Genomic DNA, 115343 nt, shown 5'->3' on the forward strand with positions numbered 1-115343 from the left:
GGATATGACCTGACGCGGCTGTTCGTGGGCTCGGAAGGAACGCTGGGGATCATCACCGAAGTAACGCTGCGTCTCTACGGAATTCCGGAAACCATCTCGGCCGCACTCTGCTCTTTCGAGAGCGTCGAACAAGCGGTGGCAGCTGCCATTCAGGTCGTGCAGCTTGGCATCCCGGTCGCCCGCATGGAGCTTATGGACCGTGGCCTGATAAAGGCCGTCAACGCCTATTCCGGGCTGCACCTGAAGATCGAGGATACGTTGGCTTTCGAGTTTCATGGCTCACCCGCCGGCGTTCAGGAGCAGGTCGACATGGTATTCGCCATCGTGGAGGAACATGGCGGCAAGGATTTCGAGTGGGCCAATGCGCCTGAGGAGCGCAACCGTCTCTGGAAAGCGAGGCATAATGCGTTTTATGCCGTCGTATCGCAGAGGCCAAACGCCAAAGGCTGGTCATCGGATGTCTGTGTTCCGGTCTCGCAGCTCAGCAACTGCATATTGAAGACCCGCGAACTTCTAAAGGATTGCAGCGTACCGGCGGCTATCCTCGGCCATGTCGGCGACGGCAATTATCATGTCGTCTTCGCGGTCGATCCCGGCAATGCGGAAGAGCTGGGCGAAGTGGCGGCGATCAACAAGAAGATGGTGCGATATGCGCTGTCTGTCGGCGGCACCTCGACCGGCGAACATGGCGTCGGCACCGGGAAGATCGCTTATCTGCGCGAGGAACATGGCGAGGCGGTCGATCTGATGGCGCTCATCAAACATGCGGTCGATCCTGCCGGCATCATGAACCCCGGGAAAATCCTGCCGAACTAGAATTGCCACTTTGCAGTCGATGATCGTGAGGCCATGCGATGAATTCCTTCAAAACTCACAGTTCCCACTGGGGGGCATTCTCTGGACGGCTTGCAAATGGGCGACTGGAGATCGAGCCCCATCCCGGTGACCCGCATCCATCACCGCTGCTGGGCAATCTTCCGGCGATTGCCGACAGCCCCGTTCGCATCAGACGGCCTGCCGTTCGGCGGGGCTGGCTCGAACGCGAGACCGGCCACGCGCAGCGACGCGGCGCTGACGACTATGTCGAAGTCAGCTGGGCCGAAGCGACGAAGCTGGTCGCGGATGAGCTGAGACGGGTCTATGACCGTCATGGTCCGGGCGCGGTATTCGGCGGCTCCTATGGCTGGTCGAGCGCCGGCCGGTTTCATCATGCGCAAAGCCAGATTCACCGCTTTTTGAATGTCCTTGGCGGATATGTCCGGTCCGTCAACACCTATAGTTCCGGCGCAGCCATGGTCATAATTCCCCATGTGCTTGGACCGTATGACAGCTTCGACCGCAAAAGCGTGACCTGGGATGCGATCGAACGCAGCAGCGAGCTGGTGCTTGCCTTCGGTGGGATGGCGATCAAGAATGCCGATGTCCACGGCGGAGGGATCAGCACGCACACCGTTCGGCAGAAACTGGCCGGCGCGAGCGCTCGCGGTGCGCATTTCACATTCGTCAGCCCCCTGGCGGACGATTTTCCCGCTAATGCGGGTGCCGAGTGGCTTCCTATTATTCCCGGTACGGACGTGGCAATGATGCTCGGGCTTGCGCACGTCCTCGTGACCGAAGGACTGCACGACCGGACGTTTCTGGAGCGTTATACGGTTGGATATGACCGGTTCGAAAACTATCTTCTTGGCAGTGAGGACGGCCAGCACAAAAGCCCCGAATGGGCGGCCGCGATCTGCAACATCGCCCCGGAGACGATCCGCAAGCTGGCGCGCAGGATGGCCGGTTCGAGAACCCTGATCACGGTCAGCCACTCGCTTCAGCGGGCCGATTATGGCGAACAGCCGGTGTGGATAGGCATTGTCCTTGCCGCCATGCTCGGCCAGATCGGATTGGACGGCGGCGGATTTTCCTATTCCCTCGGCGCGTTGGGCAATATCGGCAAGAACCTGCTCGCCGTTCCCTTGCCAACGCTGCAGCAATTCAAAAACCCCGTGCCGGACTATATTCCCTGTGCACGCATCGCCGATATGCTGCTCAATCCCGGTGCCGAGTTCCACTACAACGGGCACGCGCTTCGTTATCCCGATATCCGGCTTGTCTATTGGGCGGGCGGCAATCCATTTCACCATCATCAGGATATCAACCGGCTGCGGGCCGCTTTCAGGCGTCCCGAAACGATCATTGTCCACGAATCTGCCTGGACCTCCACCGCGCGACATGCCGATATCGTGCTGCCCGCCACGACCACGCTTGAGCGTGACGACATCGGCGCTGCCGATCGCGATCCCCTGATGATCGCCATGAAGCGGCTGATCGACCCCGTCGGCGAGGCACGCGACGATTATGAGATATTCGCCGGGATTGCGCGGGAACTTGGCAGGTTCGATGCCTTTACCGAAAACCGCAGCAGCGGAGAATGGCTCGCCTTCCTGTACGAGACGACCCGTCAGGCGCTTGCGGCGGGCGGCCACGACGCACCGGACTTTGAGACCTTCTGGAAGCGGGGAGAACTGCTCCTTCCAGTCAAGCCAGACGACGGTGGCCCGGCGCGCGCTTTCCTTCAGGACCCCGGAACGAAGCCGCTGGCGACGCCGTCAGGAAAGATCGAAATCTTTTCAGAGACTGTCGAGAGCTTCGAATATGATGACTGCAAAGGTCATCCGCGCTGGTATCCGCCAAGAATGGAGACGCCCGATGATGCCCGCCTCCATCCCCTGCATCTCGTCTGCAATCAGCCGTATCAACGTCTGCACAGCCAGCTGGACTATGGAGATTTCAGCCGTTCGACCAAGATCAGGGATCGGGAACCTGTCCGCATCCATCCGACCGACGCTTCGGCCCGTGAAATATCTGACGGCGACGTCGTCAGGCTTTTTAATGCGCGCGGCAGCTGTCTCGCTGGCGCCGTCATCAGTGAAGACGTCATGCCGGGCGTGATGCAGCTTGCCACCGGCGCATGGTTCGAGCCACAGGATGCCACGGTGGACAATTCCATCTGCATCCATGGCAATCCCAATATCCTGACCCGCGACATCGGCACTTCGAAACTGTCGCAGGGTTCGACCGGCCAGATCGCCAAGGTGGAGATTGAGCTTTTCACCGGCGACTTGCCGCCCGTCAGGGTTTTAGAAGCCATGACATTTACGCCGCGTGACAAAGCGTCTTCGTCGCCAGGCCATCATCGATCACCGGAGCAAGACGGCAATTCAAGGGCGTCTGAAACGCCAATCCAAACAGTCGGCAAAATGGCGATAAAATAATTCACTAAATCGATAGAAAAAGAATAACCAGTCTTTCTCCCTCACGCCCGGCTGCTAGTTTATGGGCAAGATAAACACGCAACGAGGGACCGCGTCATGACTGGAATATGTAGAAGCGGGCGCGCTCCTCAGCCAAGCGAACTCCCACGAGCCGCTCGCTAACCCTCGCGACGCCCAACCCGACTGCCCAATGAATTCAAGCATTCTCCCGCTCGGCTGAAAGGCCGACGCGGCAACGGTTTGACATGCCTGCTGCCAATGATGGCGGCCGCATGTGCGTCCGCAGGAGATGCCGAAATTGCAACGAAAAAACTTTGAATTTTTCAGGATCATATCATGACAAGACGTTCTTTCTCATTCTCCCTGTCGCGTCGCCGGCTGCTTTTCACGGCCTCTCTGGCAGTCTCCGCCTCGCTGTTTTTATCGACAGCGGCACCTCTGAGCGCAGTGGCGGCGGATACGCCGCACGATGGCGGTGACATCACCTTTCTGATCGATTCACTGGGCGACACCTGGATCCCAAACAACAGCGCCATCTCCAGTTTCCAGGGCCACATCTGGGGGCATGTGACGGATAAGCTGCTTTACGTCGATGCGGAAGGCAAGGTCAGCCCATGGATCGCCGAACGCTGGGAGCAGAACGACACCGCAACGGAATTCACCCTTCACTTAAAGAGCGGCGTGACTTTCTCGGATGGCGAACCGCTTGATGCGAAAGCCGTCGTCGCCAATCTCGACATCTGGTATGCCGGCCGCAAGAGCGAGGGGATCAACCCGATCGGCCTCTTCCCGAAGACCTACGATCACGCCGAGGCGGTCGATGCCACGACGGTCAAGGTATTCTTCAAGAAGCCCACGCTCGGTTTCATTCCAACCCTTGGCTATCACGGCTCCATCCTGATCTCTCCCAAGAGCATCGCCCAGCCTGCCGGCCAGCAGGCCGACCTCAGCAAGACCGCCGGCAGCGGACCTTACGTGGTGGAGTCGTGGAAAGAGGGCGATCATGTCACTCTGGTCAAGCGCAAGGACTACAATTGGGGTCCGGCCGCAGTCGGCCATACCGGACCCGCCTATCTCGATACCATCACCTACAAGCTGGTTTCGGAACCATCCCTCCGCGTCGCTTCCGTTCAGTCCGGTCAGGCGGACGTCGCCTACAATGCCTCGCCCCAGGAGCTGAAATCGCTCAAGGAGGAGGGCTTCACCGTCGCGACCCCGCGTTACCTCGGCTTCGTCAACGGCTGGGCAGTCAACACCAAGCTTCAACCCTATGATGACGTGAAGGTGCGCCAGGCTCTCCAGGCAGGCATCAACCGTCAGGAAATCATCGACACCGTCTATACGCAGGACTGGAAGCTTGCGACGTCGTTCATCCAGAGCAACGTGCCCGGCGCTACGGATCACAGCGATCTCCTCGCCTATAATCCGGACAAGTCGGAGAAGCTTCTGGACGAAGCCGGATGGGTCAAGGGCGCGGATGGCGTTCGGGTGAAAGACGGCAAGCCGCTTGAATTGACGATCCATTCCAATCCTTATCTGGCAACTTCGAAATCCGTCGATGAACTGATTGCCCAGCAGCTCGGCCGGCTCGGATGGAAGGTCAACATCAGGGCTTATGATGTCGTGACCTACGGCGAGAAGGTCAAATTCGGCGGCGCCGCAGTTCCCGCATATGAAGTCACACGCAGCTTCATCGACGCCGGCACGGTCGCCAGCATCCTGACCAACGCCAACAATGGCGAGAACTGGTTTGCGCTCGATGAGCGCGATGCGACGCTCAACGATCTTCGCGACAAAATCGCCGGCGCAGGTTCCGTCGAAGACAGAAAGCCGCTTCTGGACAGCCTGCAGAAATATCTGCTGGAACAGGGCTACTTCATACCGCGCACGCAGATCGTTCAGCGCATTTACGTGCAGTCGCCGAAGCTGAAGGGCGAAGTCTACAATGGTGTCGCCTACGCCAGCTATTACACAGCGTTCATTGCCGAATGAGGCCAGCACCCACCGAGTAACGTCAAGGAGGTGACGGCATGAGCAATGCCTACCTAACCTACGCCGCAAAGCGGCTCGGCCAGGCGATCGTCGTCATCCTTCTGGCTTATGTCTTCACCTTCGTGGTCGTCAGCGTTTTGCCTGGCGACCCGATCACCAGCGTTCTGCGCAACCCGCAGAACGGTTTCACCGAGCAGGAGATCGCCGAGATCATTGCTGCACAGGGGCTGGACAGGCCGATCGTCGTGCAGCTCTGGCACTCCCTGTCGGCATTCCTGACGGGCGACCTCGGCATTTCCATGCGCTCCAACCGACCGGTCTCGACGCTCATCGCCGAGGTGCTGCCATCGACGCTGGTCTTGGCCACCGCCGGACTGACGGTCGCCTTGATCCTCGCCTTTGCCGTTGCCTATGGCACACAGGTCGTGCCGAAACGATATGGGCAGGGGCTGCTGCGGGCCTTCCCCTCGCTGTTCCTGTCGACACCCAATTTCGTCATCGGCCTGTTTCTGATCCATCTCTTCGGTTTTCAGCTCAGGCTGTTCCGGGTCATCGAACCCGACAGCTTCTGGGCGACACTGTTTGCGGCGATCACCATCGGCATACCGTTTTCCGCACAGATCGCGGAAGTCCTGATCGCCAATCTCGATCATGAAGCGGAGCAGGATTACGCGGCGGTTGCCCGCAGCCGCGGTATCGGGCCGAGAAGGCTTTTCACGACACATCTGCTCAAGCCCGCTTCGTTGCCGGTGGTGACCGTTATCGCCCTGACAGTGGGCGAACTTCTGGGCAACTCGCTGATCACGGAAACCGTGTTCGGCCGCACCGGCATCGGCAGTCTCGTACAGCGCTCCGTCAGCACGCAGGACCTGCCCGTCCTGCAGGCCATCGTCTCGCTGGGAGCCGTGGTGTTCGTCGTCGTCAACCTTATCGCCGATCTTCTCTATCCGCTGCTCGATCCGCGGGTGAAAATTATCGTCGGCCGAAAACGTCGTCTGGCAACCGTCGACGATACGCCGCTTGGCCTTGAAACGGGGGCCAAACCATGAGCCTTATCTCCAGCCCGGTCTCCGGCAGCAATCCGTTCGAGAAGCTGAAAGCTCTCAACATCACCGCAACCGTCGCCCTTTCCCTCCTCGTCATCGCCATCGTCGTCGCCTGGTCGATTGCGCCGCAACTGTTCACCAGCCAGAGCCCAATCAACGGCGTTCCGGCGGACAAGCTTCTTGCGCCAAGTTTTGCGCACTGGTTCGGCACCGATCATCTGGGGCGCGATCTCTATACACGGGTCGTTTATGGCACGGCTTCATCCGTATCGAGCGCCCTGGTCGCTGTCGTCATCGGCGTCTTCATCGGCGGGTTGATCGGTTTGCTCGCCGGATTTTTCGGCGGCTGGGTGGATATCGTCTTTGCGCGTTTTGTCGACGTGCTGCTGTCCATCCCGAAGTTCCTGCTCGCGGTCATCATCGTCACGGCCATCGGCTTCGAAACGATCAATGCGGCGATTGCGACAGGCATATCGGCCATCGCCTTCTTCGCCCGCGTGGCTCGCTCCGAGGTCATCAAGACCCGTCAGGCGACCTTCGTGGAGGCGTCCTTTCTGCTGGGGGGCTCGCGCCGCTACATCGTTTTGAGACACGTCCTTCCAAACGCATCCCGCTCGATGCTGCCGCTGGCCGTGCTGCAATTCGGCGAGTCCATTCTGGTGATCGCCAGCCTCGCCTTCCTCGGCTACGGCGACCCTCCGCCGTCTTCCGACTGGGGCCTGCTGATTTCAATCGGCAAGGACTACCTCAAATGGCCTTGGCTCGTTTATGCGCCCGCGTTCGTTACGATCGTGACCGTCCTCTCTGTCAACAGGATCAGCCGATGGCTTCGCAAATCGCACTGAAAACAGCGCCAATCCTTCCCGAGTTCGTGGCAGCGTCTCCACAACACGCGACGCCCCTCCTTGCGGTCGAAAATCTCGCCGTTTCCTATGGGCGGCAGGAGGTCGTCCATAATATCGGTTTCGAAATCGGGCGCGGCGAAAGCCTTGCCCTCATCGGGGAATCCGGTTCTGGAAAGTCGACAATCGCGAAAGCCGTGCTGCGGCTTCTTCCCAACGGTGCGAACGCCACGGGTCAGGTCGTTTTCGACAGGCAGAACATTCTGGCACTGCCGGAACGGCGTTTCAGGCTGTTTCGCGGCCGTGAAATCGGTTTCGTGCCGCAGGATCCAGGCAACTCTCTCAATCCCGTGAGAACAATCGGCTCGCAGGCGCTGGAGGCCGCAGCGCTGACGGAAGAGGTCAACCCTTCGATCCGCAAGACACTTATTCTCGAAACATTCGCCAAGGTGGGTCTCGACAATCCGCAACGGGTCTACGATTCCTATCCACATCAACTGTCCGGCGGGATGTTGCAGCGCGTGCTGATCGCGCTCGCAATATTGCCGCGCCCTGCACTGCTGGTGGCGGACGAGCCGACTTCGGCACTCGACGTAACGATCCAGAAGCGTATCCTCGATCTCCTCTCCCGCCTGCGGGATGAGCTGAATATCAGCCTGCTTCTCATTACCCACGACCTCGCAATAGCGGCGGAGAGGGCAGACAATCTCGTCGTGCTGAAGAACGGCGTCGTGCAGGAAGCAGGCAGGACGTCGGCCGTTTTTTCCTCCCCCTCCTCACCCTATGCCAAAAAGCTCCATGGCGACGTGCCCGCGCTCAACCCGGAGCGTTATGCCAAATTTCGCGATCCGGGGTTCAGCCTTCTCGAGAGCGACAAATCGCCAAAGATCGCCGTCAGCGGCGTCACCAAGCGTTTCACGGTCGATGGCAAAACCCTGACGGCGGTGGACGATATTTCGTTTACGGTTCCGGCGGGCACAACCCATGCCCTCGTCGGCGAATCCGGCTCCGGCAAGACCACGACGATCCGCCTGCTGCTGGGGCTCGAAGAGCCGGAAAGCGGCACGATCACGGTTGCCGACGAGACCGTCACGAGTAAAAGCCGGGCTTCGCTCCGGTCCGTCTGGCGGCATCTTCAACTCGTTTACCAGAACCCGTTTACGTCGCTCGACCCGACATGGAAGGTGGGGCAGCTTGTGCGTGAACCACTCGACCGATTCGAGATCGGGACGCCGAAAGAGCGATCCGAGCGGGTACGGGAAGCGCTCGCGAATGTCGGCCTGAGCGAGCACCTCCTGGAGCGCAAACCGTCGGCCCTCTCCGGCGGGCAGCGTCAGCGTGTGGCAATCGCCCGTGCGCTGGTCCTCAAACCGGATGTGATCGTGCTGGACGAACCCACATCCGCTCTCGATGTTAGCGTGCAGGCGGATATCGTCGAGGTTCTGCTGTCGCTGCAGGCGAAGCTCGGCCTGACCTATGTTTTCGTTTCGCATGACCTCGCCCTGGTCCGGCAACTTGCGCACAGCGTTTCGGTGATGCAGCGGGGACGCATCGTCGAGCATGGAGCCGTCACCGAGATTTTCGGCAATCCGAGACACGAATATACCGCGTCCCTGCTGAACTCCATCCCGTCGGGCATTGCCGGAACAGTTCGCATTCCCGCGGTTCGGCACGCTCTGCGCAAGGAGCAACTCGCATGAATATTGCAGCAGCTTCCCGCGACCTTCCCGGGTTGTTTCGACCGAAACAGCGGCTTGGCTTCAATACGCGGGTGTCGTTCAACGACGATGACGGTCCGGCACAGGGGCTGCGGCAGGGCATAGAATTGTTCAGGCAGGCGGAAAGGCTGGGTTATCAGTCAGGCTGGGCCTATCAGCGTCACTTCGACCATTATCTTTCTTCCCCGTTACCTTTCTTTGCGGCAGTCGGTCAGCATACGCAGCACATCACACTTGGCTCCGCCGTCATCCCGATGCGTTATCAGGACCCGATCCTTTTGGCCGAAGCAGCGGGAACGACCGATCTTTTGATCGACGGACGGCTCGAACTTGCCATTTCGACCGGAGCCAACGGCGCCTTCGACGCCGTCTTCGGAACAGTCGATGCCGATGCGCGAACGGAGGCAAAACGGCGCCAGTCGCGTTTCCTGGCCGCCATTGCCGGCGATGTTCTGCACATCGTTACGGAGCGGGACACGGGCGCGCCTGCGGGAGCCGAGTTGCGGGTAACGCCACATAGCCCCACCCTGCGCAGCCGTATCCGCCAAGGCTCCGCCAGCCTCGATTCAGCGATACAGGCCGCCGAACTCGGGATCGGCCTGATTTCAGGAACCGTCCTTCACGATCAGGCCGAAGGCGAGACTTTCGGTCAATATCAGGCGCGGATCATCGACGCCTATCGCACCCACTGGCTGCGCATCTGGAAAACGACGCCGCCGCCGGTCGCCGTTGCAGCTTCCGTTCTGGTCGGCACCACCCCGGAGCTGCAAGAGAAATACGCGGCCTACGATCTTGAGCGCCGCACGGCGGGAATTGCCGCCTCACGCCCAAAGGGTGCGCTGGCTCCTGCCGGCCAGCCGGTTGGCGCGCTGATTTCTCCGGTCTTTCAAGGCACACCGGATGCTGTCATCGAGGCGGTGTTGAGCGACCCGGGACTGGCAGCCGCAGATGAACTCGTCCTGTTTCTGCCTCCCGGTTTCGGACTGGCCGAAAACATAAGATTGCTCACCGATCTTGCGACGACGGTTGCTCCCTCTCTGGGGTGGAAACCCGCTTCCGATCACCAAGGGCCGGAGCAGGCGTCAATCCAGGGTTCTAGACCGCCAGCATAGCTAGGCAATATTTTCTACATTTTCCATAGAAATAGAAAGATCTGTCTTCCTCATATGCCATGCCGGCTTTAGCTTTTACCCGACACCCAGAAACACCAAGGAGCTCCCATGGCTGCGGAATTCATCAGCGTCAGCTTTCCCAACGCGTCCAATGATCTGAACCCCATCCCGGATGCTCCGGTCGATCCGCTCTTCCTGGAACGTTATGCGCGTGCGCTGGACGATTACGGGTTCAACTACACGCTCATCCCCTATTCCTCTTCCTCATTCGATCCCTTCACACTGGGCGCGACGGTGCTTGCGCATACGAAGAACATCAAGATCATCGTCGCGCTCCGTCCCAACACCGTTTATCCGACGGTTGCGGCCAAATCCCTCGCCACGCTCGACCAGCTGAGCGGCGGTCGCGTCGTCGTCCACTTCATCGCGGGCGGCAGCGACGAGGAACAGGCGCGTGAGGGAGATTTCCTCAACAAGGAAGAGCGTTACGAACGCCAGGAAGAATATATCCGCATTCTCCGCCTTGCCTGGAGTTCGACCGAACCCTTCGATTTCGACGGCAAATATTACCAGTTCAAGCAGTTTCGCAGCGCCGTGCGCCCCACCAACGGCCTGATTCCGATTTCGCTCGGCGGCTCGTCGGATGCCGCCTATCGTATCGGCGGCTCGCTGTGCGACATTTTCGGCCTCTGGGGCGAACCGCTGGCTGAAACCAAGCAGCAGATCGACCGCATCTATGCCGAGGCCGCAAAGGCCGGCCGGACCGATTGCCCGCGCATCTGGGTTACCTTCCGGCCAATCGTGGCTGAAACGGATGAGCTGGCCTGGGAAAAGGCGCACAGGGTTCTCGACCGTCTGAACGAGAACCGCCAGAAGGGTCTTTCTCGCGCGCCGGTCAACGCAACACCACCCGCCAATATCGGCTCCCAGCGCCTGCTCGACATCGCCAAACGTGGCGATGTCCATGACCGCGCACTGTGGTATCCGACGGTCACCGCGACCAATGCAAGCGGCGCAACAACCGCCCTGGTCGGATCGCCGCGCACCATCGCCGACTCCATTCTCGACTATATCGATCTCGGCGCCGATCTGATTTCGATCCGTGGATATGACAATTATAACGATGCCGTCGACTACGGGCGATACATCCTGCCCCTCGTCCGCGAGGGTATTCGCGAACGCGAAGAGGCAAAGAAGAAGGCAGCCGCCTGATCACGGCGGTCCGGCCACGCCGTTGGACCCATCCACCTCTTCTTCCAGGACAGGGATCATTCACGCCCGCAACGGATGATCCCGCCCGCCGACCTTCAGAAAGCCGTTACCGCATGTCCTACGATCCCACCGCACTTGACGCCGCCGTGCGCGCCGTTTCCGAAGCCGCACCGGATGCGGATCAGACCGGTCAGTTTCCCTGGACCGGTATTCGCGCCGTTCATCAGGCTGGACTTCTCGAGAGCACCGTGGCCACGCGTTACGGCGGCCCGGGAGGAACCTTGAGCACCGCGGCCCATATTCTGGCGGCGCTGGGACGCGGCGATCCCTCTGTGGCGCTCATCAGCGCGATGACGATCTTCACTCATCTGGGACAGGCGGCAAAGGACCATTGGCCCGACGGGCTTTATAGGGACCTTCTTTCCAGGGCCAAACACCAGCCACTGCTGCTGAACGCCGCCCGTGTGGAGCCCGAGCTCGGCTCGCCGGCCCGTGGCGGATTGCCGGCCACGCGTGCGCACCGGACGGCGAATGGCTGGTCGATCACGGGCCGCAAGCGCTTCGTGACGGGCGCACACGGCCTCACGCACTTCCTCGTCTGGGCGCACACCGACGAGGCTCAGGCTCGCGTCGGCACCTTCGTCGTGCCCAATGGCCTGCCCGGCATCAAGATCATAGAGAACTGGAAGAGCCTCGGAATGCGGGCGACCGGTTCGCACGATGTCGAATATACCGAGGTTGAAATCCCGGCAGAAAATGTACTTGAGCTCGTTGATCCCTCCGTTGCCCAGCAGGATAATCGCGGCCACGCGGCGATGACGCTTGCGCTGACCGCAATCTATCTGGGGGCGGCTGAGGCCGCTCAGGAAGCGTTCATTCGCTTCGCGCATGAACGCGTGCCCGCCAATCTGGGCCATGCCATTGCGCGGACAGAACGTTTTGTCACGCTTTCGGGCGAGATCGACCTTTTGGTCTCCGGCGCCCGGCAGATCATCTTTGGCGCGCTCGCAAACCATATCGGCGATGCGGAACACCTGATAAGGGCCCGGCTTCTCGCCGGCCGGCAAATCCGCGAAGCCGTCCAGATAGCCGTTCGCGGCATCGGCAATCCCGGCCTCAACGCCGATCTCGGCCTCGAGCGGCATTTCCGCGATATCCAGTCGGTTCTCGTCCATGCCCCCCAGGAGGACACCTCGGTCGCCATTCTCGGACGCGCCGCCTTTGACCGCTGGAAAACGAGCGGGAATGACCGGTCGGCATCCAACCTGTCGATCCTGAAGACGGCTTGAAACGCGGTGACAAACCGCCTTTCCTTCGGATCACGACGTCCAGCATATCGTTGCTTTTAGCCTCCATTGCGAATGGCGGGTTGAGATGCCGTCCGGCAAAGGGTATCAGGTGCCACTCCCAGGCGGAGCTTCCGCAAGCAACAAGGCGCATCCTGACATGATCCCGGACTTCCTCGTCACCCATTCCGGTGGCTTCCATGCCGACGAACTGCTGTCGAGCGTCGTGCTGACCCGGCTTTTCCCGCAGGCACGCCTGATCCGCAGCAGGGCGCCCGAATGGATCGCACCCGGCGCAGACCGCATCGTCTATGACGTCGGCGGTGTTTATGACGCGGCGAAGGGCGCCTTTGATCACCACCAGCGCGGTGCACCGTTGCGGGAGGACGGTCAGCCCTATAGTTCGTTCGGACTGATCTGGAAGCATTTCGGCCGCGATTATCTTGCCGCCTTCGGCGTTCCTGAAGACCATATCGAAACCGTTCACGCCTCTTTCGATGCCAGCTTCGTGCTGCCGGTCGATCTGGTCGACAATGGCGCGCTCAGCCCCTCCACCGCGGGGGCACTCGCCGGGCTGACCCTGCCAGTCCTGCTGGAAACTCTGAAACCTGTTTTCGACGAGACAGATCCCGAAGCGGACAATCGCAGTTTCCACGCGGCGCTGGCCATCGCCCGCAGCTTCGTGGAGGCAAAGATTGCCAACAGCGCCGCGAAATTGCGAGCTGAAGCGCTCGTGAGCCAGGCTATCGTGGATGCCGGCGAGGGACATATTCTGGAACTGCCGATGGGAATGCCGTTTCGGCCCGCCATCAAGAAGGCGGGCGCCGACCATCTGCTCTTCGTCGTTCATCCACGCAACAACGACTGGTGCCTGACCGGCATCCGCCGCGCGGATGAAGGCTTTGAGCTGCGGGCGGATCTGCCGGCGGCCTGGGCCGGCCTGACGGACAAAGATCTAGAAGCGGTTTGCGGCGTCGAAGGCGCGAGCTTCTGCCACAACGGCCGATTTGTCGCGGCGGCCAGAACCCGCGAGGCGGCACTCGCCATGGCGGAGCTGGCGGTAAAAGAGGCGACCGCAGCCAAATAGTGACATGGTAGCCGACCATGCAACCACGCATTTGGGCCGGCAGCGGGAAGCGAAATTAAGCCCCGATGCGGGTTTTGATCTCGCCCATACCCAGTTCTCGGTACGTCTGAGGAAATTCGCCGGCGCGCGCCCTTGAGCGTCAGGCCACCGTGGTTATCCTGCCCGAATTATGGCGGTCACACACGTATTGAGGAGTACGCGGCCGCTTTCGGGGAGGATATCATGAAGTTTCTGTTGGCCGTTTCGCGCGCCATCGATGCCGCCAATGCAGCCATTGGCAAAGGCATTTCCTGGCTGCTTCTCGCGGCTATTTTCATCAGCGCCATCAATGCCGTCATGCGCAAGGCGTTTTCGATGAGTTCCAACGCCTGGCTTGAATCGCAGTGGTATTTGTTTTCCGCCGTGTTTCTGATCGCCGCCGCCTACACGCTTCTTAACAACGAGCACGTGAAGGTCGATCTGGTCTACGGAAATCTTCCGCGCAAGGGGCAGCTGTGGGTCGACATACTCGGGACCATCTTCTTTCTCATGCCCTTCTGCCTCATCACGGTCTATCTCTCATGGCCGGTGTTTCTGCAGAAACTTGCTTCCGGTGAGGTTTCAAACAACACGGGCGGCCTCATTCAATGGCCCGTCTGGGCGCTGATACCGATTGGCTTCAGCCTCCTCGCCATTCAGGGCGTTTCGGAACTCATCAAGCGTGTCGCGATCCTGCGCGGCGATATCCCCGATCCCGTTGCAGAGGCTGACGCCGCGGCGGCAATGCTCTGATCGAAGGAAAAACAATAATGGCATTCATTGCGGAAAATCTCGCGCCGATCATGTTTGCGGCGCTCATCATCGTGCTGTTGCTCGGCTATCCCGTGGCCTTCGCGCTAGCCTTTGTCGGCTTCTTCTTCGGCTTCATCGGGATAGAACTCGGCCTGCTGCCGGCGACGCTGTTCCAGGCCATTCCCGATCGCATATTCGGCCAGATGTCGAACGAAACGCTGCTGGCTATACCGTTCTTCACCTTCATGGGGCTCATTCTTGAAAAGAGCGGCATGGCGGAGGATTTGCTGGACACGATCGGCCAGCTGTTTGGACCGGTCCGCGGCGGCATTGCGTTTGCCGTGATCTTCGTCGGGGCAATTCTGGCCGCAACCACCGGCGTCGTCGCCGCCTCGGTTATCTCGATGGGCCTCATCTCGCTTCCCATCATGTTGCGCTATGGTTATGACCGCAAGGTCGCCGCCGGCACGATCGCGGCTTCCGGCACGCTGGCGCAGATCATCCCGCCCAGCCTCGTGTTGATCGTGCTGGCCGACCAGCTCGGCCGTTCGGTGGGCGACATGTACAAGGGCGCGCTCGTTCCGGGCCTCATGCTCGTGGCGGCCTATACGCTTTATATCATCGTGACCTCGATCATCAGCCCCACGAAAGTCCCCGCCCTGCCGCTGGAGGCGCGGACCCTGCGCGGCACCAAGCTGCTGCTCAAGGTCATCACCTCGCTGGTGCCGCCGCTCGTCTTGATATTCCTCGTGCTCGGCACGATCTTCCTCGGGATCGCCACCCCCACGGAAGGCGGCGCCATGGGTGCTGTCGGCGCGCTCGCCCTTGCGCTTGCCAATCGCAAGCTCAATTTCGGCCTGATCCAGCAATCGCTGCACGCCACGGCAAAGCTGTCGTCCTTCGTGCTGCTCATCCTGCTCGGCGCGCGCGTCTTTTCCCTGACCTTCTATGGCGTGAACGGCCACGTCTGGGTCGAGCATCTGATGACATCGATCCCGGGCGGCGAGATCGGCTTCCTGATCGTCGCCAACCTGCTGGTCTTTTTCCTAGCCTTCTTCCTCGATTATTTCGAGCTGGCCTTCATCATCATCCCGCTGCTGGCGCCGGTCGCCGATGCGCTTGGCATCGACCTGATCTGGTTTGGCGTGATGCTGGCGGTCAACATGCAGACGTCGTTCATGCATCCGCCCTTCGGTTTTTCGCTGTTCTTCCTGCGATCCGTCGCACCGACGCGTGCCTACAAGGATCGGATCACGGGACAGACGATCCAGCCGGTCACCTCGTCACAGATCTATCTGGGCGCCATTCCCTATCTGTTCATCCAGCTGACCATGGTCATCATCATCATCGCCTTCCCCGGCATCGTGATGCACTACAAGTCAGGCGCCAAGCAGGTCGACCCTTCCGCCGTCCATATCAATGTACCGATGCCCAGCATCGGCACGGACGCCGATCCCTTCGCCAATCCTTTCTCGGCACCCGGCAACAGCGCACCCAGCTTCGGAAAGCCGGCCACCCCATGACAATCGGCCGGGCGCAAAAGCGCCCGCCGCAACAAAAATCGCTGACGTTCAATAGGAGGAGGTAATCTATGAAGGTCAACCCAGGTCGCAGACAACTCTTGTCGGGCGGCGTACTTGCAGGGGCGGCTGCGGCTGCTTCGGCACTTGCGACACCCGCCATAGCCCAGTCTTTGCCAACCGTTCGCTGGCGTCTCACGTCCGGCTTCCCCAACAATCTGGACACGATCTATGGCGGCGCCGTCGTCATGGCCAATGCATTGAAGGCGATTACAGGCGGCAAGTTCGAAATCCAGGTCTTCCAGGCCGGGGAAATCGTTCCCGGCGCCCAGGCCATCGACGCCGTAAAAGCCAATACCGTCGAGATTTCCCATACCTGCGGCTATTATTTCACCGGGAAAGATCCGACATTCGCCATCGGTTCGACCATCCCCTTCGGCCTGAACGCCCGCCAGCAGAACGCATGGCTCTACCATGGCGGCGGCAACGAGGCTTACAACGAATTCCTTTCCGACTACGGCGTCATCGGCATTCCCGGTGGAGCGACGGGCGCCCAGATGGGCGGCTGGTATCGCAAGGAGATCAAGAGCATCGAGGATATCAAGGGCCTCAAGATGCGTATTGCCGGTGTCGCGGGACAGGTGCTCGCCAAGCTTGGCGCGGTGCCGCAGCAGCTTCCGGGCGGCGACATCTATCCGGCGCTGGAGCGAGGCACCATCGATGCCGCGGAATGGGTCGGTCCCTATGACGACGAAAAGCTCGGCTTCTACCAGATCGCGCCTTATTATTATTATCCCGCGTTCTGGGAAGGTGGGCTGACGATCCACTTCTTCGTCAATAAGGACCAATACGCAGCATTGCCTGATGAATATAAGGCAGCGCTCGACACCGCCTGCAAGGCCGCCAACATCAACATGCAGGCGCTGTACGACGTCAAGAACAAGGATGCAATCCGCTCGCTGGTTTCCAAGGGCACGCAGCTTCGCCCGCTGCCCCGCGATGTGCTCGACGCCGCCTACAAGGCGACCTTCGAGCTTTATGACGAGTACACGCAAAAGCATCCCGCATGGGCCAAGATCTATCCGGGCTGGAAGAAGTTCCGCGACGAGAGCTTTGAATGGTTCCGCGTTGCCGAATATACCTATGACAGCTACGGCTATGCCATGCAGACGGCCGGCAAATAAGCCGACATAGACTTTACCGAGGCCCCTGGATGGCGACATTCCGGGGCCTCGGGCCTTTGGCGGCTATTCTTTGATAAGCCCGTTATCGATCGCATAGCGGATGAGACCGGCAGTCGTCGCTATATCCAGTTTCCTCTTGATATTCTTGCGATGGGTTTCCATCGTGCGCTCGGCGATGTCGAGCGCCAGGGCAGCGTCGCGATTGCTCTTTCCGCGCGCGATCAGCAGCAGAACTTCCTGCTCGCGTGTCGTCAGCGCCTTCAGCCTGCCGGAAGACCCTTCCATCAGCACATCGCGAACGCCAGAGGAAAAATAGGTGCCGCCGGCAGCCACGGTTTCGATTGCGGCGACTATTTCTTCGGTCGCCACGTCCTTCAGAATGTAACCGGCCGCACCATACATGACCGATGTCGATATATATTCCCGGCTGTCATGCATCGACAGCATCAGCACCCGGGCGGAAAGCTGCTTTTCCTTGAACAGCTCCAGGGCATCGATGCCATTGATCTGGGGCATGTTGATATCCATCAGCACCACATCGGGCCGCGTGGCGACAGCCGCGTCGATACCGGCCATGGCGGACACCGCGGTTCCGACGACTGCGAGATGCTCATAAGTCTCGAGAACGGCCCTCAACCCATCCAGAACCAGAGGATGGTTGTCTATCAACAACACACGGATCGGATAAACGGTCACTCGGCGGCCTCCTGTAAGCCGCTATTGCGATCCTTCATGGCGGTGATGGGCAGCACCGCCCGCAGAACGGTTCCCCTGGTGGAGCTTTCGACATCCAGCCGGCCTCCGAAATGCGTCATGCGTTCCTGCATGTTTCTCAAACCGAGCCCCTTGCTTGCCGGCATCCCGTTTTCTGTCCGAACGGCCGGAAATCCACGGCCATTGTCGCTGACATCCATCTGGACCCGTTCATCGCGGCTGGAAAACCGGATGGCGACCTGCGTCGCGCCGGCATGGCGCTCGATATTGGTCAGCGCCTCCTGTGCGACACGGTAAAGCGCAACCCGCGCCTCCGGAACAAGCATATGCTTGAAGGCCACGGATTCAAGCGTCGCCGCAATTCCCGTGCGTTCGGAAAAACTCGAGATCAGGGATTCCAGAGCCGCCGTCAGCCCCAGATCGTCGAGGACACGCGGGCGAAGATCGTGCGAGATGCGGCGGACTTCCTTGATCGCTTCGTTCAGCGCAATGGCGCCTTTGCCGATTGCCTCGACAGCGCCGACATTCTCCGGTGTGACCTTGCGCCGCGCGAGATCGATCGCAAAACGCACGCCGACGAGATTTTGGGAAATGCCGTCATGCAGCTCCCGGGCAATGCGCAGACGCTCCTCCTCCTGCGTATCGATGATCCTTTGCATCAATTCCTTGAGCCGGCCATCCGCCAGCCGCTGCTGGCGCAGATTGAGCAACATGCAGGTGGCAAACACCAGCAATACGGCGGGAACCGCAAACAGGGCGACGATCAGGAAGTTCCAGGTGATCGAATGCCGCAACTCCTCCTTCGCCGCCGCCGTCGTCGCAAAAACGTCGTCGAGGTAAACGCCGGTACCGATCATCCAGCGCCATTTGTCGAGGCCGGCCGCAAAGGAAAGCTTGTCGGCCATTTTTTTGGTGGAAGGCTTTTCCCACTTGTACTGGACCAGTCCTCCCCCCTTTTTCGCCTCGACGATCAGATCGTAGATCACCCGGTTGCCATCGGGATCGTGGAGATCAAGCCAGTTGTTCCCCGGACGGAAATTCTGTCGCGGATGGACCACGTTCAGCCCGTCATAGTCGTAGACGAAGAAATAGCCGTCAGTGCCGTAGTCGAGACCAGTCAGGATGCGCTTGACCTCTTGCTTCGCGGCCTCGTCATCAGGCCCTGCCCTGTCATAGACCGAGCGGATCGCCGAGAGGGCAAGATTGGTGAGGTTAAGGAGTTCAGCCTCCTTTGCAGCGAGCATGTTGCGTTCGAACGCATCGATGCTCGTGCGCGCCAGCGTCATAGACTGCCACGTAATCAGCGCTGTGATGACGATAATCGCAAGAACGAGAGGCCCGATGGCCAATGCGAGAATCTGGCTCCTGAGTTTCATGCGCCCCCCAACACATTCATCTTGCACACTTCACTTCACAACACTTAATGCCGCAAATCGGCGACGTTGGAAAGCGAGCCGCGCGACGCGACCATAAGTGACCTATCCAGGTTTGTAACCTGAGGGCAGCTTTCAAACATTTCTGTGGCGCGTGGGGTAAGCGGCGTTCCCGTTTTCGTCAGGCCTGATCCAATGCAAGGGTCAGGTCGGCGACAAGATCGTCGGGATGTTCAATACCGATTGACAGCCGGATCGTAGAATCCAGCACACCGATGCGCTGACGGATATCGGCAGGAACTCCCGAATGCGTCATCGTTGCGGGGTGAGATGCAAGAGACTCCGTGCCGCCGAGACTTACCGCAAGTTTGAATATGTTAAGCGCATTGAGGAATTTGAAAGATGCGGCCTGCCCACCGACGATGTCGAACGAGAAGGTCGATCCCGCGCCGGTGCATTGGGCGGTAAACACCCTGCCAACCGCGGATGCCGGATCGCTGAACGGCAGGTAATGGATTTTCTCGACCTTGGGATGCGCATTCAGGAATTCCGCCACGACCCTGGCGTTGCTGTCCGCCCGCTCCATCCGGATCTGCAGCGTCTCAAGGGAACGTCCGAGCATCCAGCACGAATGCGGATCGAGCTGCGTGCCGATTGCTCCACGCAACGCCTTCACCTGTTTCATGACATCCTTCCGGCCGAGCGCTGCCCCGGCAATGAGGTCGGAATGCCCGCCAACATATTTCGTCAGCGAATAGAGCGAGATGTCCGCGCCGTATTCGATGGGCCGCTGGAACACCGGGCCGAGAAGCGTATTATCGCAGGCGATGATCGGCCTGTGCCCCTGCCTTTCGCCGATCACGTCGGCGACCCGGCTCATCATCGAAATGTCGACAATGCTATTTGTCGGATTGGCGGGGGTCTCGATGAGGATGACGGAGACCCTGCCTTTCGCCATCGCCTCCTCTGCTGCAGCCATCACCGAGGTCTCGCTGACACCGTCGGCGAAACCCACTGCCGAGACGCCGAAATTATGGAAGGTCTTGGCCAGCAGCGTCTCCGTGCCGCCATACAGCGGCTGGGAATGCAGCACGGTGTCACCGGCCCGCACGAAGGCGAAAAGCGTCGTTGAAATGGCGGACATGCCCGAGGAGAACAGCGCACAGCTCTCCGTGCGCTCATAAACGGCAAGACGATCCTCGACGATCTCGCTGTTCGGATGGTTGAAGCGCGAATAAACGAGGCCCGCGCCCCTGCCCTCGGGCGGCTCTTTACGGCCGGAGACGTAGTCGAAGAAATCGCGCCCGTCTTCCGCCGATTTGAAAACGAAGGTCGATGTCAGGAACACGGGAGGCTTTACGGCGCCCTCCGACAATTCCGGATCATAACCGTAATTGAGCATCTGGGTTTCAGGATGGAGAGCGTGGTTGCCGATATGGGTTTTGGACGGATGCGGCGCGGTCATTTCCGATGATCCCTCAGCTGGCGTTGAACTACCTGCAGGTTACACGCAGTGAAACCAAAATACCTTGCATTCTGAAGCTTCGAGTTGTCCCATGAAGCAATATATTGCGGAGAATGGTCATTTATGTCGCAAAAAATTGCAGACCCGATCGACAGGCGGATACTCAAGGAATTGTCTGCCGATGCGCGGATCACGAACAACGAACTTGCCGAGCGGGTCGGACTGTCGGCATCGGCGTGCCTGCGGCGGCTTCGACGCCTGGAGGAGATGGGCGCCATCAAAGGGTACTCCGCGATCATCAATCCGGCAATCGAGGGATGGACCATGACCGCCCTTGCGTCCGTCCGCCTCAGCCGCCAGCACGATGACGAAATCCGGATGTTCGAGGCGGCCGTGCTTGACTGGGACGAGGTTCTCGAATGTCATCTGGTCACGGGTCCGAGAGACTACATGCTCAAGGTCATGTGCGGTGGGCTGGAGGATTACGAGCGTTTCATCAAGGACAAGATTGCAAAGCTGAAATGCGTCGAGACCATCGAGACCAGCTTCGTCATGAACACAATCAAGGCGCGGCGCATCTGAGCCTCGCGGCCACGGCGGCAATCCGCTTTCTCATCCGGCCCGCCGCCCATCGGCGCTAATCGTTCCCGATTGCTTCAAGCCAGATGCTGACGGCGACCGCTCCCGCATCGGGATGTCCTATAGCCCGCTCGCCAAGATAGCTCGCGCGCCCGAGCCGCGGCTTCATCGACGCCGTCGCCTCGGCGCCTGCAATGCCTGCCGCCGAGGCGGATCGCCAGGCCTCGTCGGCCGAAGCTCCGGCTGCGAGCTTGTCCCGGAACGTCTCTGCCGCCGGATGAAGCGAATCTATCATCGTACGGTCCCCCGGTTTCGCGCCACCGAGTTCCGAGACGGCAAGAACGGCAGCTCCGAACGCCTCCGCCATCTGTTGGGCCGTCGGCTTTTCGATCCCGGCAAGATGGCGCGAAGCGCGCATCAGGCCCGTGGCGTAAAAGGGACCCGAGCTTCCGCCGATTGCCTTCCGCATCGCATTTGCCATCGCCATCAAGCCACCGGACACATCTGCGAAGCTCTCCCCAGGCAGCGCCAATATTGCTTCGGCACCTCGCACCATGCTTGTTCCAAGGTCACCGTCGCCCGTAACACTGTCCAGCTGCGTCAGTATGGGCTCCGCGGCGATCAGGGCTCGGGCGACCCGCTCCGCGGCGGAACGCAGTCGTTCACCGGCGGCTGTTATCCTGATTTCCGCAGTCACGCTCTTCTCTACACCTGCCGAAGGCAAGACGCGGTTGCGGTTCACCGCACCGCCGCGCGGCCATGCACCGGCGTCTGTTGGCGCATCCATGAGGTTGAGCATTGCGTCGTCCACATGCATGACCGACAGGGAAAAGCCCGGCATATCGAGGGCGGAGAGGAAGGTACCGGCCCATGCCCGTTCGACCACGACGCCCTTTGCTTCAAGGCGTGTGACGGCGGATCGCGCCACGACCGCAAGTTCCATTGGCGGTGTCGATCCCAGTCCGTTGACCAGAAGCGCAACCCGGTCTCCGCTCTTCAGCCTGCCATCGGCTTCAATCGTCTCGAGGACTAGCTTCACAAGCTCGTCCGCCGATGCGATGGACATCCGCCGGACGCCCTGCTCGCCATGGATGCCGAGCCCGACTTCGATCTCAGCGTCGCCAAGGACGAAGCCCGGCCTGCCGACGGCAGGGAGCGTGCAGGAGCCCAGCGATATTCCCATGGAGGACAATTTTCCGGCGGCTTCCCGGGCGATGCGAGCCACCTCTTGAAGGGGGAGCCCCTGCTCCGCGGCCGCGCCGGCAATCTTGTGCACAAGCACTGTGCCCGCAATACCCCGGCGGCGATCGTCGGGAACTGTATCCTTCAACGCAACGTCATCGGCGACGACCACGATCTCGACCGGAATTCCTTCAGCCCGTGCCAGTTCGGCCGCCAATCCGAAATTCAGCCGATCGCCTGTGTAGTTCTTGACGATAACCAGAGCACCGGCGGGTCCGGCCGCAGCCCTGATGCCGGCAAGAACCGCATCGGTGCTTGGCGAGGTGAAGACATCGCCTGCCACCGCAACGGTGAGCATGCCCGCGCCGACATAACCCGCATGCGCTGGCTCATGGCCACTGCCCCCGCCCGACAGGACCGCCACCCTGCGCTTTTCCGGGGCCAGAAGGCCAGACCGGATAACGACATTCTCATCCGCAAGCAGGATCGTCGCGGGGCTGAGGGCCACCACGCCTTCGAGCATGTCCCGCACAACGGTGGCTGGATCGTTGATGAGCTTCTTCATGCCTTACTCCTCGATGCGGTTCGTTGGCCGGCGGGAACGCGCACGTGCCCTGCTGACCGTGAACAAGCACGATCTCCCGGCCAATTTCAAGTTCCAGCTATTCGAACTCGCGACATCGATTGAAGGCGTGCGAGGGAAACACAGGTGCATATCCGCCATTGCCTCTCGCGGCGGAGGCGCTATCATGATCGCGCTGTAGGACGGTAAGCTTTGGGAGGAGCGATACGTGAGACGGATGTGGCCAGACGAATTTGCGTTTCTGCTGGACGGTGCAGAAGAGGTTGACCTACATATTCCATCGGCGGCACATGACGATGGCTCGCCCGGAAAAACAATATCCAGAAAGGCCTTGAAAGCCCGGATCAGCCAGCAGGATTTTGAAAATATCTGGCATCTCGCAGAGGCCCGCTACCGGCTGAATGGCAGGTTCTCTGACAAGGCGATTACGCTGATCGCCAACAACCCCCACTACCAGAAATGGCACCCCTCCGACGGCGGCAGCATCGAAGGCGTCTCCGATAGCGGTCAGAAATACACGACACGCTATGTGATCGTGCACTTTCTTCTGGATGATGTCAGCGAAGCTGTCGAGGCCTGAAATCCGGAGAGGCGGTTCCTGCCGGTGACAGTGCGGAGCGTTTGTGTTGCAACGGGACGAAGAGATTTCGGATAGCTGAAAACAGCGACATTAAGTCGTTGCAAGCCGCCTGCGGATCGGAAACCCTGCATTACCCGCTCCCGTTGTCACAGTGGCAGGTACCCCCGCAGTATCCGCGCCAACGATCGCAACGTCGAATTCCATCGCTTCTCGTGCGGGTGCAATGCACTGAGTTGTCATTTCGCGCGGTCAGTCCAAAAATACATGCTTGAGAAATCGACGGATGCGGGCGAGCAAACCCTGCGACATTCCCTCACATTTCCCGTCGGGCAAGTTACGGCTTTGGGAAGGCTTCTTCGCTTCATCAACGGCGGGTGCGATTTCATTTCTTCGAATTTGCTCGGCATGATCGATGCTGATCTGAAATGGCATTTTCATTCCGGCAATCCTCCAGGTTGGCGTGATGAAACTACAGCGCCTTCTCGAGTTCGGGCAGCGCCTCGAACAGGTCTGCGACGAGGCCGTAGTCTGCCACCTGGAAGATCGGCGCTTCCTCGTCCTTGTTGATGGCGACGATGACCTTCGAATCCTTCATGCCGGCCAGATGCTGGATGGCGCCCGAGATGCCGGCGGCGATGTAAAGCTGCGGCGCAACCACCTTGCCGGTCTGGCCAACCTGCCAGTCGTTCGGCGCATAACCGGCATCGACAGCCGCACGGCTGGCGCCGACGGCGGCACCCAGCTTGTCGGCGACGGGAAGGATGACTTGCCTGAACTTCTCCGACGAACCGAGCGCGCGGCCGCCCGAGATGATGATCTTGGCCGATGTCAGTTCCGGACGGTCGGACGACGCCAGCGCATCGGAAACGAAGCTGGAAAGGCCAGGGTTTGCAGCAGCACCGATGGTTTCAACCGCTGCCGAACCGCCTTCAGCGGCGGCCGCAAAGGCGGTCGGACGCACGGTGATGACCTTCTTCGCATCGGTCGCCTGCACCGTCTGGATGGCGTTGCCGGCATAGATCGGCCGCTTGAAGGTGTCAGGGCTGACGACCTCGATGATTTCCGAGACCTGCGCCACGTCGAGAAGGGCCGCAACGCGCGGCGTCACGTTCTTGGCCGAGGCGGTGGCCGGCGCGATGATGACATCATAGGAAGGCGCAAGCGAAACGATCAGCGCCGCCAGTGGTTCTGCCAGCGCATTGGCATAGGACGCATCGTCGGCGAGCAGCACCTTGGAAACGCCGGAGAGTTTCGCTGCCGCGTCAGCTGCACCCTTTGCATTGGTGCCGGCGACCAGCACATGGACGTCGCCGCCAATTTGCGTTGCCGCCGTCAGCGTCTTGCCCGTCAGGTCGGAAAGGGTTGCGTTGTCGTGTTCTGCCAGAAGAAGAATGGCCATAAGAATATCTCCCTTTTCCGAAACCTTAGAGGACGCCGTCGGCTTTGAGCTTTTCGACCAGCTCGGCAACCGAGCCGACCTTGATGCCGGCCTTGCGGCCTGCCGGCTCTTCGGTCTTCAGCACCTTCAGGCGCGGCGAAACATCGACGCCGAAATCGGCCGGCGCCTTTTTGTCGAGCGGCTTCTTCTTCGCCTTCATGATGTTCGGCAGCGACGCATAACGCGGCTCATTGAGACGAAGATCGGTGGTGACGACGGCGGGAAGCTTCAGCTCAACGGTCTGCAGACCGCCATCGACTTCACGGGTGACTGCGACCTTGCCGTCGGACGGTACGACCTTGGAGGCGAAGGTGCCCTGGCCCCAGCCGAGCAATGCTGCCAGCATCTGGCCCGTCTGGTTCGAATCGTCATCGATCGCCTGCTTGCCGACGATGACGAGGCCGGGCTGCTCAGCCTCGGCAACGCCCTTCAGAAGCTTGGCGACGGCGAGCGGCTCGACCGTCTCGTCGGTCTCGATCAGGATGGCGCGGTCGGCGCCCATGGCGAGCGCGGTGCGCAGCGTTTCTTCCGCCTTGGCCGGGCCGATGGAGACGACCACAACCTCTTCGGCCTTGCCGGCTTCCTTCAGGCGCAGCGCCTCTTCCACCGAGATTTCGTCGAACGGGTTCATCGACATCTTCACATTCGCAAGCTCAACGCCTGAACCATCCGATTTTACGCGGATCTTAACGTTGTAATCGACGACTCGTTTGACAGGGACAAGGATCTTCATCGGCGGCTTTCCTCAGGCGTGGGTGGGAAAATTTCGGTCGGTATCAACTGAAGCATGCAGCATGGCAGAGCCTGCTCGCGGAGCCTGCTCAGTGCAGGCCGAGATAGGCCTTGCGGACGTCTTCATTGTCGAGAAGCGCTGCACTTTCTCCAGACAGATGGATCCGTCCGTTGACCATCACATAAGCCCGTTGCGACAGTTTCAGCGCATGATTGGCGTTCTGTTCGACCAGAAAGATGGTTTTGCCCATGCTGGCGATCTCGGACAAAACTTCGAACACGCGCTTGACGACGAGCGGCGCAAGGCCAAGCGAGGGCTCGTCGAACAGGATCAGTTCGGGCCGCGCCATCATGGCGCGCGCAATCGCCAGCATCTGCTGTTCGCCGCCCGACATGGTGCCAGCCATCTGATTGCGGCGCTCCTTCAACCGCGGGAACAGGTCGAACATCGTCGCCCTGTCTTCGTTGAAATGCTCCATCCCGATTGGCGTCGTCCCCATCATCATGTTCTCCTCGACCGACATGTCCTGATAGATCTGCCGGCCTTCCGGCACCAATGCGATGCCGCGTCTGGCGATCCGGTGGGTCGACAATCGCGAGATATCCTCTCCGCGATGAAGAATACGGCCACCAGTTGCCCGCGGCGATCCGAAGATGGTCGACAGAAGCGTCGTCTTGCCGGCCCCATTTGCACCGATCAGGCTGACGATCTCGCCGGAATGGATATACACATCGACGGATTTCAGGGCCTCGACCGGCCCGTAGTGGGTATGCACGCCAACAAATTCGAGAAGCGGGGTTTGCTGCATCACTGGACCTCTTCTTCGCTGACGCCGAGATAGGCGGCAATCACGGCCGGATCATTCGCCACATGGTCAGGCGTGCCGTTGGATATGACTTCGCCGTGGTCGAGCACGACGATATGGTTCGAAATTCGCATCACCAGCCCCATGTCGTGCTCGATGACCAGCACCGTCAGGTCATGGTCGGCCCGCAATATCTGCAGAACCTCGGACAATTCTCTGGTTTCCGCCGGATTGAGGCCGGCAGCCGGCTCGTCGAGGCAGATCAGTTTTGGCGAGGTGCACATGGCACGGGCAATTTCCAGCCGTCGCTGGCGGCCATAGGGCAGTTCACCGGCAAGCCGGTTGGCATCCTCGGCAAGATGCATGCGCTCCAGCCAATAATAGGCGCGGTCGACCGCCTCGCGTTCGGCGCGGCGATAGGCAGGTGTCGAGAAGACACCGCTCAACAGATTGTTGGCGGTCTGCCGGTGCTGAGCCACGAGAAGGTTTTCCACCACCGACATCTCGCGGAACAGTCGGATGTTCTGGAAGGTGCGGGCGATGCCGGCACGGGTCGCCAGATGCGAGCCGCCGGTAATCGGCCGGGCGATCAGTTCGCCGATATCCTGCGCACCGTTCTCGCCATGCAGAAGGATATTGCCTTCGCTCGCACGATAAAAACCGGTGATGCAGTTGAACATCGTGGTCTTACCGGCCCCGTTGGGGCCGATCAACGCGGTGATTGCGCCTTTTTGGACGGAAAAATTGACGTTGCGGTTGGCGACGATGCCGCCGAAACGCATCGTCACATTGCAAACTTCAAGGAGCGGTGCGGTCATCGGCTTGCCTCCGCATTGGCGCCAACAACAGGAGACGACGCCCGTTCGGCAGACTTGGACGGGAAGAAGGCCGGCCGGGTGACACGGACGAGGCCGCGCGGTTTCCAGATCATCATCACCACCATCAGCACGCCAAAAACGAAGACACGATACTCGGCGAAATCGCGCAGGAGTTCGGGAAGAATGGTCAGGACGAGAGCCGCCAGCACCACTCCGACCGTCGACCCCAGACCGCCGAGCACGACAATGGCGAGGATCAGCGCGGATTCGAAAAAGGTGAAGGATGTCGGGTTCACGAAGCCCTGATGGACGGCGAAGAACACACCGGCGAGGCCGCCGGTCGAAGCACCCAGCATGAAGGCGGAAAGCTTGATGAAGACGTGATTGACGCCGAGCGAGCGGCAGGCGATCTCGTCTTCGCGCAGGGCTTCCCACATGCGGCCGAGCGGCATGACACGCAAACGCTGCACCGCATAGATCACCGCGCAGACGACGAGGAACAGCACCAGATAGATGAACCAGAACTTGTAGTCGGCATTGTAGGGAATGCCGAACGCCTCGTGGAAGGGGGTTCCACCCTGGCGCGCCGTGCGGGTGAATTCGAGGCCGAACAGGGTCGGTGGCGGCACCGGTGCGCCGTTCGGACCGCCAGTGAAGGCCAGCCAGTTATTGAGTACAAGACGAATGATTTCACCGAAACCAAGCGTGACGATGGCAAGGTAGTCGCCATGCATCTTGAGAACCGGAAAGGCGAGGATCATGCCGCAGAGGCCGGCCAGGAACGGAGCAATCATCAGCGCGCTCCAGAAGCCGAGACCCAGATATTGCGAACCGAGCGCCAGAAGATAGGCGCCGACCGCATAAAAGGCAACGAAACCGAGATCCAGCAGACCGGCAAGGCCAACGACGATATTGAGGCCGAGACCCAGCAGGCAGTAGATCAGGGCGAGGATGGCAATACCTAAAAAATATTTGTCGGCGACGAAAGGCAATGCGAGACCGGCGAGAAACAGGATCGCAAGGAGCAGAGCAGGCGAACGCTCCTGCCCCGATCGCACCGTCACGCCACCGCCGCTGCGGCTCAATATCGCCGAGATACGCCGGCCGGCCGGCGTCATTGAAGCGACTGACAGCACGACCCTGCCGATGGTAATGATGGCTGCGATCAGAACCGCGTGAACAAGTTCGTTGCGGAAGGTGAAGCCGTCGAGCACCAGGCCGGAAATCGGCCCGACCAGCACGAGCGAGACACAGAAGGTCAGCAGAGCCTCCTTGCCAAGTTTCAGCAGAGGGTTTTCATGCGTGTTCATCATGGCCTCCTCACACCTTCTGGATTTCAGGCCGCCCGAGCAGGCCATAGGGGCGGAAGAAGAGAAGGACGATCAGCAGACCGAAGGCGAAAACATCCTTGTAGTCGGTGCTGACGTAACCAGCGAAAAGCGCTTCGGTCAGCCCAAGGAGAACACCGCCCAGCACCGCGCCGGGGAGCGAACCGATCCCACCGAGCACGGCGGCGGTAAAGGCCTTGATACCCATCACGAAGCCGATGAAGAAATTGAAGGAGCCGTAGTTGAACGTCACCAGAGTGCCCCCGACTGCCGCAGTCGATGCGCCGATGACAAAAACGGTGGAGATGATGCGATCGGTATCGACGCCAAGCACCGCGGAAATCTGGCGGTTCTGCTGGGTCGCGCGGCACTGCCGTCCGATGCGCGTATGATTGATCACATAGGTCAGGATACCCATGGCGACCAGCGATGCGACCAGGATGATGGTCTGCATATAGGTAATCTGCGCAAAGTGCTCCTCGCCACCGAAGCGGAAGGCGCCCTGTATCAGGATCGGAACGCCCTGGTCACGGGCTCCCTGGGCGATTTGAACATAGCTTTGGAGCATCAGCGAAATGCCGATGGCCGAGATCAGCGGCGCAAGTTTGGTCGAACCGCGCAAAGGCCGGTATGCAACGCGCTCGATCGCCCAGCCGTAGACCGCCGTGACGAAACAGGTGATGACGAGAATAGATATCAGCGCGAAGGGCACTGACTGGATGCCGAAAAAGCTGATGACGGCAAGCACGATCGCCGCGACGTAAGCAGAGACCATGTAAACGTCGCCATGGGCAAAGTTGATCATGCGAATGACGCCATAGACCATGGTATAGCCCACGGCGATGAGACCATAGATGGTGCCCAGCGTGATCCCGTTGATCAGCTGCTGCGCCAAGATGTAAAAATCCATGGCGAACCCCTTTTTTGATTGTTTTTGCCTGCGCAGGCGGGGCCGACTCGGCCATGCCGACCGGCCCCGGTAACAGGATCGTTTAGTTGCGAACCGGAGCGCCCTTGTCGTCGAAAGAGTAGAAGACGAACTTGAAGTCCTTCACGTCGCCCTTGTCGTTCCAGCCGAGATTACCGACCGCGGACTTGACCGTGTTGGCGTGCAGCCATTTCACCTGATCCTCGATCTTGCCATCCTTGGTGCCCTGAATAGCCGCCACGATGGTCTGGGCGCTGGCATAACCGAACAAGGTGTAGTTATCGGGCGCGATGTTCTGCTTTTTGAGGTCCGCAAGCGCATCCGCGGATGCCGGATCTTCCTTTGGATCTGCCGCCGACGAATAATAGACACCCTTGAGGTTCTGCGCGCCGCCGGCTGCGGTCACGATTTCGGCCTGGGCAAGCGCATCGCCGCTGACGAAGGCAACGTCCAGTCCCTGTTCGTGAATCTGGCGGATGAGCGGGCCGGCTTCAGGAATGAGGCCGCCAAAATAGACGGCTTTTGCGCCCGAGCTCTTGATCTTGGTGACGAGCGCGTTGAAGTCGCGTTCACCGCGCGTCAGGCCTTCATAAAGAACCGGCTCGACCTTGCGATCGGCGAGCGTCTTCTTCAACGCATCCACGAGGCCCTGACCGTAGGTATCCTTGTCATGGATAAGAGCGATCTTGTCGATCTTCAGCGTGTCGAGGATGAACGAGCCGGCAACCACGGCCTGCTGGTCGTCACGACCGCAGGTACGGAACACAGTCTCGAGGTCGCGATCGGTGACGATCGGGTTGGTCGAGGACGGGGTAACCATGAGGATACCGGCGTCGTTGTAAATTTCCGATGCGGGAATGGTGCTGGACGAGCAGAAGTGGCCGACGAGCGCCTGCACCTTGTCCTGGTCGACAAAACGATTGGCGACCGCGACCGCCTGTTTGGGCTCGCAGGCGTCATCGCCCTTGACCAGCTCCACCTTCTTCCCATCGATGCCGCCGGCCTCGTTGACGTTTTTGATATAGGCAGAAACACCGGTCCACACCTGCTCACCAAAAGTGGCGTTGGCACCTGTCATCGGGCCAGCAACGCCGATCTTGATCGTGTCTGCAGCATATCCGCTGGAGACGACAAGAACCGACGCGAAAGCAGCGCCCGCAAGAAGCTTCGAAATAGAATTCATTTTTTAAATCCCTCTGGTTTGGCCCAATGACCGTTAGCTGCCCGGAGAATTGCTCTCTCTTTTTGTTGCGATAGCCATCCCCGGGGCCTGTCGCGACAACCAGGGAAAAGGAGCTTAATCGAGGGCGCGTTTGAGAGGGATTTCTGTCGTTCTCCGTCCATCCGGCCAGAAGAAAGACTGCATTACTTGCGGTCCTGACCAAACCAAGAAACAACAGCGATAGACAAGATTTACTTTCTCTCCCTGCTGACGCAGCAAGGCGACAAAATCTTGCATCGCCGCGTCAAGAGAAGCGTCGGCGCATTTGTGCGTTCCGGTTTTCGGAGGGCGGAAAAATCAGTCGAATTCACGTCTGGAGGACCAATCCTCCGCACAAATCCACTCGCAGAACGTCGAGATGATTTTGACCCGCTTGTGGGCTCGCGGCACAACGAGATAGAACCCGGGCACATCTCGCTCCTCCATGTCGTCCAGCCGGTCGATTCCCAGGGGAGCGGCCAGCCTGCCCGCCTTGATGTCGGACAGGGCATCAAGTCTCGACACAAGCCCGACGCCGAGACCCGACACCGTTCCCCGGCGCATGGTGGCAGCATCCTGAAACTCGATTTCGCCGGCGATTTCCGCCGGCTCCAGCCCCAGGTGTCTCAGCACCTTGCCCCACAGGTTTCTGGCCATAACGGGATGTAAAAGTGTGAACGCCGTAAGGTCTTTCGGCTCCCGAATCCGCTCAGCGAGTTCGGGAGCGCAGCAAATGATCTTCGGATCACGCACCAGCAGCTGGCAATCGTAATCCTTCCAGGCCCCGAAGCCCCACTGGATACAAACGTCCACCTCGTCAGCGGCGAAATCGCGGATGCTGACCATGGTTGTCATGCGAATATCCGCGCCGGGCATCAATTCGCGGAATCGTTCCAGTCTCTCCATGAGATAGCGGGTCGCGAAATAGGGGCTGACATTGATATTGATACGGTTTCGATAAGTGGAATTGGTGACGCGGCGAATGCCTTCGGTGAATTCATCGAAACCCGCCTCGATGAAATGGGACAGCACGATGGCCTGTTCCGTGGGTTCTATCACCCGCGCCTTGCGCTCGAAGAGCGGCACATGGAGAATGTCCTCCAGCAACTTGATCTGCTGGCTCACGGCCTGCGGGGTGACCAGCAATTCATCGGCAGCACTACGAAAGCTTCCCTGCCGCATGACGGCCCAGAAGGCGCGTAGCGCATTCAAAGGGGGAAGTCGCATATGCTGCCCGGCCAATTTCACCTCCGCTGCGAAACGAGATTTCCGACGCTTATCCGAGCTGTGTGCATCGGATAAGCGCTTTATATTAGATCACCGCCTTTTCAAGGAAAGGTCGATTTTCGACAATGCGTTCAAAGCCGACTTCCGTCAGGTCCAGTGTCCGGTATTCGCCATAAACGATCAGTTCGGAAACGCCGCGCCCTGTCGCCGATCCCTGCTGCAGGCCATGCCCGGAAAAGCCGTTGGCGAAGATGAAGTTGCGAACCTGTGGATGACGGCCAACGACCAGATTGTGGTCCAGCGTATTGAAGTCGTAATGACCGGCCCACTGGTTCACGACCTTGATCGCCTCGAAAGCGGCTGACCGTTCGGCAAGGGCCGGCCAGATGATTTCTTCAAACTCTTCGTAGCGCGGTTCGAAATCGTCCCAGTCCGCTGCCGGGTCTTCAATGGGTGGGCAGCCGGACAGGAAAAAACGACCCTCGGGACGGCAGAAGACACCGCTCGGGTCGATCATCAGCGGCAACCGACCCTGGTTGACTGCAGCAGTGCCTTCCGGCGTTTTCGCACAATCGAAGACGAAAAGCGTGCGCTTGCGGGGTTCAACCGGAATATGAAGACCGGCCATTCTGGCGGTCAAAGCGGCACGCGGGCCCGATGCGTTGACGATTGTACCAGCCTTGACCACGGCGCCGGATTTCAACGTTATCTGTGTTACGGTATCGCCTTCACGACCGATCCCAACCACCTCGCCGGTGACATATTCGGCACCCAACGAGCGGGCCTTGTTCTTGAAGCCGTACATCAGACCGGTATTGTTGAACCAGCCTTCGCCGGACCGGCCGTAGGACGCAAGTTCGATGTCGACGACATTGAGGTGCGGGAAGGCTTCACCGAGTTCATCCCTGTTCCAGAGAACGACATCGGCGCCACATGCCTTTTGCGCTAAGTGATTTTCCCGCAGAATCTCCACCTGCTCCGGCGTACTGGCAAGGAAGAGATAGCCGCCGGAATGGAAGCCGAGATCGGGCTTGTCATCTCCGACCTGCATCATCTCGCCGAAATTGCGGATCACCTCGGACCCGTACTGGCTGATCCTGACGTTGATCGGATTGGAGAACTGCGTGCGGATCGATGACGACGACAGCGATGTCGATGCAGTCAGATAGGTTGGATCCCGCTCCACGACCAGAATGGAGCCTTTGAAGTCCGGATTGGCGGCGAGATAATAGGCTACAGCGGAGCCGATGACCGCTCCGCCGACGATCACCACGTCATAGGCGTCTTTCATTTGGAGACCTCATCGTCAGGATGTCCGAGATCGACGAACCAGCCGCCGAGATAACGTGTGGCGGGCGCCTTGGGGTCATTCGGCGCCGTCCGTCCCTCGACATCGGCGCGAAATCGCTCGGAATTATCCTCCGGCTGAAAACCGATGTGGCCGCTCAGAGAATTGTCCACGGGCTTAACTTTATTATCGGAGATGCCGAAGCTGATTGTATGTCCAATCCGCGGAGCCGTCAGGCTGGCTTCGACGAGGCGCACGCAATCACCGAACGAAAGCCACGACCAAAGCATGCGACGGTCCGCAGGCTCCGGGAACGACGAGAATATGCGCAGGCAGGCGGATTCGATGCCGAACTTGTCCCAGTAGAACCGGCTTAGTGCCTCCACGAAGCATTTCGATACGCCGTAAAGGCTGTCGGGGCGCACCGGCGCGTCGACATCGATATGCGCTTCCAGCTCGTGATAGCCGATGGCGTGAACCGAAGAGGCATAGACGACGCGCTTCACGCCATTCTGCCGGGCGGCTTCGTAGATATTGTAACTGCCCTGAATGTTGGAATCGAGAATGGTCGCCCAGCCCGTCTCAAGCGGCGCGCCGCCAAAATGAACGATGGCGTCGACACCCTCGGCAGCCTTCATCACGGCAGCTGCATCCGAAAGTTCGAATGTCAGCGCTTCCTCGTTGGCGCGGACGTTTTCTACCGCAATGCGATCAGCAAGGCGCAGCGTGTCTGCAAGATGCGCAAGCCCCTTGCGTAACTCGGTGCCGAGCCGTCCGGCCGCACCGGTGATCAGGATGGTCTTGAAGGGTTTTGTCATGGGATCCTTGAGGTCCTGTCTTAGCTTTGCAGTCTGGAAACGGCGGCGGCAATGCGGGCGATAGCATCCTGGAGGATGACTTCAGATGTCGCGGTGGAAATACGGAAGAAGGGCGACAGGCCGTAGGCCGCACCCGGTACGGCCGCGACATGAGCCTCGCGAAGAAGATAGGTCGCAAAGTCGCTGTCATTGGCGATCGTGGCGCCTTCCGGCGTCTTCGCACCCATAAGCGCCGCGCAACCGATATAGGCGTAGAACGCGCCTTCCGGCGGATCGAGCGTCAGGCCTTCGATGGCGGAAATTCCGCGCACGACGAGGTCCCGGCGGCGCTCGAACGCCTCACGGAAGCGGCTGACCTCTTCCTGGGGTCCTTCGAGCGCAGCTTGCGCCGCGATCTGCGCCACCGCCGCAACCGATGTGCAGGACTGGCTCTGCACTGTCGACATCGCCTTGATGAGGTCCTTCGGACCAGCGGCATAACCGACACGCCAGCCGGTCATCGCATAGGCCTTGGAAACGCCGTTGACGATCAGGCTGCGGTCGCGCAGGTCCGGGCAGGCCTTGCCGAAGCTGACGAAACTGCGGCCATCGAAAATGATGTGTTCGTAAATCTCATCGGACATGACGAGAACTTGCGGATGGCGGGCGAGAACGACGCCGAGCGCCTGAAGCTGCTCCTCGCTGTACACTGCGCCGGACGGATTGCCCGGCAGGTTGAGAAACAGCCATTTCGTCTTCGGTGTGATTGCTGCTTCCAGCACCTCGGGCGTCAGGCGAAAGCCGTCTTCGGCGCCGCAAGCCGGTGTCACCGGCACGCCGCCGAAGAGCTTCGCCATTTCCGGATAGGAGACGAAATAGGGAGCGGGAAGAATGACCTCGTCGCCCTCGTTGACGGTCGCCATCAGAGCATTGAAGATGATCTGCTTGGCGCCGTTGGCAACGGCGATCTCGTCGAGGGCAAAATCAAGTCCGTTCTCGCGTTTGAACTTGGCAACGATGGCGCGGCGCAGCTCCGGCGTGCCGGGTGCGGCCGTATAGAGCATCCGGTTTTCACGGGCCGCCTTGAATGCCGCCTCGGTCACATGCGCCGGGGCGGAAAAATCGGGTTCGCCGAGACCAAGATCGATGACATCGACCCCGGTGGCGGCCAGATCCTTGGCTGCCTGTGACACGGCCATCGAGGCCGAAGGTTTTACCGCCGCAAGACGGTCTGCAATCCTCGTCATCATTTCGTCTCCGTCACATAACCCTTGCGGACATCTTCGACCTTCGCCGCTTCGCTGCGCTTTTCCGGATCGCCAAAACCGCCCCCGCCCGGCAAATGCAGGACCAGCCTGCGTCCGGAGGGCACATGCTGCCATCCTTTCGGCCGCAGCAATGTTCCGTCATCCAGCATGGCCTTGCCGGGCTTTCCCGGTTCGCCGCCATCGCGACCCGCCGCCGGTGTCCCGATGCGGTCGAACATGGCGGAGAAGTCGAACTCATGGCCATCGGCCGGCGCGATCTCGATGATCTGACCGAGACCGCCGCGATATTCGCCGTCGCCGGCGGAATCCGGACGCAATTCCTTGCGCCAGACGACAATCGGTCCGGTATGTTCCGTCGCCTCGATCGGCATCGTATGGACACCGGAGGGGAAGGCCGTTGCAGACAGTCCATCAAGGCCCGGCCGCGCGCCCATGCCACCCGAATTGAACATCAGCACCTCGGCGCGCCGTCCCTGTGCACCGGCAACCGGCCGGGCGGAAATATGGATGTTCCATAGCGCTGCGGCGCCTTCGGCGAGGATTTTTCCCGGCAGCGCCTTTGCAAGCGCGCCAAGCACAAGGTCTGGCACCATGTGTCCGATCACGTGCCGAACAGAAACCGGAGCCGGGCGCTCGGCGTTGAGAATATTGATCGGAGAGGAAACATTGAAGACGGCAAGCGAAGCCGCATTGTTGGGAATGTCGGGGGCGACGACGCATTTCAGCGCGTAGCAGGCATAGGCCTTCGTATAGATCAGCGGCACATTGATGCCCCACCGGCTCATCGCGTCCGTGCCGGAAAAATCGACATCGACCGACGTGTTGCTGATCGTTACCTCGGCAGCCAGATTGATCGGCTCGTCGTAACCGTCAGTCAGAAGCTCGTTTTTCCATGCGCCTTTCGGCAGGGCGGCAATCCGCTCCATGATCGCTGTGTGCGTGCGCGCGAGGATGAAAGCGCCAAGCGTTTCGAGATTGGGAAGGCCGATCTCGTCCAGCATTTCGATCAGGCGACGATGGCCGACGTCATTACAGGCCGCTAGCGAGAAGAAGTCGCCAATGACCTGGTTCGGCTCGCGAACATTGAGGCGCAGTATCTTCAGCAGATCCCTGTTCACCTCGCCGCGCTCGGCGAACTTCATGATCGGGATCTGGATACCTTCCTCATAAACCGACTTGCCATCGGCGCCAAAACCACGACCGCCGACATCGACGACATGCGCCGTGCAGGCGAAGAAGCCGATCAGTTCTTCTCCCTTGAAAGAAGGAGAAACCATGGTGATATCGTGAAGATGGCCGGTGCCCTTCCAGGGATCGTTGGTGACGTAGGTGTCACCCGGATACATCTCGTCGCGCGGAATTTCCGCGATGAAGTGCAGCACGGCCTCGGCCATCGTGTTGACATGGCCCGGCGTGCCGGTCACGGCCTGCGCCAGCATTTCACCCTTTGCGTTGTAGACACCGGCGGAAAGGTCGCCTGCCTCGCGCACCGAGGTCGAAAAAGCGGTGCGCAGCAGCGTCATCGCCTGTTCTTCGACGACGGAGATCAGCCGGTTCCACATCACCTGCATGCGGATTTCGTCAAGCTGGCTCATGGATTACAGTTCCTTTCGGATCAGAAGGATGGTGCCGTCGCTCTGGACGATGGCGTCAAACGGCGAGGTGACGATGGTCGAGGTTTCACGCTCGACGATAACCGCCGGACCGGTAACACGCTCGCCGACCCTGATCGTCGAGCGTTCCACGATAGCTGTTTTAAGGGGTGCTCCCGCGGCTGGATCGAACACATCGCGCGTGACGGGGGTGTCAATCGAGCTGCCGGCGGAGATCAGCGCATGGCGCTCACTACCGGGGCGCACATCCTGCGCCTTGACGGAGAATGTGACGAATTCGATTTCGGGCCCCTCCACTGCCCGGCCGAAGAACTGGGCATAGCGCGCCCTGAAATTCTTCTCGATCATGGCGCGGTCGGAAGCCTGGAAATGACGATCCGGCAGGCTGACCGGAATTTCCCAACCCTGGCCGCGATAGCGCATGAACGCCACCACCTCGCGGCTGATCTTGCCAGCTGTGCCTGCGCGCACGAAACCCTCGGCGGTCTCCTTGAGGTCGTCCAGCAGCGTGTTGAGCCGGGCGGTATCGAAGGCCGCCAGGCCCATGATTTGCGAACCGACCGCCTCATAACCGAAGGGAGCCTTCAGGAAGCCGATCGCCGACCCGACACCGGCGCCCTGCGGGATGAGGCAGCGGTCGACGCCGAGCTTTTCGCAGAGCCGCGCGGCGTGCAGGGGTGCGGCACCGCCAAAGGCGATCATGGTGTTTTCCGAGATGTTCTTGCCGTTTTCAACCGCATGGACGCGGGCGGCATTGGCCATATTCTCATCCACCACCTCAACGATACCGAAAGCAGCCGAAAGCGGATCGAGCCTGAGCTTGTCGCCGACGTCGCGGGCTATCGCGGCGGACGCCTTCGCGGTTGACAGCTTGATCTTGCCGCCGGCGAAATTGTCGGGATCGAGCTTGCCGAGAACAAGGTCGGCATCCGTGATTGCCGGCCGCTCGCCCCCGCGCTGGTAACAGGCGGGACCCGGCTCGGACGCGGCCGATTCAGGCCCCGCCTGAATGCGTCCCATGGCATCGACCCAGGCGATCGAGCCGCCGCCAGCGCCGATCTCGATCATTTCAATGACCGGGATGGAGATCGGCATGCCTGATCCCTTGCAGAATCGGTAGGTGCGCGCGACCTCAAACGTCCGGGCGGTCTGCGGCTGGAAATCCTCGATGAGGCAGATCTTTGCCGTCGTCCCGCCCATGTCGTAGGAGACCACCCGCTGAAGATCGAAGCGGCGCGCCACATCCGCTGCGAAAATCGCACCGCCGGCCGGACCGGATTCGACCAGGCGCACGGGAAATTCGGCCGCCGTCTCTACCGAGACGAGGCCGCCGCCGGAATGGATCATGAAGACCGGGCAGGAGGCGCCCATTTCCTTAAGGCGGACCTGGAGACGATTGAGATAGTCGGCCATTTGCGGGCGCACATAGGCGTTTGCACAAACAGTATTGAACCGTTCGAACTCGCGCATCTGCGGCGAGACCTCGCTGGAGATCGAGATCGGCAGATCGAGTGTTCGGGCGAGAATTTCGCGGGCGCGGCGTTCATGGTCCGGGTTCATGTAGGAATGAATGAAGCCGATGGCGACGGCGCCGAAATCTTCCGCGGCGATCCGTCTGGCGATTTCCTCCAGCGCCTGCTCGTCCAGCGACTGAAGTTCCGTACCCTGCGCCGAGATGCGGCCCTTGACCGGGAACCGGTCTTCCCGTGGAATCAGCGGTTTGGGCAGAACGAGATCGAGATCATATTGCTCGAAGCGGTTCTCCGTACGCATCTCGATAACGTCGCGAAAACCCTCGGTCGTCACCAGCGCGGTGCGCGCGCCACGACGCTCGATCAACGCGTTGGTGGCAAGCGTTGTACCGTGAATGATCAGCTCGATCTGCGAAATGGCGATACCAGCATCGCGGATGACGATGTCGATACCGTCCAGAATGGCCTGTTCGGGCGCTGCATAATTGGTCAGAACCTTGGTCGAATACAGCGTTCCCCGCACGTCGAGAGCGATATCGGTGAACGTACCGCCGATATCTGCGCCGAGGCGGATGTCGTTTCCGATGGTCATGCGTTTTCCTTCTTGGCAAGCGCGGCCTGGCGCATTTCGGAAAGGGTCTGTCTCGGTGTCAAAGCTTCCGGCGAGATATCAAGATCGAGAAGCGCACCGGTTCTGGAGGAAAGCGCACGCTCGAAAGCTTCTGCGAAGTCAGCCGTCGCCGTCACCCGCTCGGCATGGAAACCATATGCTTTGGCAAGAGCGACAAAATCCGGATTGACCATTTCGGTTCCCGAGACGCGGGCCGGATAATGGCGCTCCTGATGGGCGCGGATCGTGCCGTATATGCCGTTGTTCAGCAGAAGGATGATCGGCTGTGCTCCGTGTTGCAGGGCCGTTGCAAGCTCCTGGCAGTTCATCTGGAAATCGCCGTCACCGGCAAAGCAGACGACTGTGCGCTCCGGGAAGGCAACCTTGGCGGCAATGGCTGCCGGTACGCCATAGCCCATCGCACCGGATTGCGGGGCGAGAAGCCGGGCCCTCTGGCCGAACCTGAAGAACTTGTTCGGCCAGACGGTGAAGTTGCCCGCGCCATTCGTCAGGATGACGTCTTCCGGCAAGACCTCGTTGAGATAAGCGGTGACTTTGCCCATATCGACCGGCGACGGCAGACCCTTGAGGTGAAACCCTGCCTCGTAAGCAGCGCGGCCCTTCTTTCGCCACTCGGCCCATGGCCCCTTGACCGGTTCGAGCGCCGAGAGCGCTTCGGCAAAGGCATTCGGGCCGGCGTGGATACCGAGTTCAGGCTGGTAGATCTTGCCGATCTCCAGATCGGAACCGTGCACGTGGATGATGCGCTGACGCGGCTGCGGGACGTCGAACAGCGTATAACCATCGGTGGAGTTTTCACCGAAGCGGTTATTGATCGCGAGGATCACATCCGCATCGCGCAGCAGTTCCTTCACCGATGCAACCATACCCACTCCGGCTTCGCCGCAGAAAGTGACGGAAGCGTTGTCATACTGGTCCTGATAGCGAAACACAGAAACGACCGGGATATCGGATGCTTCCGCAAAAGCCTGAAGGCGCTTGGCCGAACCTTCCTTCCAGTTACAGCCACCATAAAGAATGACGGGACGCCTGGCCTGCGACAGCAGCGTCGCAAGGCGCTGCATGGCAAATTCCGAAGGCGCGGCCTCGATGATTTCGGCCGGGCCGGAAAGCGGCGCCTTTTCCGTCATTGACGTCAGCATGTCTTCCGGCAGGGCGATGACAACCGGGCCGGGACGGCCGGTAACTGCCATCGTCCAGGCGCGGGCGACGATTTCGGGAATGCGCTCGACCTGATCGATCTCGACGGCCCATTTCGCCACCGTTCCAAACGTGGCCTTGTAGTCCACTTCCTGAAAGGCTTCCCTGCCCTTCATGTCGGTGCCGACCTGGCCGACGAACAGGATCATCGGCGAGGAATCCTGCATGGCGGTGTGAACGCCGATCGAGGCATTGGTGGCGCCCGGGCCACGGGTGACGAAGCAGATGCCGGGCTGCCCGGTCAGCTTGCCATAGGCGGCAGCCATGAAAGAGGCGCCCCCTTCATTGCGACACACGACATAGTCGAGCCTGCCGACCGTATCATGCAATGCGTCCAGCACGGCAAGATAACTCTCTCCCGGCACTCCGAAGCCTTTGCGCACACCGAGCGCCAACAGGCATTCGACCAAAAGCTGCCCACCATTACGTAACATTGCGCGTTCCCTGATGATTGTGAGCGTCGGCTTTGTAGCGTAAAGGCGCCAGACCGACGGTTTCCAGATGTTCGAGAATAGAGGCGACCAGCGAATGAAACGGAGGTTTTTCGCAAATGATCGACTGGGCAGTAATGCCGACGTCGGCCAGTTCGCCTTGAAGGGCGTCCACAAATGCATCATTCGCGCCGGCTACGCTTCGCTCCAGGATCGACGGGCTTTCGCCGGAGTGAGGCGAAACCACAAACAGAGCGCCAAGCCCCTGCTCCTTCATCGCCGGCAGGACCAACCGCGTCAGGTGAAACATTGCGGAGAGGTTCACTTCGAGAGCCATGTCTATGTCGGCTTCCTGAAGCTTCTCAAAAGCCTTTTCGGTGGGCCACCGCAATGCGGCGTGCACGACGATATCGGGTTTCATACCCTCGACGATCACCCGCACCGCTTCACGATCGGTCAGATCGATCGCCATGGGAAGCACGCCGAAATCGCTGCGAAGCTCTTCCAGAACCAGCCTGTCGCGCCCAAGGGCGCAAGTTTCATAGCCGGCACAGGCAAGTGCCGCCGCCACCGCACGGCCCGCCCCCCTTGTTGCTCCTGTTACAAGTGCCCTCGACATCGATCACCCTCATATTTGCAAAGATGATGACCACATCGCCGCACCGGCGAAATCAAGAAAATGAAAAACTTCGACAAGTAATGCTTGTTGCTGCGAGCATCCCTACTCCTGAAATTTGACCATCGTACCGCCGCCGGTCGCCTGGTCTGTCGGGAAAACCTCGATGCGTGCGACATCGACAAATACCGGAAGCTCAATCGCGCTGACGATGATCGATGAAACATGCTCCGGCTGAACAGGACGATAGCCGTCATAAAGCAGCGTGCGGGCAGAGTTTCCTGCCATTGCCGTCCGATAGAGGTCCGTTTGGACCCGTCCCGGCACCACTTCGGTTACCCTGACAGACGTCCCCAGAAGATCGCATCGCAGGTTGTCACAGAAGAGGCTGAGACCCGCCTTCGATGGGCCGTAGGCGCCCATGTTCGGATATGGCGCCTGACCACCGCTCGAGCCGATGTAAACCAGATGACCGCGCTTGCGTTCAACCATGCCCGGCAGGAGCGCCCGTGTGAGATGCATCGGCGCCTTGAGATTGACATCGATCATCGCGTCGATCTCGGCGGGATCGATCTCGTGGAACGTCGCACGGGTGGAGAGGATGCCCGCATTGTTGACAAGAACGTCGATCTCTACGCCCTTGACGGCATCTGCGATCCTCTCAGTCTCCCGCACATCCGCCTGAACCGCGATGACACCTTTTTCAGAGGACAGTTCATCGAGCTGTTCCCGGTTACGGCCGATTGCATAGACCGTCAGGCCGCGCCGGGCGAGTTCAAGCACTGTGGCCTTGCCGATGCCGCTGGTCGCCCCTGTGACGACGGCGTTGCGGTAGATGTCAAACATAGATGTAGCCCCCGCTGATGACGACGTTCTCGCCAGTCGCGTAGGTATTGCGGCTTGACGCCATCATGACGATCCATTCGGCCATTTCGACAGGCTCGGCGGCGCGACCCAACGCACTCGCCTTCGCAAGCTCGGGAAGAAAGCCGAGTTCCTTGGCGCGATCGGTGGCAAAACCCGCAGGTGCAACGGAATTGACGAGGATCTGATCTTTTGCGACTTCCGCGGCGAAGGATTTGGTGAGGCTGACGACTGCCGCTTTTGTTGCGGCATAGTGAGCGTTTTGAGGGTGCGCTTTAAAAGCATCGACAGACGTCACGTTGACAATACGGCCGGTCACTTCCGGCGCATTGACATGCTGGCGCATATGAAGAATGGCCGCCACCATCATATGATACGTGCCCTTGACGTTGATGGCGTTTTCCAGATCCCATTCCTCGTCGGTGATTTCAAGGATCGGCTTGCGAGGATAGATCGCCGCACTGTTGATCAGGCAATGCACCCTGCCCAGCCTCTCCGCAATCTCGTTGAAGCCCCGGTGAGCGGTCTCAGATCTGGCGATATCAGCAACCGACGTTGCGACTTCCACACCGAGGGCCCGCAAAGTCTCCGCCGAAGACGCGAGCAATTCCGCATTTCTATCGATGAGGCCAATCCTGGCAACGCCGTGAGACGCCATGAGCTTTGCCGTCGTCAGGCCGAGACCCGAAGCTCCGCCAACGATGACTGCTGTTTGATCTTTCACGTTCCACCTCTCTATTTCAGTTGCGCCGCCTTATTTGTATGTTATCACTTATATGCCAAGTTAATCCAACCTCAAGTAAATTTTTCTGCGAAAACCCATGATCCCAAGGCTGCAGACGAGTGACGCCCCTCTTGCCGATACCGCCGGTTTTTTTGAACGTCTCGTAGAGGCAGGGTTTTCCGGCGACGCCGATGCCGGTGCTGCATCGCGCACCGTTTTCTCGACGGACAATTCCATCTACCAGGTGGAGCCGTCGGCCGTGGTGTTTCCCAAGGATGTCGAGGACATAAAAATCCTCATGCGCGTCCTTTCCGAAACACGCTTCGAAAAAATGCAGGTCGTCGCACGCGGGGGCGGCACGGGAACGAATGGCCAGTCTCTGACAACCGGGCTCGTCGTTGACTGTTCGCGGCACATGAACAGGATACTCGAAATCGACCCGGCGCGCAGGATCGCACGCGTGGAGGCCGGCGTCGTCAAGGACCAACTCAACGTCGCGCTCAGGGAACACGGCCTTTTCTTCGCTCCGGAACTGTCCACATCCAATCGAGCGACAATCGGCGGCATGGTATCGACCGATGCGTGCGGTCAGGGTTCATGCCTCTACGGGAAAACGAGCAATCATGTCCTCGGGCTTAGAGTGATCCTGAGTGACGCAACCGACTGGTGGTCCCACCCGCTCGATGACGCTTCGCTCGCCAAAATCATGGCCCGCACGGATCGCATTGGGCAGATCCATCGTACAATCGACCGCATCGCGCGGGATGACGGCGCCAGAATCGCAGAGGTTTTCCCCCGGCTCAACCGGTACATGACGGGATACGACCTGGCGCATATCCGTCGCGACGACGGACGCTTCGATCTCAATGCCGTCCTCTGCGGATCCGAGGGCACGCTGGCTGTCATCGCCGAAATCGAACTCAACCTGCTGCCAATTCCAGAGCATTCGGCGCTCGTGAATGTTCGTTATGCCGATTTCAACGCCGCCCTGGAAGACGCCCGGCGCCTCACCGAGCTTAACGTGGCCTCTGTCGAGACCATCGACGAAAAGGTGCTGGGCTTGGCGAAAGGCGACATTGTCTGGAGCAGCATTGCCAGATTTTTCCCCGATGATGGAGAGCATTCAACAAACGGCATCAATATCGTTGAGGTGCTGGCCGACAACCCGGCGGAGTTGCGCCTGAAAGTCGAGGCCGTGACGTCTGCATTGCAGGGTGAGGCCGAAATTCGCAGCAAGGGCCACACCATCGCTTCGGCTGCTGCCGATATCGAGGCGATCTGGAACATGCGCAAGCGGGCCGTTGGCCTTCTGGGCAATGTGGATGGGCCGGTTCGTCCCGTTGCGTTCGTCGAAGACACAGCGGTTCCTCCGGCCAACCTCGCCGCCTACATCAGGGAGTTTCGTGCGCTGCTCGATGGAGCCGGCCTTTCCTACGGCATGTTCGGCCACGTCGACGCCGGGGTCCTTCACGTTCGCCCAGCCCTTGACCTGACGCGCAAAGACCATGTGCCGCTTATTCGCGAGATTACCGACGCCGTCGTTGCCCTCACGCGCAAGCATGGCGGCGTTCTTTGGGGCGAACACGGAAAGGGCGTCAGATCCGAATATGTTCCCGAGTTCTTCGGCGACCTTTACCCGCGTCTGCAGGAAATCAAACGGGCGTTCGATCCGGCCAACCGCCTCAATCCCGGCAAGATTGCAACGCCTGACAATGAACCGCTTATGAAGATCGACGACGTGCCCCTGCGGGGCTCCGTTGACAGGGAGATTGGCAATAACATCCGCGCCGCCTTCGACAATGCCGCATATTGCAATGGAAACGGGGCCTGCTTCGATTTCGATGCGACGAGCCCGATGTGTCCGTCCTACAAAGCGACCCGGAACCGTATCTACTCACCGAAGGGCCGTGCTGCATTGATGCGTGAATGGCTGCGGCTTCTCGCCGAACGGGGCGTCGACCCGAGGAGGGAAGCTGAAAGACTAAGCAAATCTGGAAAGGCGCTGGCATTTGTCAGGCGCACGTTCAACACACTCAATCCGGCCAATCGTTCCGACTTCTCGCATGAAGTGCGGGAAGCCATGGATACCTGTCTTGCCTGTAAGGCATGCGCGGGCCAGTGCCCGGTAAAGGTCAACGTGCCCGCTTTCCGCTCGAAGTTTCTGAACCTTTATTACGGCCGGTACCTGCGGCCTTTGAAGGATCCGCTGGTCGCCAGCATCGAGAACACCCTGCCGCTCATGGCCAGGTTTGGCTCGCTTTATAATCTGCTGGTTTGCAGTTCACCCGGCCGGGCCGTTATGAGGCTGGCAGGTCTCACAGCGCTTCCCGGCCTGGCGTCCTCACCGCTCCCGCGCCTGGCAGCGCGTATGGGGGTCGAAATCGCAAGGCCGGACAGGATCGAGTCGTTGCCTCCGGATCAACGAGAACGCGTCGTCATTTTCGTGCCTGACGCCTTCACAGCCCATTTTGATCCGTCCGTGGGCGTTGCCGCGATAGAGGTTGCGCGATTGCTCGACTTGATCCCGTTCGTCGCACCGCCCCTGACGAACGGCAAGGCGCTGCATGTCCACGGTTACCTCGACCGCTTCAGAAAGGCAGCTTCGAAAACCTCGGGCGAGCTTCAACGGCTTGCGGCAACCGGCGTTCCATTGGTTGGTCTCGATCCGTCCATGACGCTCGCTTTCCGCAGCGAATACAGGGAGCTGAATGGTGGAAACACGTCAACGCATGTGCTCCTTCCACAGGAATGGTTGGCGGATGTCACCAAGCTGAAAGATACGGCGGGAGTGACCCGGAGTGGCCGGCAATTCAGACTGTTGCCGCACTGCACGGAGCGCACCAATGCGCCCTCCTCGTCGATGCAGTGGAAAACGATTTTCAACGCCTTCGGCATGGATCTGCAAATCGCAAACACAGGCTGCTGCGGGATGGCGGGAACCTTCGGACATGAAGTGCGCAACCGCGACATATCCGAAAAACTATATGGGATGAGCTGGTCTGCCGAAGTCGCGCGCTCCGACGATATGGTTACAATGGCAACGGGCTATTCATGCCGCTCTCAGGTGAAGGAAATCGATCGGAGGCGGCTCCCGCATCCCCTGGAGACGCTGTCGGATGCCTTAAAAACGATGCGTCGCAAAGTGGAATGATATGTGATATGTGTTAAATTTAACCGATAGGTGAGCAGGGGCATCCATTGTCGATCATTACGCAGCGCGGCAATCTGGCGGAAATCGTTGTTGCAAAGCTCAACGAGCGCATCGACTCAGGCCTTTATTCCGCAGGAGAAAAGATACCATCCAGCGCCCAGCTTTGCGAGGAGTTCGGCGTATCGCGCACGGTCATTCGCGAAGCGCTTATGTCGCTCAAAGTTTCCGGCAGGGTCATAGCACGCCAGGGCGCAGGCGTGTTTGTCACAGACAAAGACGCAAAGACACTGAACTTTGAGATCAGCCGGATAGAAGACATTCGTTCAGCAATGCAGATTCTCGAATTGCGGCTTGGCGTCGAAATGCAGGCGGCAGCTCTCGCTGCAACGCGCCGAAGTCCGGAGGCGCTGGCAGAGATCGCACGAGCCTACGATCACCTTGAGGCACTTGAAACTGAAAGCGCTGAAATCGAGGCTCGCGCCGATTTCGAATTCCACCTTGCGATTGCGCGGGCCACACGCAATCCGCACTTTCCAAGCTTTCTGGAAGCGGTGATGGAGAATATCAACTTCGAACTGGTGTTCAAACATCGCCAGTCATCGCGCGCCTACCAGACCTATCTCAAAAAAATCAACAAAGAGCACGCGTCCATATTGTCCGCCATCACTCAGGGCGACGCCAAAGGCGCCAAGAATGCAATCGCAGCCCATCTTGAGGAAAGCCTCAATCGATATCGTGCATTGCTGGACGAGCCGGCAAGCAGCGAAGCTGCGGAGTAATTGGGGCGAGGCGTGTTTCTGGATAGCCAAACCAAAGAGGACTGGGTCAAAGAACGACTCGGCCAACTCGAGGCTGCGAAGCTCTTGCCCGGCTCGAGAGACTGACGGAAAACTTACTGGCCAAAAGCATCGAAGGCGAAGAGCATCCCTAGAAACGGCAGCAAACCTTTTGTGCGACGCAGCCCCGCGAGCCGTTGAAGGCCGAGTTCATTGGAGGGAGATCGAACGCTCGCTGGATAGATACAGCGTCATACAAAGTTTGAGTTGACCCTCCTGGACGGTGAGGCGACACTTGAAAGCCGAAACAGGGGGGAAACGATGGATAAGCCACAACGATGGCGCCATATGGCAAGCGCGCCGAAAAACGGAGATCGGATTCTCATCACGATACGGTCGTCCGAACAAGGGCCGTCCCAGGTAGACCTTGCGTATTGGTCGAAGGGCGACCAGTACGGTTCAGAAGGCTGGCGTGCCTCGGACTCTTCGCCGGGGCGGATCATCGAATACTCGGAGCCGGAGTTGAAGTGCTGGATGCCTATGCCCTCAGCCAATATCGATGGCCTTATGATGCCCGCTCCCTGGGAAGGCGAGGACGCCCGGGAGCTTGATGGGTCTGGGATCTGAGGTTTCCTTCGGACAAACGAACGTCGTCGGCATCAAAATGAAAGCATTGCTTCCCGCCATACATGCCGAATGATGTCGGCCTGCTTTCCGCGAAACGTATCGTGGCCATAGACGGTCTTGAGAATATGTAAGGGATCAGCCGTCACGGCGGTTTTATCCGAGAGGAACCCGAAGCACGCATCCCATATGGAGTTCCTCACGAATAAGGATGGCCGAGGTCTTCGGGCCGTGCCGCAGCGTCGATTATCTGCTCTGCGAAACGGGGCCGAAGACGTCGGTCCTCTCATCTGGTTCGACAACCAATATAACAACCGCTCAACGGGTCCTTAGAAAACGATAACCCTCATTGAAATCATTGGTATATATTCGGTCCGTCGCCACAAAGGGCACAGTCCGGCGATAGTCTTCAAACAGCGCTTTTGTTCCCGCTCCCAACTGCCCGGGTTTACGTAGATCAACGGCTTGCGCGGCATGTAACAACTGTATCGAGGACATCCAGTAGAGATTATCCAGAATTCGGCCGAGATTGGCGACCGAAAGCGGTGCGTGGCTGTCCAGATCCTCGATATTTCCTGCCATTGCGATCGAGCCGACGGGAGCCTGCGCGCCGATCTGCTGGTTTTCGGCCAGAAGCGCGACGAGCGGTTTCTGGATCGCGCCAAACGCATGCCCTTGATTGGTTTCAGCAGCAAGGAACCGCGAAAGATGCGTCATATCTGGATTTTCGAAGCGGATCGTCTGCATCGTAATGGCCTGTGACAGACGCACCAGCGCCGTGTTCAGAGCCTCAACCCTTGAGGCCACCGGCAGCATCTCAAAACCCGCACTCGGATAGATCGCTCCCGATACTTCGCCCTCGATAAAATATTGGGAGACCTGTCCGGAAGCCTTGTCGTCTAAGGCTCCCGCAACCACGCCCGGATTGTCATCACTGTGATTGATCTGGATTTCCAGCGCCTTGGTCAAATCCTGCGTTGCTATTTCGGCTCCGCCAAGCACATAGGCCATGGTGCGATAAGACAGCGGGTCCTGCAGTGCCCGGTCCTTCGCGGGTGACCAGAGATAGCTGCCGTCAAGGGCAGAGCGAACCATCAGTGCCCCGAATGTGTTTTCGGCAAAGGGACGCAGCTCGTTCGTGGCTGCGAGGAAAGGGGCGACATTGCCGTTAAAACCTTCCAGTGCCAAACCAAAGACAACGGCTTCCTTCTCGAGATAACCCGCCGTATCGTGCGCCAGCAGGGCAGCCTGCCCGGCGGTCAGCGCATTCGTGCTGAGGATCGAAAGGAAATCCTTGCCAACCGGCTCGAGCGGAGCGATGCCGGCCTCTGCCAGGGCGCGCGCTGCGGGAATGCGGTTGCCTTTCATGAAGACTTCCCCCTCGCCGACCATCGCCAGACCGATATGGGAGGCAAGGGTGATATCCGCCTCGCCAACAGAACCGCGTGAAGGAACGACCGGGGTGATCCCCTGCTCCAGAAACTGTCGATACATTTCCGCGACAGCGCTCTGAACGCCGGTTCGGCCGGTTGCAATCTGGTTTAGACGGATCGCCATGCCCGCCCTCACGGCCTCGACCGCCATCGGCTCGCCCACGCCCGCGCCATGCGCGCGCAGGGATGTCGAATTGAAAGCGCGTGACAGTTTCAGCAGATCGTCGTCCAGCACGCGCTTGCCGTCCTTCATCGCGAAAACTGGGCGATCCTTGTTCCAGCCAACGCCGACCGTCAGGCCGTAGACCGCCTTGCCTTGCAGGGCGGCCTCCATCACCAGATCAAAGCCTTCGGCGATCCGTTTGCCCGCGCTCTCGGTGAGAGTAATTTTGGCGCTGTCGTCCCGCGCCAGGCCGACGACCTGTTCCACGGTCAGGTTTTGACCGTCGATGGACCAATGTTCCGCCCGTGCGTTTGAAGCAGCAAGCCCGGCGATCGCAAAAGCTGTGACAATGGAGAAGCGATGAATAGTCCCGTTTTTAACAGACATGATGTTCCCTTGAGTTGGTTATTATTATGCCGTCATGTTTGCAGCACTGTCCGGCGTCGAAACGGCTTCGCTTCAACTGGAAATTTCCAGACATGACGGGTGGAGCAATGGGGAGCTGGGCCTTGAGTGGCCCATCTCCTTCAGTTCGTGGAATACGGCTTCGGCAGGATCAGGACCGCTATCAGCGATATGAACGCCGCGGCCATGACGTAAAATCCGGGCCCGTGATAACCGATACCCGTGCTGCCAAGCCAGGTCAGCGTCGCCGGGGCAAATCCTCCGAAGATCGTCACGGCGGCATTGTAGGCCAATGACATGCCGGTGGTGCGGATATTCGTCGGGAAAACCTCAGACAGGGTTGCGGGTGCGACCCCGACATATCCCGAGACCATGATGCAGAAGAGGCTTTGCACGATGATGAGCGTCGTCAGCGTTGGCGAAGATTGCAGCCACCAGATCAGGGGATAGACAGCGACCAGCATGGCGCCGGCGGCAATGGCGAGCATCAAGCGCCGACCGATCCTGTCCGAAATGCTGCCGGCGCTGACGCAACCGACGGCAAGGAAGACGTTACCAATCAGCGATGCCGTAAACGCCTCCGAAGGGCTGAAACCGAAAGCACGCTGAACGAAGATCGGCATGTAGATGATCAGCACATAGACGCAAACCGCCCACAGGATCGAGAAAGCGAAGCCTTTGATCAGATGGCCGAAATAGTCCGAGAAGACGAGCTTGAGGGGTGTTTTGGCGGACTGGTTCTCGAGACTTGCCTGTTCGGCCTGAAAAGCCGGCGTTTCGTCCAGTGTCTTGCGCAGCCACAGGCCCACCGGCGCGATCAATACGCCAATGAAGAACGGAATCCGCCAGCCCCAGTCTCCGATCTCCTGCTCCGTCAGAAGCGAGGTGACCGCAAAGGCGACGAGTGCACCCATGATGTTGGAAATCGCCATGCTTGCCTGGAGCCAGGAAGCATATTTGCCTTTTTTGTCGGCGGGCGCATGTTCGACAAGAAAGGCGGCTGCTCCGCCGATTTCTCCACCCGCGGAGAAGCCCTGAAGCACTCGTCCGGCAAGGATCATGAGCGGCGCTCCCACACCGATCGCGGCATAGGTCGGCGCCACCGCGATCAGCAGGGTACCCGCCGCCATGATCATGATGGTCAGGAACAGTGCGGCCTTTCGGCCGGCCTTGTCGCCATAGACCCCGATCACGATGGCTCCCAGGGGGCGGATCACGAAGCCTAGCCCAAAGGCGAGGAAGGCTTTCACGAGTTCGACCGTGTGATCGCCGCCGGGAAAGAAATTATGGGCGATATAGATGGCAAACAGCGCATAGACGGTGAAGTCATACCATTCCAGGGCATTGCCTATCGATGCCGCGGCAACGGCGCGCTCCGGTGATGACCGTCTGGCCGGTGTCACTGACAAATTTTGATATGTTTTTTCCATTATTGTCCCCTCTTGGCCTGCCGGCGACGGCAGGCGGTGTTGATTGGTGATCGTAATTTTCCGCCGCTCATGGCGATTGATGGCGTCTCCTCGCTTTGACCCGTCAGATCTGCACGTGATTTATGCCCTTGCTGGCAATTTCATCCTGTGCCTCGGCATAGCCCGCATCCGCGTAACGGATGACGCCGAGTCCCGTATCGTTATCGAGCGATTGCGAGAGCCGGTCGTCAGCCGCATTGGTGCCATCAGCGACGATCGTGACCCCTGCCGAGGTCATGAAACCCGCATAACCCCCGCCGCCGGAATGAAGTGCGACAAGGTCGGCGCGCGAAGCGCAGAGCAACATCGCGTCAAGAAGCGGCCAGTCGGCAATGGCGTCCGAGCCGTCAAGCATGTTCTCCGTCATGATGTTCGGATGCGCCATGCCCGCTGAATCGAGGTGATCGCGAGAGAAGGCAACCGGCCCCTTCAATTCGCCCGAAGCGACCAGACCATTGACCCGCCGTGCGAGTGCGCTTCGTTCGCCATGGCCGAGCCAGGCGATGCGCGCCGGCAGCCCCTCGAACGGAACGTACTTGCGCGCCAGCGAAATCCAGTTGGTAACAATCTTGTTGTCCGGAAACATCTCCAGCACCAGCTCGTCTATCCGCCCAATGTCCGAGGCCTCGCCCGACAGGGCCATCCAGCGGAAGGGACCAATCGCCCGGCAGAACAGCGGGCGCAGATAAGCTTCGGTGAAGACCGGAATGTCGAAGGCGTCAGCAACGCCACCGGCCTGCGCCTGCGTGCGGATCAGGTTGCCATTGTCGAAAACCTCCGAGCCGGCCCGCTGGAATGCCAGCATGGCTGTTACCTGTTTGGCAATCGACACCCTGCCGGCCTCGATCAGTTCATCCGGATTCTGGCTGCGCAGGCGGCGTACCCGTTCCAGATCGTAACCGATTGGAATATAGCCATAAACAAGATCATGGGCGGAGGTCTGGTCGGTCACGATATCCGGGATGATCCCGCGCGCAGCTATTTCGGGATAGATTTCCGCTGCATTGCCGACAAGTCCGACGGACAGCGCCTCACCCTTTGCGCGTGCCTCTTCAATCCGTGCCAGTGCGCTATCGAGATCATCGGCAATCTCGTCCAGATAGCCGATATCCTTGCGGGTGCGGGCCCGTTCCGGATTGATCTCTATGCACAGGATGGCCGCGCCTGCCATGCGACCGGCAAGCGGCTGCGCTCCTCCCATCCCACCAAGGCCCGCGGTCAGTACGAAACGCCCGTTGAGCGTGCCACCGAAGCGGCGTTCGGCAATGCGCATGAAGATTTCATAGGTACCCTGAATGACGCCCTGCGAGCCGATATATTGCCATGCCCCCGCAGTCAGGCCGCCCCAGCATATGAGGCCCTTGCGTTCGAGAGCATAAAAATTCTCGGCCTTGGCCCATTGGCCGACCATGTTGCAATTGGCCATGATGACCATCGGGGCCTCGGTCGAAGTCTTCATCAAGCCGACCGGCTTTCCCGACTGGATGACGAGCGTCTGATCCTCATCCATGGTGGTCAATGCACGCACGATGGCATCATATGCGGCCTTGTTGCGCGCCGCCTTCCCGAGCGCGGCATAGACAACGAGGTTTTCCGGGTCTTCACCCACAGCCAGCACGTTTTCCATAAGGCGCAGCAGGGCTTCCTGCCGCCAGCCCTTCGCTCGAAGGTCCGGGCCTGAAGGGATCGGGAAGCCGGGATTGCGGGGATTCTCTCTCGGCATCTTCAGGCCTCCAATGCGTAGTTGGTCAGGTTGATACCCATGACCTTTTCGGGGTGGACATAGATCGCCGGGTCCATCAGACCCGCGCCGATCGGAATGAGGGTCTTCGGGACATGCAGCAGGTGGATCTTCATGCCGACCTTCAGCTCGCCGACAGACAGCGGCTCGATCTCCTGCGACAACGTGGTGATGACATCCGGAAAGGTTGCGAGACGACGGCCATCTACCGCATCGACCGCCATGTATTCGTTCATCACATGCAGGGTCAGCGCCGCATCGCCCCTGCCGATGGTGACCGTACCGACGTCGAAAGCCTCATTCGTATAAACGACATCCTTCGCGGTGATCTCTCCTTCAATCATGATCCTGCCGCCCGTGGTCGCAAGGATCGCGTCGAGGACCGCCGCATGCCCTCGAGGCTCGGCGGCGAGGATTGCGTGACCAAGCTCCAGCGCCTTGGAGATTCCGCCGAGCGCCGCATTTTTCGCGACGTAGCCAGCACGAACCGGATTGCGGGCCGAGGCGATGAAACCGCCCGACATGTCGGAGGCCGTGCGCAGAATGGGAGAGATGCGGCCGGTTGCGCCACGCGTTACGAGTTCGATATAGCGATTCTGGTCGCGATTTCCGCCAACGGCGGTCTGGATCGACTGGTCCGGTTTTCCGGCCATGCCGATTGCCCCCATGTCGCCGGTGGGATGGGCGCGCATGTCACCCACCGCGTCCAGCACCTTGCAGCCAAGGATAGCCGAAGGCAGCCATGCGTTGAGGGTCGAGGACTTGCCGTTCTGCCCGATCATCAGGGCCGCGACCTTCGCACCAAGTTCATCCTGCAAAAGCTGCACGGCCTTGACATAATCCACGCCCCGCATTTCCCAGGGCGTCGTGGAAGCCGGCGCACCGATGGCGGCAGCCGTCGCCACCCAGTCATCTTCGTTCAATTCGTCGATGGAGACGAGTTCCGGCGCACCGGCGTTCACCGCGGCATAGCCCAGCATCCGTCCATGATGGACCCAGCCGCCACCGCCGGCCGCATAGACCGCGCCTCCCCGCACCGCAGGTTCCACATCCTTCTCCGTCAGAATTCTGGCCACTTTCAGCCCTCCCTTTTTCTGTCCAATTCCATAATCGTGTTTGCCAGAACCTCAGCCGCCAAAGCGAGATCGGCCGCATCCGCCCACTCTTCCGGGCAATGGGAACGGCCGTCGCGGCAAGGGACGAAGAGCATCGCCGAAGGACACAGCCGTGTCATGAATGCCGCGTCATGGCCTGCACCCGACACCATCTTTCGATAGGGCGTGTCCAGCCCGTCGGCGGCCTTTGCCAGCATCTCTTGCAATCCATCATCCATCTGCATGCCGGGATTGGCGGAAATCAGCCGCGCCTCAATCGTGTTTTCGCCGTCCGCGTCAAGTCCCGTCAGCCAGGATACGAATGCTTCCTTGTCCTCGGCCCGCTCGGCGCGGATATCGACCAGCATGCGGACCCGGCCTGGCACCACATTGGCGGCGTTGGGGGAGATTTCGAACTCGCCCACAGTTGCGGTGAAATGTCCGGGACCCCCGGAAAGCTCCGTCGCGAACCGCTCGATCTCACTCACGATCCGCGCCGCAGCAACGAGGGCATCCGCGCGCAACCCCATCGGAGTCGTACCGGCATGATCGGGGCGACCCTTAACCTCGATCTCGACGCGATTGATGCCGACAATGGTCGTCACCACCCCAAGCGCAATCTTTTCCCGTTCGAGAACCGGCCCCTGCTCGATGTGCAGTTCCAGAAAGGCCTTCAGGTCATCAGCCAAGGGAGCTTCAAGACTTTCCGGCTTGCCGCCCACATCACGTATGGCCGTCGCCAGATCGCGCCCGTCACTGATACGCCTCAGCCAGTCCTGCGGCAGAACGCCCGCCATTGCTCGCGAACCGATGCAGGAAACCCCGAAAATGGAGACCTCTTCAGCAAGAAAATCGACGACGGCCAGGTTGTGCCGCAAGGCAACACCGCGCCGGGAAAGAATGCGTGCGACCTCCAATGCAACGACGACACCGGCAACGCCATCGAAACGTCCGCCGTCCGGCACAGTGTCGGAATGCGAGCCCAGCATGATCGTTCCGGCCTGCGGCTCGGTGCCTTCGCGGCGGCCGATCAGGTTCCCGCCCGCATCCGTCGAGACATTCAATCCTTCATTCAGGAAACATCGCCGAAGATAGTCGCGCCCTTCATCGAAACGGGGCGAGAAGGCGCGGCGGGTCCAGGGACGTTCCGGATCGGTAATCTGCGCCAGCGCGTCGAGATCCGTTTCTATGTCCCTTATCGACGCGTCGAGATTGCGGCGCATCACAACAGCACCTCGCGCAGACCAAGTGTTTCGGGCGGCCGCACGAAAATGCCGGTCCCCGGCGCAGCCAGCACGTTTTCACCGTCGAAGGCCATCTCGCCTCGCCGCCAAGTGGCTGCCACCGTCCAGGGCAGTTCCATGCCATGATAAGGCGACCACCCCGCGATGGAATGAGGACTGGTGGCTGCGTCATACACCACGGGCCGATCGACGAGCACCATGACGTCGGCGTCACGCCCGACCTGCAACCCGCCTTTCTGGTGATCCAGACGAAAATGCCGGGCCGGATTTTCGGCCATAAGCCGGGCCGCCCACACCAGCGGCACACCGCGGGCGATCGCGCCCTTGACGAAAAGCGGCACCATCACCTCCAGCCCCGGGACGCCGGAGGCATTTTTCAGCATATCGGGATTGGTCTTGCGGTCCTCGCTCCAGCTCACGTGATCGGTGGACACCATAGACACCCGCCCTTCCGCCAGATGGCGCCAGATCGCCTCCACTTCTTTGCGGGCGCGTATCGGCGGGTTGATCTTGGCCTTGCCGCCAAGCCGCGCGACATCGTTCTCCTCATCCAGAACAAGGTAGTGAATGCAGCATTCGACTGAAGAATATCGGCCGTTCCTGCGGTACATCTCGGCGATCTCGTAACCGCGGCTGACGGAGCAATGGACGACATGTGCCGGGCAATCTGTCTCGGCGCCGGTTTCATAAATCTGCAGCATCGCCAGCGTCTCGGCCAGTTCGGGACGCGACAGGCCGTGCGCACGCCAATCGGTTATACCGGATACCTCCACCTCGGAAATCGCGGCGCGGACATAGGCGTCGTCCTCATTGTGCACGCCTGCGGCAAGCCCGGTCTTTGCAATCTCGGCGAAGCAGGCGCGAAGCAGCGCAGGTGGGATACGTGGAAAGCGTTGAGGATCCGTGCCGAAGGTCGAGAACTTGTAGGCGCAAACTCCCGCCGCCGCCTGTTCGGCAATGCGGGCAGAACCCTCTTGCGGATCGACGGTGCCATAAAGCGCGACATCGATGCGCGCCTCCGCGTCGATCATCGCGACCTTGCGCCTGACGGCCTCGGCGGAACACACAAGATTGCCCTCATCATAGGGCATGTCCACGATTGTCGTGACGCCGCCCGCCGCCGCCGCACGGGTCGAGGCCGCAAAACCTTCGGCCCCCTTCTGCGACAGCGAGTGCACCTGTGCGTCTATGGCGCCAGGCAATATAAGGCCGGTGCCGAAATCATGATTTTCTCGTCCAGCCGGCGCGGGCCCCTCTCCGATGAGTGCCGTTTTCCCCTCGCGAATAGCCACGAAACCTCGAGAAATCTCGCGGTCGGTCAGAATGACTCGCCCCGCCAAAACCGTATCGAAATCCGCCATGTCGTCCTCCTGTCATATTTCGACTATGAGGCACAATTAAATTAGTGGTATATCCCAAAATCCGGACAGACGATGCCGAAATGGGAAGGCCAAGACGAGGCGTGGGCGGTGAAGGTTTCGACGATTCTGTTATGTGACCAGGTGGTTCGGCTGGGCGGCATCCACCTTGCGTCCAATACAACGGGAATTCCGGTTTCAACCGTATCGGACGCCGTCAACCGCCTGGAAACCGCCCTCTCCGTCAAGCTTTTCGTCCAGGGCGCAAAAGGCCTGATCCTGACGGCCGAAGGCGGGAGACTTGGCCCGTATCTCGCGCAAGCCGCCCATGAAATCTTTGCGATCCATGGCGCGTGTGGCGATGACCATACGAAAGATATTTATCAGAGAAGCGTGTCGCTGATTGCACTCTTCCGCTTCGTGGACATTCTCGAATCGGGCTCGATCCGTAAATCCGCATTGAGGCTTCAAATCGGGCAACCGCAGTTGACGCGGATGATGGCGATGCTGGAGGACAATCTGGGCGTCCGGCTTTTTGAACGGACCCGCAGCGGCTCGCACGCATCGCCCGAGGGGCTTCGCATATCGCCCCACGTCCACAAATTACGCGATATCTGGGCAGCGCTGGACTCCACATCCGCCCTGCGTTTCAAGCGGCATCTGCGGCATTGGTCATTCGGCGGCATTCCTCCCGCAACGACGGACAGCCCGTCGGCAATTATCCTGGCGCGCATTGCCGCCAACTGGGCACGGCGTTTCGACACACCGCTGCTGATGCAGCCCGGACTTGCAGACAGCCTGCTGGAAGGACTTGAACAGCAGCGATACGATGCAGTCCTTGTCGACATGCCAGTCAACAATTCTCGCCTGCGCAGCCGTGAGGTTCTGCGCAGCCACCTTTCATGTTTCCTACAGCATGAAGCACCTGAAATGACGGATGCAGATTCGCCGTCACAGATGCGCGAGGCGATCCTCAAGCACCCTCTGGTACTGCCTTCCCGCGCCTCCGGACTGCGCCAGACGGCCGAAAGCTTTCTCGAGCATCTGCTTGGACCAACGTGGCTATCAAAGGTGCAGTTGATTGAGATCGACAGCATACCGGTGGCAGTGCAACTGATTGTCGGCCACGGATATTGTTCGATATTGCCGTCTGGCGTGGGAATAACCTCCCCCAAGGTGACGAAAATCCCATTGCCGATGACATTTTCCGTTCCATTGCTATTAGCCTGGCGCGCCGACGACAGAGGTACAGATATGGCGCAGCGCGTTCTTCAGCTGCTTGATATGACGAACTAACGGTGGCTGGTAAGCTCGGCTCCTGCAACTCGGATTCATATCTATTACTTCGCCGAGCGGTCGGCTTCGGGCGCAAGGAAATTGCAATAGAAATAGAGTGCGATCATTGGAAGCCTGTCTTCAGGCTTGGTCAAGCTCGGCACTATCTCTTCTATTCTTGCCATCACGGCACTGATGTCAGTCAGTTGAGCTTCGGGCTGTCCAAGTGTCGGTCGCGCCAGTTCCTGAAAGCACGCGAACGATCGCAACTTCGATGTTCTGGTCGAGAACCTGTCCACCTCACCGATCCAGTACTGGCTTGCCAGCTCCATAGTCGCAATGTTTGGCAACACGTGATTTGGTCTTTGTTGTGCTTTTGCATCGCAGGGTAGACAGAAGCTTGATTTTCCGGTGATCGTAGTTTTTGCGCCTCTGTAGGATCGCAAGAAACAAAAAAACTCCCGGCGCGTTTGCTGCGGGAGTTTTGGATGTTTGGTTGCGGGGGCAGGATTTCATCTTAACTTGCGATCGTCGCGACCACCCCGTGCTCTACTAAAATCTCTTCCTACCTGCGAGCGTAGCGGTCTATTTCGTACCACCGCGTAGGAACCTGACGATAAATACTGATCGAGAGAAAACTAGATTAGCCCAGCACTCAAAGGTGCTGCCTGGCACTTATGACGACGGGTAATGCTGTGATAGCTGCTGCCTTGTCACGGTAACCGCATTGAGACCACGCTTCACGAAGGCGTTGATCGAGGAGACGGCGGACCTCATCAAGACCTTCTTTGAAGAGATCGAAAACGCGGTGGGGTCGACGTTTGTAGATTGACGAGCCGCCAGCCGATTGCGCTCGCAGTGCTCACTCACAAACCGCTCGGCTGCAGCCCGGCAGGACATTCCGCTCTCAACTGCAGCGACCGACCCCTTAGGTCCTGCGACAGCTCTGGCAGCATGTATGCGAGCCTCTCCGCGCCGCAGCGAGCCTGAATCGGAAAACCGCGCTGGAGTGAATTTTCAATGATCCGCACCGCATGCAAACCATAATGCATTTTACTGCGGATTAATTCCGCTCGGTCAGCCAAAGAAGACCAGCGATACCGGGCAAGAAGACGTGCTCCCCTCCTCTCGTTGCAGTAAAGGCGGGAAGCCCCGCTACGCGCCTTCTAACCGGTTTCGCGGGATACTGAAAATCATCCACGTTATCCTTCCTGCCAACGATGGGATCTGTCCTGGCGCCCTGGGATATGAAATCCCCATCGTTCACCCATTGCGCCTGGACAAACTCGAATTGCCGGCCCGGATCGGCGTTTATGATTGCCAGCATGATGCCACGATCGACCCCGTCGTTGACAATGGCGTCCTCCGGCAACAACGGTCCATAGGCGAACCCACGTCGAAGGACGCGATGCAGACGGATGTTCGTCAAAGAATCCTTGAGGGCATCACGCGGATTGACCCGTCGAATATGGCTGCCTGCAGGCGTCCGCTTACCTTCGGCGTCGGTATCGGCATAGGCAAACGCATTGTTTCGAGTGCTGTCCCGAGCCAAACCGGAATCGTCCTCATCCGGCGAAAGTGCCAGCGGCGCGCCACTTCGCCAACGACCCATCATTTTGGCCGCAAGCAGTTCAGCTCCGTCTTTCGTCCCACCACCACTTTCATGAAGGAAAGTTCGGAATGCGGCGACATCCTGCCAGATCTTGCGGATCGCAATGAAGGTGCCGTTGCGCCAGAGCGCGGCCGGAGCATCGAGCGCCGCGACGACACCGAGTTCGTTCTCATAGCCCAGGATGAATTCTCCGGGCTTCAAGACGTCCTGGCCAGGCAAGGGGTCACCACCCTGCCCCACGATGAACGGATGGCTGATGCCATCGGCATACCCGAAATGCTCCCTGAGCGTTGACGGCACGCCGACGTCAAGACGATGAATCAATTCGACGCCGGGAATACCCTCAAGGGCTGCATGCCCGATGGCAAGCTTGGCCTCCTTGAGCTCGATACTTCCGGCCATCACCAGAAGCCCGATATCAAAGCCATTGCCTCCGTGAGGCAAATCCCAATGATCCGGCGCATTCGTGCCGACATCGCCCAGATAGGCGCTACGCGCGGCCATCCCCTGCCGAAACTCCCGCGGGAACCCCTCCAGGCGTTCGTCGCCCACCAACTTTCGCAGACCTGCATAGGAGAATACGATGTTGATCCACGCATTTTCCGCCGGGCTGCTCCAATCGGCTGCGGACGTGATATGAGGAACGAGCCGCTTCAGGAGAATGCGCGCCGCAGAGGCGTCGTGAACCGTGAACATCAGATAGCTGCCGAAATAGGGCATCGGGCGGCTGCGAAGGACAGTCCCCTGAATGTCGGCAAAATCGAGTGTCGATACCATGGTCTCAGCCGGCCGCGTCGAGAAGATCGCTCACCGCTTTCGAAAGCTTTTCCATCTTCTTGATGTCTCTCACGCTTGAATTCGGCGCGCCGACATAGAAGAACTCGGCGGGATGCATCAGGCTCTTGACCCAATCGGCCGCATGAGGGCTGGTCAAGCCGGGATAACCTTCCAGAACATCGGTCGCGAAGAAATCGAGCCACTGATGCGCTTGTGTGGTGATATCGACGAGATAGGGCTCGAAGTCTCCATCGTAGACCAGCGAAAGAAGGAACCGGGTGTCGTTGTCGAAAAGCAGGATACGGAAATCCTGGACAGTTCCGACGCGATCTTCCCAGTAGCCAGCTTCCGCCTGAAACTGCGGCAAGCGTTCGCGGAACAGGGCCGCGCCGCCCGGCAGCACATTGCCAATCATGGTCAGCTCACCGCGCTTGCCGATACGCTTTCCCGGACCGTCCGGCTGGTTCGTGACGGTCTGAGCCATGGCAAGACGAGCTTCCAAAGGTGCGATGTTGTCACTCATGATTGGTCTCCGTTGTCGGGGGTGAACTGTTGAAGATATTTCTGGAAGAGTTGGTCATCGACGTACTCGCGCTGCTCAACGACACGACCATCCCGCCAGGTGCATATTGCCGTAAAGGTGACTTCGAACGCTGGAGCTTTTCCGTCGGTAATTCCTGAGAGGATCGCTATCGAGCAGGTCTTGTGTCCGTCCACGCTCAGGAAGAAATCCAGGTAGGTTTCGTCGACTTGAGCCTCAGGGTAAGCTGCGCAAAATCGCTGCGCGCTGAAAACATGCTCCTGCTTGCCATGCGGCTCGATCTCGCCTGAGCGCCAGGCGACAAGGTCTTCATCGAACAGAGCCGCATAGTCTGACCATTGTCTCCTGTTCCAGGCCGTATCGAGTGCACGCATATGATCAAGATTTCGCCGTCCCATCTGCCCTCCCTCCTGCTTGAGCCTGGGAGGCTTGCCAGCCTCCACTTCGTTGAGCGGCGGAGGCTTCGTAGACGCCGCGTCTGATCTGGAGGATCGGATCATCTGTAGCCTCGATCCCATCGACCAGCATTGTCGGGTCGTGGTTCATCAGGCGATCGCCAATCTCCTGTTCGCTGGTCGGACCAATGACGCGAAGGCGGCCGATACGAACGCGCTGCCGGTCTTCCGGCCATAGCGCCGTCGCATCGTTCAAGGGGTCTCCAGGCTGGCCGATCTCAAGCTCAAGTTCGAATTCAATGGGAGAGGTTTTCAGACGCTCGTCCAGCTCCAGAAACAAGACGTCGACGCTCTGATGGGTGAGGATCTCAGTATCCTGCCCCTTGACGCCATCGACCGGTATCCAATGACACCGCACGTGGTGCAGGTCTCCGGCAGCGTTTAGGTATCGGAATACATGGACGGCATGGAATTCGGTATTGCCGAAGCTGACAGGAGCCTGGGCGGCGGCCCGCATCTTGAAAACGTTCATGACATTGGGATTTGACGCGAGGAACACGTCGAGACCCGCCTTGTTCGGGCCAGCCCCTGGCGCTATGGGCTGAGCCGAGTTCACAAGCTCGACAAACTGCTCGATCGTGTTGGCGAAGAACAGCTTCTGGCTCAGCATCACGAGATTGGTGACTCGCCCATCCTCGAGATAGAAGCGCGTCGCCATGCCAACGGTCGAGTTGAAGAAGGCGTGCGGATTGCCCCCGCCCTTGGAGAAGCGTACGGACACAGGCAGCTCTTGCCCTTGCAGATGCACTGCCCTCGTGAACTGGCGAGCAATGTCGTAGGCTTGGAAGTGCCCCTTGTACAAGCGGCCGTCGGCGTGAAGTGTCCGGTAGCCGGGATAATGCCCAAGAACGCCGTGTATTCGTTCGACGATAAGATCTGCGCTACGATATTGACTGTTCTGGCTCACGTCCGAAGCCTCCTGTGATCGGTGGCGAGACGATAGGAGCCGGACGGGAATTGACAAAAGTAAGGTGTGAATCGGCTAACCGTTTGACCAGTTAGCTGATGTTCACGACAGCCGTAATGCCTCCAGGCGATCGATGAGAGCCCTGAATTCAGTCGAATCGCGTATAAAGTCGAACCGGACATCGGTTCGCATCCAGACGGTGGCCAGTTCGCGGGCGTCCAACGCCTCGGAAAGGTAGGAGAGCGCCCGCGTGCGATCGCCGACAGCGGAAGCGAGCGTCGCATATGCGAATTTTCCGGCCCTTGGATTGTCTACGCCAAGCGTCCGTTCCGCGGTATCTGTCGCTCCACGCCAGGCGGCGAGTTCCGCGGACGCAAAAATCAGTTGTGGGTTGCCGATTCTGAGGCGCTCAAGAGGTAGGAAAAACTCCTCTTGATATGATCTACCCCCGAAATGACTGCTGAGTGCCATGTAATAGAGTGCCTCGGCGGGCGCGTTCCCGACTTCGATCTCAAGAGGCTTCTCGATGAGCCAGTCGAACTGACGATCCTGGAACCGGCTGACAGACTCGGCGATGTCCTGCTGCTGAGAAAAAGGCTCGATCGTGCGCGCCTCCCGAAAGAGCTGCTCAGCCTCTTCCGTCAGCCCCAGCAGTGCAAGGTATGAGCCGTAAATCCTCGCTGATCTTGCGTTGCGCCCAAGCGATAGCGATATCTCGAAGCTGTCTTCGGCTGCCGACCGATCACGCTCGAGCCAGGCATGGATCGTTCCTAGTGCCGCATACGCTTCCGGTGACTCCGGGTCGATCCGACGTGCCTCCTCCGCGGCAGGTTTCGCTTGAGCGAGTGCCGCCGGCTCATCGATGGCGCCGATCCTGAACAGATCGCAGAAGCAATCCGCTATTCCGGAATGACCACGCGCATAGTCCGGTGCGGTTGCGGCGACATCTCTGAAGAGTTGCAACGCAGCCTTGATGCCTTCGGTCGTTTGCTTGTCAAGCAGTTGGCGCGCACGATAAATCTTGGCGTGGGAATCGACGGCGACAGGCCCGGGACTAATCTGGAGATTGCGCATCTTGGAGCTATCGAAGCGCAATCTGCTGACGAATGTAGTTGCCATACGCTCGGTCAGCTCGCCAAGGTTCGGGGACGCACTTTCGAACCGGTCGGACGTGACGACAAATCCGCGCGGATCGGAGATCTCAACCGTCACCTTGACCTGCCCATTCACCTTGCGAACTGTTCCTTGGACGATCGCATCCAAACCGAGTTCCGCCGACATCATGGGAATTGCCGGCTCCTTGTCGCGGTAACTGAAGGTGGTTGCACGAGAGGGTACCTTCAGGCCGGGCTCGGAGCCGAACGCAAAGACGAGTTCATCTGTCAGCGCGTCGGCGAATTCCTGAATCTCGGCTCCTCCGGAAATGACTTTGATCGGCAACACCGCCAGACGGGTACCGGGACCGGGCCTAAAGATATCTTTTGCAACTGCCGGAGAGCCAACCTGTGAGGCGCGCTGCTGCGTGTTCAACTCGAAGAACGGCGTATAGCTGCCACTTGGAATGGAGATAAGAACGGGATCATGCAGACCATCGCCCGAGAAATGCTCCTCCAGCTTTCTGCGCAGCCGTCGCGCCTCAACCCGGACGGTCGAGTCTATTCGCGGATCATAAGGCGGGTCGCGGCGATAGACTTCATTGCCAATCGTCGCTTCCTTGAGATCCTTTCCTCGGCCACCGAGAGTTTCTTCAACAACATGGGTCAGCAGGACGAGAAGTCGATCGGAGCCGTTAAAGCTGGCGCTTTTGCGTAGCCTTTCCATCTGATCCCTCACGGACGACGGTGACGGGCCTGATATTGCATCCATTCTCTGCCCTCGAACAAAGCCTATAGAATCCTGCGACGCGTTTTGATCTTGGTCAATCCATTTGTCGACCGCAACTTCACCTGTGAGCGCATTGGAAAACTGTTACTTGGCCCGTTAGCTCCGCGACCTAACTTCCACTGCCCCTATTCCTGCCTAACCTGCCGGCGACGCAAACGCAGGAGCAAACGCCATGGAAAATGCCGGTGAAGTCTTGTCTGGAAAGGTCGCTGTGATAACCGGAGGGGCGAGCGGAATTGGATTGGCACTTGCGGTCGAAGCGGCACGCAAGGGGATGAAGGTCGCGCTGGCCGACATTAGCCAGGAGCGACTGGACGAAGCCCGAAAGACGGTCGAAGCCGCAGGAGCTGAAACCCTGACCGTTCCGACGGACGTCAGCAGTCTCGCTGACGTGGAGCGATTGCGTGATCGAACCAGCGAAGCTCTCGGCGATCCGTGGCTGATCGCGAACAATGCCGGCATCACCAAGCTTTCCCTGACCTGGGATCATACTGAGGCCGACTGGAAGCGCATGTTCAACATCAATGTCGGCGGTGTCTTTAACGGTCTTCTTGCGTTTTTGCCCGGACTTCGGGAACGCAACTCCGGGCACATCATCAACACGGCCTCGGCAGCCGGCCTTGTCACGATCCCCGCAGCTTCCGCCTATGTCGCCAGCAAGCATGCGGTCGTAGGCCTCTCCGAAACCCTCTATCGCGAACTGACAGCAAGCCGGTCCAGCGTCGGTGTTTCCGTCCTTTGCCCGGCGCTCGTCAAGACGAACATCATGAGTTCAGAGACCGCGGGCAAGTCCTCAGACGCGGACGTCATGAAATCGTCGCACGCGATGGAACCTTTCGATGTCGCCGCCCAGGTCTTTTCCGCAATCGCAGCGAAGCAATTCTGGATCCTGACCCACGCCGCACACATGGAGCCATATATTCTCGCGCGCGCCGGCGAGATCGTCAGCCAGACCAATCCCAGTCATGCCAGCGTCGATCCTGATGTCGCGAAGTCCTCGTCTGCCGTAACCGGCGTCGACTTCCTCGCCGCAAGCTGAAGAGAAGAGAGCCTCCGACATGGCCAGGATCATACGCGTGATCATCAGTCTTGCCTGCCTTGCAGCACTCGGCGCACTCCTCTGGTTTGCGACACTGCCGCCTCCCCTAATCATTCAAGGAGAGGTTTCGGCGGACCGGGTCGATGTCAGCGCACGTACCTCCGGGCGCGTTGCCGCGCTCCACGCCGACGTCGGGGACATGGTCAAGCGCGGATCAGTCATTGTCGAATTGGCAAGCCCGCAACTCGGCTCGGCACTCAATACAACAAAGGCGGCGCTCGCCGTGGCGGTTGCCGATCTCGACCGGGTCAACAGCACGAGGCCGGAAACCATCGCGGCACGGAAGGCGGAAGTTGAGGCTGCTGAAGCCGACGTCGTCCTCTATCAGGGCGATCAGGCGAGGCAGAGCCGTCTTGCGACGACCGACGCGGTCCCACAGGCTCGTGTCGAACAATCGAGTCGCAATCTGGAGGCGGCGATCCGAAGCCGGGAAGCCGCCCAGGCCAACCTTGATTTGGCGATCACGGGTGCGAGCAAAGAGGAACGGGCTCTTGCCTCCTCTAAGGTGGAGCAAGCAGAAGCGACGCTCCGCCAGCAGGAAACGGACGTGAAGGAACTCACCGTCTACGCGCCAATCGATGGGCAAGTAACAACCAGAATAGCCGAACTCGGTGAGAATTTCAGTGCTGGCGCTCCCCTCTATTCAATCGTCGATATCGAACATCCATGGTTCACCTTCAACCTCCGAGAGGACCTCATAAGGTCACTCAAAGTTGGCGACCACTTTAGTGTCACCGTTCCAGCACTGACGGGTGCCGAGATCGATGTAAGGGTAACGATCATCAATGCACAGGGCCAGTATGCGACATGGCGCGCGACCAGGGCTACAGGCGATTTTGACCTCAGGACGTTCGAAGTCCGCGCCGTTCCGATCAAGCTCATCGAGGGGCTGAGGCCCGGAATGAGCGTGATCGCATCATGGCCCGGAAGTGATCGATAATGTCGGTCGCGCGTATAAAACCAGGCTTTGTGCTCGTTTTTCTGCGCGAGGCAGCGCAGTTTCGAAAACAACCGTTCCTGTTGGTTCTAACAATCGTCATGCCCCTGATTTTGATGGGTCTGCTTGCGGCAGTCTTCAGCCAAGGGCTGGCGACACGACTCCCTATCGCCGTCCTTAACCTTGATGGAAGCGACCTGTCGCGAACCATTGTCCGTACAGTCGACGCAACGCCTGATGCCGCCGTTGTCGCAAATGTCAGCGATCTGACTGAAGGCCGGCACCTTATCCTCTCGGGAAGGGTGCATGGCCTACTGATGATCCCGAAAGACCTCGAGCGGGACGTTTTCGCTGGGCGGCGTCCAGAGGTCGTCTTCTTTTACAACACCCAGACTATGACGACGGGCAACCTGACCCTGCGTGGCGTCAACGCCGCACTTGCCAGCGTTGAAGGAAACATCAGGCTGTCAGTCAGGACCACACGAGGCCAGCCGATCGATATTGCACGATCTTCGCTTGCCCCGATACCGGTACAGGTCAATCCGCTCTTCAACCCGACCCAGAACTATACGCATTTCCTGTTGGCAGCATTGTTACCGACAATCCTTCAGATCATCGTCGTGACTGTCATGGCCTATTCGATCGGCCGCGACGCCGAGACTGAACATCGGTTCCGCATCTTGAGGCGCCTCGGCGGAGGCATCTGGCCGGCAATGTTCGGCAAACTCGTTCCCTATACGCTGGTCTTCCTGTTCGTCCTCGGGGCCGCGGATGCAATGCTGTTTCTGGTTTTCGAGCTACCCTTACGGGGCGAGAGGGTTCTGCTCCTGGGCGCCGGCATCCTCTTCATTCTGGCAAATCAATTTTTAGGCGCTTTGCTCGCACTCATCCTTCGTCCAATGGCAACGGCTGTCAGCATAGGAACACTGCTTACCGCACCAGCCTTCGGCTTCATGGGGATCGGCTTTCCCCGGATCGGGATGAACGCATTCGCGTACTATTGGGGCGACGCCCTGCCCGGCACCTGGTACCTGATTGCCCGGATCGACCAGACAATCCGGGGAGCACCCTTCGATCTCTCCGTCCGTCCCCTTGCGATCCTGTTGTTCATGGTGATCCTCCTCGCCTGCCTGACCGCGCTCCGGCTCGGCGCCATTCGAAAAAAGGTATCGCAGCTTGCCCGACCCGCTACGGCGACAATCGGTACAATGTCATGAAGGATCTGCTGTTCGTCTGCGGCCTTGAGTTGAAGCGAATCTTCACCCTGAAACCGGCCTTTTCGGTGCTGATCCTCGCAATCGTCGTTTATGCGGTGTTCTATCCGCAGCCGTATCGTGCGGAGGCGCTACGCAACGTGCCGATCGCCCTGGTCGACCTCGATGGAACGGACAGCAGCCGCGCGTTTGCCCGGCGGCTCGATGCTTCTGCCGACGTCTCGATCGCCGCGGTCTTGCCGGATCAGGTGACCGCCGAACGGGAAGTCTATGCTCGCGGCATCTACGGGATACTCATCATCCCGAAATATTTCGAGCGCGATCTCCTGCACGGACGTTCCGCGCCGCTGGCACTTTATGCCGATGCCAGCTATTTCCTGATCTATAGCCGCATTTCGGGCGCGGTGAACGCTCTTGCAAGGACAGTCGGTGCCGAAGTCGAAACCGCCAGGCTTATCGCGGCACAGGTCGATCCAACTCTCGCCGAGGCTGCAACCAGCCCGATGCCGGCAACGACAATCCCGCTGTTCAATCCGCGGGGCGGTTATGCAACCTACATCCTGCCGGCGGCCTTTGTTCTCATTCTGCAGCAAACCCTTTTGATTGGGGTTGGACTTCTTGGAACCTACCCCGCCCCGCCAGACGTGAAGGCCCGGCTATCAGGCGTGAGATCCCTGGAAAGGATCAGCGGGCGAATGTTGGCCTATCTGCTGCTCGAGGCGATCGTCTTCTCGTTTTACCTGATCGTTCTGCCCTACCTCTACGGCATTCCCCGTCTGGGATCGGTGTCCACGATCATGATGGCGGCGCTTCCCTTCGTGATTGCCGTCGCGAGCCTTGGCATCGTCGTTGCCAAACTGTTCCGGAGCCCGATCGTGGTCCAGATGGTGGCTGCGGCCATCGGAATGCCCTTCATGTTCCTGGCCGGCTTCTCATGGCCGGGGGAAGCCATTCCTGAACCCTTACGAACGATTGCCCTGGTCATCCCGAGCACCAGCGCAATCCATGCGATCGTCAATGTCAGCCAGCTCGGCGCGAGCCTCGCTGATGTGCGCGCTCAGTTGCTCATCCTTGGATCACTCGCAGCAATCTACTTCTTCCTTGCTGTTCTCCTTGAGGCATCTGAAGCGAAAAGGAAGCCCCCGGATGCCAACGCATAATGTCGTAGTCGTTGGAGCCCGCCCAGGCGTTCTGGAGAGTTTCCAGGAAGACCTTGGTCGTTACGCGGAAAAGGTTCTCGCGCGCCGTCGCTTCGAGGGTCTCGCAGGCGAGGCAGTAACCAACTGCGCTGTCGAACACATAGTTGTCGGGGATCAAGTCATACCTTGCAACACGATTATCTGGGCGTCCGGCGTCAAGGCCTCACCCGCTGCAAAATGGCTCTGGATTCCATCTTCGTGGTCAAAGAAATGCTGGGCTGACCACCCACAGCGGTCATACTCCCGCCCCCTTAGCGGGCAAGGCTGATGGGATTCGCTGACGCCGATTCAGTTCCGATACAGATTACGGGCCTGATACTTGCCTTCATCGTATCGAACTGGTTTCTATTCCGCCGGTATCCGAGTCTTCGATTGCTCACACGCCTTATTCTGTTTGGTACCGTGAGTGCAATTCTTTTTTCAAATGGAAGTGCCCCATTCACGCCAGCCGATCCGAGTTCCAACAAGCTCCTGACAATATCGCTTTCAGTGGCAAAAGCAGCCTGGTGGATTCTTGGCTCTGCATGTCTGGTAAGCGTAGTCCGCGTGTTTCTGATATTCGAGCGCAAACCGCGAGAGGCACGCCTCCTGCAGGATTTGGTGGTCGCCATTATCTATGTCGGCACGTTTTTCTCAATCATATCCTACGTGTTCAGTGTGCCGATCGGCACCATGGTTGCCACTTCAGGCGTGTTCGCGATTATTCTCGGTCTGGCCTTGCAGAATACGTTGAGCGACGTCTTCTCCGGTATCGCGCTCAATATTGCTAGACCTTATTCGGTGGGAGATTGGGTAAGTCTGGATAATGGATTTGAAGGGAAGGTCGTAGAGACAAACTGGCGGGCAACCCAACTCCTGAACGGCTCAAACGACCTGTTATCGATTCCCAACAGTGCACTTGCGAAAGCTCGGATCATCAATCTCAGCAGTCCCGACCCAGAGCATGGTACGTCTATCAGGGTGAAATTGTCGCTGGCATTCACGCCCAAAGCCGCGGTCGAATTGATGGAAACCGCACTTCGTGGCGCAAACTCAATTGCAAACCCCGCCAAATCGTCGGTCAGGATTTGCAGCCTTGATTCTCAGGGTATCGAACTGGAACTGTGCTTCCGTGTCGCGAGTGTCGGCAACGGCTCTGCCGCGAGAAATGAGGTCTTTGATCTGGCGTTCCGACACGCAAAAGCGGCGGGCCTGACTATCGTCGGCGGAGAGCCTGCGTCTGTACGTGGCGAAAACGACCGGCCACCTCAGAGTACGGCCTGGCGGCTATTGAACGCATTGCCTCTTTTGGAATCGCTTACTAACGACGAGAAAGAAGTCCTCAGTTCACAGATGACACGGCGCGTTTTTCGTAAGGGGTCGGTTATCGCCCGGCAAGGTGAGGTTCTGACGTCCTTGCTCATTGTAAGGTCTGGGATCGTATCAATCGAAAGCGGTGGACATGAACTGCTGCGGTTATCTCCTGGTGACTGGTTCGGCGAAGGAGGGCTTCTGACAGGATCAGAAGAAACGGGAACGAGCCGGGCAGTGACTACCGTCGTAGCCTACGAGATTGGCAAGGACAGCCTTTCAGCACTTTTGAAAGAGAGGCCGGCAATGGCAGATGAAATAGGTGTTGTTCTGGCCAGACGCCTCGAGCAGGAGCGTGAGCAACTTGCGCCGACGGGGCCAGCAAAGCCAACTCTGACCATAGGTGATCGGATCCGGATTGCCCTGAAAATATCGGGCACGCTTTGATTTTTGAACGTCCGCGGCCGGTCCGGATCTGTCATGGTCAGCCTTATCGGCCCCATCTACAAATCTGCGCAGATTTGCCTCACAGACCACTGTCAAAGAAGGCATCGCTTTCACTTAGTGATCACGCTCCTTCCCAGCTTTGCACCTGTTAATTTTGGAATTTGTGTTTTACGTTGGGGTCTTAGTTTTCCACGCAGAACTGAGCCGGTTTTTCTACCGAGAAGTAGGCCGCGCGCTGGCCATGGTTGCGGACGGTCTTCCAGACGCGTCTCGTGATGAACCCATGCTTTCATCATGTCTCTCCAATGAAATATCGCAAAGCTCATTTCCTCGGTTGAACAAAGCCTTCGGGCGTTCCAGCGGTTGGATCGACGAAGATAATGTCCCTAGGATCGCTGCGCGGCGTATCGACGGAAACCATGAACAGCGGATGTTCGAGAATTTCGGGCATGCCGTGAACCGTACCCTTCTTGAAGAACAGCATCCCGCCCGGCCCTACCTCGAAGGGCTATTGATCTCCCATGAAGAAGCGCCCGCGACCTGAAAGGATGATCAGATATTCATCGCAGGTCGCGTGATAATGGGCAGGCGTTGGCCGGTAGACGCGAAACACGCGCGCACTCGCCTCGTCCTCATCCGTCAGCCGCTGATCGATCAGCAGTGTGTCGGCCTCTTAAGGAAACATGCGAATGATGTCGTTCAGGTCGAAGGCGGCATAGGGCGCAGCCTCGACCAGTTTCTTGCGCTCGACGTCTTCAGACATCTTTGGAATCCTTCATTCGGCGGCTAGGGGATAGTCCGTGTAACCGGACGCTCCACCGCCGAAGAGCCTGCTGGCATCGGGTTGATTCAGCGTCAAGCCCTTTTGAAGCCGCAACGGGAGATCCGGATTGGCGACGAAGGGACGGCCGAAACCAATCAGATCGGCCCAGCCGTTCTGAAGCGCCTGCTCGGCGCGCTCGGTCGTGTATTTTCCCGAATAGATCATTGTACCGCTATAGACGAAACGTAGGGCTTCCTTGAAGGCGGCGGGCATTTCCGGCGCATCGTCCCAGTCCGCTTCGGCAATGTGAATATAGGCGGTACCGATCTCGTCGAGCACCCTCGCCGCCGCCAGATAGGTCGCCTGCGGCGTGTCGTCAACGGCCCCTTGAAGCGTGGTGAGAGGCGCAAGCCTGACACCGACGCGATCCTTGCCAACGACCGCGACGACCGCTTCTGCGACCTCGCGCAGAAAACGCAGGCGGTGCGAGAGCGAGCCGCCGTAGCCGTCGGTGCGGTTGTTCGCCTGTGAGTCGATGAACTGGTTGATGAGATAACCGTTGGCACCGTGCAGTTCGACGCCGTCGAAACCGGCGTCGATTGCGTTTTTCGCAGCCTTTGCAAAATCCTGCACGATACCGGTGATCTCAGCTTCGTCCAGCGCCCGTGGACGCGAATGTTGCACCATCTCGCCGACGCCACCTTCGGGGCCGCGGCCTTCGGGATCGATGAAGACCTTCACCCCCTCGGCGACAAGCGCCGAGGACGACACCGGAGCTGCTCCATCGGGCTGAAGCGCTGTGTGCGACACACGCCCGACATGCCAGAGCTGGGCAAAGATGCGGCCACCCTTGGCATGGACGGCATCGGTGACGAGGCGCCAGCCTGCGACCTGTTCAGGCGAATAGATGCCCGGCGTCCAGGCGTAACCCTGACCTTGCCGGCTGATCTGGGTGCCTTCGCTGATGATCAGTCCGGCTGACGCACGTTGCGCGTAATATTCGGCCATCAACGGCGTCGCCACATCGCCGGCCGCTGCGCGCGAGCGGGTCATGGGCGGCATGACGATACGGTTGGGAAGTTCAAGAGCACCGAGCTCATAGGGAGTAAATAGCATGATTGGCCTCGTTGTTGCTGCAAGGAAGCAGCATAGGGGACCGCGCTCTTTTAGAATCTGGCCTCATCATGAGGGCGGAACCAGTTCAATATATTATCGCTTTGCCCGCGATAAACCGGGTGCGAAGGAAATCATCTGTTCTTCAAAAACCAAGATCCGGCGTGCCTCATATCCGCCGCCCCAACGACAGAACCGACACCGCCCGTTGCAAGGCAAGGACGGCATCAGTCGTTACTCAGGGCAGTTCGCGGCTAACCGCTCAACGGGCCGAAAGCGGAAAGCGCCAGATATTGGACAGTTCGCCACCCGGCTTCACGGTGCCGGCGAAATGATTGTTGGCATTGCTCGAGGTGAAGTAGCCGGAGTTGCCTTCGCCTCTGGTCACGGTATCCGGCCAGAATACACCCTCACCTGCCACGGCAAGACGGGTTGCTCCGGTCGCAGCGTCCACACGGGTGATACCGTTATGGGCGACATCGGTGATCAGCACCGCACCATCATCCCCGACCATGATACCGTCCGTGCCGAAGTCGAGACGGGCAACCGTTTTGACCGAAGCCGAAAGATCGGCCGCGGAAACCGATACATCCTTCAGCTTTTCGGTGCTGACGGCGTGAAGTGCGTCACCGGTCGTCACGGTCCAGTAAAGCGTGTCGCCATCTTTCGACAAGGCGATTCCGTTGATGCCGATGAGAATCGGCTGGCCTTCCCAGACGGCTTCGCCATGCGAGGTCACCCGGATATCCTTCTTGATCTGCACCGAAGGATCCTGGTGCAACAGACGGCGGGCGCTGTCAGCCTTGAAATCGTAGACGATGATGCCCGTCTTGTTGTCAGGGGCGCTGCGGAAGCCGCTATCGGACACATAGGCGATACGCGCCTTCTCATCGACGGCGATATCGTTGAGGAAGCTGCCCTTGCGATCGGCGACGGTATCGAGAACCACGGTGCGCACCGGTTCTCCGGTCGTGAGATCGAAAATAACGATCTTCTGCCCACCTTCGGGCGCTTGCGCCTCACCAGCGACGAAGCCCATGTCGAGCGCCCAGAGCCAGTTGTTGGTGTTGTCGACATAGAAGCCGAGAACATTGCGGAGCGTCTGTGCCGGCGGGCCGCCGGCAGCGTTCCATTTGGCTGACGGAAAAGCGGTCAAAGCAGCAGGGCCCTTCCCTTCAGCGGTAGACAGACGATTGAGTGTTGCCGGAACCGCCGGATTGATCCAGCGCGGCACCGATACAAATGCGGTGCCATTCTTGGCGAAGTGGAGACCCGCAATCGGAGCCTGATAAGAAGTGGCATCAGGCGTATTGCTGCCGGCAGCATCCCAGGAAACACCGTTGTAGCTGCGCCAGAGTTCGGGTTCATTCGGCTTGTCTGATGCGGCAAGTGCAGGAGCAGCAACGCCCAACGTCAGGGCCATGATGAGGCCCGTTATATTTTTGCGAATCATCTGGTTATCTCTTTTTGATCGATGTCGGAACTGGATGGCGACACACGGAAATTTTCTCTCGCAGCCCAAAGAGCCGTCCGACGCGATCCTAAGAAAGAGAGTGGCAACTGGAAAATCATATGTTAGCCTAAGAGGCATAAGATAAGTTATAGCTCGTGCCTTCCAGTGAACCATCTCGTCTATTTACGAACATTCCTCGATGCCTACCGGTCTGGGTCGCTTACCCGAGCGGCAAACCGACTTGGCATTACGCAACCGGCGGCATCCGCACACATCCAGAGCCTGGAAACGACCTTCGGGAAAATGCTATTCACCCGACAGGCGCGCGGTGTAACACCAACTGCGGCGGCGGACGATCTTGCCCGCGCTATCGCTCCCTATCTCGATGGCCTTGAGGCCAGTCTCGATGTCCTGAAACTGCGGCCGGGAAGTATCGAGGGGACCGTTCATATCGCTGGTCCGGCGGAATTTCTGTCTGTGCGGCTTGTCCCGATGATAGTGCCACTCCAGGCCCATGGCCTGAAATTCCGGCTGCAGACCGGCAACCGGGATCGGGTCAGGGCTCTCCTCGATGAAGGGGCGGTCGATCTGGCCGTGACGACATCGAAGCCGGACAACGCCACGCGCGGTCATGTCGAAATCGGACGGGAACGACTGCTTCTCGTCGCCGCGCCGGAAATCGCGCGGCAGATCAAGGGCCGCTCATTGACCGCAGCCCTTCTCGCAGAACTACCGTGTCTCGCCTATGACGAGCATCTCCCCCTGGTGCGGGAGTTCGTCCAGATAGTCTTTGGCGAAACGCCCTTGTATCAGGCGGTCGTCACGGCTCCCGACCTGAGGCTCCTTGCCAACGCCATAGCCGCCGGAGCCGGTTGGTCAGCGCTTCCCGACTATCTTGCAGCGGACTATATCGCCTCGGGCAAAATGGCTGAGTTGCCGACTATCCGCCCCGGTCCGGAAAACTTGCTTTATCTGGTCTGGAACAAAGGCTCCGTGCGTCATCCGCGCGTTGTCTATGTCCGGGACCATATCGTCGCAGCGGTATCGCAAGGACGCTTGGAGGGAGCGGGCTGATATCGACCGTTGCTCGATCAGGAACTCAAGCATTGATGTACATGGGCATTCTGGACGGTTCCACGTACCGGCGATACGCTATTTTGCAGTGAAACACATGGCGTTTTAAGGAGAGGCCGAACTTGGCGGTTCGCAGGTTCCGATCGCCCGGTGCGACTATCACCCAAACCGTAGCGCCACGCGTTCAGAGTCCGCTACGAAACTGACGCCGGTAGTCGCCGGGCGTCATTCCTCTCGCCGCCCGGAACTGGCGCGAAAAATGCGCGGAATCCGAAAAACCGACCGCTTCGGCGATCTGGGCAAGGGGCAGGTCTGTCTGGGCAAGCAACCGGCATGCGGCGCCAACCCGCAACTGGCCGACATACTGGCTGATCGTCATGCGGGTCGAGCGCTTGAAAAGCCGCTGTAGCTGGCTTTCGCTCAGATGGGCGATTTCACTCAAGGGCTGGATGCTGACGGCCCCAGTATAGTGGGCGTGAACGTAGTTGAGCACACGCTCCATGCGCGCCCGGTCGCGCGGGACGGTACTGACGGTCACTTCTCCGGTCGAAAGCGGCCAGCGGTCGGATGACCGGGCAAGATCGACCAGCACGCCGAGCAGCGTCAATATCTGCTGTTCGGGGGCGGTTTCGTGCAGTGTCGCCAAACGCTCGCGCACCTTCGCCAGCGCCCCCTCCCCGAAACGGACGCCATGGCCGCTTTCGTGAAGCAGCGATTTGATGGCGGAAAGTTCCGGCGTCAGCGCGATCAGCCCCTCGATCCAGTCCCGGGTAAACCAGCAGACGACGGCGCGATGAACGCCCGGCGTTTCTATCAATGCCTGCGATTGCCAGGCATGGGGCAGGTTCGGACCGAGAAGAACGAGATCGCCGTCGCCGTAACTTTCCACCGAATCGCCGACGAAACGCATGCCGGTGCTGTTGAGCGTAAGGGTCAGTTCGAATTCGGGGTGATAGTGCCAGTTGAACGGAAACTCCGGCAAACGCCGGTCGAACAGCAGCCAGGAACGGTCAGGAGGAACGGTAACGGCTTCGAACCACGGCTCCATGACCTTCCCTTTCCTGCAAATCACAACATTCAAATGCGGCAATCATACAAAAAGATGCCGTGAACGGGAATGGCCTGCCTTTCCGTCATCGTTATCCTTGGTAAAAAAGATGCGAGGAGGGAACATGTTCGCCAGCACTCAAGGGGATTTTCAGACGAAACCCGATGTCGTCATCATCGGTTCCGGCGTGGGCGGAAGCTCGGTCGCGCTGAAGCTTGCGGCAACGGGCGCGAAGATACTGATCGTCGAACGGGGCGAAAAACTGCCCAACGAACCGGAGAACGCCGACGCGGAAGCCGTTTTCGTTCAGAACCGGTATCGAACCACCGATCTTTACCGCGACGAGACCGGCCGTACCTATCGCCCCGGACAATATTATTATGTCGGCGGTCATACGAAATTCTACGGAACCGCCATGTTCCGTTTTCGCGAGCGAGATTTCAGCCAAGTCGCCCACGAAGACGGCGTTTCGCCCTCATGGCCCGTTTCCTATGCGGATCTGGAACCGTTTTATACCGAGGCCGAACGGCTCTTCGGCGTGCGCGGCAAGGCGGGAGACGACCCGACCGAACCGCCGCGCTCCGCGCCCTACATACATCAGCCGGTTCCCCACGAACCCGTCATCGGCCGCGTGGCGGCGGGTTTCGGGCGTCTCGGGCTGCATCCGTTCCATATGCCCTCGGCCATCGACTACGGCCCCGGCGGCCTCTGTCGACGCTGCGGCACCTGCGACGCGTTCGTCTGCCGTTTCGACGCCAAGGGCGATGCGGAGACGCGGCTGCTGCGCCCCGCTCTGCAACACCCCAACGTCTCCCTCCTGACCGGCGCACGCGTACGCCGGCTGATCGCCGACGACCATGGCAAACATATCGTGGCGGCGGAAATCGAACGCGCCGGCGAAGTCCTGAAAATCGAGGCGCCACTTTTCGTTCTCTCGGCCGGGGCCATCAACTCTGCCCTCATCCTGCTTCGTTCGGCAGACGCGAAGAACCCGAACGGCCTTGCCAATTCCTCCGGTGTCGTCGGTCGTTACCTGATGAACCACCATTTAAGCGGGCTGATGGGATTGTTGCCCTTCACCGTCAACGACACCCGTTTCCCGAAAACCATGTCGCTCAACGACTTTTATGACGGCACGCCGGGCGATGTGGCCGCCCGCGGCAATGTCCAGATGCTGGGCAATATTCAGGGCCCGATGATCCGCGCGGCCTATCCCTGGATGCCGAGACCTCTTGCCAGTCTTCTTGCCCGCCACAGCGTCGATTTCCTCGTCATGTCGGAGGACACGCCGAAATATGACAGCCGGGTAAAGCCATTGGGGGAAAATGGCGCGGAGGTGGCCTACCGTCCGGGCGATCGGGAAGCCCATGAGCGATTTGTGCGACATATGCGTTCATTATTGAGGAAAAATGGTTTTCCCGTCGTTCTCGGCCATTCCTTCGGCATCGAGGGTCCATCCCACCAGTGCGGCACGGTCCGAATGGGCGACGATCCGAAACACGCGGCGCTCAATTCCTTTTGCGGCGCGCACGACCACCCCAACCTCTACGTCGTCGACGCCGGATTTTTCCCGTCATCGGCCGCGCTCAACCCTGCCCTGACGGTTGCGGCGCAGGCGTTGCGCGTCGGCGAGCATATTCGCGAAAGCCGGTTTTCGAGCCCTCGCGCAACGCAGATTTCATCCAAGGAGAGCAACCATGCCCCATGACTTCCTCGCCCAGATCACCGGCTCGTTCGCCATGCCGGCCGGCGAAAATCCGACGGTCGCCATGATCGAGGCCGCCTATCAGCATCATGGCCTGAACTGGCGCTATATCAATCTGGAGGTCAGCCCCGAAAATTTGAAGGATGCCGTGGCGGGCGCCCGCGCCATGGGCTGGGCCGGCTTCAACTGCTCCATTCCCCACAAGGTCGCGGTGATCCAGCACCTCGACGGGCTGGGACTGTCCGCCGAGATCATCGGCGCGGTCAACACCATCGTCCGGCGCGGCGACAAGCTGATCGGCGAGAACACCGATGGCAAGGGCTTCGTCAAGGCGCTTCGCGACGTTATCGACCCGAAGGGCAAGAAAGTCATGCTTTTTGGCGCAGGCGGGGCAGCGCGCGCCGTCGGCGTCGAGATAGCCCTTGCCGGTGCGGCTGAGATCACTGTCGTTAACCGCGGTCGGGAGCGCGGCGAAACCGTTGCACGGCTGATAGAGGAAAAAACGCCTGCCAGCGCCGTTTACGCCGCATGGGAGGGCGCTTTCGCCATTCCCGAGGAGACGGATATCGTCATTCATGCCACCTCGGTCGGTCTTTACCCGGACGTCGACGGCCTGCCCGATATCGATCTGGAAACGTTGCGCCCCTCCATGGTGGTTGCCGACGGCATCCACAATCCGCCGCGCACGCGACTCATCCGAGCGGCGGAGACTGTGGGCTGCAAAACGGCCGACGGGCTCGGCATGCTGGTCAATCAGGGCGTCATCGGCATCAAATACTGGACCGGCGTCGATGTCGACGCCGCAATCATGCGGCAGGCCCTTCTCGATCTCGACCTCTGAGCAGGGCAGGCTCGGACATGATCTCTCCCGCACCCGTCAAAAGTGCGGGAGAGATACTGTATTGTCTTATTCCTGTCAGGCATGCTCCGAATTCCGCTTGATCGCATCGACGGCACGCAGCGAAAGAGCATCCATCGTCTACGTCGAATTGGCGATGCCAGAATGGTATGCTCTATCGCACTGCCGTGAGTCATGTATTGCCAGCAGCAAGATGCTCAACGGCAAGATCGACAAATGCCCGCAGGCGCCCCTGGCGTCTGTTGTCGCGATGATAGCCCATCCAGATGTCTCTCGATGGCGGCGTCTCCGGCAGATCCAGCCGGCGCAGTCCGGTCAACTGATCTCCGACGGGCCGGGGCAGAACCGAAACGCCAATGCCCCTCGCACACATCAGTGCCTCGGAGTTTCGATTGTTGCAGCGTAGAGCGACAACAGCCTTCGGGAAGAGCCGCCTGATCCAGTCGATATCGGGAAATGAACCTGTCGAGTTATCCATCGTGATCAACCGGGTACCGCTCCCATCACTTGGCGGATCAGGATAATCTTTGCGAATGTAGACGCCGTAGGGCATCTGGATCAGCTTTCTCTGGATAATGTCCGCGCCTTCGAACGGGACGATCCGGAATGCAATATCTGCCTCGCGCTGGGCCAGGCTGAAAAGACGGGATCCCGTTAGAAGTTCAATATCCACATGAGGATATGTGTTTGAGAATGCCTCGACCACCGGCGGCAAAACCCAGGCACCGAACCAATCCGCTGACGACACTCTGAGCGTACCCTCAAGCTTCTGCATCTCCCCCGCAAGCCGGCGCTCCATCGCCAGGGAGCTTTCTTCCATCTGTTCGGCAATGGCGATGACGCTGGCCCCCTCTTCGGTCAGGACAAAACCGTCAGCCGTTCGTTGAAACAGAACCTGACCGGTCTGCTCTTCAAGTGCCTTGATCCTCCGCCCCATGGTCGGCTGGCTGAGCTTCAGGGTTCGGGCGGCACCCGCCAGCGTGCCCGCGCGTGCCACTGCCAGAAAAATCCGAACGTCGTTCCAGTCCATCTTACGTCTCAACAAAAGTGAATGGATAAACTGCAATACTGTCGATTGATAAACAATCCTTATGGCGCGACATTCCAACCGTCCACTGCTGCCGCCGCCAACTCTCTCTGAAGACGAGAACTTTGTTCGCGTAACGGCTGTCATTTTTGATTTTCCCGAACGGATAGAAATCCGGTCCTCTGAATGAAAGACATGCTCCATGCTGAAATTTCCCTCGCGCAGCCCGTCGCTCGCGTTGGCGGCCCTCCTGTCGCTGACCGCTCTCACTACCCCGATTGTCTCCTCACCCGCCTTCGCTGCCGCACCGATCCAGAAGGTGCAGTCCGGCTACCTGCATGTCATGGTCGGCACGTTCGAAGTCACCGCCATCAGCGACGGTACCGTCGATCTGCCGATCGACAAGCTGCTGGCCCAGCCGGCCGAAGAAACGAAGGCCGATCTCGACCGTTCCTTTCTTGCCGATCCGACGGAAACCTCGGTCAATGCCTTCCTTATCAATACCGGCGAGAAACTGATCCTTGTCGATACCGGTGCCGGGCAATTGTTCGGCCCGACGCTTGGCAAGCTTGCCGCCAACATTCGGGCGGCCGGTTACGAGCTCGACCAGATTGACGACATCGTGCTGACCCACCTGCATCCGGATCATGTCGGCGGCCTGATGGCAGGTGGAAAGATGGTCTTCCCGAAGGCGACGATCCATGCCGACAAGGCGGACACCGATTACTGGCTTTCCGCCGCCGAGCAGAAGGAGGATGGCGACGCCTCCGGTTTCTTCGCCGGCGCCATGGCCTCCCTCAACGCCTATGTGCAAACCGGCCAGCTGAAGCCGTTCACAGGCGATGCCGAAATCGTGCCGGGGGTAAAAGCAGTTACCGCACATGGCCACACACCCGGTCACGTCGTCTACGAGGTGCAAAGCGACGGCAAGCGGCTCTACATCATCGGCGACCTGATCCATGTCGCCGCGGTGCAATTCGACAAGCCGAGCGTCACGATCGGCTTCGACAGCGATGCCAAGCAAGCCGAGGCGATCCGCATGGAGTTCTTCGAGAAAATCGCCAAGGAGGGTGACCTGGTCGGTGCGGCTCATCTGTCCTTTCCGGGGCTCGGTCATATCCGTGCCGACGACAAGGGTTTCGACTGGTTGCCTCTGAACTACTCGACCAAGTTTTGAAATCCTGCGATCCCGGCCCATCGTCGGGCCGGGATCGCTATCGCACCCAAACGATAGCTTCCTTACGTGGCAGCTCACACGAAGTCACCTGATGACCCATCTTGAGAGCCCGGCAGCGGATATCATATGCGATTTCGCTTTGACAAATCTCATCGTGGCCAATCCCATATAGCGTCGAACCTGTTGACCCAGCGGGGCGATTGCGCGGTCTTGACGTGCAAACCATGGTCGGAAAGATCGTGGCGGAAATTGGTACGCAAGTGCGCATGGCACTCTTGAATCTGCAGGCCATGTCGTTCCTTCTGCGGCGCAGCGCACTGGGAGGCGATGGTCGTCGTCTAACCTTCCCTGGCGAGGAAATCGATCAGCGCCCGTGTCGCTGTCGAGAGGCGTCGGTGCGGCGCGAAGATGAGCGAGAACGGCCGGGAACGGCCTCGCACGTGCTCCAGCACGTCGACAAGACGCCCCTGCTCAATACGGTCCCGCACAATAAAATCGTAGGTCTGGCAGATCCCGAGACCGTTTTCTGCCAGCGACACCACGCCCAAAACGTCATCAAGCACCCGGATTTGGCCATGCGGCGTCCAGTCGACGTCGCGCCCGTCGACACGAAACAGCCACGGTGCACAGCGCCCCGTGCTCGGCATCACGAACGGCAGGCATTGATGTTTCGTCAGGTCTTCGACGTGCTGCGGAATGCCTGCCCGTTCGAGATAATGCGGGGCCGCCACCAGACGCAACGGCGCGTCCTCCAGTTTGCGCGCCACCAGCCCACTATCAGGCAACGGACCGAGGCGGATCGCCAGATCGTAACCCTCCGCCACAAGATCGACGTTGCGGTTGGTGATGCTCAGTTCGACCTGGACTTCCGGATAGATCTGCGTGAAGCGGTCCAGCATCGCCGGCAGCCGATAGTGACCGTAGGTCGTCGGCACGCTTATGCGGACATGCCCCGTCAGCGACGCTCCTGTTGGACCCTGAATGGCACGCTCCGCATCATCGATCATCGAAAAAGCTGCACGGGCCTGCTCGAGGTAAGCACGGCCTTCATCCGTCAGGCTTAAACGCCGCGTGGTCCGGCGCATCAATTGCGCGCCAAGCCGGCTCTCAAGGCGGGTAATCGCCCTGCTGAGGACCGACGGGGTCGTCGAGAGCGCGACCGCGCCTTCAGTCATCGAGCCCTTTTCCGCAACGGTGATGAAAGCCTCCACGTCACCCAGATGATCAAACCGCCGCCCCATTTTGGCCCCTTGCGAATAAGTGAGTTTCTTTGGGGCAGCTTTATCCTCGATTTCGGCATCAATAAAGTGTTTTAGCCCCTCAACCGTGAGACTTCGGCGGTCGGCCCAGACGCCATCGGGGCAAACAGCACGGAAAGGCAAGCATTTTGACTGAACAACGTACATTTCTCGTGACCGGCGCCAGCAAAGGGATCGGCCGCGCCGTGTCCGAACGTCTCGCGGTTGCGGGCCATCGCGTGGTCGGCATTGCGCGCAGCGCGGACGACACCCGCTTTCCCGGTGTGCTCATCTCCGTCGATCTGGCAGACCAACAGCAGACGGAAGATGCACTCCGCGAAATTTCCGAGCGGTATGGCATCGATGGGGTCGTCAACAATGTCGGACTTGTACGACCGCAAGCCCTTGATGATATCGAGCTCGACGCACTCGATGCGGTCCTCCGCCTGAACCTGCATCCCGCTATCCAGGCTGTGCAGGCGGCGTTGCCGGGAATGCGGGCCAACGGGTGGGGTCGTATCGTCAACATTTCCAGCCTCACCGTTCTCGGTGTCGCCGAACGGACCGCCTATGCGGCTGCAAAGGCGGCCTTGGTCAGCTTCACCAGGACGTGGGCGCTCGAACTCGCTCGAACAGGCGTTACGGTCAACGCTGTGGCGCCCGGCCCGACCGAAACGGAACTATTCCGCACCAACAACCCTGTGGGTGGCGAGGGCGAGCGGCGCTATTTGCGGGCGTGCCGATGAACAGGCTGGGCAAGCCGGACGAAATCGCAGCGGCAATCCAGTTCCTGCTGTCGGACGATGCCGGTTTCATCACCGGCCAGACATTGTTTGTCGATGGCGGTGCATCGATCGGCAAGGCGTTGCTCTAAACAGTTGGCAGCACGCAAACGGCGATAGGGCAGCGAGCCCGTTCGCTGGGGCGCCGCAGTGTGCTGTTAGGCGCTATTTTATCCTCTTGCGAACAAATGAATTCCTCCAAGGCCCATTTATTCGCCATTATCGCCTTAATACATTCCTGCCATCAAATGCGATCCAACGTCATCCCCGATTTCAGGAGCAGATCATGACAAGCGCACCTCAGGACATCAAACCGGTTCTGTTCGTCCTTACCAGCCATGGCGTCAAAGGTGAAACCGGCGAACCCACCGGCTTTTATCTCGGCGAAGTCACCCACCCGCTGGCCGTGCTCGATGCCGCCGGCATCCCGGTCGAGTTCGCCTCGATCGATGGCGGCGAGCCACCCGTCGACGGTCTCGATCTCAATGACGCGACCAATGCGCGCTACTGGAACAGCGAAGGCTTCCGCCATGCGATCCGGCATACGGTACGCCTCGCCGATGTGAACCCGAAAAACTACGCGGCGATCTTCTTTGCTGGCGGCCACGGCGCGATGTGGGATTTTCCGACAAGCCCGGCCGTGGGCAGCGTCGCCCGCGATATTTACGAGGCGGGCGGTGTTGTCGCCGCCGTGTGCCACGGCCCCGCGGCACTGGTGAACATCACTCTCAGCAATGGCGCACACCTTGTCGCCGGCAAGAATGTCGCGGCCTTCACCGATGATGAAGAGCGCGCCGTCAAGCTCGACAAGACCGTCCCCTTCCTGCTCGCCAGCACGCTTGCTGCGCGCGGCGCCCATCATCATCCGGCCGCCGATTGGACGGCCAAGGTCGTGGTCGACGGAAGGCTGGTCACTGGCCAGAATCCGCAGTCGGCCACCGGCGTCGGTGAGGCGCTCCGCGATCTTCTGAGCGCATAACCGACAACATCACCACACCAACAACGCGCCATCACCCTCCCCGGCCGTGCCGGGACAGGGAATGGCTTCGCATGGAGAAAAACATGAAGCCCATCCGTACTTTCGCTCTTGCCCTTGCTCTTGGGACCAGTGCCTTTAGTGCACAGGCCGCCAACGTGCTGGTCGTCCTTTCGGATTCCGATCGTCTCGATCTCAAGGACGGCAAGGTGTTCGAGACCGGCTTTTATCTCAACGAATTGATGCAGCCGGTAAAGGCGCTCTTGGACGCCGGTCACGACATTACCTTCGCGACGCCGAAGGGCAGCGCCCCGACGCTTGACAAATCCTCGGTCGATAAAATGCACTTCGGCGGCGACATTGCCGCCATGGAGGAGAGCAGCGCGCTGCTCGAAAAGCTCGAGCTCACATCGAAGGAGACGTCGCCGGTCGTTAGCCTCGCCCGCGTCGAGCAGATCGGCTACGACCATTTCGACGCCGTCTACGTTCCAGGTGGTCATGCTCCCATGCAGGATCTTCTGGTCAGCCCCGAACTGGGTAAACTTCTGACCGACTTCCACACGAAGGGTAAGACCACGGCGCTTGCCTGCCATGGCCCGATCGCCCTGCTCTCGGCCTTGCCCGATGCCACCGCCTTCACCGCAACGCTTGAGACGAGTGGTACGGCTAAGGCTGAGGGCTGGATTTATGCGGGTTATAAAATGACCGTCATCAGCAATGAAGAAGAGGGGCTCGCCAAGGGCCTCCTGAATGGTGGCGAGATGAAATTTTATCCGCAGACGGCATTGGAAGCGGCGGGCGGCGATTTTGTCAGCAATCAGACGCCGTTCACATCCAACGTGGTGACCGACCGCGAGTTGATCACCGGCCAGAACCCGGCTTCCGCCCCGGCCGTCGCGGCCGAGCTGCTCAAGCGGCTGAAGTAAACCAACCCGACGATGGAGGGCCGCGCGTTCATCAGGATCCGCGGCGCTCAAACTCACCGGTTCTTCGCACCGTACTTGCCGAAAGGCGATCCCAGTTTTCGGGCCGGTGCTGAAGCGGCCCTCCATATCCGGAGCGGTGTTTCGAACCGGATGCTCCAAATCAATAGCTGAAGCCAGCCAGACAGGACAGACAAATGACCAGCAGCATCAAGGTCGTGGCACGCGTCGTGATCACACCCGGCAGGGAAGATGCCTTCGAAAAATATGCCTCCGAACTGTCGGTCGCGACGCGCGCCGAGGAGGGATGTCTCTCCTATCATCTTCATCGCAACATCAACCAGAAGGGCGTCTACGTCTTCATAGAGGAATGGGCTTCCCACCAGATCTGGGAACAGCACATGTCGGGTGAGGCTATTCGAGCCTTCAACGCACAACTGCCACCGGGGACGATCGCCCACATCGAGATCCATCCCCTCGAACAGATCGCCTGAGACGGCGGCAGGGTATGACCATGACCAAGGTAAACATCGGAATTATCGGGACGGGTTTCATTGCGACGATCCTCGCCCCGGAAATCCAGGCATCCAGCAATGCGAGGCTTGCCGCCGTGTCGAGCCGGACACTTCCGAAAGCCGAAAATTTCGTCGCCAACTATCCGGGTGCCGTCGCAGTTGAGGGCGCCGACCGGCTGATCGCACGCGACGATATCGATGCAGTTTATATCGCGACCCCGACGTCAGCGAAGGAAGACGTCGCAAGCCGCGCACTGGCCGCCGGCAAGCATGTGCTGATCGAAAAGCCGCTGCATTCGGCAGAATCGTTCAAGCGCCTGTCGTCGCTGGCCCGCGAAAAGGGTCTCGCGTTGATGGACGCGACCCATTTCGTCCATCACCCACGCACATCCGTGATGCGTCAGCGTCTGCCCGATCTCATTGGCTCCCCGCGCTCGCTGCACACCATGTTCTATTTCCCCTTCTCCGACCGGGAGAACATCCGCTTCGACCCGAGCGATGAGCCGATGGGCGCCGTCGGCGACATGGCCTGGTATTCGATGCGGGCCGTCGTCGAATATCTCGCACCGGACACGCTCGAGGACATCAAGGTTTTTGCCGAGCGAGACGGTCAGTCCGGCGCGGTCATTCGCGCGACCGGCGTCTTACAATTCGACGCCGGTAAGACCGCCACCTTCGATGTCGGCTATACAGCAGGCGCCGCAGTGATGGACCTCACCGTCGCCGGAACCTCCGGTATCCTGACGCAGGATGATTTCGTCCTCGACTGGCACAGCGGCTTCGGTTTCGACAATCCCGATATTCCGACGGGTTTCGTCCACCGCTCCGGTATGGCGACCCGAAAGGATTTCAACTTCATCGAGACGCCAGGCGAAAAATCGCAGCACGGCCTGATGATCGACAACTTCGCCGATCTGATCCTCGACGGCGACGCCGCCGCACGCGAGGCATGGCTTGAGATGACAGCAAAGACGCAAGGCTTCCTCGACGCGATCTGGCAGCAGATCCAGATGCAGGGTTGAGCCCTGTTCCGCGCCGAACCTGAAACACCACAAGAGAGTAAATCCATGAACAGCCTGTTCGAACCATACGACCTGGCGGGGCGCACCCTGCGCAACCGCTTCGTCATGGCTCCCATGACCCGCGCCCGCGCCAAAGACGGCATAGCCGACGCTGAGACCGCTCTTTACTACCGCCAGCGCGCCACCGCCGGTCTTATCGTCACCGAGGGAACGCCGATCTCGCAGGAAGGACAGGGCTTCGCCTTCGTTCCCGGCATCTGGTCGGAAGCGCAGGTGGATGGATGGCGGGGCGTCACGGATGCCGTGCATGCGCAAGGCGGAACCATCTTCGCGCAGATATGGCATGTCGGCCGGATGTCGCATACGTCCTTGCAACCGGGCGGCAAGGCTCCCGTCAGTTCCACTGGCAATCCGGCACGCGACGCAAACAGCATGGCCTTCGCCTTCGATGAGAGCGGCAAGCCCGGCTTCGTTGAGACCAGCGTGCCGCGTGCTCTGGGAACAGAGGAGGTCCGGCGCGTGGTGAACGACTTTGCCGATGCTGCCGCCAATGCAGACAGGGCGGGCTTCGACGGCGTCGAGATTCATGGCGCCAACGGCTACCTGCTGGAACAGTTCCTGAACCCCACCGTCAACGATCGCACCGACCGCTACGGAGCCGCGACGCTGGAGGACCGGACGCGCTTCCTGCTTGAGGTGGTCGATGCGGCAATCGAGCGGATCGGATCGAACCGTGTCGCCATTCGCCTGTCGCCCTATGGCCAACTGTTCCAGATGGGATTGTACCCTGAGATCGAGGAAACCTATCTCCATGTCGCGGCGGAACTTTCGAAGCGCGATCTCGCCTATGTGCATATCATGGATCAGGCAAGCCGGGGCGCATCGCCCATGCCCGCCGGTTTCCTGCCGAAATTCCGGGCGGCCTATTCGGGAACCCTCATTCTGGCGGGCGGCCTTGATCTGGCAACGGCGGAACATCTGGTCCGCGACGGTCTGATCGACCTTCCGGCCTTTGGCGAGCCGTTCATCGCCAATCCCGATCTCGTCGCGCGCTTCCGCCACAAGGCGCCACTTGCTTCGGCAGATCGCAGCACCTTCTATGGCGGCGACGCCCGAGGATACACGGATTATCCGGTCATTCGCGACGAGGCACTGACTGCCTGACGTTGGGAACCGTGCGGAAATCAAGGATAGGTTGAAAACGGAAGATTCGAGAGTTCGTTGGGGGATATCTGCGTGTCGCGAATGATCTATATCATCACCATTCTGGTGGTCGCTGCAACGCTCATCGAGTGGATACTCAAATGGTGAGGGACCGTCAGGCCCGTTGCCGACACTAAAGATAGACGAATTTCTCGTTAGTTGGGCTTGTCGAAGGAGAGCGCTTCCTAACCCTGATATATTCCCGGACAAAACAAAAAAAGCCTGCCGCGGGAGGAGGTGCGGCAGGCTTTCCAACAGAACCGAACAGCGACTGGGAGGAGGAGCGTCGCCGTTCCATCAGGCGTCCCTGGGAGGAGTGGGCGGCCTGCATCACGAAGCCATGCGGGAGGAGATGCATCGCTTCGACACCTGAAATGATACACCAATCCCCGACAGTTCCCACGCCTTATGCTGCACCGCAGCTATTCTGGAAATGCATGCCTAAAATCTCGCTTCGGCCAAACAAAAACGCCCGCCTGGTCGGCGGACGTCAAGCTAGTGTGAGGCCAGATGCTGGGCGTTAACGCTCGATCGCTGCGCGGGCTACGCTACGGATTTCCGCGCGGTCGATGCCGACGTCGTGTAGTTCGCGGTTCGACATCCGACCAAGCTCATTGACAGTCTGACGGAACTTACGCCAGTTATTAAAGGAGCGGGCTACGTTCATGACAATCCCCTTTCCGGAGGGTTTGCGACGTCAGCAACCTTCTTGGCCCCGGCGTCATTTCGATAATCCGAATATACAGATTTCAATCGTTTTAAAACAGCGACGATCGCTCATCGCACCCATGCGATTTACGCATGGGTTTTCGTGATTGGTGATGCGACAATGGGCAATTTTACCTTCCCGCCCACAGCCTCACGATCTGTAATCGGGCGACTGAACGTCGAGGCGGCGCTTGAGGCTTTCCAGATGCAACCGTGCACTCTCCGGATCGCCCTGCCGCATCTGTCTGGCGGTCGCCGCTGCAATTTCGGGATCGACCGGCAGAAGCGGTCGCCCCGTGCTCATCGCCTTCAACTGCACCTCCGCCGCGCGCTCGAGATAATAAAGATCGTCCCAGGCTTCCGCGATGTTCGGCGCGCAGACCATGACGCCGTGGTTTCTCATGAAGAGAATATCCTTGTCACCCAGGACCCTCGCCAGACGGTCCCCTTCTCCTTCATCGAGGGCCAGGCCGCTATAGTCAACATCAACCGCGGTGCGGCCGTGGAACTTCAGCGCGGTCTGCCCGGCCCAGACAAGCGGCTCACCCTCGATCATGCAGAGCGCCGTCGCGTTCGGCATATGGGTATGAAACGCCGCACCGATACGCGGCGCCATCTTGTGCAGGCGCGCATGGATGAAGAAGGCTGTTGCCTCGGGCTTACCATCGCCGGACAACACATTGCCGTCGAAATCGCAGATCAGTAAGCTGGAAGCCGTCGCCTCCTCGAACGCCCATCCAAGCCGGTTGACCAGGAAGAGATCGTCATGCCCCGGCACGAGCGCCGAAAAATGATTGCAGATCCCCTCTTCCAGACCATATTGCGCCGCGGCCCGCAGACAGGCAGCCAGATCCACACGCGCCTGCCAGATCTCTTCCCTTTCGAGATCGACGTTTCGCAGGGTCGCCGGTGCAACCAGTCCACGTTTAAGTTCATGCGCCATAACAGAATCTCCGTAAGAACAATTGCCCTATTCCATCCAGCCTGCGGCCGAAAGCAAGCCGCAAACCTCGTCAAGCCGGGTGACCGTTTCATTCGGCACGTAATCGGCAAGCGGCTTCCGGCCGGTTCCGCGATCGACCCAGGTCGTTCTAAAGCCAAGCTCCCTTGCTGCGGCGAGATCGAGGTGCGGACTGGCGCAGATGTGGACCAGTTGCTCCTTTTCGATACCCAACTCTTTCCAGGCATGCTGGAATATCTGTTTTGTCGGCTTGTAAGCCACGGCTTGCTCCGCCGTGATGACACGGTCGACCGAACCACCGAGTTGCGCAACGTTTCCCGCAATGATCGCGTCGTCGGTGTTGGAGATAATGGCGAGCTTGAAACCTGCCGCTTTCAGCCTCGCCAGCGTGGCAACCACCTCCGGAAAGGGCGGCATGCGGCTGATGGACGATGTCAGGATGTCTGCATCGCCGGGCGATACGTCCAGCGAGAACTCGCTCATCGCAAGCGCAAGGGCCGTCGCGCTCACATCCTTGAATGAACGGTGCGGACGTTCCTCTTCAAGCCGATGCTCGTACCGGTCGTATACGGAAATAAAGGCATCCCGGTCGATGGAACGGTCCTTTCCTGCAAGGATCCTGTCCATCGCCGCCAGCAGGCCCTCATCCCACTGGATGAGGGTGCCGTAGCAATCGAAAGTCAGCCATTCCGGCCGCGGTCCTGAAAGTGTCATGTCGATCTCCTGATGAACTGCCTGAAGGATTGACATACCGTGCTGTCATTTGGAAATTAGATGTCACTATTTTCTCCATTGGAAAATCAAATGAGCTTCGGTTTTGATCTCGATCTCCTGCGCACATTTACTGCCGTCGTGGAAACTGGCGGGTTCACGCGGGCAGCGGACCGGGTCCATCTGACCCAGTCGACCATCAGCCAGCAGATCAAAAAGCTCGAGACCAACCTCGGCCGTGTTCTTCTTATCCGCGATCGCGCAACGGGAAGCGTTCGCACCACCGAGGAGGGCGAGCTTCTGATGAGCTATGCGCGGCGGATCCTGTCCGTTTCAGCGGAAGCAAGCGAAGCGCTCGGCCGATCCGTACCCCTGCCGAAAACTGTGCGCCTTGGGGTTCCCGAAGACTTCGCAGGTCAGCGCATGGTCGATCTGCTCTCCGGCTTTGCGCGGGTTTCTCCGCATGCAAGGCTCGACACGATCAGCGGATGGAGCTTCGAACTGCGCCGTCTTCTGCAGGCGGGTGAGATCGACCTCGCCCTTGTCAAACGCGAGCCGGGCGACGGCGCCTGCATTGCCAAATGGGAAGAGCAACTGGTCTGGGTTGGCGACCCGTTGCTCGCCACCGGCAACGATCCGGTTCCGCTTGCGGTCTTTCCCGCAGGCTGCATCTATCGTGAGCGGGTGATACGGGCGGTGGAGCGCAGCGGCAAAGCCTGGCGCATCGCCTATTCCAGTCAGGGTCTGATGGGCGTGCAGGCCGCTGTTGCCTCCGGGCTCGGCGTCAGCCTGCTGCCCGCAGATGCGGTCCTGCCGGAGCACCTTTTGCTGAGGGGAACCAACGGTTTTCCTCCGGAACCGGCCTCTGAACTTGCACTCATAGCCGCAACGAAAAAGCTGGAACCGACCGTTCGCAAGCTTGCCGATTTTTTGGAGGCGAACCTGACATCGCTTCGGCAAACGCGGGCGTGAGCTCAAACTCAACCCGCCCTCTCGACGGTCAACCAGCTCCCAACCATAGTTTTCTCCAATGCTCTGATGTCATCGCACCGGGCTTGCGCCAATGATAAACGCAGATTCTTGGGAAATAGCAGTTGCCTTGCCACGTCAAATATTATCAGCAGATGGCGTCGCTGGGTGACAATGTCGGCGGCGGCAAGATCACCGGGGCTGGCCATATGATCCAGGAAGAAAATCCGGAGTAACTGCTTCGCCGGTTGCGCGCCTTCCTCTGGGGCCCGAAACCCTCTTCGCTAGCCCAGACTTCCGGCAAAGCGTTCCGGCCACTTTTCGCGCTGGAACGTCTCCACGACGAAATCGACGAACACGCGGGTCTTGAGCGGCAGAAGCGTGCGGTTGGCGTAGTAGATCGAGATCGGCCCGGCATCGGCATACCAGTGGGGCAGAACCCGGATCAGTTCCCCGCTTTCAAGATAGGGCAGCGCGTCCGGCTTGGCGATCATCGTCACCCCCATGCCGACCAGCGCCGCCATGCGCATGGCGGCAGGATCATTGACCACCACCGTTTCGCGCAGCCGCGCAGGTTCTTCCCTCCCTGCTGCATCGCGCATCTGCCATTGGCGGATGCGGCCCGTGCGCAACGAGCGCATGACAATGCCGTCAAGCTCCAGCAGCGCCGAAGGATCGTGCGGTGGCACTTTGCCCGTCATGTAGGAAGGCGCGGCGACCGCAATGATGTGCGCGGGCGCAAGTGTACGTGAGATCACGCCCGCCGTCAGTTCGAAACCGCCTCCGATTGCAGCGTCATAGCCCTCGGCGATCAGGTCGATCTGCCGATTCTCGAACATCCATTCGGGACGCACCTTGGGAAAGCGTCGCGAGAATTCGGGCAGGAGCGGTAAAATGTAACCGATGCCGAAGGTTGGGCTCATGCTGACCTTCAGAGTTCCTGCCGGCTCCTCCTGATCCGCAGACGCTTCGGCAATCGCGCCTTGCAGGTTCTCTAGGCTGTCGCGGATCGACATCAGGAACCGCTCGCCGGGTTCGGTGAGCGTGAGACTGCGCGTCGAGCGCTGAAACAGGCGAACGCCGAGATTTCCTTCCAGCGCCGCAACGTTGCGGCTGACCGCTGCAGGCGTCAGCCCGAGCCGTCGGGCCGCCGCTGAAAAGCCGCCAAGCTCGGCGCTGCGAACGAAGGATTCCAGGTTGGCCAGTGTTTCCATATCAACCTTCAAGCATTCATTGAAACCAATGACAGGAGATTACCACTAATCGAAAGGGAAATTGCAAGCGATATTCACTCCATCGAAACCGAACCGGAGTGAACGGCCATGACGCTCTCGACTAACAAAGCGCAAGCCATCGACAATATGGATATCGGCCGCCGCACCCTGATCGCCGGCCTGATCGCTACAGCACTTCCGGTTCCCGCCGTGGCTGCCGTGCAGGACTATCCTGGCGCCAACAAGGCCGTCATCCGTCAGTTACTCGAAGGCGTGCAGCGCGATGGCGACTTCGATCTCTTCGAACGGCTGTTCGCACAAAACTATGTGGATCACACGCCCTTCGGTGGCTTCCCCCCGGACCGCAATGGCACCCGCCAAATCTACCGGACATTCCGCGCCGCTTTTCCGGACTGGAATGCCGTGGTGCATTTCCAGATCGCCGAAGGCGATCTCGTCAGCACTTACAAGACCTATCACGGCACGCATCTGGGTCCCTTCATGGGGATCGCCGCGACCGGACGCGCCACCCGCTTCAATGTCATGGACGTGATGCGGGTCCGAAATGGCCAGATCACCGACCACTGGACCGTCGCCGATGGCGCAGGGCTGATGGCTCAAATCAAACAACAGAACTGAACTTTCCAAATGGGCCACACGGACATCCGGTGGCTCTCCAACCCCTGCAACACTTGAAAGGAACATCCCATGTCAAACACTCTCTCCCTGACCGGCAAGACTGCCCTCGTCACCGGCGGGTCGCGCTCGATCGGCGCGGCAATTGCAAAGCGTCTGGCCGCCGATGGCGCGGCTGTCGCCATCACCTATAGCGCCTCGCCGGACAAGGCGGCCGCTGTGGTCGACGAAATCGAAACCGCCGGTGGCCGCGCCATTGCCATTCAAGCGGATGCCGGTGATCCGGCCGCCGTCCGCGCCGCCGTCGCAAAAACCGAAGAAACCTTCGGCTCGATTGACATCCTCGTCAACAATGCTGGCATCGCGCTTGGCGGGCCAATCGACGAGATCAAGTTCGAGGACTACGAGCGGATGATCGCCGTCAACGTCACCGGCGTCTTCGTTGCCACGCAGGAAGCAGCACGTCGCATGAAGCCGGGCGGGCGCATCGTCCATATCGGCTCGTCCATGACCCGCTATGCCGCCTTCCCGACAGCCTCGCTCTATACACTGACCAAGGGCGCTGTTGCCGGCTTCAACCGCAGCCTGGTGCGTGATCTCGGGCCGAAGGGCATCACCGTCAACACCGTCCATCCCGGCCCGACCGATACCGACATGAACCCCGATGGCGGTCCGGTCTCCAAGATCGTCGGTCCCGGTATGGCAATCGGCCGCTATGGCAAGGACTACGAGATCGCCAGCGTCGTCGCTTATCTCGTCAGCCCCGAAGCCGCTTTCGTAACCGGCGCTGACATCCTCGCCGACGGTGGCTTCACCGCCTGATCTGTCACCGGCGCTCCAATGCTGGAGCGTCGCCCCCCCCATTTTAAAGGAGAACCAGCATGTCCATCGGTATCATTGGAGCCGGCAATATCGGCTCGGCCTTCGCCCGCGCCCTTGCTCGCAACAGCATGTCCGCAACCATTGCGAACAGCCGCGGCCCGGCCTCGCTTGCCGCACTCGAAACGGAACTGAAGCCTTTCATCAAGGCGGGCACACTTGAAGGAGCGGCCAGCGCCGACATCGTGCTGGTCGCCGTCAACTGGTCGAAGCTGCCGAAGGCGCTCGCCAGTCTGCCGGACTTCGGCGGCCGCATCGTCATCGACGCCAACAATCCTATCGAAGCGCCGCTGTTCAAGCCGGCCGAGCTGAATGGCCGTCTTTCCACCGAGGTCTTCGCCGATCTCGTTCCCGGCGCCCGTGTCGTCAAGGCATTCAACCATCTGCAACCGCACCTGATATCCGGCGATCCCAAAGCCGAGGGTGGCTCACGCGTCCTGTTCTATTCCGGTGACGACGCACGTGCGAAGGCGGAAGTCGGTGCGCTGATCTCCAGACTCGGCTTCACCGGCATCGATCTCGGCTCGGTCGCGGTCGGCGGCAAACTGGTGCAGTTCCCCGGCGGTCCGCTCCCCGCCCTCAACCTCGTCAAGTTCGGTTGAAACATCGCAGGCGAGCCGGGAAAGATATTCCCTTTGCCGGTTCGCCCTAACGGGCGACCCGTGTAGGATGTTCGCCGTGAGCAGCGATGGTTGTCAATGACGCTATGGATTGACCGGGACCGAATGGGGTCCAGCACCTTATTTTCAATGAATCGCGGACCCTCGCGATAACATCGGCAGGAAGAAGGGCGCGAGGGTTGTGGGTGGTTCGATGCTGTCCGCCAGTCCGCATGTGGCGACGACACCGCAATAGCGCATCGACGCTGGGCGTCGTTGTGAAACTTCGAACCGCCGGTGACGCGCCAGCGATCGCCAGCGCGTCCTTGTCGTCAAGGTTACCATGCCAAATCCACCAATACGTCGCCTTCCGGCAATGCGAGGTGCGGATTTTCGAAAGTCTGGATGAATGCCGGCTTTTCTCTCTTTTGTCTACGCGACTTTCTTTATGTCGGATGTCGTGCACGCCACTTGCGAATTGACCATAGCATCAACCGCCTGTCGAAGCGTCAGCACAGCTATCGTACGCCCTTCTTCATCGACGACCGCGGTTTCGCTCTCGCCCGCCGACGTCATCGCCCTCGCAGCTTCCTCCAGCGTTGCACCAACCGGGACAGAAATCCTCAGATCACGAAGTTGGTCTGTCACCGCCGTAGCGACCGTTTCGGCTTTGATGACGCGCGCACGATTCACTTCCCGGACGAAGCTGGCGATATACTCATCAGCGGGCTTCATCACGATATCCTGACCGGTGCCCTGCTGCACGACTTCCCCATCCCGTAGGATTGCTATGCGGTCACCAAGCCTGAGCGCCTCGTCGAGGTCGTGCGTAATAAACACGATAGTTTTCTTGATCTCTTTCTGCAGGTCGAGGAGCACGGTCTGCATGTCGACGCGGATGAGTGGGTCGAGCGCGGAAAACGCCTCGTCCATCAGCAGGATCGGCGCATCGTTTGCAAGCGCACGGGCAAGGCCAACCCGCTGTTGCATTCCGCCCGAAAGCTGATTTGGGTATCTGCTCTCGAAACCCTTGAGCCCCACGCGCTCAATCCAGCGCATGGCGCAGTCAACCTGACGATTACGCGGCGCTCCCTGTATCTCAAGCCCGTATAAAGTGTTTTCGAGAACGTTTCGGTGCGGGAGCAGCGCGAATTTCTGGAACACCATGGCGGTCTTATGCCGACGGAATTCTCGCAACTGCGCGGCGTCCATCTTCACGACGTCCTCATCACCGATAATCACCTCACCCGACGTGGGATCAATGAGGCGGTTGATGTGGCGAATGAGCGTCGACTTTCCTGAACCGGAAAGTCCCATAATCACCTGGATGCCACCGGCAGGCATCGAGATGTTGATATCACGGAGCCCAAGAACATGGCCATGTTTTTCGTTCAGTTCCGTCTTCGTCACGCCCTGCTCGACAAGCTTGACGCAGTCGGCGCTGTTAGGGCCAAAAATCTTGTAGAGCTTTTTGATTTCGATGCCGAAGCCACCCACTTTGCGATTACCCATGGACCATCTCCCGATGCTTTTGAAGGCGCGCGCCGAAAGCCTGGCTGACGCGGTCGAAGATGATCGCGATGCCGACGATGGCGAGGCCGTTGAAGATGCCGAGCGTGAAGTACTGATTCGAGATAGCCTTCAGCACCGGCTGGCCGAGGCCCTGCACCCCGATCATCGAGGCAATGACCACCATGGCGAGCGCCATCATGATCGTCTGGTTGATACCGGCCATGATCGTCGGCAGCGCGAGCGGCAACTGCACGTTCTTCAGCTTCTGCCAGTTCGATGAGCCGAAAGCGTCGGCAGCCTCCAAAACGTCTCTGTCGACCAGGCGTATGCCGAGATTGGTGAGACGGATCATCGGCGGAATGGCATAGATCACGACAGCGATCAGGCCGGGCACCTTGCCTATACCAAGCAGCATGACCACGGGGATGAGATAAACGAAGCTCGGCATGGTCTGCATGACGTCGAGGATCGGATTGACGATGCTCTGCACTCTCTCCGAACGTGACATGACTATGCCAATAGGAATACCGACGACGATCGACAGCACCGTGCAGACGAAGATCATCGACACCGTCTTCATCGTGTCGTCCCACATGTCGAAATAACCGATGAGCAGAAGCGTCACGATTGTTCCTGCCACGATCTTCCAGTTGCGGCTGGCGAGCCACGCGATGGCGGCGATGAGAAACAGAATGATTGGCCACGGCGTTTTCGTCATGAAACGCTCCGACCAGATCAAAAAGTGCTGTAACGGCTCGAACATCTTTTCAAAACCGCCACCATAGGCCCGCGTGAAACCGCGAAACCCTTCGTCGATTGCCTTCTTGAGATCGCGCAAAGACGCGTCATCCATGTGTGGAAAGCTGAATAGCCACTCCAAAACCTATCCTCCTCGATAATGGTAGGCACGTTCCCTCACGCGCCGCTCGTTGCCGGCGCGATACCCGCCAGCAACGTCTTGGACGAGATCAGAGCGCAGCCTTGATCTTCGCGGCTGCCTCAGGCGTTACCCATGCTCCCCACATGGCCTCGTTTTCTTTGAGAAAGTGCTTTGCACCCTCATCGCCGCTGGCTTGGTTGTCGGTCATCCAGGCCATGAGCTTGTTCACCGTCGCGTTGCTCCAGGCACGCTTGTTGAGATATTCCATGACGTCGCCACCGGCGCGCTCGGAGAAGGACTTGGTCACCAGTGTCTGTACGGTATCCTTCGGCCAGTCGTTCTTTTTCGGGTCTGGGCAATCGGCGACGGTGTTGCACCGCTTCCACTCGGCAGCGTCATAGGGCACGCCATATTCGACCTTCACCATTTCGTACTTGCCAAGAAGTGCTGTCGGAGCCCAGTAGTAGCCAACCCAGCCCTCCTTTCGCTCATACGCCTTGGCGATGGAGCCGTCGAGACCGGCGGCGGACCCGGTATCGACGAGGGTGAAGTTCGCCGCCTTACCGCCATAAGCCTTGTAGAGTTGCGAGGTCACGACTGTTCCGCCCCAGCCTTGCGGACCATTGTGGATCGCGCCCTTGGATTTGTCTTCGGGATCCGGGAAAAGTTCCGGGTGCTTAAGGACGTCATCGATCGTCTTGATGTCCGGATGCGCGTCAGCGAGGTACTTCGGCATCCACCAGCCCTGCACCGCGCCGTCCGTCAGAACCGTCGACGCGACCACGAGCTTTCCGTTTTTCACCCCGGCGTTGACGACATCGGGCAAAAGATCGACCCATCCTTCAGGCGCAATGTCGGGTTGCCCTTTTTCGGTCATTGACGTGATCGTCGGGACCGTGTCGCCCTGTATGATTTCGGCGTTGCAACCGTAGCCCTCGGTCAGGATAAGCTTGTCCAGACTGGCAAGCACTTCAGCGCTCTGCCAGTTCATACTGGCGATGGTGACATCACCGCAATCGGCCGCCTGCGCTGAACCGCCGAAGGTCAGCATCACTGCTGCAAGGCATGTCGAGGCGAAGAATTCTTTCATGGCACTTCCTCCCTGGTGCGATGTTGAATATCTAACCCGTCAATGCCATCGCGCACTTCGGCGGGTCGAAAGCGACTTCGGTATCCTCCTCAGAACCCGGAGCCGCCGTTTGCTGTCAGCTCGGCAGATACTCCGTGCTCCAGCTCTGGCTCGCAACACCGTCCTCAAGGAGCTTCTCGATCTCTTTTTCCGTATAGCCGACCTCTTCGAGAACCTTGACGGTTGAGGCACCGTATTTTTCCGCCGGTGGCGGAGAGACGATCGAGCTGCGGCTGGGGCGAATGGCGCAGGGATCAAGCTGCGTCACGACGTGGCCGCTTGGATGGTCTGCATAAGTGGAGAAGGAATAACTTCCTCTGTCTATACCGTTCGTTCCGTCGGCTTGCCGCGAATAGCGGGATCTCAAAGCATCGATATTGTCACAAATCACCGCTCCGAAACCTTCCCGTTGGAGCTTCTCCAACCACGATTGAGAGGTATCGCCGGCAAAAATATTGGAAAGAAACGCGTCGCGTTCGTCTTTCGGCAGACTGGCTATTCCTTTGAAGTCGTCCAGGCAGTCAAGCTTCGGCACATCCTGCTCATTTGAGCTGAACAACAGATAGTCGCCGGAAGCGGTATAATAAAAGCGGGTTAGAGCATCATATCCCGCCACGTCCCGACCGGCAGGTTCGTTGAAGAGACCTCTACCGCGATAGTCATAGGAGAATGGAATCTGGAGGAGCCCACTGTTTGCAGACAGAGACGTCCGTCCGCGACCAACCCGGCCGGTCCTCAGTTTCTGGTAAAGGGCCGCCGCAACCCCCAGTGCACCGCCGAATCCACACATAACGTCGATCGTACCGACATGCGCATGTTCTTCCGGTTCGTGCATCGAGCCACCGAAACGGAGCATGATGCCGGTCGCTGCCTGGACCAGGTCGTCATAACCGACATAATCGGTCCTCGGGCCACGGCTCACGCCGCTAAAGCAGTCGAGTTTACAGAAAATGGCATCCGGGTTGATCGTTTTCAGCGTCTCGGCATCAAGTCCCATAGTGAGTATCTGATTGTCGGGCGCATTCCAGACGATGACATCGACCGACTTTATCAGCGCCTCGAGCGCCTTTTTACCCTCGGGCGCTTTTATGTCGATGAGCGCCGATTGTTTTCCGCGCATGTGCGACATACCGAAAATCACAGTATTCCAGCAATCGTAAAGAGGCGAGGCAGGATCAAGCTTGATCACTTCTGCACCGAAACGTGCCAGATAATAAACAGAATGCGGACCGGCGATCACATTGCAAAGGTCGAGCACACGAACGCCCTGTAGCCAACCGCTGCGATCATCGGGATTGGTTATGCGTGGAAGTTCGGTCTTCTCATTCTTCAGCAGGGATAACGCGGTCGAAAACTCGACCCACCGCCGGGGCATTGGAGACAGCGCTTCAGCGCCGCTTTCCTCGAGCCAGACGACCGGACCAGGCTGGATCATGGTCCCATATTCCGGGTCCTTGACATCGATCATAAGGCCCGCCGTCTCAGCGTGGTCGTCGTTGATCCACTCCTGCAGCCAGCGCTGCGGAGCGCCGGGAAAGCCGCCGCGCCCGAATATGCGCTCCCACTCCTTGGCGGTCCGGGTAATGAACACCTCCTTCATTCTTGCCGCGATCTTGTCGGCCCAGAACTTGGGCAACGGGTATACGCCGAGCGACACGTCGGATTTCCATTCAGAGGTCGGAAGGTATGTATCTTCCTCCTCCGTCAGCCCGTCGGCCACGAGCTCTTCGTAGATGCCGAGCGCTTGCAGGCAGCGCTTCGCGTGGTTCTTGTGGCTGGGGCAAACGACGTAAAACATCCGTCCGTCCTTGCAGAGGTAGCTTCTGTAAAACGGATCCAGAAGTTCCTGCAGGTCCTCGTAGCTCAGGTTCATCGGCAGGCCTTCGGCGCGGCGGCGGGCGATTTCCTGCTCGCGCTGCGTGATATACCGATCCGGGAGCCCTTCGATCTTGATCGAGTTGTAGCACAGTCCTTCCATGACGGCGCTGGCAAGCGGCACCTCGATGTGATCGCCAAGCCCCGTGCGCTCACGCGCCTGCAAGGCGAGGACTGTTGCAGACGACGCCAGCATGGCGCCATAGGCCGAGGCCAGCGGCAGCGGGGAGAAGGACGGGTTGACGCCCATGAGCACCCGATTGAGGCCCATATCCGTAAAAACGCCGGAGCTTGCCGCGATAACGCTTTCATAGGCGCGCAGCTCGCGTCTTTCCTCGTCGTTCGAAGCAAAGCCGGGGATCGAAAGAGTGATCAACTCCGGTCGTTCCTGCCTGAGCGCTGGAAAATCTATTCCGAGCGCTGCCAGCTTGCCCGGGCGGAAGTTCTCGATGACGATGTCGGCTTCCGCGATGAGCGCCAACGCCTGCTGGACGCCCTCAGGCACCTTCAGATCGATGTTGACGATGGCTTTGTTGCGATTGAGCGTTGCATTGGCGGGGCTCTGCCACAACGGGCCGCCGGGGGGATCGATATGCACGACGGTGGCACCCAGATCGCCAAGGATCATGGCGACGGCGGGGCCGGCGATATATTGCCCGAAATCAACCACCCGAACGCCGGAAAGCGGAAGGGTGGAACGTGCGGTCGATGTCATCTCTTTGAACCTCCCCAAGAATTCTCTATGCGTGTGCGTCGGCAATGATCCAGCCGGCCGCCTTTTCGGCAATCATAAGCGTCGGTGCGTTGGTGTTGCCGCTTGTGATCTTCGGCATGATGCCCGCATCGACAACACGCAGGCCTTCGACGCCACGCAACCTCAAACGGCTGTCCACCACGGCCTTGGGGTCGTCACCGCGACCCATCTTGGTCGTACCAACAGGGTGGAAAATGGTATTGGCGATATCGCCCGCCAGCCGCGCCAGTTCCTCATCGCTCTGGAACTGCGGGCCCGGCTTCCATTCCTCCGGCCTGTATTTCGCCAATGCCGGCTGCGACACGATCTTACGGACCTGCCGAAGGCTTTGGGCTGCAATCCTGCGATCTTCGTCCGTGCTGAGATAATTCGGCGCAATGGCCGGCGCGTCAGACACCTTGTTAGAGCGAATACGCACGCTTCCCACGCTCGATGGATTGAGATTGCAAACACTGGCGGTGAAGGCGGGGATGTTGTGCAACGGCTCGCCGAAGGCGTCGAGGCTGAGCGGCTGGACGTGATACTCCAGATTGGCATGGGCCTGGCTTTCATCTGAACGCGTGAAGGCACCGAGTTGCGAGGGCGACATGCTCATCGGACCACTGCGCTTCAACGCATATTCGAGCCCGATCATTGCTTTACCAAAAACGCTGTTGGCGAGCGTATTGAGCGTTTTCGCATTACCGACCTTGAAGACTGCACGAATTTGCAGATGGTCCTGAAGATTTTCACCGACACCTGGCAGGTCGTGTTCGACCTCAACGCCGTGACGATTCAGCAGTGCCGCGGGCCCGATGCCCGATAATTGCAGGATTTGCGGCGATCCGATTGCACCTGCAGAGAGAATAACCTCTCCGCGCGCGCCAACCTCCACGCTCTGCCCGTGGCGCTCAACCATGACACCGATGCACCGTTTGCGACCGGATGCCTCGTTTGCAAGGATCAAACGTTCGACATTGGATTGCGTCCAGATCGTCAGGTTGGGGCGGTTCCGCGCCGGGCGCAGGAAAGCCTTTGATGTGTTCCAGCGCCAGCCGGAGCGCTGGTTGACCTCGAAATAGCCGACGCCCTCATTGTCGCCGCCGTTGAAATCGTCGGAGCGCGGAATCCCCGCTTCCACGGCGGCCTCCGCGAAGGATTCGAGAATGTCCCATTTCAGACGCTGCTTCTCGATCCGCCATTCGCCGCCATGGCCATGCATGTCGGAGAACCGGCTGTTGTCGCCGGTCTTCGGATCCGCGCCATCGTCCAGCCGGTAATGATCCTCATGCGCCTTGAAATCGGGCAGGCAATTTTGCCAGGACCAGGCATCATCGCCGGTTGCCGTTGCCCACCCGTCAAAATCGCGCGCCTGACCACGCATATAGATCATGCCGTTGATCGACGAGCAGCCACCAAGCGTCTTGCCGCGGGGATAGCGCAGCGAGCGGCCGTTCAATCCGGCGTCCGGCTCGGTTTTGTAAAGCCAGTCCGTGCGTGGGTTGCCGATACAATAAAGATACCCGACCGGGATATGTATCCATGGATAGTCGTCCTTGCGGCCGGCTTCCAGCAACAGAACACGTTTTGACGGGTCACGACTGAGGCGATTGGCGAGCAGGCAGCCTGCGGAGCCACCGCCAACAATGATGTAGTCAAAAACGTCGCGGAAAGCGCCGGAACCACCATTCCTCATTGGGTTGCCCCCCAATCGCGATGGAACACGACATAATTATAAGACTGGACACTTTGCCGTGGCATGCAATGCTCCCTCCCTGCTTTAATTAGATGCATAGCCAACATTGGCTCGTAAAATCCAATGACAAATTCAACCGAGCATTATAAGTGAAATTAATATGCTGGAAGGTATCGATCTGAGAACATTGCGGGCGTTTGTTACCGTGGGGCGAGAAGGGAACGTCACCCGCGCCGCCGAGCAACTGCATGTGACGCAGCCGGCGGTGACGCTTCAGCTGAAACGCTTGGCCGCTGACACCGGGCTAACCCTGTTCCGGCGGACCTCGACGGGTTTGGAATTGACACAGGAAGGTGCGCTGTTGGCTGCAAAAGCCGAGCAAGTGCTGGCGGCGCTGACGGACTTCGGTCAGACGGCCGGTAATTTATCGACGCGGGTCCGAGGCAAATTGCGGATCGGCACGATCATCGATCCCGAATTCACACGGCTGGGCGCGTTTCTCAAAGCGCTTATTGAAAGCGGACCGGGCATAGAAACAACGCTGCGTCACGGGATGAGCGGTGATGTGCCGGAGAGGCTCAAGCGCAACGAGCTCGACGCCGGTTTCTATCTCGGTGACCCACGGGACTATGACCCGTCGCCCGACATCACTGGAGAGAATACCGCATCACTTTTCTACGCTCGCTCACTTGCCCAATTGACCTATTGCGTCGTCGCTCCGCCATCGCTCGCAAGCTTTGTGCGAGGAGCCGATTGGTTACAGCTTGCCTCCCTCCCATGGATCGGCACCCCACCCGCATCGGTCCATAACCGGATGCTGGCCCGGCTGTTCACCGATCTTGGCGTTCGCCAACATATTGTCGCCCAGGTGGATCAGGAAGCGTCAATGATCGCCATGACGCGCACGGGGGTCGGACTAAGCCTTTGCCGGGAATCGATTGCCCTGCATGAACAGCAGTCTCATGGACTGGTCATCGCGGACAATGTGAAGCTCTCGACGACCTTGAGTTTCCTTTGCCTCGAAGCGCGTATGGGCGATCCTTCTATCATCGCGGCATTCGACGCAATTAGACGAGTTTGGGTCCAGTAGGCCGGGTTGTCGGTCAATGGTGCCTGAGGCCTGTTTCAGAAACACGTGATCTCCGTCGGCCTGTCAACGGTAAGAAGCGAGACGATCAGTCCTGGTTTCCTGTCTTGATTTAATAGACGTATCGGTCTATTAAAAGACATGCCTCACGAAGTTTCCTCAGCCCCCCAGAGTCAAAAGCCAAGGCGCGGTCGCCCGCGTCTTGCGCCGGAGGAATCGACAAGACGGCAAAATCTCATAAGAGCCGGGCTCGAGCACTTCACCGAGAAGGGCTATTCCGCGGTCGGCATCGATGAGATCCTGAAGGCTGCCGGCGTGCCAAAGGGTTGCTTCTACCATCATTTCAACAGCAAGGCCGATTTCGGCCTCGCGCTCGTTGCGGCATATAACGACTATTTTGTTGAGCTGCTCGACCAAACCCTTCTCCAGGAAGCACGGGCACCCCTCGATCGGCTGCGAGACTTTACGGCAAGGGCGGAGGAAGGCATGGCTCGTCATGGCTTTAGACGCGGCTGTCTCGTCGGCAATCTGGGACAAGAGATGGGGGCGTTGCCAGACGATTTCCGCGCCGCGCTGACCGGAACTCTGGAGGGTTGGCAGGCGCGCACGGCGCATGTGCTGCGCCAGGCGCAAGCGGAGGGTGCGATCAGTCCCGGGCAGAACGCGGATATCCTTGCCGAGACCTTCTGGATCGGTTGGGAAGGTGCAGTGCTTCGCGCCAAGCTTGAGCAGCGCCCGGATCCCCTCCGCCGCTTCGCCATGACGTTTTTTAGTCTCATTGAAAGCCGATCTCTTCAACCTTGAAAGGAACCCGCTGTGAAGGCCATCCTGATTGAGAATGTCGACGATAAACAGACGGTATCACTAACACACGTCGATGAAGCCCACCTGCCTGAAGGCGAGGTGCTGGTAGACGTTTCCTACTCGACTCTCAATTACAAGGACGCGCTTGCGATCACTGGCAAGGCACCTGTGGTGCGGCTCTTCCCCATGGTGCCGGGCATAGATTTCACCGGCACGGTCGCAGAGAGCAACAATCCGGACTTCAAGGCCGGAGACCGGGTTATCCTCAATGGCTGGGGCGTCGGCGAAACCCATTGGGGTGGATTGGCCGAGCGCGCTCGCGTTAAAGGAGACTGGCTGGTGCCATTGCCTGATGGCATCAATTTTCGGCAAGCTGCTGCGGTCGGAACCGCCGGCTATACGGCGATGCTCTGCGTGCTGGCTTTGGAGCGGCATGGCATCACGCCCGAAAAGGGCGAAATCGTCGTGAGCGGCGCAGCTGGTGGCGTCGGTAGCGTCGCCACAGCGCTACTGGCGGCAAAAGGCTATGCCGTGGCAGCCGTCACCGGCCGCGCTTCTGAAACGAGCTATCTGCGCGAGCTCGGTGCGGCCTGTGTGATCGACCGTGCCGAGCTTACCGGAAAAGTAAGGCCGCTTGGCAAGGAACGTTGGGCCGGAGGGATCGACGTTGCAGGGAGCACCGTACTCGCCAATATGCTTTCGATGATGAGCTATCGCGGCGTGGTGGCGACCTGCGGCCTGGCGGCGGGCATGGATTTGCCCGCCTCTGTCGCCCCTTTTATCTTGCGCGGCGTGACTTTGGCGGGGGTCGATAGCGTGATGTGTCCAAAACCCGATCGTCTGGAAGCATGGTCACGGCTATCCACCGATCTCGACATGGGCAAGCTTGAGAAGATGATCACAACGGTGCCCCTTTCCGAAGTCGTTGAGACCGCGCCGAAATTTCTCGACGGGGCGGTGCGGGGGCGTATCGTGGTGCCGGTGGCGTGTTGATTGGACTGCCTTCTCGTAATTATCACAAGGACAGTGCCCCTTAAAGGGCGGAGCAGGTTTTCAGCTTACGGCTAAGCTCCTGAGCGGAATCAAACAGCCCTTCACCTAGATAATGACTTTGATGGAGCTCATTCGACTGGCGGCAATTTATCTCTGCAATGACAGCGAGTACCGTGACCCATGTCGGTCCGAGCGAACAAACATATTCTCGCCAGTGCGACCGACCGCTGCAGTGTGCGTGGCGGTCGGCGCGATTGTGGCACCCGGTCCATCATGACGATAGATGACATGAAGTTTCCGAATGCCGCATGCCCGATTTTGCGGGTTGTATCGCGCAAGCTCCACGAATGCTTACAGCTTGGAGAGCCCAAACGTCTTCCTAATGCCGCTATCCAATGCCTTGGCTGGAACAAACCGCTTCAGGCGACTCAGAAGCGTGGCCTGTTTTCCAACCGGCCTGCGCATTTTGTGAGGACCTGTGATTGCTGCCATGATTTCGGCAGCGACGGTCTGAGGACTGCTTGCTGTCTTAATGGCGGAAAGAACGGCCTCATTGGATTTGGCTAATTGATGAGCGTAGTCATCAATGCGCGTCTCCGTCTGCTTCGCATTGACATCAAGACTTGTCCTCGTGAACGTCGGCTCAACCAGGACGGAGCGAATGTTGAATTGCCGAACTTCATGGTCAAGCGTTTCAGACAGTCCCTCCAAGGCATGCTTGCTGCTGGCATAAAGGCCCATATAAGGTGCGGGGAGGAAGCCGAGAACCGAGCTGACATTGACGATCAGACCGGACTTCTGCTGCCGCATCGCGGGCAATACCGCTCGTATCATGCGCAGTGGGCCAAAGACATTGGTTTCAAAAAGGGCCTTCGCCTCATCGTCCGACGTGCTTTCGACCGGCCCGACAAGAGAGACGCCTGCATTGTTCACCACGACATCAATCCGACCAGAACGGGACAGAACCCAATCGACGAATTGCCTCACCGACTCGTCATTGTCCACATCGAGACGTCCGTACTCGACACCAGGAACCGGTCCACTTTTGTCCGGATTGCGCGATCCTGCAAACACCTTGAACCCGTTCTGTGACAGCAACCTCACGGTCGCCTGCCCGATACCGGAGGATGCTCCGGTCACCACAACAATCTTGTCTGTCGACATCTACGCTCTCCAAAATTAGCGTTGGACTAGAAATCAATTTAGATTTCGTTTGTAATCTATAACTAAGTTAGATTGCAAGCGAAATAAAACGTATTTGCAGAAATTGAGGATTCAGATGGTCAGCCCACACGACACGTGGGGTGAGTCGCCTCGACGCGGGAAACATCGGTCGAGTTAATGCGGCAGTTCTGGGCTGACGGGTGACAGGTTTGATGGATGCTTATGCCATCAAGTCACGCCGTTCGCCTGTCCACTGGGGGATTGCCGAGTGCGCGCTGGAAGGCGGATCGTTGCTCGCCTCTTTCGACGTAATCCTGCAAGCCTGGGCTATCCAGCAGGATATCCGAGTGTTTGAGCGGCCGCAGTACGCTTACCATCATAAGATCACCGGCGCCGAATTGAGCCCCCTCAAGCCATTCTTTCCCTGCAAGTACATCGCCCAGTTGCTGGAGCCGCTGACTGAGATGACCAACGCTGCCAGAGGCGATACAGGGTTCGATCGTATTGACCGCTGCAAACATCCACATGATGGAACGCGAGCGCGCATTCGCTTCATCGGGAAGGAGGCCGGCGAAACGCTGTGCTATGTGAAGCACGATCGCACCGGATTCGAAAAGAATGAGATCGCCCTCCTGGTAGATCGGCATCTGGCCGAATGGCTGCATTTCCAGATATTCGGGGCGGCGCATCTCGGAAAAAGTCAGGTGCCGTAGAGTGTAAGGCTGGCCGACTTCCTCGAGAGCCCACCTGACGCGCATATCCCGGTGATATCCTTTACCCCCGTCCGGAGGATGTTTGAAAATGGATACGACAGGGTTCATGTCAAGGCCTCCTCATTGGCAGGATTGAAGCGGGACGAAGGCATGGCTTCCAGAAGGGTCCAGTAGGCACGCAAAACACACGCCACCTCTCGCCAAGCAGTATGATCCCTCCGCAGCATCATCTGCTGCGGAGGGACGGGTTGGCTATTCCGCAGCAAGCGAATGCTGAGCTGTTTCCGCGTTTCCGTGCTCCGTCGAATCCATGTCTGCCTTGGGTGGCTTGATGCGGAACCATGCAGCATAGAGTGCCGGCAGGAAGAGCAGGATGATGAGCGTGCCCACCGCGGTTCCGCCGATAAGTGTGTAGGCCATCGAACCCCAGAAAACCGAATGCGTCAGAGGAATGAAGGCGAGGACCGCGGCAAGCGCTGTCAGGATGACGGGCCTCGTTCGCTGCACCGTAGCCTCAATCACGGCATGATAGTCGTCCAGACCCGCGGCCTTGTTCTCCTTGATCTGCTCGGTGAGGATCAACGTGTTGCGCATGAGGATGCCCGCCAGGCCGATAAGACCCAGGATCGCGTTAAACCCGAAAGGCTGGTTGAACAGGATCAGGGTCGGCACGACGCCTGCAAGACCGAGCGGTGCTGTCAGCATCACCATCGTCATCGTCGACAGGCTGCGTACCTGAAGGATGATGACGATCAGGGTCGCTGCGATCATCAGTGGGAACACCTTCACCAGAGCAGTATTCGCCTTGAGGGACTCCTCGATATTGCCGCCCATCTCGATTGTGTAGCCAGCAGGCAGAGATGCAACGAGTGGCTGAAGAGCAGTCATCACCTGTTGCGAAACCTCCGGCGGTTGGGTCGCCTCGTTGATGTCGGACCGGACCGTCACCACAGGCATTCTGTCACGACGCTTGAGGATCGGCTCTTCGAAGCGCACCTCCGTGTGGCCGATCTGATCGAGCGGGATCGCACGGCCATCTCTTGTCACGAGCGAGAAGTCGGCTAGCCTTGCAGGATCGAGGCGGATTTCACCGGCACTTCTCGCCACGACAGGAACGTTTCGGATGTTCTCGCGGACTTGCGTGACGGGAACACCACTCAGCAGGAGCTGTATCTGCTGGGCAGCCTCGGCGGACGACATGCCGATGAGGTTCAGCCGATCCTGATCAGGAACGAACCGGACGACAGGTGTGCGGTTACCCCAATCACGGTTGGCATTTCTCACGTCAGGTACCGAACTCATGAGAGCAAGTGCCTGCTCGGAGATTTTGTACAGCTCTTCCGCGTCCGGACCTTTGATCCGAAACTCGACGGGGAATGGCGTGTAGGGGCCAAAGACGAGTTGCGTGACACGTACGAATGCCTCGGGCGCCAGCCCTTGCGCAACGGCTTCCCGCAGACGAAGTTTCAGCACCTCACGCTCATGTGCGTCAGATGTCAGCACAACGATCTTCGCAAAGGCAGGATCGGGCAGTTCGGGCGCCATGGCGAAGAAGAAGCGGGGCGCACCCTGGCCGATGTAACTGGTCGCGATCTTCGCTTCGGGCTGCTGCTTCAACCAGGCCTCGAGCTTCTTGACCGTGGCGGTCGTCGTTTCGATGCTCGTGCCTTCAGGCAAGCGGACTTCGACAAGAACCTCAGGGCGGTCCGATGTGGGGAAGAACTGCTGCTTCACCGCACCCATCCCGACGACCGAGAGCGCCATGACGACGCCGACAATGGCGCAGGTCAGGAACTTGTGCTTGACGGTGAACTCGATCGCACCGCGCAGGCGTCTGTAGTTCGGCGTATCGTAAATCGCATGATGGCCACCTGCTACCGGCTTGATATCGGGCAACAGCTTTACGCCGAGATAGGGCGTAAAGATCACCGCCACGAACCATGAAACGATCAGCGCGAAACCGACGATCCAGAAGATATTGCCCGCATATTCACCCGCTGCAGAGGCGGCAAAACCGACCGGCATCAGGCCGATAATGGTCACAAGCGTGCCCGACAGCATCGGCGCCGCAGTGTGACTCCAGGCATAGGCAGCGGCCTTGATGCGGTCCATGCCCTCTTCCATCTTCACGACCATCACCTCGATGGCGATGATTGCGTCATCGACAAGCAGGCCAAGTGCCAGGATCAATGCACCGAGCGTGATGCGGTCGAAGAAGCGCCCCGTCTCGAGCATGATGATGAAGACGACAGCCAGCGTCAGCGGAACGGCCAGAGCCACAACGATGCCCACCCGCCAGCCGAGCGCAATGAGGCTGACAAAGAGCACCACGCCGAGGGCCATGGCGAACTTCACCATGAATTCACCCACCGCCGCCTCAATGTTGACAGCCTGATCGCTGACCTTCGTCAGCGTTATGCCAAGGGGTAACGACTGTGCGATCCGGCTGGAGCGCTCCTCGAGAGCCTTGCCAAGCTCCAGACCATTCCAGCCCTGTTGCATAACCACACCGAGCATAATGGCAGGCTCGCCGTCATGACGGATGACATAGCTTGCCGGCTCCTGATATCCTCGACGGACATCTGCAATATCCGACAGTTTGAGAACCCGGCCGGAAGCAACGATCGGCGTCTCGGCGATCGACTGGACGCTGTCGTAGGCGCCATCGAATCTGATGAACACCTGCGGACCCTGCGTGTCTATCGAACCAGCGGGCGTAACGGTATTGCGCCGTTGAAGGGCAGCGGCAATATCCTGAGGAGATATGCCGAGCGTGGCGAGTTTCTGATAGGAGAACTCTACGAATATCTGCTCCGGCTGTTCACCGAGAATATTGATTTTCTTGACGCCGGGAACATGAAGCATGTCCTGCCTGATCTTTTCGGCTTCCCGGACGAGATCACGCATCGGCATGCCCTGCGCCTTGAGAGCGTAGAGGCCGAAGCTGACGTCGGAATATTCGTCGTTCACGAACGGTCCCAGAACACCCTGCGGCAGGTTTCTGGCTTCATCGCCGAGCTTCTTGCGCGCCTGATAAAATTCTTCAGCGACGGCGCTTGGCGGCGTATTGTCCTTGAGCGTGACGGTAAGATAGGCAAAGCCGGGACGCGTCGTTGTCTCGACCCGGTCGTACCAGGCCAATTCCTGAATGCGCTTCTCCAGCGGCTCGGCAACGAGATCCTGCATCTCGCGCGCGGTTGCGCCCGGCCAGACAGTCGTGACCGTCAACGTCTTGATGGTAAAGGAGGGGTCTTCAGCGCGTCCCAGCTTGACGAAGGCATAGACGCCGGCAAGCGACAGAAGGACGATGAAGAACAGCGTCACGGCGCGTTCGCGAACCGCAAGGGCGGACAGATTGAGGTTCATCAGTTTGCCGCCTCTTTTGTAGCAACGCTGGTGCGAACTTGCGCTCCATCCTTCAGAAGATGTGCGCCAAGCGCAACGACCTCCTCTCCCGGCTTGACATTAGTGACAACCACATTCTCTTCGCTCACCCGCTCCACTTTCACATCACGAAACTTCACGACGGACGATTGCTGATCGATCACCCAGACGCCCGTCCGCGTCCCGTCATCCAACAGAGCGCCTATCGGCAGTTCCGCATGATTCTGCACATCCCTGTTCTCGATTTCGATGGTGACGGTCGCCCCCAGGGGCGCATTTGCAGCATTCCCTTCGAGCACCCAGCGCGTTTCATAGGTGCGGGTCTGCTGATCGGCAGAATCGGAAATCTGGCGCAGCTTGGCCTTTTCTGCATCGTTTCTGCCATAAACCGATGCGGAAGCCTGAGCTCCGATTTCAGGACGCATGGTTTCGGGAAGCCAGACAATCGCTTCGCGCGGACCAGACTTTGCGAGCCGGACAACCGGCTGCCCGGCGGTTACCACCTGGCCCGGTTCACCGAGCGTCTCGACAATGGTTCCATCTGCATCGGCAACAAGAACTGTATATCGGGCCTCGTTTTCGGCAACATTTGCCTCAGCCTGAGCGGCAGCCAACTGTGCCGTCGCCGTATCCAGCAGGGCCTTCGATCGTTCATATTGCTGCGTCGAGGCGGCAGAGGTCTTCACCAGCACGGCGAAGCGTTTCTCATCGGCTTTCGCTTGGACAAATGTCGCCTGTGCCGCAATGACGGCGTTTCGCTTGGCGGTCAGAGCAAGGCGAAGATCGGTCTCGTCAAGCCTCATCAATGGCTGTCCGGCGCTTACCTGCTCCCCGACGTCGACAAAACGTTCAACGATCTTGCCGGGAACGCGAAAGCCGAGATTACTCTGGACCCGGGCACCAACGGTCCCGGTAAAGCTGCTGCTCGAATTGCCAGGAAGCCTGGCCGTCGCGAGGTTGACCAGTGGCGCCAAGGTCCGGGGATCGGCAGCCTTTGCCTCTGGTGCCTGCGCCGGAAGCAGCAGTGCCGCGGCTCCGCCTGCGGCCAGCGCCAGCACTGCTGCTGCAGTGACAACAAGTTTCCGTTTCATTTCATCGTCCCTTCTTGACGGCTTGTTCAAAAATATTAGATTGCATCTTAACTCTAAAAGGAATATAGATGTCAAATGAAATCTAATTGGAGGTCCACATGAGAGTGAGCCGCGTACAGGCAGAGGAAAACCGGGAACGGGTAATCAACGTCGCCAGCCGGTTGTTTCGAGAGCATGGATTCGACGGGATCGGCCTGAAAGACCTGATGAAGGGTGCAGGCCTCACCCAGGGTGGATTCTACAAGCAGTTCGCATCCAAGGACGATCTTGCGGCGCTCGCATCACGGCGTGCTCTCGAGAGCGCCACGAGGAGGTGGTCTGATGCCGCAGCAGACACATCAGATCCCCTGGAATCGATCATCAGGTTCTACCTCTCCAAAGACCATAGTGGCGAGAAGGCGGAAGGATGCCCGCTTGTTGCTCTCGGCTCCGACGCTGCGCGTCAAACCGCCGAAGTTCGGCGCCCGTTTGAAGATGGTATCCGGGCGCATTTCGAGGTGCTCGAAGAACTCATCGGAGAGGGTGACGATAGAGCTCGAAGCGGAAAAGCCATGGCAATATTGTCCATGATGGTCGGTGCGGTGACGCTGTCCCGGATCATCGAGGATGAACCGCTATCGACGAGTGTACTCGATGCGGCAGCGAGCGAGGTCCGGCGCATTGCTGGCCGCGATGGTAGCGACTAACGGACAGATTTTGGGCATTCGTCGTCAATAGCTGTCACAGCTCAGCGAAAGCCGCACGCGTATCAGAAGAGTATAGCGCAAACCGCATGTCCCAAGTTTACGACCAGTCATTCGGTCGGATGCCGAAGGCATGCCAAATTTTTGATCATAGACAGGTGGAATGCAAATGCGTCGTGTCGTTGTAACAGGAATGGGAGCCGTCAGCCCCCTTGGTGCAAATGTCGATGTCTCCTGGTCGCGGCTTCTTGCGGGCAAAAGCGGGATCCGTCGGCTGGGTGACGACATCGTCGGGGATTTGCCTTCAAAAATCGGAGGCGTGGTCCCTTCTCTGGCTGAAGATCCTGAAGGAGGTTTCGATCCTGACCGGACACTGCCCTCGAAGGATCAACGAAAGGTCGACCGCTTCATCATCTTTGCGCTGGCAGCGGCGGAAGAGGCTTTGGCCCAAGCGAACTGGAAGCCAGCTTCCGAAGAAGAAAAACTGAGAACGGCGACAATCATCGCATCGGGCATCGGTGGCTTTCCCGCGATAACGGAGGCGGTGCGTACCGTCGACCAACGCGGTGTCCGCCGCCTTTCGCCATTCACCATTCCATCCTTTCTTGTGAATCTCGCCGCCGGACAAGTCTCTATCCGGCATGGCTTTAGAGGCCCGCTGGGAGCCCCGGTGACGGCATGTGCCGCCGGCGTTCAGGCGATTGGCGATGCAGCACGGCTGATCAGATCCAATGAAGCCGACATTGCGGTTTGCGGTGGCACCGAGGCCTGTATGAACATTGTCAGCCTTGGTGGTTTCGCGGCGGCAAGATCACTATCGACAGGCTTTAACGAGACCCCGGCCAAGGCGTCACGTCCTTTCGACACCGCGCGCGACGGCTTCGTGATGGGTGAAGGCGCAGGCATCCTCGTCATTGAAGCTTTAAGCCACGCCCTCGCCCGCGGTGCGACGCCGATAGCAGAACTCGTTGGATATGGAACGACGGCCGACGCCCATCACATTACCTCCGGTCCGGAAGATGGAAGCGGCGCCCGCAGGGCAATGCAAATCGCCATCGCCCAGGCGGGTATCGCGCCGCACGAAATCGGCCATCTGAACGCACATGCGACTTCGACCCCGGTTGGAGATCTCGGAGAGCTCAGAGCGATCAAGAGCCTGTTCGGCCAAAGGAAGTCGATCGCGGTCAGCGGCACGAAGTCGGCGACGGGGCACCTGCTGGGGGCCGCCGGCGGCCTTGAGGCTATTTTTACGATCCTGGCGCTCCAGCACCAGATCGCGCCCCCGACCTTGAATCTCAGTTCACCGGACCTTGAGGCCAATGGCATCGACTTTGTCGCAAACGATGCCCGACCCCTCGATGTTGAATATGCGATATCCAATGGCTTCGGCTTCGGTGGCGTCAATGCCAGCGCAGTGTTTCGACGCTGGCCGAGGAGAGGCAATCGTACGCCATTAGCTGATTAACCCCCGCGCATAATCCCCTTTGAACAAAGTCTCCACCAGGACGCTCCCACCATGCAACCAACGACTATCGTTTCAGCGCCCGGCATAACGCTCCTCAAGCCAAGGATTGCCGTCATCGGCGTCGGCGGTGGCGGCGGCAATGCTGTCAACAACATGATCATGCACGATCTCCAGGGCGCGGAGTTTATCGTTGCAAACACCGATGCACAGGCTTTGTCCATGTCAAAAGCACCACGGCTTATCCAGCTTGGCCCGACCGTCACGGAAGGACTTGGTGCCGGGTCATTGACCGATATTGGACAGGCAGCCGCCGAAGAGTCGATTGACGAGATCATGGATCACCTCCACGGAACCCATATGTGTTTCGTGACGGCGGGCATGGGGGGCGGAACGGGAACAGGTGCCGCACCGGTTATCGCCCATGCTGCGCGCAAGGCAGGCATACTGACGGTCGGCGTCGTCACCATGCCCTTCACATTCGAAGGTACCCAGCGAATGCGAACAGCGCGGCAGGGGATCGAGCGTCTCAGCGAATGCGCAGATACGGTGATCGTCATCCCCAATCAGAACCTGTTCCGGGTTGCCGATGCGAAGACGACCTTCGCGGATGCATTCGAAATGGCAGATCATGTGCTGCATGCCGGGGTCAGTTCCGTCATCGATCTGATCGTCAAGGAAGGATTGATCAATCTCGACTTCGCCGATGTAAGGTCAGTCATGCGTGACATGGGCCGAGCGGTCATGGGCACGGGCGAGGCAACGGGAGACGCCCGCGCCCGACATGCCGCCGAGGCAGCGATTGCCAATCCGCTGTTCGATGAAGCGTCCGTCAGGGGAGCGAAAGGCCTTCTCATCTCGATCTCCGGCGGACTGGACATGACCCTTTTTGATGTCGACGAAGCCGCGACACGTGTTCGCGAGGAAGTCGATGACGACGCCAATATCGTCGTCGGCGCGACATTCAATGACGCGCTTGAAGGGCGGCTGAGAGTTTCAGTCGTCGCCACAGGTTTGAGGAAACCGGCAGAGGTGATCCTCCTTTCGGAGCGAATGGCGTGATGCTCGCTCATACTGTGGGCCTGCAAGCGCCGATTTGTAAAATTGATGGCCATGGAGATTTGAAATGTTGAAGCGTTTTCGAGAAAAATGGCGATCGTGGGAAGATGCCATCCTGGGTATCGACGATCCGCAGGGAGACTACCTCATCGCGCTGGAAAAACGGTTGGATCGGCTGGAGACCGAAGTGGCTGGATTAAAGGCACAGCCCCACGAGGAGGTAGTGCGGGAAGACGGTGCCGAAAATAAGGGGTGATGGCTGTATCCTTGCACTCATCTACCGGTCGGTCGCCCGGCCTATGTCAAGCGCACGCTGTTGATAGCTCGCTAAGCATCCGGCACAGGCCAAGAGTATTCTGCATGCCGCCAACCTTTTTCATCAGCGCGTCTCCAAGTTCCTGAAGACGCTCAAATGCCATTGCAAGCCGAGCGCTCCCGTTGTCGGTGAGCAGAAGCCTTCGTGCCCTGCGATCATCGACATCCACGGACATCGTCACCCAATTCTTCCTCACAAGGGGTTTGAGATTTGAAACGACGGTTGAGTGGTCAAGGCCAAGAAGTAGCGAGACCTCCGATATTCGAGGGGAACCTGCTTCACCAATCGCTGCAAGAAGAAATATCTGCTCTGCCGTTAGTCCTGTCGAGCGCAATGCATCGTTGATCTGGCGGGAAATGATGCGGTTTGTCCGCTGCACGGTAAAGCATAGATTCCCGGCAAGCGAGTTTTCCACCATTTCAGCTGTTGGCGATCCTTGAGCAGAAGCATGGGTTTTGAACAACTTGTACAGACTCCGGTCTTACGCTCGGAAGCGATATTTTAGATTGCGAATGAACTCTATATAATTTAGATTTTAAAACCAATCTATTTTCAAATTCTGAGAACCGGTTGCGAGCCCATGGCCTTGGGAACGGAGCAGAGCCTCGGAGAACTTTTTAGGATCAGCCATGGCCGATATGCCTGACAGCAAAAATTCTCATGTCTCAACAATTTCACAGAAGACACCACATGGAATTCTTCATGGACCAATTACAGCCACGCTGTTCCGGCTGGCATTGCCCACAGTCGTCGTTCTCGTCGTCCAGACCTTTGTTGGGGTCGCCGAAACCTACTTCGTCAGTTTCCTTGGGACTGAGGCTTTAGCAGGTGTAACCCTCGTCTTTCCCGTCCTCATGCTGATGCAAATGATGTCGAATGGCGGGATTGGAGGCGGAGTTTCCTCGGCTGTGGCCCGAGCGCTGGGAGCCAACCGCCACGCTGATGCCGATGGGCTTGTCTGGCATTCGATTGTTCTGGCCACAGTATTCGGAGCCATTTTCTCAGTCGCTGCAATCCTCTTTGGACCTCTGCTCTACCGCTCAATGGGAGGGACTGGAGAAACCCTTAGGGCCGCCCTCATCTATTCAGGAATTGTGTTCGCAGGCTCCATTCCCATCTGGATCACGGCTTTGCTTTCGGCAGCCCTGCGGGGCGCTGGCAACGTGAACGTGCCTGCTCTCGTCATCATCTCCGGCGCGTTCCTTCTCCTCGTCTTGTCGCCGC

The 115343-nt window shown here is 59.2% G+C and carries 100 protein-coding genes and 1 pseudogene (1 of these 101 running past the window's edge); 47 read left to right on the forward strand and 54 right to left on the reverse strand.

Annotated features, from left to right (window positions below):
• From I3J13_RS18515 to I3J13_RS18575, 13 genes are all read left to right on the forward strand, one after another.
• A partial coding sequence (locus I3J13_RS18515) for an FAD-binding oxidoreductase (protein ID WP_276530327.1) occupies positions 1 to 816 on the forward strand: 816 nt, incomplete at its 5' end.
• Between the two features lie 38 nt (positions 817 to 854).
• Positions 855 to 3260, forward strand: a complete 2406-nt coding sequence (locus I3J13_RS18520) for a molybdopterin guanine dinucleotide-containing S/N-oxide reductase (RefSeq protein WP_196379724.1) — start codon at positions 855 to 857, stop codon at positions 3258 to 3260.
• A gap of 336 nt (positions 3261 to 3596) precedes the next feature.
• The gene (locus I3J13_RS18525) at positions 3597 to 5252 is read left to right on the forward strand and encodes an ABC transporter substrate-binding protein (RefSeq protein ID WP_196379725.1); all 1656 of its coding nucleotides are present in this window, start codon (positions 3597 to 3599) and stop codon (positions 5250 to 5252) included.
• A 38-nt stretch (positions 5253 to 5290) separates the two neighbouring features.
• Positions 5291 to 6301 carry an ABC transporter permease gene (locus I3J13_RS18530; RefSeq protein ID WP_137454405.1) on the forward strand — a complete coding sequence of 337 codons (1011 nt, stop codon included), beginning with the start codon at positions 5291 to 5293 and terminating at the stop codon, positions 6299 to 6301.
• Positions 6298 to 7143, forward strand: coding sequence for an ABC transporter permease (locus I3J13_RS18535; RefSeq protein WP_059761222.1), 846 nt, complete (start codon positions 6298 to 6300; stop codon positions 7141 to 7143). The genes I3J13_RS18530 and I3J13_RS18535 overlap by 4 nt, the downstream gene beginning before the upstream one ends.
• Positions 7122 to 8840 (forward strand): dipeptide ABC transporter ATP-binding protein, encoded by a 1719-nt coding sequence (locus tag I3J13_RS18540; protein ID WP_196379726.1) that lies wholly within the window; start codon positions 7122 to 7124, stop codon positions 8838 to 8840. Before I3J13_RS18535 ends, I3J13_RS18540 begins: the two co-directional genes overlap by 22 nt.
• Positions 8837 to 9970, forward strand: a complete 1134-nt coding sequence (locus I3J13_RS18545) for an LLM class flavin-dependent oxidoreductase (RefSeq protein ID WP_196379727.1) — start codon at positions 8837 to 8839, stop codon at positions 9968 to 9970. The genes I3J13_RS18540 and I3J13_RS18545 overlap by 4 nt, the downstream gene beginning before the upstream one ends.
• A gap of 108 nt (positions 9971 to 10078) precedes the next feature.
• On the forward strand, positions 10079 to 11182 hold the full coding sequence (locus tag I3J13_RS18550; RefSeq protein WP_196379728.1) for an LLM class flavin-dependent oxidoreductase: 1104 nt from the start codon (positions 10079 to 10081) through the stop codon (positions 11180 to 11182).
• Positions 11183 to 11295: 113 nt separating this feature from the next.
• Positions 11296 to 12471: an acyl-CoA dehydrogenase family protein gene (locus tag I3J13_RS18555; protein WP_196379729.1), complete on the forward strand. Its 1176-nt coding sequence runs from the start codon at positions 11296 to 11298 to the stop codon at positions 12469 to 12471.
• 157 nt (positions 12472 to 12628) lie between these two features.
• Positions 12629 to 13555 carry an MYG1 family protein gene (locus I3J13_RS18560; RefSeq protein WP_196379730.1) on the forward strand — a complete coding sequence of 309 codons (927 nt, stop codon included), beginning with the start codon at positions 12629 to 12631 and terminating at the stop codon, positions 13553 to 13555.
• Between the two features lie 222 nt (positions 13556 to 13777).
• Positions 13778 to 14326, forward strand: coding sequence for a TRAP transporter small permease subunit (locus I3J13_RS18565; RefSeq protein WP_059761233.1), 549 nt, complete (start codon positions 13778 to 13780; stop codon positions 14324 to 14326).
• A gap of 14 nt (positions 14327 to 14340) precedes the next feature.
• A complete protein-coding gene (locus I3J13_RS18570) occupies positions 14341 to 15849 on the forward strand; it encodes a TRAP transporter large permease subunit (RefSeq protein WP_196379812.1) in 1509 nt (502 codons plus the stop codon).
• Positions 15850 to 15917: 68 nt separating this feature from the next.
• Entirely contained in the window at positions 15918 to 17030 is a 1113-nt protein-coding gene (locus tag I3J13_RS18575; RefSeq protein WP_020809088.1) for a TRAP transporter substrate-binding protein, read from the forward strand.
• Between the two features lie 63 nt (positions 17031 to 17093).
• On the opposite strand, the gene mctR is transcribed toward I3J13_RS18575, so the two are convergent.
• From mctR to I3J13_RS18590, 3 genes are all read right to left on the reverse strand, one after another.
• Complete coding sequence (mctR, locus tag I3J13_RS18580) at positions 17094 to 17726, reverse strand: two-component system response regulator MctR (RefSeq protein WP_196379731.1); 633 nt, start codon at positions 17724 to 17726, stop codon at positions 17094 to 17096.
• Positions 17723 to 19120: a two-component system sensor histidine kinase MctS gene (gene mctS / locus I3J13_RS18585; protein ID WP_196379732.1), complete on the reverse strand. Its 1398-nt coding sequence runs from the start codon at positions 19118 to 19120 to the stop codon at positions 17723 to 17725. Before mctS ends, mctR begins: the two co-directional genes overlap by 4 nt.
• A 178-nt stretch (positions 19121 to 19298) precedes the next feature.
• A complete protein-coding gene (locus I3J13_RS18590; protein WP_196379733.1) occupies positions 19299 to 20582 on the reverse strand; it encodes a cystathionine gamma-synthase family protein in 1284 nt (427 codons plus the stop codon).
• A gap of 123 nt (positions 20583 to 20705) precedes the next feature.
• Here I3J13_RS18590 and I3J13_RS18595 point away from each other — a divergent pair, with 123 nt between their 5' ends.
• Positions 20706 to 21164, forward strand: a complete 459-nt coding sequence (locus I3J13_RS18595) for an Lrp/AsnC family transcriptional regulator (RefSeq protein ID WP_003521846.1) — start codon at positions 20706 to 20708, stop codon at positions 21162 to 21164.
• 55 nt (positions 21165 to 21219) lie between these two features.
• On the opposite strand, the gene I3J13_RS18600 is transcribed toward I3J13_RS18595, so the two are convergent.
• A complete protein-coding gene (locus I3J13_RS18600) occupies positions 21220 to 22908 on the reverse strand; it encodes a dihydroxyacetone kinase family protein (protein ID WP_196379734.1) in 1689 nt (562 codons plus the stop codon).
• Between the two features lie 235 nt (positions 22909 to 23143).
• Here I3J13_RS18600 and I3J13_RS18605 point away from each other — a divergent pair, with 235 nt between their 5' ends.
• Complete coding sequence (locus I3J13_RS18605; RefSeq protein ID WP_196379813.1) at positions 23144 to 23506, forward strand: hypothetical protein; 363 nt, start codon at positions 23144 to 23146, stop codon at positions 23504 to 23506.
• A gap of 249 nt (positions 23507 to 23755) precedes the next feature.
• On the opposite strand, the gene I3J13_RS18610 is transcribed toward I3J13_RS18605, so the two are convergent.
• The 18 genes from I3J13_RS18610 to I3J13_RS18695 all read right to left on the reverse strand — a co-directional run bounded on the left by I3J13_RS18610 (position 23756) and on the right by I3J13_RS18695 (position 42888).
• Positions 23756 to 23944 (reverse strand): hypothetical protein, encoded by a 189-nt coding sequence (locus I3J13_RS18610; RefSeq protein ID WP_196379735.1) that lies wholly within the window; start codon positions 23942 to 23944, stop codon positions 23756 to 23758.
• Between the two features lie 31 nt (positions 23945 to 23975).
• A complete protein-coding gene (locus I3J13_RS18615; RefSeq protein WP_196379736.1) occupies positions 23976 to 24905 on the reverse strand; it encodes an electron transfer flavoprotein subunit alpha/FixB family protein in 930 nt (309 codons plus the stop codon).
• Between the two features lie 25 nt (positions 24906 to 24930).
• Complete coding sequence (locus I3J13_RS18620) at positions 24931 to 25677, reverse strand: electron transfer flavoprotein subunit beta/FixA family protein (RefSeq protein WP_003520827.1); 747 nt, start codon at positions 25675 to 25677, stop codon at positions 24931 to 24933.
• Between the two features lie 88 nt (positions 25678 to 25765).
• A complete protein-coding gene (locus I3J13_RS18625; RefSeq protein ID WP_196379814.1) occupies positions 25766 to 26485 on the reverse strand; it encodes an ABC transporter ATP-binding protein in 720 nt (239 codons plus the stop codon).
• Positions 26485 to 27300 carry an ABC transporter ATP-binding protein gene (locus I3J13_RS18630; RefSeq protein ID WP_196379737.1) on the reverse strand — a complete coding sequence of 272 codons (816 nt, stop codon included), beginning with the start codon at positions 27298 to 27300 and terminating at the stop codon, positions 26485 to 26487. The genes I3J13_RS18625 and I3J13_RS18630 overlap by 1 nt, the downstream gene beginning before the upstream one ends.
• Positions 27297 to 28613 carry a high-affinity branched-chain amino acid ABC transporter permease LivM gene (gene livM / locus I3J13_RS18635; RefSeq protein WP_196379738.1) on the reverse strand — a complete coding sequence of 439 codons (1317 nt, stop codon included), beginning with the start codon at positions 28611 to 28613 and terminating at the stop codon, positions 27297 to 27299. Before livM ends, I3J13_RS18630 begins: the two co-directional genes overlap by 4 nt.
• 7 nt (positions 28614 to 28620) lie before the next feature.
• Positions 28621 to 29538: an ABC transporter permease subunit gene (locus I3J13_RS18640; protein ID WP_020812704.1), complete on the reverse strand. Its 918-nt coding sequence runs from the start codon at positions 29536 to 29538 to the stop codon at positions 28621 to 28623.
• 82 nt (positions 29539 to 29620) lie between these two features.
• Positions 29621 to 30739: an ABC transporter substrate-binding protein gene (locus I3J13_RS18645; RefSeq protein ID WP_080853769.1), complete on the reverse strand. Its 1119-nt coding sequence runs from the start codon at positions 30737 to 30739 to the stop codon at positions 29621 to 29623.
• A gap of 336 nt (positions 30740 to 31075) precedes the next feature.
• Positions 31076 to 32005 (reverse strand): LysR substrate-binding domain-containing protein, encoded by a 930-nt coding sequence (locus tag I3J13_RS18650; RefSeq protein WP_338081646.1) that lies wholly within the window; start codon positions 32003 to 32005, stop codon positions 31076 to 31078.
• A 64-nt stretch (positions 32006 to 32069) separates the two neighbouring features.
• Positions 32070 to 33275 carry an NAD(P)/FAD-dependent oxidoreductase gene (locus tag I3J13_RS18655; protein WP_196379739.1) on the reverse strand — a complete coding sequence of 402 codons (1206 nt, stop codon included), beginning with the start codon at positions 33273 to 33275 and terminating at the stop codon, positions 32070 to 32072.
• Positions 33272 to 34090: an NAD-dependent epimerase/dehydratase family protein gene (locus I3J13_RS18660; protein ID WP_059757528.1), complete on the reverse strand. Its 819-nt coding sequence runs from the start codon at positions 34088 to 34090 to the stop codon at positions 33272 to 33274. Before I3J13_RS18660 ends, I3J13_RS18655 begins: the two co-directional genes overlap by 4 nt.
• A 20-nt stretch (positions 34091 to 34110) precedes the next feature.
• Positions 34111 to 35316 (reverse strand): pyridoxal phosphate-dependent aminotransferase, encoded by a 1206-nt coding sequence (locus tag I3J13_RS18665; protein ID WP_196379740.1) that lies wholly within the window; start codon positions 35314 to 35316, stop codon positions 34111 to 34113.
• Entirely contained in the window at positions 35316 to 36932 is a 1617-nt protein-coding gene (locus I3J13_RS18670) for a hydantoinase B/oxoprolinase family protein (RefSeq protein WP_196379741.1), read from the reverse strand. Before I3J13_RS18670 ends, I3J13_RS18665 begins: the two co-directional genes overlap by 1 nt.
• Before the next feature lie 3 nt (positions 36933 to 36935).
• Positions 36936 to 39014, reverse strand: a complete 2079-nt coding sequence (locus I3J13_RS18675) for a hydantoinase/oxoprolinase family protein (protein ID WP_196379742.1) — start codon at positions 39012 to 39014, stop codon at positions 36936 to 36938.
• Positions 39011 to 40687 carry a thiamine pyrophosphate-binding protein gene (locus I3J13_RS18680; RefSeq protein ID WP_196379743.1) on the reverse strand — a complete coding sequence of 559 codons (1677 nt, stop codon included), beginning with the start codon at positions 40685 to 40687 and terminating at the stop codon, positions 39011 to 39013. The genes I3J13_RS18675 and I3J13_RS18680 overlap by 4 nt, the downstream gene beginning before the upstream one ends.
• Entirely contained in the window at positions 40677 to 41303 is a 627-nt protein-coding gene (locus I3J13_RS18685) for an SDR family NAD(P)-dependent oxidoreductase (protein WP_080853775.1), read from the reverse strand. The genes I3J13_RS18680 and I3J13_RS18685 overlap by 11 nt, the downstream gene beginning before the upstream one ends.
• A 102-nt stretch (positions 41304 to 41405) precedes the next feature.
• Positions 41406 to 42146 carry an SDR family oxidoreductase gene (locus I3J13_RS18690; protein ID WP_196379744.1) on the reverse strand — a complete coding sequence of 247 codons (741 nt, stop codon included), beginning with the start codon at positions 42144 to 42146 and terminating at the stop codon, positions 41406 to 41408.
• Complete coding sequence (locus I3J13_RS18695; protein ID WP_059757544.1) at positions 42139 to 42888, reverse strand: SDR family NAD(P)-dependent oxidoreductase; 750 nt, start codon at positions 42886 to 42888, stop codon at positions 42139 to 42141. The genes I3J13_RS18690 and I3J13_RS18695 overlap by 8 nt, the downstream gene beginning before the upstream one ends.
• Before the next feature lie 97 nt (positions 42889 to 42985).
• Here I3J13_RS18695 and ydiJ point away from each other — a divergent pair, with 97 nt between their 5' ends.
• The 3 genes from ydiJ (at position 42986) to I3J13_RS18710 (ending at position 47442) form a co-directional block, all read left to right on the forward strand.
• Positions 42986 to 46039, forward strand: coding sequence for a D-2-hydroxyglutarate dehydrogenase YdiJ (gene ydiJ, locus I3J13_RS18700; protein ID WP_196379745.1), 3054 nt, complete (start codon positions 42986 to 42988; stop codon positions 46037 to 46039).
• 47 nt (positions 46040 to 46086) lie between these two features.
• The gene (locus tag I3J13_RS18705; protein WP_196379746.1) at positions 46087 to 46818 is read left to right on the forward strand and encodes a FadR/GntR family transcriptional regulator; all 732 of its coding nucleotides are present in this window, start codon (positions 46087 to 46089) and stop codon (positions 46816 to 46818) included.
• Positions 46819 to 47136: 318 nt separating this feature from the next.
• Positions 47137 to 47442, forward strand: a complete 306-nt coding sequence (locus I3J13_RS18710) for a hypothetical protein (protein ID WP_196379747.1) — start codon at positions 47137 to 47139, stop codon at positions 47440 to 47442.
• A gap of 315 nt (positions 47443 to 47757) precedes the next feature.
• Here I3J13_RS18710 and I3J13_RS18715 read toward each other — a convergent pair whose 3' ends face one another.
• From I3J13_RS18715 to I3J13_RS18740, 6 genes are all read right to left on the reverse strand, one after another.
• The gene (locus tag I3J13_RS18715) at positions 47758 to 49422 is read right to left on the reverse strand and encodes an HAL/PAL/TAL family ammonia-lyase (protein ID WP_196379748.1); all 1665 of its coding nucleotides are present in this window, start codon (positions 49420 to 49422) and stop codon (positions 47758 to 47760) included.
• Positions 49423 to 49562: 140 nt separating this feature from the next.
• Positions 49563 to 50870 (reverse strand): MFS transporter, encoded by a 1308-nt coding sequence (locus I3J13_RS18720; RefSeq protein WP_196379749.1) that lies wholly within the window; start codon positions 50868 to 50870, stop codon positions 49563 to 49565.
• A 103-nt stretch (positions 50871 to 50973) separates the two neighbouring features.
• On the reverse strand, positions 50974 to 52632 hold the full coding sequence (locus I3J13_RS18725; protein WP_196379750.1) for a urocanate hydratase: 1659 nt from the start codon (positions 52630 to 52632) through the stop codon (positions 50974 to 50976).
• A 2-nt stretch (positions 52633 to 52634) separates the two neighbouring features.
• Positions 52635 to 53726, reverse strand: a complete 1092-nt coding sequence (locus tag I3J13_RS18730) for a DUF917 domain-containing protein (protein WP_137039314.1) — start codon at positions 53724 to 53726, stop codon at positions 52635 to 52637.
• A 2-nt stretch (positions 53727 to 53728) separates the two neighbouring features.
• The gene (locus I3J13_RS18735; RefSeq protein ID WP_196379751.1) at positions 53729 to 54967 is read right to left on the reverse strand and encodes a Zn-dependent hydrolase; all 1239 of its coding nucleotides are present in this window, start codon (positions 54965 to 54967) and stop codon (positions 53729 to 53731) included.
• Positions 54967 to 56349 (reverse strand): dihydroorotase, encoded by a 1383-nt coding sequence (locus I3J13_RS18740; protein ID WP_196379752.1) that lies wholly within the window; start codon positions 56347 to 56349, stop codon positions 54967 to 54969. Before I3J13_RS18740 ends, I3J13_RS18735 begins: the two co-directional genes overlap by 1 nt.
• Positions 56350 to 56421: 72 nt before the next feature.
• On the opposite strand from I3J13_RS18740, the gene I3J13_RS18745 reads away from it, so the two are divergent.
• Entirely contained in the window at positions 56422 to 57642 is a 1221-nt protein-coding gene (locus I3J13_RS18745) for a LysR family transcriptional regulator (protein WP_196379753.1), read from the forward strand.
• A 44-nt stretch (positions 57643 to 57686) separates the two neighbouring features.
• Here I3J13_RS18745 and I3J13_RS18750 read toward each other — a convergent pair whose 3' ends face one another.
• From I3J13_RS18750 to I3J13_RS18775, 6 genes are all read right to left on the reverse strand, one after another.
• On the reverse strand, positions 57687 to 58067 hold the full coding sequence (locus I3J13_RS18750) for a hypothetical protein (protein ID WP_196379754.1): 381 nt from the start codon (positions 58065 to 58067) through the stop codon (positions 57687 to 57689).
• A gap of 617 nt (positions 58068 to 58684) precedes the next feature.
• Complete coding sequence (locus tag I3J13_RS18755) at positions 58685 to 60010, reverse strand: Dyp-type peroxidase (protein WP_196379755.1); 1326 nt, start codon at positions 60008 to 60010, stop codon at positions 58685 to 58687.
• Between the two features lie 4 nt (positions 60011 to 60014).
• The gene (locus I3J13_RS18760; RefSeq protein WP_196379756.1) at positions 60015 to 60533 is read right to left on the reverse strand and encodes a hypothetical protein; all 519 of its coding nucleotides are present in this window, start codon (positions 60531 to 60533) and stop codon (positions 60015 to 60017) included.
• A complete protein-coding gene (locus I3J13_RS18765; protein ID WP_196379757.1) occupies positions 60530 to 60949 on the reverse strand; it encodes a nuclear transport factor 2 family protein in 420 nt (139 codons plus the stop codon). The genes I3J13_RS18760 and I3J13_RS18765 overlap by 4 nt, the downstream gene beginning before the upstream one ends.
• A complete protein-coding gene (locus I3J13_RS18770; RefSeq protein ID WP_196379758.1) occupies positions 60930 to 61913 on the reverse strand; it encodes a catalase in 984 nt (327 codons plus the stop codon). The genes I3J13_RS18765 and I3J13_RS18770 overlap by 20 nt, the downstream gene beginning before the upstream one ends.
• Positions 61914 to 62015: 102 nt before the next feature.
• On the reverse strand, positions 62016 to 63734 hold the full coding sequence (locus I3J13_RS18775; RefSeq protein WP_196379759.1) for a hypothetical protein: 1719 nt from the start codon (positions 63732 to 63734) through the stop codon (positions 62016 to 62018).
• Positions 63735 to 63969: 235 nt separating this feature from the next.
• On the opposite strand from I3J13_RS18775, the gene I3J13_RS18780 reads away from it, so the two are divergent.
• From I3J13_RS18780 to I3J13_RS18800, 5 genes are all read left to right on the forward strand, one after another.
• Positions 63970 to 64836: an SDR family NAD(P)-dependent oxidoreductase gene (locus I3J13_RS18780; RefSeq protein ID WP_196379760.1), complete on the forward strand. Its 867-nt coding sequence runs from the start codon at positions 63970 to 63972 to the stop codon at positions 64834 to 64836.
• Between the two features lie 19 nt (positions 64837 to 64855).
• A complete protein-coding gene (locus tag I3J13_RS18785; RefSeq protein WP_196379761.1) occupies positions 64856 to 65836 on the forward strand; it encodes an HlyD family secretion protein in 981 nt (326 codons plus the stop codon).
• On the forward strand, positions 65836 to 67050 hold the full coding sequence (locus I3J13_RS18790; RefSeq protein WP_206696245.1) for an ABC transporter permease: 1215 nt from the start codon (positions 65836 to 65838) through the stop codon (positions 67048 to 67050). Before I3J13_RS18785 ends, I3J13_RS18790 begins: the two co-directional genes overlap by 1 nt.
• The gene (locus I3J13_RS18795; RefSeq protein ID WP_196379762.1) at positions 67047 to 68207 is read left to right on the forward strand and encodes an ABC transporter permease; all 1161 of its coding nucleotides are present in this window, start codon (positions 67047 to 67049) and stop codon (positions 68205 to 68207) included. Before I3J13_RS18790 ends, I3J13_RS18795 begins: the two co-directional genes overlap by 4 nt.
• 306 nt (positions 68208 to 68513) lie before the next feature.
• Complete coding sequence (locus I3J13_RS18800; protein ID WP_196379763.1) at positions 68514 to 69983, forward strand: mechanosensitive ion channel domain-containing protein; 1470 nt, start codon at positions 68514 to 68516, stop codon at positions 69981 to 69983.
• Positions 69984 to 70305: 322 nt separating this feature from the next.
• On the opposite strand, the pseudogene I3J13_RS18805 reads toward I3J13_RS18800, so the two are convergent.
• From I3J13_RS18805 to I3J13_RS18815, 3 genes and pseudogenes are all read right to left on the reverse strand, one after another.
• Positions 70306 to 70746 (reverse strand): annotated as a pseudogene (locus tag I3J13_RS18805) (cupin domain-containing protein).
• Positions 70747 to 70758: 12 nt separating this feature from the next.
• Entirely contained in the window at positions 70759 to 71862 is a 1104-nt protein-coding gene (locus tag I3J13_RS18810) for an alkene reductase (protein WP_196379764.1), read from the reverse strand.
• 259 nt (positions 71863 to 72121) lie between these two features.
• The gene (locus tag I3J13_RS18815) at positions 72122 to 73312 is read right to left on the reverse strand and encodes an L-dopachrome tautomerase-related protein (protein WP_196379765.1); all 1191 of its coding nucleotides are present in this window, start codon (positions 73310 to 73312) and stop codon (positions 72122 to 72124) included.
• Between the two features lie 165 nt (positions 73313 to 73477).
• On the opposite strand from I3J13_RS18815, the gene I3J13_RS18820 reads away from it, so the two are divergent.
• On the forward strand, positions 73478 to 74386 hold the full coding sequence (locus I3J13_RS18820; RefSeq protein ID WP_196379766.1) for a LysR substrate-binding domain-containing protein: 909 nt from the start codon (positions 73478 to 73480) through the stop codon (positions 74384 to 74386).
• 184 nt (positions 74387 to 74570) lie between these two features.
• Here the strand turns inward: I3J13_RS18820 and I3J13_RS18825 are convergent, their stop codons facing one another.
• Complete coding sequence (locus tag I3J13_RS18825) at positions 74571 to 75434, reverse strand: helix-turn-helix domain-containing protein (RefSeq protein ID WP_196379767.1); 864 nt, start codon at positions 75432 to 75434, stop codon at positions 74571 to 74573.
• A 124-nt stretch (positions 75435 to 75558) separates the two neighbouring features.
• Between I3J13_RS18825 and I3J13_RS18830 the strand changes: the two genes are divergently transcribed.
• Both I3J13_RS18830 and aroE read left to right on the forward strand, forming a co-directional pair.
• The gene (locus tag I3J13_RS18830; RefSeq protein WP_196379768.1) at positions 75559 to 77142 is read left to right on the forward strand and encodes a GMC oxidoreductase; all 1584 of its coding nucleotides are present in this window, start codon (positions 75559 to 75561) and stop codon (positions 77140 to 77142) included.
• Positions 77132 to 77980: a shikimate dehydrogenase gene (gene aroE / locus I3J13_RS18835; RefSeq protein WP_196379769.1), complete on the forward strand. Its 849-nt coding sequence runs from the start codon at positions 77132 to 77134 to the stop codon at positions 77978 to 77980. Before I3J13_RS18830 ends, aroE begins: the two co-directional genes overlap by 11 nt.
• Before the next feature lie 190 nt (positions 77981 to 78170).
• On the opposite strand, the gene I3J13_RS18840 is transcribed toward aroE, so the two are convergent.
• Positions 78171 to 79028: a LysR family transcriptional regulator gene (locus tag I3J13_RS18840; protein WP_196379816.1), complete on the reverse strand. Its 858-nt coding sequence runs from the start codon at positions 79026 to 79028 to the stop codon at positions 78171 to 78173.
• Between the two features lie 199 nt (positions 79029 to 79227).
• Between I3J13_RS18840 and I3J13_RS18845 the strand changes: the two genes are divergently transcribed.
• Entirely contained in the window at positions 79228 to 80202 is a 975-nt protein-coding gene (locus tag I3J13_RS18845; protein WP_196379770.1) for an MBL fold metallo-hydrolase, read from the forward strand.
• A gap of 338 nt (positions 80203 to 80540) precedes the next feature.
• Here I3J13_RS18845 and I3J13_RS18850 read toward each other — a convergent pair whose 3' ends face one another.
• A complete protein-coding gene (locus tag I3J13_RS18850; protein ID WP_196379817.1) occupies positions 80541 to 81443 on the reverse strand; it encodes a LysR family transcriptional regulator in 903 nt (300 codons plus the stop codon).
• A 146-nt stretch (positions 81444 to 81589) separates the two neighbouring features.
• On the opposite strand from I3J13_RS18850, the gene I3J13_RS25770 reads away from it, so the two are divergent.
• The 7 genes from I3J13_RS25770 to I3J13_RS18880 all read left to right on the forward strand — a co-directional run bounded on the left by I3J13_RS25770 (position 81590) and on the right by I3J13_RS18880 (position 86822).
• Positions 81590 to 82186, forward strand: coding sequence for an SDR family NAD(P)-dependent oxidoreductase (locus I3J13_RS25770; RefSeq protein ID WP_338081647.1), 597 nt, complete (start codon positions 81590 to 81592; stop codon positions 82184 to 82186).
• Complete coding sequence (locus I3J13_RS26015; protein WP_338081648.1) at positions 82183 to 82314, forward strand: SDR family oxidoreductase; 132 nt, start codon at positions 82183 to 82185, stop codon at positions 82312 to 82314. The genes I3J13_RS25770 and I3J13_RS26015 overlap by 4 nt, the downstream gene beginning before the upstream one ends.
• Before the next feature lie 194 nt (positions 82315 to 82508).
• Positions 82509 to 83201 (forward strand): type 1 glutamine amidotransferase domain-containing protein, encoded by a 693-nt coding sequence (locus I3J13_RS18860; RefSeq protein WP_196379771.1) that lies wholly within the window; start codon positions 82509 to 82511, stop codon positions 83199 to 83201.
• A gap of 83 nt (positions 83202 to 83284) precedes the next feature.
• Entirely contained in the window at positions 83285 to 84124 is an 840-nt protein-coding gene (locus I3J13_RS18865) for a type 1 glutamine amidotransferase domain-containing protein (protein ID WP_196379772.1), read from the forward strand.
• Between the two features lie 194 nt (positions 84125 to 84318).
• Positions 84319 to 84615 carry a putative quinol monooxygenase gene (locus tag I3J13_RS18870; RefSeq protein ID WP_196379773.1) on the forward strand — a complete coding sequence of 99 codons (297 nt, stop codon included), beginning with the start codon at positions 84319 to 84321 and terminating at the stop codon, positions 84613 to 84615.
• Between the two features lie 14 nt (positions 84616 to 84629).
• Positions 84630 to 85658 (forward strand): Gfo/Idh/MocA family oxidoreductase, encoded by a 1029-nt coding sequence (locus I3J13_RS18875; RefSeq protein ID WP_196379774.1) that lies wholly within the window; start codon positions 84630 to 84632, stop codon positions 85656 to 85658.
• Positions 85659 to 85703: 45 nt separating this feature from the next.
• Positions 85704 to 86822 carry an alkene reductase gene (locus I3J13_RS18880; protein WP_196379775.1) on the forward strand — a complete coding sequence of 373 codons (1119 nt, stop codon included), beginning with the start codon at positions 85704 to 85706 and terminating at the stop codon, positions 86820 to 86822.
• Between the two features lie 559 nt (positions 86823 to 87381).
• On the opposite strand, the gene I3J13_RS18885 is transcribed toward I3J13_RS18880, so the two are convergent.
• The 3 genes from I3J13_RS18885 to I3J13_RS18895 form a co-directional block, all read right to left on the reverse strand.
• On the reverse strand, positions 87382 to 87528 hold the full coding sequence (locus tag I3J13_RS18885) for a DUF1127 domain-containing protein (RefSeq protein ID WP_196379776.1): 147 nt from the start codon (positions 87526 to 87528) through the stop codon (positions 87382 to 87384).
• Positions 87529 to 87720: 192 nt separating this feature from the next.
• Positions 87721 to 88512 carry an aldolase gene (locus tag I3J13_RS18890; RefSeq protein ID WP_196379777.1) on the reverse strand — a complete coding sequence of 264 codons (792 nt, stop codon included), beginning with the start codon at positions 88510 to 88512 and terminating at the stop codon, positions 87721 to 87723.
• Between the two features lie 27 nt (positions 88513 to 88539).
• Positions 88540 to 89244 (reverse strand): haloacid dehalogenase type II, encoded by a 705-nt coding sequence (locus tag I3J13_RS18895; protein ID WP_196379778.1) that lies wholly within the window; start codon positions 89242 to 89244, stop codon positions 88540 to 88542.
• A gap of 90 nt (positions 89245 to 89334) precedes the next feature.
• On the opposite strand from I3J13_RS18895, the gene I3J13_RS18900 reads away from it, so the two are divergent.
• A complete protein-coding gene (locus I3J13_RS18900) occupies positions 89335 to 90213 on the forward strand; it encodes a LysR family transcriptional regulator (protein ID WP_196379779.1) in 879 nt (292 codons plus the stop codon).
• A 281-nt stretch (positions 90214 to 90494) separates the two neighbouring features.
• Here the strand turns inward: I3J13_RS18900 and I3J13_RS18905 are convergent, their stop codons facing one another.
• Positions 90495 to 91424, reverse strand: coding sequence for a LysR family transcriptional regulator (locus I3J13_RS18905; protein WP_196379780.1), 930 nt, complete (start codon positions 91422 to 91424; stop codon positions 90495 to 90497).
• A gap of 108 nt (positions 91425 to 91532) precedes the next feature.
• Here I3J13_RS18905 and I3J13_RS18910 point away from each other — a divergent pair, with 108 nt between their 5' ends.
• From I3J13_RS18910 to I3J13_RS18920, 3 genes are all read left to right on the forward strand, one after another.
• A complete protein-coding gene (locus I3J13_RS18910; RefSeq protein WP_236001020.1) occupies positions 91533 to 92063 on the forward strand; it encodes an ester cyclase in 531 nt (176 codons plus the stop codon).
• A 69-nt stretch (positions 92064 to 92132) separates the two neighbouring features.
• The gene (locus I3J13_RS18915) at positions 92133 to 92882 is read left to right on the forward strand and encodes a 3-oxoacyl-ACP reductase family protein (RefSeq protein ID WP_196379781.1); all 750 of its coding nucleotides are present in this window, start codon (positions 92133 to 92135) and stop codon (positions 92880 to 92882) included.
• A gap of 59 nt (positions 92883 to 92941) precedes the next feature.
• Positions 92942 to 93541, forward strand: coding sequence for an NADPH-dependent F420 reductase (locus I3J13_RS18920; protein ID WP_196379782.1), 600 nt, complete (start codon positions 92942 to 92944; stop codon positions 93539 to 93541).
• Positions 93542 to 93970: 429 nt separating this feature from the next.
• Here the strand turns inward: I3J13_RS18920 and I3J13_RS18925 are convergent, their stop codons facing one another.
• From I3J13_RS18925 to I3J13_RS18945, 5 genes are all read right to left on the reverse strand, one after another.
• A complete protein-coding gene (locus I3J13_RS18925) occupies positions 93971 to 95050 on the reverse strand; it encodes a quaternary amine ABC transporter ATP-binding protein (RefSeq protein ID WP_196379783.1) in 1080 nt (359 codons plus the stop codon).
• Positions 95043 to 95930 (reverse strand): ABC transporter permease, encoded by an 888-nt coding sequence (locus I3J13_RS18930; RefSeq protein ID WP_174057398.1) that lies wholly within the window; start codon positions 95928 to 95930, stop codon positions 95043 to 95045. The genes I3J13_RS18925 and I3J13_RS18930 overlap by 8 nt, the downstream gene beginning before the upstream one ends.
• 88 nt (positions 95931 to 96018) lie before the next feature.
• Positions 96019 to 97020 (reverse strand): ABC transporter substrate-binding protein, encoded by a 1002-nt coding sequence (locus tag I3J13_RS18935; RefSeq protein WP_174057399.1) that lies wholly within the window; start codon positions 97018 to 97020, stop codon positions 96019 to 96021.
• A gap of 115 nt (positions 97021 to 97135) precedes the next feature.
• Positions 97136 to 99649: a CoA transferase gene (locus tag I3J13_RS18940; protein ID WP_196379784.1), complete on the reverse strand. Its 2514-nt coding sequence runs from the start codon at positions 99647 to 99649 to the stop codon at positions 97136 to 97138.
• Between the two features lie 25 nt (positions 99650 to 99674).
• The gene (locus I3J13_RS18945; protein WP_196379785.1) at positions 99675 to 101363 is read right to left on the reverse strand and encodes a GMC family oxidoreductase; all 1689 of its coding nucleotides are present in this window, start codon (positions 101361 to 101363) and stop codon (positions 99675 to 99677) included.
• Positions 101364 to 101523: 160 nt separating this feature from the next.
• Between I3J13_RS18945 and I3J13_RS18950 the strand changes: the two genes are divergently transcribed.
• The 3 genes from I3J13_RS18950 (at position 101524) to acuI (ending at position 104247) form a co-directional block, all read left to right on the forward strand.
• On the forward strand, positions 101524 to 102453 hold the full coding sequence (locus tag I3J13_RS18950; RefSeq protein ID WP_196379786.1) for a LysR family transcriptional regulator: 930 nt from the start codon (positions 101524 to 101526) through the stop codon (positions 102451 to 102453).
• A gap of 138 nt (positions 102454 to 102591) precedes the next feature.
• The gene (gene acuR, locus I3J13_RS18955) at positions 102592 to 103254 is read left to right on the forward strand and encodes an acrylate utilization transcriptional regulator AcuR (RefSeq protein WP_196379787.1); all 663 of its coding nucleotides are present in this window, start codon (positions 102592 to 102594) and stop codon (positions 103252 to 103254) included.
• A 12-nt stretch (positions 103255 to 103266) separates the two neighbouring features.
• Positions 103267 to 104247, forward strand: coding sequence for an acrylyl-CoA reductase (NADPH) (gene acuI, locus I3J13_RS18960; RefSeq protein WP_196379788.1), 981 nt, complete (start codon positions 103267 to 103269; stop codon positions 104245 to 104247).
• A 351-nt stretch (positions 104248 to 104598) separates the two neighbouring features.
• On the opposite strand, the gene I3J13_RS18965 is transcribed toward acuI, so the two are convergent.
• The 4 genes from I3J13_RS18965 to I3J13_RS18980 form a co-directional block, all read right to left on the reverse strand.
• Positions 104599 to 105411: an oxidoreductase gene (locus tag I3J13_RS18965; RefSeq protein ID WP_196379789.1), complete on the reverse strand. Its 813-nt coding sequence runs from the start codon at positions 105409 to 105411 to the stop codon at positions 104599 to 104601.
• Positions 105412 to 105644: 233 nt separating this feature from the next.
• Positions 105645 to 106232 (reverse strand): glutathione S-transferase family protein, encoded by a 588-nt coding sequence (locus tag I3J13_RS18970; RefSeq protein WP_196379790.1) that lies wholly within the window; start codon positions 106230 to 106232, stop codon positions 105645 to 105647.
• A gap of 144 nt (positions 106233 to 106376) precedes the next feature.
• On the reverse strand, positions 106377 to 109490 hold the full coding sequence (locus I3J13_RS18975; RefSeq protein WP_196379791.1) for an efflux RND transporter permease subunit: 3114 nt from the start codon (positions 109488 to 109490) through the stop codon (positions 106377 to 106379).
• A complete protein-coding gene (locus I3J13_RS18980) occupies positions 109490 to 110599 on the reverse strand; it encodes an efflux RND transporter periplasmic adaptor subunit (protein ID WP_059756128.1) in 1110 nt (369 codons plus the stop codon). The genes I3J13_RS18975 and I3J13_RS18980 overlap by 1 nt, the downstream gene beginning before the upstream one ends.
• A 98-nt stretch (positions 110600 to 110697) precedes the next feature.
• Here I3J13_RS18980 and I3J13_RS18985 point away from each other — a divergent pair, with 98 nt between their 5' ends.
• The 4 genes from I3J13_RS18985 (at position 110698) to I3J13_RS19000 (ending at position 114059) form a co-directional block, all read left to right on the forward strand.
• Positions 110698 to 111285 (forward strand): TetR/AcrR family transcriptional regulator, encoded by a 588-nt coding sequence (locus I3J13_RS18985; protein WP_196379792.1) that lies wholly within the window; start codon positions 110698 to 110700, stop codon positions 111283 to 111285.
• A gap of 166 nt (positions 111286 to 111451) precedes the next feature.
• Complete coding sequence (gene fabF, locus I3J13_RS18990; protein WP_059756133.1) at positions 111452 to 112747, forward strand: beta-ketoacyl-ACP synthase II; 1296 nt, start codon at positions 111452 to 111454, stop codon at positions 112745 to 112747.
• Positions 112748 to 112798: 51 nt separating this feature from the next.
• Positions 112799 to 113806, forward strand: coding sequence for a cell division protein FtsZ (gene ftsZ / locus I3J13_RS18995; protein WP_196379793.1), 1008 nt, complete (start codon positions 112799 to 112801; stop codon positions 113804 to 113806).
• A 64-nt stretch (positions 113807 to 113870) separates the two neighbouring features.
• A complete protein-coding gene (locus I3J13_RS19000) occupies positions 113871 to 114059 on the forward strand; it encodes a hypothetical protein (RefSeq protein ID WP_196379794.1) in 189 nt (62 codons plus the stop codon).
• Positions 114060 to 114105: 46 nt separating this feature from the next.
• Here I3J13_RS19000 and I3J13_RS19005 read toward each other — a convergent pair whose 3' ends face one another.
• On the reverse strand, positions 114106 to 114582 hold the full coding sequence (locus I3J13_RS19005) for a MarR family winged helix-turn-helix transcriptional regulator (protein ID WP_196379795.1): 477 nt from the start codon (positions 114580 to 114582) through the stop codon (positions 114106 to 114108).
• A 166-nt stretch (positions 114583 to 114748) separates the two neighbouring features.
• Between I3J13_RS19005 and I3J13_RS19010 the strand changes: the two genes are divergently transcribed.
• Positions 114749 to 115343, forward strand: partial view of an MATE family efflux transporter gene (locus I3J13_RS19010; RefSeq protein WP_236001022.1) — the 5' portion only. 902 nt of this gene lie beyond the right edge of the window; 595 of the gene's 1497 nt are visible here — the first part of the coding sequence; the start codon lies at positions 114749 to 114751; the stop codon falls past the right edge of the window.

It is taken from the genome of Agrobacterium leguminum, from assembly GCF_015704895.1.
Taxonomy (GTDB): Bacteria; Pseudomonadota; Alphaproteobacteria; order Rhizobiales; family Rhizobiaceae; genus Agrobacterium; species Agrobacterium leguminum.

What these genes read in the sequence shown, in the direction of transcription:
- I3J13_RS18870 (WP_196379773.1), top strand. Translation starts at nt 84,319, where the DNA reads ATGACCAGCAGCATCAAGGTCGTGGCACGCGTCGTGATCACACCCGGC.
- I3J13_RS18540 (WP_196379726.1), top strand. Translation starts at nt 7,122, where the DNA reads ATGGCTTCGCAAATCGCACTGAAAACAGCGCCAATCCTTCCCGAGTTC.
- I3J13_RS18690 (WP_196379744.1), bottom strand. Translation starts at nt 42,146, where the DNA reads ATGTTTGACATCTACCGCAACGCCGTCGTCACAGGGGCGACCAGCGGC.
- I3J13_RS18840 (WP_196379816.1), bottom strand. Translation starts at nt 79,028, where the DNA reads ATGGACTGGAACGACGTTCGGATTTTTCTGGCAGTGGCACGCGCGGGC.
- I3J13_RS26015 (WP_338081648.1), top strand. Translation starts at nt 82,183, where the DNA reads ATGAACAGGCTGGGCAAGCCGGACGAAATCGCAGCGGCAATCCAGTTC.
- ftsZ (WP_196379793.1), top strand. Translation starts at nt 112,799, where the DNA reads ATGCAACCAACGACTATCGTTTCAGCGCCCGGCATAACGCTCCTCAAG.
- acuR (WP_196379787.1), top strand. Translation starts at nt 102,592, where the DNA reads ATGCCTCACGAAGTTTCCTCAGCCCCCCAGAGTCAAAAGCCAAGGCGC.
- I3J13_RS18825 (WP_196379767.1), bottom strand. Translation starts at nt 75,434, where the DNA reads ATGGAGCCGTGGTTCGAAGCCGTTACCGTTCCTCCTGACCGTTCCTGG.
- I3J13_RS18680 (WP_196379743.1), bottom strand. Translation starts at nt 40,687, where the DNA reads ATGTTACGTAATGGTGGGCAGCTTTTGGTCGAATGCCTGTTGGCGCTC.
- I3J13_RS18720 (WP_196379749.1), bottom strand. Translation starts at nt 50,870, where the DNA reads ATGGAAAAAACATATCAAAATTTGTCAGTGACACCGGCCAGACGGTCA.
- I3J13_RS18670 (WP_196379741.1), bottom strand. Translation starts at nt 36,932, where the DNA reads ATGAGCCAGCTTGACGAAATCCGCATGCAGGTGATGTGGAACCGGCTG.
- I3J13_RS18660 (WP_059757528.1), bottom strand. Translation starts at nt 34,090, where the DNA reads ATGACAAAACCCTTCAAGACCATCCTGATCACCGGTGCGGCCGGACGG.
- I3J13_RS18745 (WP_196379753.1), top strand. Translation starts at nt 56,422, where the DNA reads ATGCCGAAATGGGAAGGCCAAGACGAGGCGTGGGCGGTGAAGGTTTCG.
- I3J13_RS18905 (WP_196379780.1), bottom strand. Translation starts at nt 91,424, where the DNA reads ATGGAAACACTGGCCAACCTGGAATCCTTCGTTCGCAGCGCCGAGCTT.
- I3J13_RS18910 (WP_236001020.1), top strand. Translation starts at nt 91,533, where the DNA reads ATGACGCTCTCGACTAACAAAGCGCAAGCCATCGACAATATGGATATC.
- mctS (WP_196379732.1), bottom strand. Translation starts at nt 19,120, where the DNA reads ATGAAACTCAGGAGCCAGATTCTCGCATTGGCCATCGGGCCTCTCGTT.
- I3J13_RS18605 (WP_196379813.1), top strand. Translation starts at nt 23,144, where the DNA reads ATGTGGCCAGACGAATTTGCGTTTCTGCTGGACGGTGCAGAAGAGGTT.
- I3J13_RS18850 (WP_196379817.1), bottom strand. Translation starts at nt 81,443, where the DNA reads ATGGGGCGGCGGTTTGATCATCTGGGTGACGTGGAGGCTTTCATCACC.
- I3J13_RS18860 (WP_196379771.1), top strand. Translation starts at nt 82,509, where the DNA reads ATGACAAGCGCACCTCAGGACATCAAACCGGTTCTGTTCGTCCTTACC.
- I3J13_RS18765 (WP_196379757.1), bottom strand. Translation starts at nt 60,949, where the DNA reads ATGGGACGGCGAAATCTTGATCATATGCGTGCACTCGATACGGCCTGG.
- I3J13_RS18715 (WP_196379748.1), bottom strand. Translation starts at nt 49,422, where the DNA reads ATGTCTGTTAAAAACGGGACTATTCATCGCTTCTCCATTGTCACAGCT.
- I3J13_RS18895 (WP_196379778.1), bottom strand. Translation starts at nt 89,244, where the DNA reads ATGACACTTTCAGGACCGCGGCCGGAATGGCTGACTTTCGATTGCTAC.
- I3J13_RS18785 (WP_196379761.1), top strand. Translation starts at nt 64,856, where the DNA reads ATGGCCAGGATCATACGCGTGATCATCAGTCTTGCCTGCCTTGCAGCA.
- I3J13_RS18615 (WP_196379736.1), bottom strand. Translation starts at nt 24,905, where the DNA reads ATGGCCATTCTTCTTCTGGCAGAACACGACAACGCAACCCTTTCCGAC.
- I3J13_RS18590 (WP_196379733.1), bottom strand. Translation starts at nt 20,582, where the DNA reads ATGACCGCGCCGCATCCGTCCAAAACCCATATCGGCAACCACGCTCTC.
- I3J13_RS18555 (WP_196379729.1), top strand. Translation starts at nt 11,296, where the DNA reads ATGTCCTACGATCCCACCGCACTTGACGCCGCCGTGCGCGCCGTTTCC.
- livM (WP_196379738.1), bottom strand. Translation starts at nt 28,613, where the DNA reads ATGATGAACACGCATGAAAACCCTCTGCTGAAACTTGGCAAGGAGGCT.
- I3J13_RS18885 (WP_196379776.1), bottom strand. Translation starts at nt 87,528, where the DNA reads ATGAACGTAGCCCGCTCCTTTAATAACTGGCGTAAGTTCCGTCAGACT.
- I3J13_RS18575 (WP_020809088.1), top strand. Translation starts at nt 15,918, where the DNA reads ATGAAGGTCAACCCAGGTCGCAGACAACTCTTGTCGGGCGGCGTACTT.
- I3J13_RS18565 (WP_059761233.1), top strand. Translation starts at nt 13,778, where the DNA reads ATGAAGTTTCTGTTGGCCGTTTCGCGCGCCATCGATGCCGCCAATGCA.
- I3J13_RS18980 (WP_059756128.1), bottom strand. Translation starts at nt 110,599, where the DNA reads ATGAAACGGAAACTTGTTGTCACTGCAGCAGCAGTGCTGGCGCTGGCC.
- I3J13_RS18900 (WP_196379779.1), top strand. Translation starts at nt 89,335, where the DNA reads ATGAGCTTCGGTTTTGATCTCGATCTCCTGCGCACATTTACTGCCGTC.
- I3J13_RS18890 (WP_196379777.1), bottom strand. Translation starts at nt 88,512, where the DNA reads ATGGCGCATGAACTTAAACGTGGACTGGTTGCACCGGCGACCCTGCGA.
- I3J13_RS19000 (WP_196379794.1), top strand. Translation starts at nt 113,871, where the DNA reads ATGTTGAAGCGTTTTCGAGAAAAATGGCGATCGTGGGAAGATGCCATC.
- I3J13_RS18655 (WP_196379739.1), bottom strand. Translation starts at nt 33,275, where the DNA reads ATGAAAGACGCCTATGACGTGGTGATCGTCGGCGGAGCGGTCATCGGC.
- I3J13_RS18665 (WP_196379740.1), bottom strand. Translation starts at nt 35,316, where the DNA reads ATGACGAGGATTGCAGACCGTCTTGCGGCGGTAAAACCTTCGGCCTCG.
- fabF (WP_059756133.1), top strand. Translation starts at nt 111,452, where the DNA reads ATGCGTCGTGTCGTTGTAACAGGAATGGGAGCCGTCAGCCCCCTTGGT.
- I3J13_RS18830 (WP_196379768.1), top strand. Translation starts at nt 75,559, where the DNA reads ATGTTCGCCAGCACTCAAGGGGATTTTCAGACGAAACCCGATGTCGTC.
- I3J13_RS18935 (WP_174057399.1), bottom strand. Translation starts at nt 97,020, where the DNA reads ATGAAAGAATTCTTCGCCTCGACATGCCTTGCAGCAGTGATGCTGACC.
- I3J13_RS18795 (WP_196379762.1), top strand. Translation starts at nt 67,047, where the DNA reads ATGAAGGATCTGCTGTTCGTCTGCGGCCTTGAGTTGAAGCGAATCTTC.
- I3J13_RS18875 (WP_196379774.1), top strand. Translation starts at nt 84,630, where the DNA reads ATGACCATGACCAAGGTAAACATCGGAATTATCGGGACGGGTTTCATT.
- I3J13_RS18775 (WP_196379759.1), bottom strand. Translation starts at nt 63,734, where the DNA reads ATGGAAAGGCTACGCAAAAGCGCCAGCTTTAACGGCTCCGATCGACTT.
- I3J13_RS18865 (WP_196379772.1), top strand. Translation starts at nt 83,285, where the DNA reads ATGAAGCCCATCCGTACTTTCGCTCTTGCCCTTGCTCTTGGGACCAGT.
- I3J13_RS18925 (WP_196379783.1), bottom strand. Translation starts at nt 95,050, where the DNA reads ATGGGTAATCGCAAAGTGGGTGGCTTCGGCATCGAAATCAAAAAGCTC.
- I3J13_RS18710 (WP_196379747.1), top strand. Translation starts at nt 47,137, where the DNA reads ATGGATAAGCCACAACGATGGCGCCATATGGCAAGCGCGCCGAAAAAC.
- I3J13_RS18685 (WP_080853775.1), bottom strand. Translation starts at nt 41,303, where the DNA reads ATGTCGAGGGCACTTGTAACAGGAGCAACAAGGGGGGCGGGCCGTGCG.
- I3J13_RS18610 (WP_196379735.1), bottom strand. Translation starts at nt 23,944, where the DNA reads ATGAAAATGCCATTTCAGATCAGCATCGATCATGCCGAGCAAATTCGA.
- ydiJ (WP_196379745.1), top strand. Translation starts at nt 42,986, where the DNA reads ATGATCCCAAGGCTGCAGACGAGTGACGCCCCTCTTGCCGATACCGCC.
- I3J13_RS18735 (WP_196379751.1), bottom strand. Translation starts at nt 54,967, where the DNA reads ATGCGCCGCAATCTCGACGCGTCGATAAGGGACATAGAAACGGATCTC.
- I3J13_RS18545 (WP_196379727.1), top strand. Translation starts at nt 8,837, where the DNA reads ATGAATATTGCAGCAGCTTCCCGCGACCTTCCCGGGTTGTTTCGACCG.
- I3J13_RS18535 (WP_059761222.1), top strand. Translation starts at nt 6,298, where the DNA reads ATGAGCCTTATCTCCAGCCCGGTCTCCGGCAGCAATCCGTTCGAGAAG.
- I3J13_RS18780 (WP_196379760.1), top strand. Translation starts at nt 63,970, where the DNA reads ATGGAAAATGCCGGTGAAGTCTTGTCTGGAAAGGTCGCTGTGATAACC.
- I3J13_RS18740 (WP_196379752.1), bottom strand. Translation starts at nt 56,349, where the DNA reads ATGGCGGATTTCGATACGGTTTTGGCGGGGCGAGTCATTCTGACCGAC.
- I3J13_RS18600 (WP_196379734.1), bottom strand. Translation starts at nt 22,908, where the DNA reads ATGAAGAAGCTCATCAACGATCCAGCCACCGTTGTGCGGGACATGCTC.
- I3J13_RS18985 (WP_196379792.1), top strand. Translation starts at nt 110,698, where the DNA reads ATGAGAGTGAGCCGCGTACAGGCAGAGGAAAACCGGGAACGGGTAATC.
- I3J13_RS18525 (WP_196379725.1), top strand. Translation starts at nt 3,597, where the DNA reads ATGACAAGACGTTCTTTCTCATTCTCCCTGTCGCGTCGCCGGCTGCTT.
- I3J13_RS18920 (WP_196379782.1), top strand. Translation starts at nt 92,942, where the DNA reads ATGTCCATCGGTATCATTGGAGCCGGCAATATCGGCTCGGCCTTCGCC.
- I3J13_RS18800 (WP_196379763.1), top strand. Translation starts at nt 68,514, where the DNA reads ATGGGATTCGCTGACGCCGATTCAGTTCCGATACAGATTACGGGCCTG.
- I3J13_RS18815 (WP_196379765.1), bottom strand. Translation starts at nt 73,312, where the DNA reads ATGATTCGCAAAAATATAACGGGCCTCATCATGGCCCTGACGTTGGGC.
- I3J13_RS18810 (WP_196379764.1), bottom strand. Translation starts at nt 71,862, where the DNA reads ATGCTATTTACTCCCTATGAGCTCGGTGCTCTTGAACTTCCCAACCGT.
- I3J13_RS18625 (WP_196379814.1), bottom strand. Translation starts at nt 26,485, where the DNA reads ATGCAGCAAACCCCGCTTCTCGAATTTGTTGGCGTGCATACCCACTAC.
- I3J13_RS18630 (WP_196379737.1), bottom strand. Translation starts at nt 27,300, where the DNA reads ATGACCGCACCGCTCCTTGAAGTTTGCAATGTGACGATGCGTTTCGGC.
- aroE (WP_196379769.1), top strand. Translation starts at nt 77,132, where the DNA reads ATGCCCCATGACTTCCTCGCCCAGATCACCGGCTCGTTCGCCATGCCG.
- I3J13_RS18950 (WP_196379786.1), top strand. Translation starts at nt 101,524, where the DNA reads ATGCTGGAAGGTATCGATCTGAGAACATTGCGGGCGTTTGTTACCGTG.
- I3J13_RS18530 (WP_137454405.1), top strand. Translation starts at nt 5,291, where the DNA reads ATGAGCAATGCCTACCTAACCTACGCCGCAAAGCGGCTCGGCCAGGCG.
- I3J13_RS18940 (WP_196379784.1), bottom strand. Translation starts at nt 99,649, where the DNA reads ATGACATCGACCGCACGTTCCACCCTTCCGCTTTCCGGCGTTCGGGTG.
- I3J13_RS18965 (WP_196379789.1), bottom strand. Translation starts at nt 105,411, where the DNA reads ATGTCGACAGACAAGATTGTTGTGGTGACCGGAGCATCCTCCGGTATC.
- I3J13_RS18620 (WP_003520827.1), bottom strand. Translation starts at nt 25,677, where the DNA reads ATGAAGATCCTTGTCCCTGTCAAACGAGTCGTCGATTACAACGTTAAG.
- I3J13_RS18845 (WP_196379770.1), top strand. Translation starts at nt 79,228, where the DNA reads ATGCTGAAATTTCCCTCGCGCAGCCCGTCGCTCGCGTTGGCGGCCCTC.
- I3J13_RS18790 (WP_206696245.1), top strand. Translation starts at nt 65,836, where the DNA reads ATGTCGGTCGCGCGTATAAAACCAGGCTTTGTGCTCGTTTTTCTGCGC.
- I3J13_RS18945 (WP_196379785.1), bottom strand. Translation starts at nt 101,363, where the DNA reads ATGAGGAATGGTGGTTCCGGCGCTTTCCGCGACGTTTTTGACTACATC.
- I3J13_RS18760 (WP_196379756.1), bottom strand. Translation starts at nt 60,533, where the DNA reads ATGAGTGACAACATCGCACCTTTGGAAGCTCGTCTTGCCATGGCTCAG.
- I3J13_RS18755 (WP_196379755.1), bottom strand. Translation starts at nt 60,010, where the DNA reads ATGGTATCGACACTCGATTTTGCCGACATTCAGGGGACTGTCCTTCGC.
- I3J13_RS18725 (WP_196379750.1), bottom strand. Translation starts at nt 52,632, where the DNA reads ATGCCGAGAGAGAATCCCCGCAATCCCGGCTTCCCGATCCCTTCAGGC.
- I3J13_RS18975 (WP_196379791.1), bottom strand. Translation starts at nt 109,490, where the DNA reads ATGAACCTCAATCTGTCCGCCCTTGCGGTTCGCGAACGCGCCGTGACG.
- I3J13_RS18915 (WP_196379781.1), top strand. Translation starts at nt 92,133, where the DNA reads ATGTCAAACACTCTCTCCCTGACCGGCAAGACTGCCCTCGTCACCGGC.
- I3J13_RS18645 (WP_080853769.1), bottom strand. Translation starts at nt 30,739, where the DNA reads ATGAATTCTATTTCGAAGCTTCTTGCGGGCGCTGCTTTCGCGTCGGTT.
- I3J13_RS18560 (WP_196379730.1), top strand. Translation starts at nt 12,629, where the DNA reads ATGATCCCGGACTTCCTCGTCACCCATTCCGGTGGCTTCCATGCCGAC.
- I3J13_RS18550 (WP_196379728.1), top strand. Translation starts at nt 10,079, where the DNA reads ATGGCTGCGGAATTCATCAGCGTCAGCTTTCCCAACGCGTCCAATGAT.
- I3J13_RS18595 (WP_003521846.1), top strand. Translation starts at nt 20,706, where the DNA reads ATGTCGCAAAAAATTGCAGACCCGATCGACAGGCGGATACTCAAGGAA.
- I3J13_RS18640 (WP_020812704.1), bottom strand. Translation starts at nt 29,538, where the DNA reads ATGGATTTTTACATCTTGGCGCAGCAGCTGATCAACGGGATCACGCTG.
- I3J13_RS18970 (WP_196379790.1), bottom strand. Translation starts at nt 106,232, where the DNA reads ATGAACCCTGTCGTATCCATTTTCAAACATCCTCCGGACGGGGGTAAA.
- I3J13_RS18520 (WP_196379724.1), top strand. Translation starts at nt 855, where the DNA reads ATGAATTCCTTCAAAACTCACAGTTCCCACTGGGGGGCATTCTCTGGA.
- I3J13_RS18675 (WP_196379742.1), bottom strand. Translation starts at nt 39,014, where the DNA reads ATGACCATCGGAAACGACATCCGCCTCGGCGCAGATATCGGCGGTACG.
- I3J13_RS18880 (WP_196379775.1), top strand. Translation starts at nt 85,704, where the DNA reads ATGAACAGCCTGTTCGAACCATACGACCTGGCGGGGCGCACCCTGCGC.